72 protein-coding genes (1 of these 72 cut by a window edge) are annotated in these 80776 nt (G+C 63.5%); 38 read left to right on the plus strand and 34 right to left on the minus strand.

Translation table 11 applies throughout. The annotated features are described in order from the left end of the window. The 5 genes from HV681_RS20860 to HV681_RS20880 form a co-directional block, all read right to left on the minus strand. Positions 1-248, minus strand: partial view of a glutamine synthetase family protein gene (locus tag HV681_RS20860; protein ID WP_175124801.1) — the 5' portion only. Its footprint begins 1138 nt before the window's first position; the window shows 248 of its 1386 coding nt (coding positions 1-248); the start codon lies at positions 246-248; its stop codon lies off the left edge, out of view. A gap of 172 nt (positions 249-420) precedes the next feature. Beyond that, positions 421-1422, minus strand: a complete 1002-nt coding sequence (locus HV681_RS20865) for a Bug family tripartite tricarboxylate transporter substrate binding protein (RefSeq protein WP_175124802.1) — start codon at positions 1420-1422, stop codon at positions 421-423. 155 nt (positions 1423-1577) lie between these two features. Continuing rightward, positions 1578-3182 (minus strand): rhodanese-like domain-containing protein, encoded by a 1605-nt coding sequence (locus tag HV681_RS20870; RefSeq protein ID WP_175124863.1) that lies wholly within the window; start codon positions 3180-3182, stop codon positions 1578-1580. Next, positions 3182-4375 carry a cystathionine beta-lyase gene (gene metC / locus HV681_RS20875; protein ID WP_175124803.1) on the minus strand — a complete coding sequence of 398 codons (1194 nt, stop codon included), beginning with the start codon at positions 4373-4375 and terminating at the stop codon, positions 3182-3184. The genes HV681_RS20870 and metC overlap by 1 nt, the downstream gene beginning before the upstream one ends. A 2-nt stretch (positions 4376-4377) precedes the next feature. Beyond that, the gene (locus HV681_RS20880) at positions 4378-4965 is read right to left on the minus strand and encodes a cysteine dioxygenase family protein (RefSeq protein ID WP_175124804.1); all 588 of its coding nucleotides are present in this window, start codon (positions 4963-4965) and stop codon (positions 4378-4380) included. A 139-nt stretch (positions 4966-5104) separates the two neighbouring features. On the opposite strand from HV681_RS20880, the gene HV681_RS20885 reads away from it, so the two are divergent. Next, complete coding sequence (locus HV681_RS20885; RefSeq protein ID WP_175124805.1) at positions 5105-5980, plus strand: LysR substrate-binding domain-containing protein; 876 nt, start codon at positions 5105-5107, stop codon at positions 5978-5980. Between the two features lie 17 nt (positions 5981-5997). Here HV681_RS20885 and HV681_RS20890 read toward each other — a convergent pair whose 3' ends face one another. From HV681_RS20890 to HV681_RS20925, 8 genes are all read right to left on the minus strand, one after another. Further along, the gene (locus HV681_RS20890) at positions 5998-7002 is read right to left on the minus strand and encodes an asparaginase (protein ID WP_175124806.1); all 1005 of its coding nucleotides are present in this window, start codon (positions 7000-7002) and stop codon (positions 5998-6000) included. After that, the gene (locus HV681_RS20895; RefSeq protein ID WP_062839279.1) at positions 6995-7912 is read right to left on the minus strand and encodes a ParB/RepB/Spo0J family partition protein; all 918 of its coding nucleotides are present in this window, start codon (positions 7910-7912) and stop codon (positions 6995-6997) included. The genes HV681_RS20890 and HV681_RS20895 overlap by 8 nt, the downstream gene beginning before the upstream one ends. 45 nt (positions 7913-7957) lie before the next feature. Then, positions 7958-8779, minus strand: coding sequence for a GNAT family N-acetyltransferase (locus tag HV681_RS20900; protein ID WP_175124807.1), 822 nt, complete (start codon positions 8777-8779; stop codon positions 7958-7960). Between the two features lie 9 nt (positions 8780-8788). Beyond that, positions 8789-9589: a ParA family protein gene (locus HV681_RS20905; protein WP_105241282.1), complete on the minus strand. Its 801-nt coding sequence runs from the start codon at positions 9587-9589 to the stop codon at positions 8789-8791. Continuing rightward, positions 9586-10275, minus strand: coding sequence for a 16S rRNA (guanine(527)-N(7))-methyltransferase RsmG (gene rsmG, locus HV681_RS20910; RefSeq protein ID WP_175124808.1), 690 nt, complete (start codon positions 10273-10275; stop codon positions 9586-9588). Before rsmG ends, HV681_RS20905 begins: the two co-directional genes overlap by 4 nt. Next, positions 10272-12191: a tRNA uridine-5-carboxymethylaminomethyl(34) synthesis enzyme MnmG gene (gene mnmG / locus HV681_RS20915; RefSeq protein WP_175124864.1), complete on the minus strand. Its 1920-nt coding sequence runs from the start codon at positions 12189-12191 to the stop codon at positions 10272-10274. The genes rsmG and mnmG overlap by 4 nt, the downstream gene beginning before the upstream one ends. 3361 nt (positions 12192-15552) lie before the next feature. Continuing rightward, on the minus strand, positions 15553-15759 hold the full coding sequence (locus tag HV681_RS20920) for a cold-shock protein (RefSeq protein WP_056566091.1): 207 nt from the start codon (positions 15757-15759) through the stop codon (positions 15553-15555). A 233-nt stretch (positions 15760-15992) separates the two neighbouring features. Continuing rightward, complete coding sequence (locus HV681_RS20925) at positions 15993-17018, minus strand: AbrB family transcriptional regulator (RefSeq protein ID WP_175124865.1); 1026 nt, start codon at positions 17016-17018, stop codon at positions 15993-15995. A 111-nt stretch (positions 17019-17129) separates the two neighbouring features. Between HV681_RS20925 and HV681_RS20930 the strand changes: the two genes are divergently transcribed. Continuing rightward, a complete protein-coding gene (locus tag HV681_RS20930) occupies positions 17130-18296 on the plus strand; it encodes a pyridoxal phosphate-dependent aminotransferase (RefSeq protein ID WP_175124809.1) in 1167 nt (388 codons plus the stop codon). Between the two features lie 154 nt (positions 18297-18450). Here HV681_RS20930 and HV681_RS20935 read toward each other — a convergent pair whose 3' ends face one another. The 5 genes from HV681_RS20935 to HV681_RS20955 all read right to left on the minus strand — a co-directional run bounded on the left by HV681_RS20935 (position 18451) and on the right by HV681_RS20955 (position 23794). Next, complete coding sequence (locus tag HV681_RS20935) at positions 18451-19977, minus strand: tripartite tricarboxylate transporter permease (protein WP_175124810.1); 1527 nt, start codon at positions 19975-19977, stop codon at positions 18451-18453. Continuing rightward, positions 19974-20411 (minus strand): tripartite tricarboxylate transporter TctB family protein, encoded by a 438-nt coding sequence (locus tag HV681_RS20940; protein WP_175124811.1) that lies wholly within the window; start codon positions 20409-20411, stop codon positions 19974-19976. Before HV681_RS20940 ends, HV681_RS20935 begins: the two co-directional genes overlap by 4 nt. Before the next feature lie 114 nt (positions 20412-20525). Continuing rightward, positions 20526-21491 carry a Bug family tripartite tricarboxylate transporter substrate binding protein gene (locus tag HV681_RS20945; protein ID WP_239215877.1) on the minus strand — a complete coding sequence of 322 codons (966 nt, stop codon included), beginning with the start codon at positions 21489-21491 and terminating at the stop codon, positions 20526-20528. A gap of 151 nt (positions 21492-21642) precedes the next feature. After that, positions 21643-23127: a sensor histidine kinase gene (locus tag HV681_RS20950; RefSeq protein WP_414631277.1), complete on the minus strand. Its 1485-nt coding sequence runs from the start codon at positions 23125-23127 to the stop codon at positions 21643-21645. Beyond that, positions 23117-23794 (minus strand): response regulator, encoded by a 678-nt coding sequence (locus tag HV681_RS20955; protein WP_175124813.1) that lies wholly within the window; start codon positions 23792-23794, stop codon positions 23117-23119. Before HV681_RS20955 ends, HV681_RS20950 begins: the two co-directional genes overlap by 11 nt. 489 nt (positions 23795-24283) lie before the next feature. Here HV681_RS20955 and HV681_RS20960 point away from each other — a divergent pair, with 489 nt between their 5' ends. Then, the gene (locus tag HV681_RS20960) at positions 24284-25663 is read left to right on the plus strand and encodes a ClcB-like voltage-gated chloride channel protein (RefSeq protein ID WP_175124814.1); all 1380 of its coding nucleotides are present in this window, start codon (positions 24284-24286) and stop codon (positions 25661-25663) included. Between the two features lie 55 nt (positions 25664-25718). Here the strand turns inward: HV681_RS20960 and HV681_RS20965 are convergent, their stop codons facing one another. The 8 genes from HV681_RS20965 to mnmE form a co-directional block, all read right to left on the minus strand. Beyond that, positions 25719-26192: a GNAT family N-acetyltransferase gene (locus tag HV681_RS20965; protein WP_175124815.1), complete on the minus strand. Its 474-nt coding sequence runs from the start codon at positions 26190-26192 to the stop codon at positions 25719-25721. 16 nt (positions 26193-26208) lie between these two features. Further along, complete coding sequence (locus HV681_RS20970) at positions 26209-26988, minus strand: DUF6708 domain-containing protein (RefSeq protein WP_175124816.1); 780 nt, start codon at positions 26986-26988, stop codon at positions 26209-26211. A 221-nt stretch (positions 26989-27209) separates the two neighbouring features. Continuing rightward, positions 27210-27905, minus strand: a complete 696-nt coding sequence (locus HV681_RS20975) for a DUF6708 domain-containing protein (protein ID WP_254594320.1) — start codon at positions 27903-27905, stop codon at positions 27210-27212. Between the two features lie 110 nt (positions 27906-28015). Beyond that, entirely contained in the window at positions 28016-28366 is a 351-nt protein-coding gene (locus tag HV681_RS20980) for a hypothetical protein (protein ID WP_175124817.1), read from the minus strand. Next, a complete protein-coding gene (locus HV681_RS20985; protein ID WP_175124818.1) occupies positions 28363-31287 on the minus strand; it encodes a T6SS effector BTH_I2691 family protein in 2925 nt (974 codons plus the stop codon). The genes HV681_RS20980 and HV681_RS20985 overlap by 4 nt, the downstream gene beginning before the upstream one ends. Then, positions 31284-32231, minus strand: coding sequence for a hypothetical protein (locus HV681_RS20990; RefSeq protein WP_175124819.1), 948 nt, complete (start codon positions 32229-32231; stop codon positions 31284-31286). Before HV681_RS20990 ends, HV681_RS20985 begins: the two co-directional genes overlap by 4 nt. Then, on the minus strand, positions 32228-34300 hold the full coding sequence (locus HV681_RS20995) for a type VI secretion system Vgr family protein (RefSeq protein WP_175124820.1): 2073 nt from the start codon (positions 34298-34300) through the stop codon (positions 32228-32230). Before HV681_RS20995 ends, HV681_RS20990 begins: the two co-directional genes overlap by 4 nt. Before the next feature lie 179 nt (positions 34301-34479). Then, positions 34480-35832, minus strand: a complete 1353-nt coding sequence (gene mnmE / locus HV681_RS21000; protein WP_175124821.1) for a tRNA uridine-5-carboxymethylaminomethyl(34) synthesis GTPase MnmE — start codon at positions 35830-35832, stop codon at positions 34480-34482. A 115-nt stretch (positions 35833-35947) separates the two neighbouring features. Here mnmE and HV681_RS21005 point away from each other — a divergent pair, with 115 nt between their 5' ends. The 10 genes from HV681_RS21005 to HV681_RS21050 all read left to right on the plus strand — a co-directional run bounded on the left by HV681_RS21005 (position 35948) and on the right by HV681_RS21050 (position 46678). After that, positions 35948-37534, plus strand: coding sequence for an ABC transporter substrate-binding protein (locus HV681_RS21005; protein WP_175124822.1), 1587 nt, complete (start codon positions 35948-35950; stop codon positions 37532-37534). A 19-nt stretch (positions 37535-37553) separates the two neighbouring features. Next, positions 37554-38528: an ABC transporter permease gene (locus tag HV681_RS21010; RefSeq protein ID WP_076518271.1), complete on the plus strand. Its 975-nt coding sequence runs from the start codon at positions 37554-37556 to the stop codon at positions 38526-38528. Continuing rightward, positions 38525-39445: an ABC transporter permease gene (locus HV681_RS21015; RefSeq protein WP_175124823.1), complete on the plus strand. Its 921-nt coding sequence runs from the start codon at positions 38525-38527 to the stop codon at positions 39443-39445. The genes HV681_RS21010 and HV681_RS21015 overlap by 4 nt, the downstream gene beginning before the upstream one ends. An 11-nt stretch (positions 39446-39456) precedes the next feature. Further along, positions 39457-40467 carry an ABC transporter ATP-binding protein gene (locus tag HV681_RS21020; protein ID WP_175124824.1) on the plus strand — a complete coding sequence of 337 codons (1011 nt, stop codon included), beginning with the start codon at positions 39457-39459 and terminating at the stop codon, positions 40465-40467. Next, positions 40464-41480, plus strand: coding sequence for an ABC transporter ATP-binding protein (locus HV681_RS21025; protein WP_175124825.1), 1017 nt, complete (start codon positions 40464-40466; stop codon positions 41478-41480). The genes HV681_RS21020 and HV681_RS21025 overlap by 4 nt, the downstream gene beginning before the upstream one ends. Positions 41481-41591: 111 nt before the next feature. After that, positions 41592-42791 (plus strand): M20 aminoacylase family protein, encoded by a 1200-nt coding sequence (locus HV681_RS21030; RefSeq protein WP_175124826.1) that lies wholly within the window; start codon positions 41592-41594, stop codon positions 42789-42791. Between the two features lie 178 nt (positions 42792-42969). Then, on the plus strand, positions 42970-43872 hold the full coding sequence (locus tag HV681_RS21035; protein ID WP_175124827.1) for a TauD/TfdA dioxygenase family protein: 903 nt from the start codon (positions 42970-42972) through the stop codon (positions 43870-43872). A 43-nt stretch (positions 43873-43915) separates the two neighbouring features. Further along, entirely contained in the window at positions 43916-44959 is a 1044-nt protein-coding gene (locus HV681_RS21040) for an ABC transporter substrate-binding protein (protein WP_056566039.1), read from the plus strand. 1 nt (position 44960) lies between these two features. Continuing rightward, on the plus strand, positions 44961-45791 hold the full coding sequence (locus tag HV681_RS21045) for an ABC transporter ATP-binding protein (RefSeq protein ID WP_175124828.1): 831 nt from the start codon (positions 44961-44963) through the stop codon (positions 45789-45791). An 8-nt stretch (positions 45792-45799) separates the two neighbouring features. After that, complete coding sequence (locus HV681_RS21050; protein ID WP_175124829.1) at positions 45800-46678, plus strand: ABC transporter permease; 879 nt, start codon at positions 45800-45802, stop codon at positions 46676-46678. A 157-nt stretch (positions 46679-46835) separates the two neighbouring features. Here the strand turns inward: HV681_RS21050 and HV681_RS21055 are convergent, their stop codons facing one another. The 5 genes from HV681_RS21055 to rpmH all read right to left on the minus strand — a co-directional run bounded on the left by HV681_RS21055 (position 46836) and on the right by rpmH (position 51172). Next, positions 46836-48281, minus strand: a complete 1446-nt coding sequence (locus tag HV681_RS21055) for a catalase (RefSeq protein WP_175124830.1) — start codon at positions 48279-48281, stop codon at positions 46836-46838. Positions 48282-48564: 283 nt separating this feature from the next. Next, positions 48565-50241 (minus strand): membrane protein insertase YidC, encoded by a 1677-nt coding sequence (gene yidC, locus HV681_RS21060; protein ID WP_175124831.1) that lies wholly within the window; start codon positions 50239-50241, stop codon positions 48565-48567. A 48-nt stretch (positions 50242-50289) separates the two neighbouring features. Further along, positions 50290-50562, minus strand: a complete 273-nt coding sequence (gene yidD, locus HV681_RS21065) for a membrane protein insertion efficiency factor YidD (protein ID WP_175124832.1) — start codon at positions 50560-50562, stop codon at positions 50290-50292. Next, positions 50559-50930 (minus strand): ribonuclease P protein component, encoded by a 372-nt coding sequence (locus HV681_RS21070; protein WP_175124833.1) that lies wholly within the window; start codon positions 50928-50930, stop codon positions 50559-50561. Before HV681_RS21070 ends, yidD begins: the two co-directional genes overlap by 4 nt. A gap of 107 nt (positions 50931-51037) precedes the next feature. After that, positions 51038-51172, minus strand: a complete 135-nt coding sequence (gene rpmH / locus HV681_RS21075; RefSeq protein WP_006228069.1) for a 50S ribosomal protein L34 — start codon at positions 51170-51172, stop codon at positions 51038-51040. 437 nt (positions 51173-51609) lie between these two features. Here rpmH and dnaA point away from each other — a divergent pair, with 437 nt between their 5' ends. From dnaA to HV681_RS21120, 9 genes are all read left to right on the plus strand, one after another. Continuing rightward, positions 51610-53070, plus strand: coding sequence for a chromosomal replication initiator protein DnaA (gene dnaA, locus HV681_RS21080; protein WP_175124834.1), 1461 nt, complete (start codon positions 51610-51612; stop codon positions 53068-53070). Between the two features lie 2 nt (positions 53071-53072). Then, a complete protein-coding gene (gene dnaN / locus HV681_RS21085) occupies positions 53073-54182 on the plus strand; it encodes a DNA polymerase III subunit beta (protein WP_175124835.1) in 1110 nt (369 codons plus the stop codon). 96 nt (positions 54183-54278) lie between these two features. Next, positions 54279-56726 (plus strand): DNA topoisomerase (ATP-hydrolyzing) subunit B, encoded by a 2448-nt coding sequence (gene gyrB, locus HV681_RS21090; protein ID WP_175124836.1) that lies wholly within the window; start codon positions 54279-54281, stop codon positions 56724-56726. A 396-nt stretch (positions 56727-57122) separates the two neighbouring features. Continuing rightward, entirely contained in the window at positions 57123-57872 is a 750-nt protein-coding gene (locus tag HV681_RS21095; protein ID WP_175124837.1) for an SDR family NAD(P)-dependent oxidoreductase, read from the plus strand. Between the two features lie 113 nt (positions 57873-57985). Continuing rightward, positions 57986-58360: a nuclear transport factor 2-like protein gene (locus tag HV681_RS21100; protein ID WP_175124838.1), complete on the plus strand. Its 375-nt coding sequence runs from the start codon at positions 57986-57988 to the stop codon at positions 58358-58360. A gap of 14 nt (positions 58361-58374) precedes the next feature. After that, positions 58375-58962: a VOC family protein gene (locus tag HV681_RS21105; RefSeq protein WP_175124839.1), complete on the plus strand. Its 588-nt coding sequence runs from the start codon at positions 58375-58377 to the stop codon at positions 58960-58962. Between the two features lie 30 nt (positions 58963-58992). Then, positions 58993-59412, plus strand: coding sequence for a putative quinol monooxygenase (locus tag HV681_RS21110; RefSeq protein WP_175124840.1), 420 nt, complete (start codon positions 58993-58995; stop codon positions 59410-59412). A 205-nt stretch (positions 59413-59617) separates the two neighbouring features. Further along, on the plus strand, positions 59618-60007 hold the full coding sequence (locus HV681_RS21115; protein WP_175124841.1) for a hypothetical protein: 390 nt from the start codon (positions 59618-59620) through the stop codon (positions 60005-60007). A 199-nt stretch (positions 60008-60206) separates the two neighbouring features. Continuing rightward, positions 60207-62159, plus strand: coding sequence for a WG repeat-containing protein (locus tag HV681_RS21120; RefSeq protein ID WP_175124842.1), 1953 nt, complete (start codon positions 60207-60209; stop codon positions 62157-62159). Positions 62160-62267: 108 nt separating this feature from the next. Here HV681_RS21120 and HV681_RS21125 read toward each other — a convergent pair whose 3' ends face one another. After that, positions 62268-63200 (minus strand): LysR substrate-binding domain-containing protein, encoded by a 933-nt coding sequence (locus tag HV681_RS21125; RefSeq protein ID WP_175124843.1) that lies wholly within the window; start codon positions 63198-63200, stop codon positions 62268-62270. 171 nt (positions 63201-63371) lie between these two features. Between HV681_RS21125 and HV681_RS21130 the strand changes: the two genes are divergently transcribed. The 6 genes from HV681_RS21130 (at position 63372) to HV681_RS21155 (ending at position 68638) form a co-directional block, all read left to right on the plus strand. Then, complete coding sequence (locus tag HV681_RS21130) at positions 63372-64283, plus strand: amino acid ABC transporter substrate-binding protein (protein WP_175124844.1); 912 nt, start codon at positions 63372-63374, stop codon at positions 64281-64283. Positions 64284-64370: 87 nt separating this feature from the next. Beyond that, positions 64371-65135: an amino acid ABC transporter permease gene (locus HV681_RS21135; protein ID WP_175124845.1), complete on the plus strand. Its 765-nt coding sequence runs from the start codon at positions 64371-64373 to the stop codon at positions 65133-65135. A gap of 1 nt (position 65136) precedes the next feature. Next, positions 65137-65826: an amino acid ABC transporter permease gene (locus HV681_RS21140; protein ID WP_056565990.1), complete on the plus strand. Its 690-nt coding sequence runs from the start codon at positions 65137-65139 to the stop codon at positions 65824-65826. 64 nt (positions 65827-65890) lie between these two features. Next, on the plus strand, positions 65891-66625 hold the full coding sequence (locus HV681_RS21145; RefSeq protein WP_056565987.1) for an amino acid ABC transporter ATP-binding protein: 735 nt from the start codon (positions 65891-65893) through the stop codon (positions 66623-66625). A gap of 5 nt (positions 66626-66630) precedes the next feature. Further along, complete coding sequence (locus tag HV681_RS21150) at positions 66631-67689, plus strand: threonine aldolase family protein (protein WP_175124846.1); 1059 nt, start codon at positions 66631-66633, stop codon at positions 67687-67689. Between the two features lie 40 nt (positions 67690-67729). Beyond that, positions 67730-68638: an EamA family transporter gene (locus HV681_RS21155; protein ID WP_175124847.1), complete on the plus strand. Its 909-nt coding sequence runs from the start codon at positions 67730-67732 to the stop codon at positions 68636-68638. A 72-nt stretch (positions 68639-68710) separates the two neighbouring features. Here HV681_RS21155 and HV681_RS21160 read toward each other — a convergent pair whose 3' ends face one another. After that, positions 68711-69007, minus strand: a complete 297-nt coding sequence (locus tag HV681_RS21160) for an acylphosphatase (RefSeq protein WP_056565981.1) — start codon at positions 69005-69007, stop codon at positions 68711-68713. A gap of 164 nt (positions 69008-69171) precedes the next feature. Here HV681_RS21160 and HV681_RS21165 point away from each other — a divergent pair, with 164 nt between their 5' ends. Both HV681_RS21165 and HV681_RS21170 read left to right on the plus strand, forming a co-directional pair. After that, a complete protein-coding gene (locus HV681_RS21165; RefSeq protein WP_175124848.1) occupies positions 69172-70068 on the plus strand; it encodes a phytanoyl-CoA dioxygenase family protein in 897 nt (298 codons plus the stop codon). 208 nt (positions 70069-70276) lie between these two features. Then, complete coding sequence (locus HV681_RS21170; RefSeq protein ID WP_105236807.1) at positions 70277-71440, plus strand: alpha-hydroxy acid oxidase; 1164 nt, start codon at positions 70277-70279, stop codon at positions 71438-71440. A gap of 80 nt (positions 71441-71520) precedes the next feature. Here the strand turns inward: HV681_RS21170 and HV681_RS21175 are convergent, their stop codons facing one another. Then, positions 71521-72363 (minus strand): IclR family transcriptional regulator, encoded by an 843-nt coding sequence (locus HV681_RS21175; RefSeq protein ID WP_175124849.1) that lies wholly within the window; start codon positions 72361-72363, stop codon positions 71521-71523. A 210-nt stretch (positions 72364-72573) separates the two neighbouring features. On the opposite strand from HV681_RS21175, the gene HV681_RS21180 reads away from it, so the two are divergent. The 8 genes from HV681_RS21180 (at position 72574) to HV681_RS21215 (ending at position 80431) form a co-directional block, all read left to right on the plus strand. Further along, the gene (locus HV681_RS21180) at positions 72574-73644 is read left to right on the plus strand and encodes an ABC transporter ATP-binding protein (RefSeq protein WP_175124850.1); all 1071 of its coding nucleotides are present in this window, start codon (positions 72574-72576) and stop codon (positions 73642-73644) included. Position 73645: 1 nt separating this feature from the next. Continuing rightward, positions 73646-74536, plus strand: coding sequence for an ABC transporter permease (locus HV681_RS21185; protein ID WP_175124851.1), 891 nt, complete (start codon positions 73646-73648; stop codon positions 74534-74536). Between the two features lie 19 nt (positions 74537-74555). Continuing rightward, positions 74556-75350 carry an ABC transporter permease gene (locus HV681_RS21190; RefSeq protein WP_062839314.1) on the plus strand — a complete coding sequence of 265 codons (795 nt, stop codon included), beginning with the start codon at positions 74556-74558 and terminating at the stop codon, positions 75348-75350. A gap of 37 nt (positions 75351-75387) precedes the next feature. Further along, positions 75388-75756 carry a (2Fe-2S)-binding protein gene (locus HV681_RS21195; RefSeq protein ID WP_175124852.1) on the plus strand — a complete coding sequence of 123 codons (369 nt, stop codon included), beginning with the start codon at positions 75388-75390 and terminating at the stop codon, positions 75754-75756. Beyond that, positions 75753-77138: an FAD/NAD(P)-dependent oxidoreductase gene (locus tag HV681_RS21200; protein ID WP_175124853.1), complete on the plus strand. Its 1386-nt coding sequence runs from the start codon at positions 75753-75755 to the stop codon at positions 77136-77138. Before HV681_RS21195 ends, HV681_RS21200 begins: the two co-directional genes overlap by 4 nt. Further along, positions 77135-78307 (plus strand): NAD(P)/FAD-dependent oxidoreductase, encoded by a 1173-nt coding sequence (locus HV681_RS21205; protein ID WP_175124868.1) that lies wholly within the window; start codon positions 77135-77137, stop codon positions 78305-78307. The genes HV681_RS21200 and HV681_RS21205 overlap by 4 nt, the downstream gene beginning before the upstream one ends. Further along, positions 78304-79374: an ABC transporter substrate-binding protein gene (locus tag HV681_RS21210; protein ID WP_175124854.1), complete on the plus strand. Its 1071-nt coding sequence runs from the start codon at positions 78304-78306 to the stop codon at positions 79372-79374. Before HV681_RS21205 ends, HV681_RS21210 begins: the two co-directional genes overlap by 4 nt. Before the next feature lie 121 nt (positions 79375-79495). Then, positions 79496-80431 carry a 2-hydroxyacid dehydrogenase gene (locus HV681_RS21215; protein ID WP_175124855.1) on the plus strand — a complete coding sequence of 312 codons (936 nt, stop codon included), beginning with the start codon at positions 79496-79498 and terminating at the stop codon, positions 80429-80431. Positions 80432-80776: the final 345 nt, after the last annotated feature.

Below are 80776 nucleotides of genomic sequence, written 5' to 3' on the forward strand. Positions count from 1 at the left end.
TCCGGGTATGCCGTGTGCCAGCCGGTGTAGCGGGTGTTGTCGTAGAGCTGGTCGTCGAGGTCCCATCCAAGGACCACGTCGCAAAACGCGAGGCCGGATCGCAATGCGCCCAGAAACTTGTCGCGCCGCAGGTACTTGCCCAGCATGACGCCGTCGACGTCGGACAGGCCCACCTTGATATGCGAGAGCGGGCTGGATTGGACCAGCCGCTCTGCGTCTTCCAGCGTTGCTACCCCTAGTGCGTGCATGCTTGTTCACCTTGTGGCTGAAGCGTTGCGCGGGACTGCACGTTTTTCCAGTCTAGTCACGATGCCACATGTTGGCAAACGTGCCCTGCCCTGTAATTGAACGGCATCCCCGCCGGCTCGCCCTGCACACACACGCCGCTCCCCGTGGTTTCCCTAGGGTGCGCAAACGCGTTCAGTCCAGCGACACGCCCGCCGTCTTCACCATTTCGGCCCAGTACGCGGTGTCCTGCTGCAGCCGGCTCTTGAAGGCGTCCGGCGCGCTGCCGACGGGTTGGCTTCCGCCGCTGTTGATCTTGGCAATCACGGCGGGCGACTTCATGGCGCGGTCCACGGCCTGCGCCAGGTACGCAACGCGCTCGGGTGGCGTGCCGGCGGGTGCGAAGAGGCCGTACCAGTCGTCGGCGGTGATGCCTTCAAGTCCGGCCTGCTTCAGCGTGGGTGCGCGCTTGAACACGCCGACGCCGTCGCCATGGCTCATGGCGAGGATCTGCAGTTTTCCGGCGGCCACCATAGGCTCGGCCGATGCAGGTGACGTGATCAGCATGTCGACAGTGCCGCCCAGCAGATCCGTCACGGCGGGCGCGGCGCCGCGGTACGGCACGTGCACCAGCTTGACGTCGGCCTTCTTGGACACCAGCGCCCCCATCAGGTGGCTCATCGTGCCGTTGCCGGGCGTGGCATACGTAATGACACCCGGCTGCTTGCGTGCCGCTGCCAGATAGGCGTCCAGCGTCTTGTACGGCCCGTCAGCACGCGACACGAGCACGAGCGGCGCCGAGGTGATCTGCGAGATCGGCACGAAGTCCTTGAGCGGATCGAAGCCCACATTCTTGTACAAGCGCGGATTGACGGCCATGACGCTGGTCTGCGACATCACGAGGGTGTAGCCGTCGGGCTTGGCGCGCGAGACCTGCGCGGTGCCGACGTTGCCGCCCGCCCCCGAACGGTTCTCGACCACCACGCTCTGGCCCGTGATGGCGCCCAGTTCCTGCGCGATCAGACGCGCGACGCCGTCGTTGCCGCCGCCGGGAGGAAACGGCGAGACCACGGTGATGGCCTGCTTCGGATAGTCCGCCAACGGCGCTGGCGCCTGCGCGTGCGCCGTGACGCCCCACAACAGGCCGGCCATCGCGGCGGCGGCGGTCTTGCAAGCGTGCAATGCGTGTTGCTTCATCTGGATTTCCCCTTGAGTTGGCGGCCGGATACTCGGCCGTCCTTTGCATTCCGGTTCGCCATGAACCGTCCGCACCCCGCCGGCAAAGGCCGCCGGGGCGTACTGATCAGGTTGAAGCGTGGGTATCGCCGCGCGTGTCGGCGCGGCGGCGGGCGTCAGCCGGCCGGAGCCCCGGGGAACCGGTAGGTGGCACGTTCCCGCTCGTCGATCTGCTTGACGAGGTTGGTTTCCCAGGCCAGGTACTGGCGCGCCGCCGCTTTGTTGCCGTCGTGGCGGTCATGCACGAAAAAGAGGTAGTCGATGCAGTCGCTGTCGGGTGGGTCGGCGGGCGTGGATTCCAGCGCAATCCCTTGCGCGGTCCAGCTTTCGGGCGTGCCCGTGTTCGCCTTGACGTCTGAAACGCCCAATGCGCGAACATCGTTCGCCGCCCAGGCCGCCAGTGCGGCGTCCTCGGCCAGCAGGATGACGGGACGTGCGGGATCCAGGGTCAGCCGTTCCAGACGCGGCCGGATTGACCAGCGCGCGCCGGCGACGTGGCGCGCCCGATACCGCATGCTGGGGCGGATATCGATCGCTTGCGCGCCGAGCGACAGCGCGTCCGCAAGCTGCGTATCGGACAACACGGTGATCGGCGGCATCAGCGCCGCGGCCACGTCGTTCCGCAGCGACGCGTCGCTTCCTTCTTCAAGTGTGCAAGCGTCCCAGCCCATCTGCCGCAACCAGCTCGCGACGACAGGGGCGCGCACGCCTTCCGCATCGAACACGACGATGCGTGCGCCGCGCACGGCGATGTACTGGTCCGTCGCCTGGATAAGCTGGCCGCCCGGTGCGTGCTGCGCGCCCGGCAGCGAGCCTTGCGCGAATTCCTCGGCGCTGCGCACATCGCACAGGAACGTCGTACGCGCGGAATCGCCTAGCCAGGCCTGTACCTGCGCCGCGTTTGCCGACGGCACGCCATGGCGCCGGGCGAGCTGCGCGGAGCGCTGCGCCAGCGCCGGAACGTCGTCCTGCGGAACGTCGTCGGCATAGCGGCGGCGCGCGCCGTGTTCGAGCTGCAGATCTTCGAGGTACCAGCCTTGCGTGCCGTTTTCGAGCGCGTAGACGGGATTGGGAACGCCAAGATTGATCAGCGTCTGCGCGCCGATAATGCTGCGGGTGCGGCCGGCGCAGTTGATCACGATGGTGGTGTCCGGCCGCGTCGCGAGCGTATGAGCGCGCAGCGCCAGTTCGCCGTTGGGGCAGCAGATGCCGCCCGGGATGCTCATCTTCTGGTATTCCGCAAACGGACGGCCGTCCAGCACGATCAGGTCGTCGCCGCGGCGTTGACGCTCGGCCAGTTCGCGGGCGCCGATGCGGGGGGTGTGGAAAACCTCTTCGGCCAGTTCGCCGAAGGTCTTGCTGGGCACGTTGACGCCCGCGAATGCCGCGTAACCATCACGCTGCCACTGCGCCAGCCCGCCCGCCAATCGGTGCACGTTGGTGTAGCCCAACGCGGCCAGTGCGCGCGCAGCACGCGCCGCAGTGTCGTCATCGCCGCCGTTGTCGTAGACGACAACGCGCGCGCCAAGGCGCGGCGCAAGACGCACGATGTCGATTTCGAGCCTGCTGTACGGCACCGGCGCGGCGTAGAAGAGATGGGACTCGCCATACTGGCCATGTTCGCGCACGTCCAGCAGCGCGATCTCGCCGCCATCGTGCAGCCACTGCTTGAGCGTATGCGAATCGACGCTGGCGGATTGTTGGTCGTGAGAGGACTGCATCATGAGATTCGGAGGGAGCGAAGGGGTTGGGTCAGCGCGGCAAGACCGCGTTCCAGGTCGGCGATGAGGTCGTCAGGATCTTCCAGGCCGATATGCAGGCGCAGCATGGGACCGCTGGCCTGATAGCCGGGAAGCGATCGCGAGTTCTGCAGAAAGACCGGAATCACCAGGCTTTCGAAGCCGCCCCACGATGCGCCGATGCCAAAGAGCTGAAGGCTGTCGATAAGCCTTTCGGCATCCGCCTCGGTGTAGGCGTCCGACAGTTCGATCGTCAGGAGGCCATTGGCGCCATTGCAATCGCGCCGCCAGATGGCGTGGGAGGGATCGCCCGGCAAGGCGGGATTCAAGACGCGCGAGACTTCGGGCCGCGCCTGCAGCCACTGCGAGATCTGCAGCGCGCTGCGGGCGTGCTGCGCCATGCGCAACGGCAGCGTGCGCATGCCGCGCAGCACCAGGTAAGCGTCGTCGGCGCCAACCGTCTGGCCAAAGTCGATCGTTGCGCGTTCCAGTGCACGCCAGGCACGATCGTTGGTGACGACCGCGCCCATCATCACGTCGGCGTGGCCGCCGAGGTATTTGGTGGCGGCCAGGATGGAAATGTCGGCGCCCAATGCGAGCGGCTTTTGCAGCAAACCGGACGCCCACGTGTTATCCACAGCCAGCCAGCAGCCGTGTTTTTTTGCAGTTGTGGATAACTCGGTGAGGTCCGGCATCTCGTACGTCAGGGACCCGGGCGACTCGGCGTAGATCATGCGGGTATTGGGCCGGATCAGCGGCTCGATGCCCTGGCCATCGGGGCGGTAGTACGTGAATTCGATCCCCAGGCGCGTCAGGTGTTCGGCGCAGAACCGCCGCACCGGCTCGTACACGGCATCGGTCAGCAGCACGTGGTCGCCCGCGCGAAGATAGGCGAGCAGCACAGTGGCGATCGCGGCCTGCCCCGTGGGGTACAGCTTGGCGCGATAGCCCTCTTCCAGTTCGATCAGCGCATCTTCCAATGCGTGCGTGCTGTCGGTGCCGCGCGCGCCGTAGGATGGCAGGCGCTCCTGTTCGCGGCGCGCCCGCGTATCGCGCCACGCCTGCACACTGTCAAAGACATATGTGCTGGCGCGCGTGACCGGGGTATTGACCCAGCCTTGATGAGGACGTCCCGCGCGCAGCAGGCGCGTCGCGGACCGGAAGGGTTTGCTCATGATCAGCGCCGCGTCTGCACGCCGATGGGCATGATCTTGCAGGTGCCGGTCTCCAGGTCGAAGCCCAGGCGTTGGTCCAAAGTTTCCAGCGCGCGCCCGTACATGTGCAGGTGGCGGATGACGCTGTCGCCCTGGATCTCCACGGCGTGGATGTCGTCGGGCATCAGGGCGATGCCGCTGCCGGGACCGACGACGACGGTGTCGACCTTTTCCAGCTTGCCGACGCCGGGTTGCGAGCCGTCGTCGATGCGGTCGTACACGTAGTTGTATTCCACGCCCTCGACCGCGGCGATACACGCCCAGGTGGTGTGGTTGTGCGGCACGATCTTCTTGCCCGGGCGCATCACGTTCAGATAGAGCGCGTAGCTCTTGTCGGCGTCCTCGGCGATGAGGTAACGGGCCTGGCGTTCTTCGCCTTCAGGCGGCGGATAGCGGTCGGCGCCCCACCACGCGGTGTTGCCGGCCAGGGCAACCAGCTCGTCCAGGACAGATTGCAGGCTGTCGCGGTTCAGGCCCTTATTTCCTACAGTTTTTTTAATATTTTCGACCGCGCTATCGATGCCGGCCTGTTGAGGATGTGCAGTGCTCACGTCGACGTTCCCTCTTGTTTCATGAGTTATTGCACTCACTGTATCGCCGGGTTTACGGGCCAACAATTTAAATTGCTTGAACATTCCATTAGGGCTGCTAATGTGTCGGGTTATCCCTGAACCCGTTTCCAACGCCCTGATGCGGAACCTTGACCTTGACCTGCTGCGCACGCTGACGGCAATCGCCCAGCATGAAACATTCTCGGAAGCCGCCAACCGGCTGCACAAGACGCAGTCGGCCATCACGCAGCAGATGCAGCGGCTCGAGTCCATGATCGGCCTGCCCCTCTTTGAAAAGCAGGGCCGCAACAAGGTGCTGTCTTCCCACGGCCGGCGGCTGGTCGAATACGCGCGGCACATGCTGGCCATCAATGACGAAGCGTTGCGGGCGCTGCAGGCCGGGCCGTTGGAAGGCGATCTGCGATTGGGTGCACCGCTGGACGTGGCGGACACGATCCTGCCGACGCTGCTGACGCACATCGCGCGTGTCGCGCCTCGCGTGAAACTGGAGATCCGGGTGGATCGCAGTCCTTTCCTGATGGACGCGCTGCGCGCCGGTGAAATCGATCTGACTATTTCGACGCGCTTTGACCAGGACTTCGAGGGCGTGGCGTTGCGCACGTCGCCGACGGTATGGTTGGCGTCCGCAGATTACGTGCACGATGCCCACTCGCCCGTACCCCTGGTGCTGGCGGACGAGCCCAGCATCTTCCGCCGGCTGGCGCTCAATGCACTGGAGCAGGCGCAGGTGCGCTGGCACACGAACTACGTGGCGCCGAATCTGGTGGGGATCAAGGCGGCGCTACGCGCGGGCCTGGGGGTGACGGCGCGCAGCGTGGAACTGCTGGGGCCGGAGATGCGGGTGCTGGGAGAAAAGGAAGGACTGCCACCGCTGCCGGATGTGACGTACTTCCTGTGGATAAGGCGTGATCTCATCAATCCGCTGACGCGGCAGGTGTACGACATGCTGCGGACCAACCTGGGGCTTGCGCAGCAAGGCGCCGCGACGGCCTAGCCGCCGCGGTCCATGGTTCAGTAACGGTCAAAGATCTGCTGCAGGGCAGCCGGATCCCGCGTGACCGTCAGGGCGAGCATCAGCAGGATGCGCGCCTTCTGGGGGTTCAGGTCGCGCGCCGCGACAAAACCCAAGGCGGCGTCGTCGACTTCGACATCGCGCGCCACGAACCCGCTGCCGGTGCGGCTGGACCGCACGACCGCCACGCCATCGTCCGCCGCGCGGCGCAGGCCTTCGATGGCCAGGTCGGTGGCGTTGCCATCGCCCACGCCCGCCAGCACGATGCCGTCAGCCGCGCTGGCCAGAAAATCGATCAGATCGGCCTGCAGGTTGGCGTACGCGTAGACGATGTCGACACGCGGCCAGCCGGTCTTTTCCAGCAATGCGAGTGAAAACTCGCTTTGCTCGCCGAACGTGGTGGCGTTGCGCGAATAGAAGTTGGGCACGCCGCCGTGCATGACGCCGGCGCGGCCACGATTGGGCGACGAGAAGGCGCACAGACCCGCGCTGGCGATCTTCTGGATTTCGCGGGCGTAGTGGATGTCTTCGTTCATGACGACGAGCGGCCCGCGGCCGCGCGCGTCGGGGTGACGCGCCAGCGCCACCGCGTTGTACAGGTTGGCCGGGCCTTCGGCGCCAAGCGCCGTGGCCGGACGCATCGCGCCGACCAGCACGACAGTCTTGTCATGGCGGTTGACCAGGCTGAGGAAATACGCGGTTTCCTCGAGCGTGTCCGTGCCGTGGGTGATGACGATGCCTGCCACCGAGGGGTCCTGGCAAAGCGTGTCCACGCGCTGCGCCAGTGTGCGCCAGACGTCGTGCGTCATGTTCTGGCTGCCGACGTTGGCCACTTGTTCGGCGCGGATTTCGGCGATGCCGGCAAGCTGCGGCACCGCACCAAGCAGATCGTTCACGGAAAACGTGCCGGCCTTGTAGCCCGCGGACGTGGCGTCGGCCTGGGCCCCTGCGATCGTGCCGCCCGTTGCGAGCACCGCAATGACGGGCAATGCGCGTTCAGGCATCCACGGCTCCGGAAAGGCCTTGGCGTTCGAGGAGCGAGTTCAAGTGCTCCCAGCCGTGGAAATCGATGACGATCTGCCCCTTTTCCTTGGCGCCCACTTTCAGCGCGACGCGCGTGCCCAGGTGGTCGGACAGTGCTTCTTCGAGACGCGTCAGGTCGCGCGACACGCCGTTGGTTTTCTTCTTGGGCGAGGCCGACGCTTCGGCCTCCTTGGCGGTCTTGGCGACGAGCTTTTCAGCTTCGCGCACCGACAGGCGGCGCGCGATGATGAGGTTGGCAAGCTGGATCTGCGTGGCCGCGTCAACGGCAAGCAGCGCGCGGGCATGGCCCATGTCGACGTCACCGGCCAGCAGCATGGTCTGCACGGGCGCGGCCAGGTTCAATAGACGCAGCAGATTGCTGGTGGCGGAGCGCGAGCGGCCGATGGCCTGCGCGGCCTGTTCGTGCGTCAGGCCGAACTCATCGAGCAGACGGCGCACGCCGTGCGCTTCTTCCAGCGGATTCAGGTCTTCGCGCTGGATGTTTTCGATCAGCGCCATGACGGCCGCGTTTTCGTCGGCGACCTCGCGCACCAGCACCGGCACTTCCTTCAGGCCGGCAAGCTGCGCCGCGCGAAAGCGCCGTTCACCCGCGATGATCTCGTAATGCCCGGGCGCGTCGCCCAGCGCACGCACGAGAATCGGCTGCATGATGCCTTGCGTGCGAATCGATTCGGCCAGCTCGCCCAGGGCCCCCTCGTCCATGCGCGTGCGCGGCTGATACTTGCCGGCGCGCATCTTCGAGATGGGCAGGGTGGACGGCGGACCCTCGGGCTTGGCGACAGCCTTGCCGATGTTGTCGATGGCGGGCGCATCGGCGCCCAGCAAGGCGTCCAGTCCGCGACCCAATCCCTTGGGTTTCTTGGTGGCCATAATTAAATCCTCTTTCCTTCTGTCTTTGTATCCTGAGCGCCAGGCTCAGGTGTCCGCCTGCTCGGCGGGCAGGCGGTACCAATACGCGTAACAGTCTTTGAATCCGTAGCGGGCGTACAGCGTCCGCGCCGCGATGTTTTCCGGCTCGACCTGCAGGTAGGCCGTCCTGGCGCCGCCGGCGGCCCCTTCGGCCAGCAAATGCTCCATCAGGACGGCGGCGTAGCCTTTGCGCCGATGTCTTGGATGGGTAACGATGTCGAACAGGCCGAGCAAGTCACCTTCGCGCACGGCCATGCCCGCGACAACCACCTGCCCTGCCGCGTCGGTGGCAAGCACCGGCTGCTTATCCACAGCCAGGCCTTGCAGGCGGGTCTGATGTTCTTCGATGTGCGCGGCTGACGAGCCGCGCAGCGCCCCGACCGCCGCTGCGAAGCGCTCGGCATCGACCATGCTGAAATGCAGATCGCTCCTGACGCTTGCGCGCGGAGCGAGCGGCGTGCTCATGACGCGAGTCTCACCGGTGTAGATATAGCCGCGGGCCTCCAGGTCGGCGTCGAGCGAAAAATCGGGGCCGATGGAGGTGATGCGCAGCACCATGGGCAAACCCTGGCGCGCATACAACGATGAACAATACGCCAGCCGCTCATCCAAAGGACGTGTGGATAACCCCAGCACATTGACGCTGCGTACCCGCTTGGCCGGCGATTGGGCGAAACGCACCAGCCAGCCATCATAGATCACCTGCGCGCCGACGGCGGTGGCATTGAGCGCCGCGTCTTCCAGCCGCACGCGCAGCGCATCGCGCACGTCGGCGGGCGGCGTGCAGAGGGCTGTCTGGGGCGGAAAAAAGAGCGCGGCGTCGGACATGGGGGACGGCTAGTTCAGGTCCTTCCTGACGCGCTCTATCATTTCGGCGCCGAATGAAATGTAGGCCTGCGCGCCGCGTGACGCACGGTCATACACGACGCCCGGCATCCCGTAACTGGGTGCTTCGGCCAGGCGCACGTTGCGCGGCACTACGGTCTTGAAAACCTTGTCGCCGAAGTGCGATTCGAGTTGCGCGGACACCTGCTGTTGCAGCGTCATGCGCGGGTCGAACATCACACGCAGCAAGCCGATGACGCGCAGGTCGTCGTTGATGTTTCGATGCACGCGCTTGATGGTGTTGACGAGGTCGGACAAGCCTTCGAGCGCGAAGTATTCGCACTGCATCGGAATGATGACGCCGTGCGCGGCAGCCAGGCCGTTGAGGGTAAGCAGGGACAACGTGGGCGGGCAGTCGATGAGCACGAAGTCGTACTGGGTCGCGACGGTGTCGATGGCGGCCTTCAGTTGGCGCTCGCGCTGTTCCATCTGCACCAGATCGATCTCGGCGCCGGACAGTTCACGGTTGGCGGGCAGCACGTCGTAACCGCCGGATTCCGACTTCACGCGTGACTGTTCAATGGAGGATTCGCCGATCAACACCTGGTACAGGTTGGATTCCAGCGAATTCTTGTCGATGCCGCTACCCATCGTGGCATTGCCCTGCGGGTCCAGGTCCACCAGCAGCACGCGCTGATTGTGCGTGGCAAGGCCCGCCGCCAGATTGATGGCGGTCGTCGTCTTGCCCACCCCGCCCTTTTGATTGGCAATGCAGAAGACGCGGGCGGATGTGCTGGGGGGTATGTTCTTCATAGGGTTCCTTGACTGCGGCGCATCCAGATCAGGCAGCGTTCTGCTTGCAGCTCCGGGACCTGGAGCGGCTGAATATGGTCGACTTGCCATTCCCCGCGCGCGTGCAGCGCCTGGATTTCTTCTTCGGGGAGCTTGCCCTTCATGGCGACGAGGGTACCATTCTTGGCTACGTGGCGACCCGCGAGTTGCGCAAAATCATCCAATGATGCAAACGCTCGCGACGTCACGATGTTGCACCCGGCAGGATCGATCGTTTCTATGCGCGCATGCTGCGATTGCAGGTTGGGCAGACCTAACGCGCCGCTCATCTGACGCACGAACGCGGTCTTCTTTTCAACGGCGTCAACGCAGGTCACGGACCACTGGGGCCGCATGATGGCCAGAACGACGCCAGGCAGCCCGCCGCCCGAGCCGACGTCGTAGACCTTGGCCGGCGCATCGGGCGCAGCCAGCGCCTCGCTAAAGGGCTTTACGGCCGCAAGACTATCGAACAGATGCTGCACAAGCATCTGCTGCGGATCGCGGATGGCGGTCAGGTTGTACGTGCGATTCCAGCGCTGCATCTGCGCCAGGTAATTGAGCAGTTTGGCGATGGCGCCGTCATCGGCGGTCACGCCCAGCTGCTCGCATGCGCGAGTGAGTCGGCCGGCCATGTCGATGCCGGCCTGATTGGCGGGCGCGCTCATGCCGCTTGCTTGCGCGAGCCGTAATGCAGGCGCTTCAGGTGAATGAGCAGGAGCGAAATGGCAGCCGGCGTGACGCCGGAAATGCGCGCGGCCTGGCCGATCGTTTCCGGACGATGCGTCTTGAGTTTCTGGCGCACTTCGAAGGACAGGCTGGTCACGGCGTCGTAGTCGACGTCCGCCGGGATCGGCTGCTGTTCATGGGCGATGTGCTTTTGCACTTCATCCTGCTGGCGCGCGATATAGCCGGCGTACTTGACCTGGATCTCGACCTGCTCCGAGAGCACGTCGTCGTCGACAACGCCCGGGCCGGCCAGCAACGTGCCGTCCGCGTTCTGGGCGGCCATCAAGGCTTCGTACGTAACGTTCGGCCGTTTCAACAGATCTGCTAGTGAGTACTCACGTTCAATCGCCTTGCCGAGCAGCGGTTCAGCCACCTCGGCCGGCAGCAGACGCGGATTGACCCACGAAGACTTCAGGCGTTCGACTTCGGCAGCGACTGCGTCGCGCTTACGGTTGAACGCATCCCACCGCGCATTGTCGACAATACCGAGCTGGCGGCCGATTTCGGTCAGGCGCAGATCGGCATTATCTTCGCGCAGGCTGAGGCGGTATTCGGCGCGAGACGTGAACATGCGGTACGGCTCGGTCACGCCGCGCGTGACCAGATCATCGACGAGCACACCAAGGTACGCTTCGTCGCGGCGCGGCGTCCACTGCTCGCGGTCCTGAGACTTCAGTGCGGCATTGACGCCAGCCAGCAGCCCCTGGGCCGCGGCTTCTTCGTAGCCGGTGGTGCCGTTGATCTGTCCCGCGAAGTAAAGCCCTTCAATTGCCTTGGTTTCCAGTGTGCTCTTGAGTCCACGTGGATCAAAGTAGTCGTATTCGATGGCGTAGCCGGGTCGCATGATGTGGGCATTCTCAAGACCGGGCAGCGAATGGATCAGATCCAGCTGCACATCGAACGGCAGGCTGGTCGACACGCCGTTGGGATAGACCTCGTGCGTGTCCAGCCCTTCCGGCTCCAGGAAGACCTGATGCGACTGCTTGTCGGCAAACCGATGGATCTTGTCTTCGATGGACGGGCAATAGCGAGGACCCACGCCCTCGATGACGCCGCTATACATCGGCGAGCGATCGAGGCCGCCACGGATGATGTCGTGGGTGCGCGCGTTCGTATGGGTGATCCAGCACGGCAGCTGGCGCGGGTGCATGGCCACGTTGCCCATGTACGAGAACACGGGGACCGGGTCCAAGTCGCCGGGCTGTTCTTCCAGGATGGCGTAATTGATCGTGCGTCCATCGATGCGCGGCGGCGTGCCGGTTTTGAGGCGGCCTTGGGGAAGCTGCAGTTCCTTCAAGCGCTGGCCCAACGAAATCGCGGGCGGATCACCAGCGCGACCGCCCGAGTAGTTCTGCAGGCCCACGTGGATCAGACCATTCAAAAACGTGCCGGCGGTCAGTACTACCGTCTTGGCTCGGAACTTCAGCCCAACTTGCGTGACGGCGCCGACGACACGGTCACCCTCCACCATCAGGTCTTCGACAGCCTGCTGGAACAACCAGAGGTTCGGTTGATTCTCGAGGCGTCCCCGGATGGCTTTGCGGTACAGGACACGATCAGCCTGCGCCCGCGTTGCGCGAACGGCCGGACCTTTCGATCCGTTCAAGATGCGGAACTGGATGCCGGCCTCGTCGGTTGCCAGAGCCATGGCCCCGCCCAGCGCGTCCACCTCTTTGACGAGGTGACCCTTGCCGATTCCGCCGATGGACGGATTGCAAGACATTTGGCCAAGGGTCTCGATGTTGTGCGTGAGCAGCAGCGTCTGCGCACCGGTACGGGCAGCAGCCAGTGCCGCCTCGGTGCCGGCGTGGCCGCCACCGACGACGATGACATCGAATTCGCGGGGATAGTCCATGATGGGGGGGAGGTAAAGAAGAGAGCGATCGGCGCTCATTATAGAGGCAGGGGTTGCATGTTTCACGTGAAACATGCGGGCTGGTTGTTTTATGTGATGTGGCGCGTGGTGGCTCGGGGTAGCTGTGGTCCGTAGCGCTGGGTAGCGCAGGATATCGGCACCTGCCGGTGATTATCGGAGTGTTCGACGTGAAACACCTGGGTCGTTTGTCGACTGAGTACGAGGTTCCAGTCGGTAACACGTTTCACGTGGAACAGGGATGGCTATCGAGAGTAGCTGGACTGAGGCGCTCTGAATTGGGAGCGAGTCGAGTGTGGTCTCTCTTATGATGTCGGCGGCGTGGGGAGTAGCCTCAGCAAGCTGGGCTGCCGTAGTGTCGCCCAAGCGCGAGCTTCGAAGGCCAATGAGGACGACCTAGCCGATGTTTCACGTGAAACATCGCGAGGCACCAAAGGAATGACTCGGCCCGCCCTTCCCTGCGGCAACTGACCTGAATGATCGATGACAATTGAACATTCAACAGTCGGCGGCCCGATACACCCCGGTCCAAGCAACCCCGCAAGTCCACCGCACGGCCTGTCTGGCAAACGCACTCGACCACACGTCGCAAGTTTTGCAACTATCCAAGCTCTGATCGCTGCGAAGTTTCACGTGGAACATCGCACACCCAGTTAGACCCAGCTACACGCCGCCGTCCCACACTGCGGATAACAGCGATCGCTGACGCGCGAGTATCGGTCAGAGGCCTTTTCCAAGTGCGTCCGGCTCTTGGCGGAACACTCACATCACTCCCCTAGTCCCGCGAGTAAGTTCTGTTCGGGGCATCCCAAGTCCATTTGGCTGCCCTATTCCGTATCCTGCTAAGCCGAGCGCAAGAGGTCCGTTTATGCACAGAACCCCGGGCAACAACACTCCACTTGGCTAAACTGAGGAGAACGTCTCAGCGCGCGCGGAGAAATGCTGTTAGCCGCCCTGCCTTCATTCATCGGCTGTGGTTCCCAGCTCCCGCGGCCGACGGCCGCTCGATGTTTCACGTGAAACATCGACCTAGGTCGACTGCTACGTCGTTCAACAGTTCACCGGATCGTCAAATGCGCCATTCTCTCTGCAGTCGGCCGTCTGCAGAGAGCTGAAGACAGCGTTTCGCGACGGGATGTACGCTGCATAAACTCGCTAAATCGTGCGAACGCGCTGGGCATGCGTGCGATAACTCGTGGCAAAGTCAGGGGGAGAAAGGCTGTTTCACGTGGAACACTGCCCGGCCTGCAACATTGAAGGCATACCACTACCCGGATTCGTCGCGTCTGGAGGCACGCCAGGCAAGCCGTTGCAGCTTCATTGGAGACACGGCCGTATCAGAGCTTCTGGCCTTTCCAGAAATGAACGCCGATATTGAGAGCCACGAAGGCCGCGCTGCGCTCCAACAAAAAAACCCAAAAAGCCGATTCCCTTACGCATCCTCGCATCGTAGAGGATGTTCCACGTGAAACACATTGACGGGCATGAGGAAAAGTAGCGTCGGTGTTTCACGTGAAACACCCCTCAGAGCGTTCCGGGCTTTAAACGCCTGGGTCGGGATCTCAGTTGCCGCAGGTGCTACCCCGCATGAGGATCGCTGCCATCACGGTCCCCAACCTGAGTCGCGACTGATCTTCGATACCTGACGTCACCGGGGTGAAAAGGTAAGAAAGATGAAAAATATCGATTTATTCCCCCCTTACCTACCCCTACCCGAAAATTCATATTTTTTAAGTTCATGGCTCGCTGCACCGTGAGCGATAGCCCCAAAAAACCACCGGCGGTAGGTCGCTTCTGAATTCACATGTCGGCGCGTGCTTCGACGAAGTGTTAACCACAGCGTTGTCCACAAACCAGATCAAGCCGCCAACAGTCCTTCGTCCATCGAGTGCGGGGACGCGAGCAAATTCGGGATGTCGCCCCGCTCGAGCTGTGATGCACCAATCAGACATTTGGTTTATCCACAGACGCCTATCAACGACGAGACACTATGAAAAGAATCGGATGGCGAAGCGCGAAGCCAGGGTTACGCACATTCTTATCAACAGGCAAGCCCGCGAAACGACCAGGACGCAGCCACGAAGCAGCACAGGAGTACACAGGCGGGGACAGTCAGCCCCGAGAATCCGGCCGCCCAAGTATCTTCCCTGACTCGCCCATTACTCTATTCAGCGAGAGATGTCTTATCCACAGCGTCGAAGGCAACGAGTTCAAGACGGCAAAGCGGTGCACATCGATGCACGACAGCAACTCGTTGCCGGCGGACCCAAAATCACGAAAGCAATTCCGCGTTAGAAATCAAAGGCAAAGCCGACAACTGAAACCTGAGGCCACTGCGGAAGCGAAGTTCAATAACCTGCTGAACTCTTCCAACAGTGCACGGTCAAATCGCGCGGCCTGAACATCGGGGCGACTTATTCACAAAATTATCCCCACCCCAATATTGAATGATCGGTTCGCGGCCATCGGGCATGGTCACTGACCCGAAGCTAATCTTGCTCGCACTCCCGCTGCGCCGCCATCATCCATATGGGCGAGGCGCCTATGGCTTCATGTGAAACCTGTGGACAGGTCGCAAGGAGAAATCCGCCGCGAAAATTAGACTGCCCACCGCAGCGCCCAACCCGCCCAACCGAGTCAACCCGAGCCGCCGAATCATCCGCAATTCCTGTTCCCGCGACCTCACCCTTTAGGCGATATCCCCATTTCTATCCACAGGCGCAGGCCGTCAATTTGGATAGTGAGTGGCGTAATTCTGTGCATAACCGGCATGGGGATATCTTTGTGAACAACAAGCGCCAAATCACGAATTTACGCGCGATGACCGACGCTAAACTCGCATGTCAGACGCTGAGATTCGGGTAAACAAACCTCGCGAACACCCGGACAAAAGGCGAGTTTCCCTATGAAAACGTTGATTAAACGCCTTCTAAGCACGCCTGACGCAAGCAGGGAATCTATTCACGGGGAGCAAAAAGACATCGCCTGCATTGATGCAGAAATCTGTGCAAAACCCGGTTCACTGAAGCGCGATTGCTTCATAACTGATCACTCGCGAGCTCATGTCCGGAAATAATTATCCACAGAGTTATCCAGTGCTCGAGGATATGTTAGTGAACACTAACAGTGTGAAGATACACGCCAGGGTTGAGGGCTGCAGCGCACGTCGCGACGCGAGCGGTTCAGCGTTACTGAGCAGATAGAAACGAGCGCTGCAGAGCCGCAGCAAAATCACTTCACGAACCGAATTGGCTGCCCAAATGAAACAACGCCCCAGACCGTGAGGTCTTGGGGCGTTGTAGCCAGGCCTAGCCTGGCTGACGGGAAATTGGGATTTCCCGATTTAGAGCGGGCGAATTTCGGCCGCTTGAGGTCCTTTCGGACCATCTTTAACTTCGTATTCGACTTCCTGGCCTTCGTTCAGGCTGCGATAGCCGCGACCCTGGATGGCGGAAAAGTGTGCGAACACATCGGTGCCGCCCACGTCCGGCGTGATGAAACCGAAACCCTTGTCAGCGTTGAACCACTTGACTTTGCCCTTCTGAGCCATTTTCTCTAGCGTCCTGTAATTAAATCGAAATGCAATGAATCAAGGACGCCGTGCGAACTGAACGATCGGTGCAAAACCAGTGTTCCCGCTTGTCGCCAGAGCGGCAGAAACGAGTCTGCTCGCGCTTGAATCAACTGCGGAATCAGCATACTCATCCGGCATTACCGAGTCATATAGTTGTTTACCCCAATGTCGCTTTTTTTTCACTGGAACGGCAGTACCGCCAGGCGGAATTAGCCATGCCGACGCGCCAAAACCGTATAAATGGGACCCGTCACGATCACCACAAAAACCATGCGCGTGACGTGAAATGCCGTCACCACCGGAACGCCCAGCTGCAGCACCTTGGCGGTGATCGCCATCTCGGCAATACCGCCCGGCGTCGTGCCCAGAATCAAGGTGGGAATGGGCGCAGCAGACCACAAGGACAGCAAGGCGCCCACGCCGAAGGCCAGCGCCAATGCCAGCACCGTAAAGCCCGCCACTGCCGCCATGAAACGCGGCGCTGCGCGGAAAAAGTCTGGCCGGTACCGATCGCCAAGTGACCAGCCGATAAGCAGTTGCCCTGCTTTCGGCACATAGTCCGGCAATGCGGAAAGCTCGATGCTGGACGCAGTCAGCACCATTGCGACAAGCATGGGCCCAAGCACCCAGGGATTGGGCAACCGCAGCTTCGTAAACATGGCGCCGCCCACAATGGTCAGGGCCACCAACGCGGCCAGGCCAAGCGCGTGCACGTCGCGCGGTCCCGGCACGGTGGGATCCAGGCCAGCCACGCCCCACCACTGGAATATGAAGGGCACCGTCACAACCACCAGCAGTACGCGCACGCTGTGCGCGGTCGCAACGCGATCGATCCGCGCGCCATGGCGTTCGGCCAGATTGGCCATTTCACTTGCGCCGCCGATGGCCGATGAGAACCACGCCGTCTTGAAGTCCACATCCGTGAAACGCCGCAGAATGGCGGTGCCCAGAAATGCGAGCGCCAGCGCGAACAGCATCCCCACGACAATAGGGCCAGCGTTGCTGCCAATGTGTCCGATGACCTGTGGGGTGAAATACAGCCCCAGCGATGCGCCGATGACCCATTGGCCCGCATTGCGCGCCGGCCGCGGACACGCAGTGCGCACGCCGGCAATCCGCGTGGCCGCAGTCAACAGCAGCGCGCCCAACATCCACGGCAGCGGCAGGTGGGCCCACACCGCAAGCAACGCGCCGGCCAGCGCAATACCAAACCCGCCCAGCACTCGCACCCGCATGTTCTGAACCACAATCCGATCCGCGTTAGAAGCTCATGAAAAATGAATTATGAGTTAGTGGGATACTTACGAAAACTTTCCTCGGCTACCCGTGTTCACTTCGCGTCCAACATGATCCGCTCCAAACTCCCCGACGTCGGCACCACCATATTCACCGTGATGAGCCGCCTGGCCATCGAGCACAAGGCCATCAACCTGGGCCAGGGCTTTCCTGACTTCGATCCGGACCCCGCGCTGTGTGCGCTGGTCACCAAGGCGATGGCCGACGGCCACAACCAATATCCGTACATGCCGGGCGTCGCGCCGCTACGCGAAGCCATCGCGGCCAAGACGCGCGAACTCTACGGCCATGCCTACGATCCCGAAACCGAAATCACGGTGACCAGTGGCGCCACTGAGGCGTTGATGGCCACGGTATTGGCGGCGGTGGGCAGCGGCGACGAAGTGGTGGTGATCGAGCCCTGCTATGACTCGTACCTGCCGGCGATTCGCCTGGCCGGCGGCACCGCAGTCCCCGTGCCGCTGCGCGCGCCCACCGAAGCCGATCCGTACTACCGCATCGACTGGCAACGTGTGCGCGACGCCATCACGTCCAAGACCCGTCTGTTGATGCTGAACTTTCCGCACAACCCCACCGGCGCGGTGCTTGACGAGAGCGACCTGGACGCGCTTGAAGCGATCGTCCGCGACACGGGCGTGCTGCTGGTGTCGGACGAGGTCTACGAACACATCGTGTTCGACGGCAAACCGCATGCCAGCGTGGCGCGCCGCCCGCTGCTTGCCGAACATGCGTTTGTGATCTCGTCGTTTGGCAAGACCTATCACACCACCGGATGGAAGATCGGCTATTGCTGCGCACCGCGCCAACTGAGCGCCGAGCTGCGCAAGGTGCATCAGTTCATGGTGTTCACGGTGCCGTCGCCGATGCAGTTTGCGCTGGCGGAATTCATGCGTGATCCCAAGCCTTACCTGGATCTGCCGGCGTTCTATCAGGCCAAGCGGGACCGCTTGTCGCAAGGGCTGGCGCAGACGCGATTCCGGCCGCTGCCCAGTCCCGGCACGTTCTTCCTGCTGGCTGACTACAGCCAGATCTCCAAACAGAACGAAGCCGACTTCGCGCGCGACCTGACCGTCAACCATGGCGTGACCGTGATTCCGGTGTCCGCGTTCTATCGCCAGCCCGACGCGCCCGAATCGAATCATCGGATCGTGCGCTTCTGCTTTGCCAAGAAGGACGCAACGCTGGACGCGGCGCTGGAGCGTCTGAAGCAGGTCTGACGGCTCAATATCTGAGTAAAAGCTCATATATGAAAATGCGGTCGAATTAACCTCAACATGCTTAAAAAAAAGGGGCGCCAAAAGGCGCCCCTAAGCATTTGCCGGTCTCGCATTACGTCAGCCCGCGCACCGGCCGGTGCGCGGACCCGCTTCATCAGACCGGCCCAGCGGCAACCTTTCTTGCGGCGCGCACACGGCGCAGGATCTGCGGCACGATCACCACTGCCGCCGCGCCCACCCACAGGGCGATCGACACGGGGCTTGCGAACAGCACGCCCACGTCGCCATCCGTCATCGACAGCGCACGGCGGAGGTTCTGTTCCATCATGTTGCCCAGGACGACGCCAAGTACCAGCGGCGCCATCGGCACACCGAACTTGCGCAGGAAGTAGCCCAGCGTTCCGATAGCCGCAACCAGCAGCAGATCAAAGGTGCCCGCGTTGATTGCATAGACGCCGATGTAGCTGATGCACAGGATGCCCGGCACCATCAGCCAGCCCGGCACGGACAGCACTTTGGAAAAGAACCGCACCAGCGGCACGTTCATCACGAAGAGCAGCACGTTTGCGACGAACAACGATGCGATCAGGCCCCACACCAGCTCCGGCTTGGTATCGAACAGGACCGGTCCCGGCGTGATGTTGTAGAGCGTCAGCGCACCCATCATCACCGCGGTGGTGCCGGAACCGGGCACGCCCAGCGTCAGCATCGGAACGAACGAGCCGATCGCCGACGCGGTGGCGGCGGCTTCCGGCGCGACGAGTCCACGCATGTCGCCCTTGCCGAACTTGGCCTCGGGATCCTTGGCTTCGATGATGCGCTTTTCCTGCGAGTACGCGACCGCCGCAGCCACACTGGCACCTGCGCCGGGCAGCACCCCCACGCCGAAGCCTACGAACGCACTGCGCACCACGCTCCACCACGTATAAGCCATCTCCTTCAGGTTGAAGAGCTTGCGGCCGCTGGGCTTGACCTCGACGCTGTGGCCGGCCATCACCTTCTCAAGCATCTCCAGCATCTCGCTGACGGCGAACAGGGCGATGACGACCACGACGAAATCGATGCCGTCGGCCAGATGCACGGACTCGAAGGTATAGCGGTAAACGCCCGAGTTCGCATCCACGCCCACCACCGAAATGGACAGGCCGATCATCGCCGCCAACACGCCCTTGACCGGCTGCTTGCCGAGCAGGCTGGTCAGGCAGCAGAACGCAAAGATCATGAGCACGAAGTATTCGGCGGGGCCAAATGCGAGCGCCCATTTCGCCAGCAGCGGCGCGAGCAGGATGATGCCCACCACCGACACGATGGCGCCAAAGAATGCCGACCATGCAGACAAGGACAACGCCACGTTGGCCAGGCCCTGCCGCGCCAGCGGATAGCCGTCCAGCGTCGTCATGATGGCACTCGCTTCGCCCGGCACGTTCAGCAGGATCGCGGTGATGCGGCCGCCGTACTCCGCGCCCACATATACCGCGGCCAGCAGGATCAGCGCCGTTTCGGGCGGAAGATTCATGGCGAAGGCGATGGGGATCAACATCGCCACGCCATTGACGGGCCCCAGCCCCGGCAACACGCCCACCATGGTTCCGATGAAGGAGCCGATGGCAGCCACCAGCAGGTTCGTCAGCGAAAACGCGACGCCAAAGCCTATCGACAGATGATCGAGAATGCCGCTCATATCAGGTTCTCCAACAGTCCGCCGGGCAGGACGACGTCCAGCACCTTGTCGAACAGCACGAAAAAGAAAATGCTCATGACGACGCCGCCGATCGCGCACTTGAGCCAACTGCCGCCGAACAGGCGGCCCACGAAGATCGTCATGAGCGACGTGGCGACAATGAAGCCCAGCCACTGGAAGAGAAACGCATAGGCGGTCACGAACACCACCATCAGCGCGATGCGCCCGTTGGCGCCGGCAGGGTTGCGCTCGACAGCGTGGCCGCCTTTGTAGACGAGCCACAGCCCGCACAGGCCGATGATCAGCGCCAGCAGCAGCGGGAAGGCGCGTGGCCCGACGGGTTCGTAGGCGAAAGGCGCCTCGATGCTCCAGCCGGCGGCCGTCATGAAGACGGCCAGCGCCAGGGCGGCAATGCCCAGAATTCGATCGTTCATGGTCCAGGTTCCGTTCAAATCCGATCGCGCGGCGCAGCGGGACCTGCCGCCGGCCTGAAATGGCGGCAGGTGTGCCCTGGCGGGCGCGTTCGGGGGTCGGGCCTTGCGGCCGGCTTACTTTTTGATCAGGCCGAAGGTGTCGGCCAGTTCGCCGTACTGCTTGACCTGGTTTTTGACGTAGGCGTCCAGTTCGGGGCCGGTCTTGTTGAAGGGGAACAGGCCCTGCTGCTGGCGCAGCTTCTCGAACTCGGGTGCGGCCGTCGTCTTGTTGAACGCGTCCACCCAGAACTGGTAGTCGGCGTCAGACACCTTGGGACCCACGTAGAAGCCACGGATGATCGGCCAGACGATGTCGTAGCCCTGTTCCTTGGCAGTGGGCACGGAACCCAGCTTGCCCGGCAGGCGCTGGTCGTTGAAGACCGCCAGCACGCGAATCGGGGCGCCGCCTTCCAGCATCGTGAATGCTTCGGCCGCATCGCCCATGTAGGCCTGGATATGGCCACCGCGCAGCGCCGTCACGGCCTCACCGCCGCCTTCGAAGGCGACGAAGCGCATCTTCTTGAAGTCCACGCCCGCCGCCTTGGCTGTCAGCGCCGCCTTCATCCAGTCCTGGCTGCCCACGGTGCCACCCGCGCCCAGCACGATCTTGGTCGGATCCTGCTTGAAGGCGTCCATCAGGCTCTTCAGGTCGGTGTACGGCGAGTCGTTGCGCACCACGGCCACGCCGTAATCGGTGCCGATCGCGGCCAGCCAGCGCACGTCGTTGACGTTGTACTTGCCGAACTTGCCCTGCGCCAGGTTGAGCAGCGAGCCGCCGGAGAACGCAACGATGGTGCCCGGCTCATTCGGATGCTGGGCCACGATGTTGTTGTATGCCACCGCGCCAATGCCGCCCGGCATGTAGACGATGCGCATGGCGCTCTTGAGCGCCCCACTCTGCTTCAGGCCTTCGGTGGCCAGGCGGCACGTCAGGTCGAATCCGCCACCAGGCTGCGCCGGCGCAATGCACTCCGGGCGGCGGGGTTCATCGGCCGCATGGGCCGCGCCGAGGGACAGGGTGATGGCGCCAAGCGCCGCCATGGCTGCGATGCGCAGCTTCAGGGTCGTCTGCATTCTTGCGTCTCCAGGATTTATAGGTCTAGGTATCGCTGGCAGCGGCGCTACGGCGATCGATCGCGTCCAGCGGCTCCAGTGGACGCAACCGTACAAAACCGAAGCTTTCCATAAGCTTTCAATTTCGGCCGATTTCGTGACGCGGCGCAGCATCCGGTCCCGTTTGCAGGGTAAACACCAACGCCGCGCGCAGGCCCGGCTGCCCCACCCGGTTCTCGAGCACGAGCCGGGCGCCCAGGATTTCGGCGATGGTGCCCACGATCGCCAGGCCCAGGCCGGCCCCGGTGGTGTTCTTGCCTGCCGCGCCTCGCCGGAAGCGGACGCACGCCCGGGCAATGTCCTCGTCCGACATGCCCGGTCCGTCGTCTTCCACCAGTAGCCGGGCCTGGTCTGTGTCGGTCTCGATCCGGACGGTGACCACACCACCGGCGGACGCGTAGCGGATGGCGTTGTCGACCAGGTTACTGACCGCTTCCCGCAACAGCCACTCCGCCCCGCCGACGACAACCGGCCTGCAGTCCGCCTCCAGGCCGATGTCCAACTGCCGGCCTCGGGCATTGGGTAATTGGGTACGGATCACCCCGTCCGCGAGGTCCACCAGGTCCACCGATTCAGGCGCCAAACCACCTTCGGCCAGCGAAGCGTCTTTAGCGCGCGCCAGCGCGAGCATCTGGTTGGTGGTGCGTACGGCCCTGTCCAACCCCTCTTGCATCGCCAGAAGGGCTGTACGGACCTCCTGGGGGTCTGTTTCGCGCAGGGCATAGGCGGTCTGGGTCCGCAAAACGGACAAGGGCGTGCGCAATTGGTGCGACGCGTCGTCCAGGAACTGCGCCTGCACCCTCCCCAAGGCCGCAAATCGGGCCATGTGGAGGTTTACGGCCGCCACCAGGGGTAGGACCTCCCCCGGCATGTCGGACGCGCTGACGGGGCTTAAATCGTCCGCAGATCGGCCTTTGACTTCCTGACGCAGCCGCTCCAGGGGGCGAAGGGCCATGAAAACGCCCAGGATGATCACCAGGACGCTGATGAGGATCACGGCAAGGTCCCGCTCCACCGACCGCACCAAAACCTTGTGGAGGAACGCCTGACGGCTTTCCAGGCCCTCCGCGACCTGCACGATCACCCGGCCGCCCTGGTTCGCATACAGCGGCGGATCCATGGGCCGGGCCAATGCCGCCACCCGGACGGGCTGGCCCTGGTAGGTCGCGTAGAAAAACCGCGGCTCGCCCGACACGAGGGGCTGCTCCGGCAGAGGCAGCCCGGGATGGCCGATCTCGGCCAGCCCGTCTTCGGTTGCCACCCGGTAGAACACGCTGCCATTGGCCGTCAGCTCGAAAAACTCAAGCATCAGGTAGGGCTGCTCCATGGCTAATCCACCGCTGGCTGTGGATATGTTGTGGTCGATCGCGCGAAGCGCGCCGGCGAGAGACCGGTCGTAGGCATTGTCGACCTGGTTGCGCAGCTGGTGGTTGGACAGCCAGAGCGCACCCATCATCACGAAGACGAGAGTCGGAATCAGCCACCAGAGCAACTGCGTTTTCAGCGTTCGGGCGCGTTTTTTCGCCGAAAAATCAACGCTGTTTTGCGGACTTCTAGTTGTCAACAAGGTTCTCCAGGCAGTAGCCCATACCGCGCATGGTCACGATCTGCACACCGGTTTCCGCCAATTTTTTGCGCAATCGGTGAACCAGGACCTCGATGGCTTCCAGGTTGATGTCGGCATCGTCCGTGAGGATGCGGTCCAGGATCTGCTGCTTGTTGATGGGTTCGCCGCTTTTCTGGATCAGCACCCGAAGGACCGCATGTTCACGTGGGGATAACTGCAAAGGCTGTCCATTGACCGTGAATTTCTGCGCGGAAGTTTCAAAAACCAGGTTTCCCAGCGATAGGCGCGGATGTTCGCGCCCGCGGCTGCGGCGAATCAGCGCAATCAATCGCGCTTCCAACTCTTCCACAACAAAGGGTTTCGGCAGGAAATCGTCCGCTCCCTCGTGAAGTGTTCCGATTCTCTCGGCCAGTGAATCGCGCGCGGTCAAGACCAGCACCGGCGTACGGTCGTCCCGCGCGCGAATCTTCGCCAGCAAAGTATGGCCATCCATGCCGGGAAGTCCGAGATCCAGGATGACCGCATCGAAATCTTCGACGGCCAGCCTTCTTTCGGCGACAAGTCCGTCATCAGCCCATTCCACGACAAAGCCGGCATGTCTGGCCAGGCTTCTGGACAGCCAGCGGGCAAGTTCAGCTTCATCTTCGATCAGGAGGATACGCATGGACGCAGTCCGGGGGGCGGTGGATGGGCGAAATGGGAAAGCATGTTTGGCTTTTCCTTTTTTTTTCTTTATATAAAGACTAATGATTAATAAGGGCTGTGGATAACTACCTTAACCTTGAAAACCTCTTTCTTTTCATTGCCTTGCGTCCGTTTTTGCTTGTGCAAGAACTCTGTGTGGGAAAAAAGCTGAAGTTGGACAAGATTTTGGACCGCGTCCGAAACCCCTGCTTGTTCAACTTGCCTCCACAACATGTGCACAAGCGCGCTACTTAGGAGTTATCCACAGGGCGTTTCTGGCAACTGGGTCCCGAGAAGCGCCCTTTTACCTCGGAAAACCGCCCTACGCCTACCCGGATTTTTGCCCTTGCAGCGCCCCAAAACGGGCCGCTACGCGGTGATCGGAATCGGGTATTCGAGGGGTGACCTGGGCGGTTTGTTGACGGTGCGCTGAACAAAAAGTGAGCAGGATCCGCCGTAGAATCCGGCCATGGATAGCGACTTGAAACTGCGCCGACCGGCCTGGGCCAGGCGGTTGAAACGCGGACTTTTGGCGGAAAATTTAGCCTTGACGTTGTGTGCGGCCGCGTTGATTGGCGCCCTGGGTGCGCTGGCAACGATGGTGTTTCGCGAACTGCTTGGCTGGATGCAATTGTTGGTAGGGGGCGGCGAGGTTCCCCACGGCATGGTGTCGCTCGCGCGTGGGCTGGACCCCTGGCAGCGGTTTCTGATGCCGGCGGCCGGGGGCGCGATCGCCGGCCTGATCCTGCAGGCTGCCACCCGATGGCTGCCCCGGCGGGGGGCAGCCGACTATATGGAAGCCATCTCGATCGGCCGTGGCGTCATCGGCTTTCGCCAGACGGTCGCGCGCAGCCTGTCCTCGATTTTTTCGATCGGATCCGGCGCATCGATCGGCCGCGAGGGACCGATGGTGCAACTGGCGGCAATGTGTGCATCATTGACGGGCCGCTATCTGGTCTTGCCGCCTCGCCATCTCCGGCTGCTGGTGGCCTGCGGCGCGACGGCGGGCATCACCGCCGCATACAACGCGCCGATTGCCGGCGCGGTGTTCATTTCAGAGATTGTGTACGGCGTGATTTCAACCGCGACGCTGGTGCCCCTGGCCGTCGCGTCCGTGGTCGCCAACATCGTGACGCGGCAGGTGCTGCACTACGACGCGGTCTTCCAGATGCCGCATTTCGAGTTCGTGTCGGGGTGGGAAGTGATCAACTACCTGGGACTTGGCCTGATTGCAGGTCTGGCCGCGCCCCAATTCCTGCGATTCCTGGACTTGTCTCGCGCGGCATTTCGCCGGTTGCCGTTTCCAATCTGGGCCAGGATGGCGGCAGGCGGACTGGTAGTCGGCGCGCTGTCTGTGATCGATCCCGCGGTGTGGGGCAACGGCTACAGCGTGGTGAACAGCATGCTGCATACGGATTGGGCGTGGCAGGCGGTAGCCGCACTGCTGTTGCTCAAGACATTGGCTACGGCGGCCAGTGTCGGGTCCGGCGCTCTAGGCGGAGTATTCACGCCGACCTTGTTCGTGGGGGCGGCGCTGGGCGCCTTGTACGGGACTGCGCTGCAGGGCCTGTTTCCGACCGGCAGTTTGTCGGCGGTGTCCAGTTATGCCGTCGTGGGAATGGGCGCGCTGCTGGCGGCCACCACGCATGCGCCGCTGATGTCGATCTTGATGATCTTCGAGATGACGTTGAGCTATGAAGTCATGTTGCCGTTGATGCTGGCGTGCATGACGGGGTACGTCATTGCGCAGCGCATCCGGCCGGAGTCCGTCTATGCGAAATCGCTGGCGAAAAACAGGATCGCCGCGCATTTGATGGCCAGAAAAGGCAGGCCGATAAATTATGAGTAAAAGCTCATATTTTCGAATCGGCTCTTTGGATATTTGAGAGTTTTGCAAGAGCCCATTAATCAAGGGTCTTTTGCATGAAGACGCGCTTCAGTCCAATCTCCGTGGCGCGATGCGTTTCCACATAGCCGCGCCGCGTGTAGATGGCGATGTTCTCGGTCATCACTTCCTGGGTGTAAAGCCGAATGCGTGAAAATCCGGCGCGGCGCGCGGTGTCTTCGGCCCACTGCAGCAGCGTCCGGCCGTGGCCCTTGCCTTGCGCGGTTGGCGATACGGCGATGTTGTCCAGCAACATGCAGCTGTCGTCGGGTTCTGGAATCAGCACGATGAGGCCTTCGATGCCGTCTTCCGATTCCAGGACGTGAACCACGCCTTGCGCGACGCGCGCCGGATAGTCGTCCAGCATGGGACCGGGCGTTGCGCCGTTGCGTCCGATGTAGGGGGTGTAAGCCTCGTGGACGATGTGCTCGATGCGGGCGACATCAGCAGGCTTTGCGACGCGGATATGAAAAGGGGTGGCATTCGTATTCATGACGACGCGCCTCTGGTTATCTTCCCGACGCAAAAGCGGTAGATGCAATCTGACCGGTCGAATCTAGCACGGAGTCCATGTCCGGCGCCGTACGAGATTCAAGATCCATCTCCGCGGGCCATTGGACTCTGGGAGCCAGGCGCAAAGCGATGTTGTAGGGAGCGACGTCATTGGCATCACGAGGTTCGACACGATCTGGGTCGAGGCCATTAATGCCGTTTTGCATGTAGGCACACACGTATGCCCAGAGATTGGAGGTGTTCGCAGCGTCGGTGTTCAATTGGAAGCGTGCCACGACGTTGCTCGTGCCCGGGTCCACCACCGCGATGGAGACGCCTTCTTTGATGATGAGCCCGCCGCCAGGCGTCGCGCCACGGACTTTCCATTTCTCCGCGCGCAGATTTTCCCAGTCATAGCTGGCGGTGGTCACGTATGCGCGCTCGAAGGGATTCCACCATACAGAATGGAAGTCATAGATGTATACCTTGCGGCGTAGTCGATTGAATCGAAGCGGAAGACCGCGGGGCGGGGAAACTTCGGCCCGATAGATAACCCATACTGCCCAGACACAGATGGCAATTGACATCGCAAAAAGCAGAAGAATGCCGACTTCAAGCACGCCCACTCCCGCCGATGTCAGCGCGTGGATAGTATTTGCGACCAGGCCTGAATGCTCGAGGAAGGACCAAGGGATAAGCAGTGAAAGAACGAAGGGAACACCGCGAATACTCGACGTATTCCGAGCAAATTCAACATACGTCTCATCCATATGAGCCGGCGCCTGCCAGAGCAGCATGGGAGCCTCATCTGGAGGATCATTGGGGCCTGGCAGATCGCGTTGCCAGCCGCCGCAGGGCGGGCTCAGTTGAGGTCTTGCCATCAGAGTTCCTTTGTGATTTCGATGGCGGAGAAGCTTGAGTTCACCAACGATTGCATCGGGGCTGTGGAGCCGCAGTAGGCCGGCTGGCGATCGGTCCCTTCTAGGAAGCAAATCCAGTCTTTGGGCCTCGACTGCGTTTATGGCGCCGTTCTTGATTCAAGGTCCATATCCGCGGGCCACTCGACTCTAGGGGCCAAGCGCAAGGCGATGTTGTACGGAGCGATGTCGTTGGCGTCACGCGGTTCGGCACGATCGGGGTCGAGGCCTTCGATGCCGTTCTGCATGTAGGCGCACACGTAGGCCCAAAAATTGGAGGTGTTCGCGGCGTCAGTATTCAAGTGGAAGCGTGTCACGACTGTGTTGGTACCCGGTTCCACCACCGCGATGGAGACGCCTTCCTTGATGATGAGTCCTCCGCCCGGAATCGCGCCGCGAACTTTCCACTTTTCCGCGCGCAGATCGTCCCAGTCATAACTTGCCTTGGTTACGTGCCCGCGATCGAATGGATTCCACCAGACTGAATGGAAGTCATAGACGTAAACCTTGCGGCGTAGACGATTGAAACGAAGCGGGAGATCCCGGGGCGGGGACACCTCGGAACGGTAGATAACATGAGCAGCCCAAGCGTTCAGGGAGAGTGTGCTCACGTGCAGTAGGAAAATGCTTGCAACTTCAAGCGTGACATCCTCAGACGCCGCGCTTATCGCATAAATATCCCATCCAGCGAATACCAAGAGCAGGAGGAACATCAATCCGAGCAGCAGTGAAAGGAAAAAGCAAACACCGCGCAAACTCGACGTGTTCCGAGCGAACTCGACATACGTTTCATCCATGTGCGTTGGCGCCTGCCAGAGCAGCACGGGGGGCTCAATGAGTGGGTCATTGGGGCCGGGCAGATCACATTGCCATCCGGCGCAGGGGGGAGTTAGCTGTGGTCTCGCCATCAAAGTTTCTCCGTGATCTCGATGGCGACGAAGCCGGTGTCGTCGTTTTTATCCGGCCAGAATGCGACGGCAAATGTTGCCGATTTGATCTTGTTGATGGGATCAAACCAGTATCGGCCGCTAAGAATTGGCCGGCCGGATGTTGGTTTCGTCTCGCTGACCAGCGTGTAATCCGGATGGTTCAGGGCAGAAGTTTGCATGGCATGGGCGGTATCGTTGACTTGCCCACATGCCATGACGTGAGAAGACAGAGTAGGCTTACGTATGCCGTCGTGTGCGAGGCCAAAGCGCTCGGTGGTGAGGGTGAAGCGGTAGCGGGATCGTTCGGCATCGAAACCAGGTAATGTCACGCTGTAACCAAGCGCTCTGTCGTCACGACTGCGCCGCGGTTCTTGAGTACTTCGATGTCTTCGGTGTAGAGCTCATCTATCGAGCTCGCTCGATCTTCATTGTAGAAGCGGAGGTCGACCTCCATGCCGAGCACTGCGGCGTTAAGCGCAGCAATGGCGACGTCCATATCGTCCGGATTGCGCCAGCGCTCATTCGCTTCTGTTCGGCCGAAGTAGCAACGCCGAGCCCACTTTTCCATCGCGTCCGATTCGAGGTTTTTCGCAATTTTCGTCACTACGAAGGCAATGAGTACGATAGCAATGCCGGCACCCAATCCCCCGAATAACGAGAGTGATCGCACTGCTCCCCAAAACACCACAAATCCTCCAGTAATTGATAACCCACCGGCAAATATGTGGTAACGGCGGGCATCTACATCTCCAGCCTTCGATAGGCGTATGGCCGCATTGAAACTCGCACCGGCATCCGCAATCCCCGCCAAAGCTGATATCGCTCCACCAACCATCACCATCCTCGAACCCAGCCCCACGACGCGAGTGAGCACAGGAGTTTTCTCCGCGCCCCAACGCAGCACGAAATCCTTGGCAGCGTCCGCCGGTATCTTGATCGCCAAGCCCGCCGCCTCAACACTCGCTCCTAGGAAGCCGAGCGAAACGCTGTAAAACGCCGCGACGGCCTCGGGATGCTGTGCTCCCACCTTCGCATCCAGGTCGGCAATCGCGCTTTTCAAACTGTCCCGTAGAAAGTACAGGCCGATAAAAGACAAGCCCCCATCCACGCTACCGACGGCCAGGCTCTTCAAGCTTGCAAAGGTGCTGCGGGCGACACGACGAGCTCCCGCTGCGCCCACCTTCATTTCATTTAGCACCGCGGCGGCGGCGGGTTCCAGATTCTTCAGGCCGGCGTTGACTTGCCGTAAGGCATGTTGGGCTTCCCTTTTGACCTCCTGTCCAAGTGCGCCGGCCGCCTGCTTGATGTCCTGCGCGCCCTCCTTGGCTTCTTGACTGAAATCCACGATGCGCTTCTTGACTTCTTCGGCAGTTCCATGCGCCCATAGCGTGACGTTGATGAGCACATTGCGGACGTTGGCATTGGGGATGGTGATCAAACTACCCAGCAGCATGGCGCGTGCGCGCTTTCCGGCCGCCTTTTGGGCCGAGTTGGCATGCTCGCGGATCTCGCTCGACAGCAGCTCGAAGCACTCCCCCACCGTGAGCTGGATGGTGATCTGGGTGAACTTGGCTTTACCGTATAGCCAGGCGGCACCGGACTGGAGGTTGTCCAACGCCGCCTTGGCGCCGGCGCTCAGGGTACTTTCTAGGCGGTTGCTCGCATCGTGGATGGCCGCCAACAGCTGGTCTGCAGCTTCAACAACAAGCGCGCTGCGCCATTCGCTACCCTCTTTGCTGGTGGCGACCATTTTTATCGCGTCAAAGTACTTTTTGCCTGCGTCGGAGGGCATTGCGTCCGTGAACTGCGGTTCGAACGCTTGCTGCAAGTCAGTGTGCTGGCCATTGAGTGCGGTGTAGGCCGGGCTACCACCGTCGGACAGAAGGTCTTGCCAAGCCTGACTGCTGGGGCCCAACACTTCCGGAGTGGGCTTCTCGCCAGCTTCTCTCTCGTCCGCCGCTGTGGTTTGCTGTGGCGGGGCATCCGTGATGCCGCCCGCGAGACAAGCCGCGGTGGTGCTCAGGCGGCATTGCTGCGAACGCGCGTCGGCGTCCGCATAGTCCAGGGCCATGATCCGGCGCCAGCTAGCGCCCGTCACCAGGTCGGCCCAGTCGGACGCATATGCGTCGATCTGCTTCTGAAAATTCTCGTCTTCCTTGTCGTACGCATCCTGAAAGGTTTTCCGTCCCGCTGGGCCGGTTTCCCAGTAACGCTCTTCCAGCCGGGCCATGCGACGCTTGGTCTTGCGATCGACCATACCTGCATGTTGCTGCGCGGGGTCATGGAATACGGGCGGGACGCCGGATTCGCTGGACGTCCAGTAATCGCTGGCTGGCGGCGTCGGCGGGTGTGCAGCCTCGACCTGCTGGGCGATGTAAGCTTTGATGCCGAGCAGGCACTGAGAGGTCAGGTAGGCATACCGCCTTGTGGGTTCTTCACGCCATCGCTGACGCATCGTGTTGACGGAGAGCCGCAGGCTGTTGAGTTCTGCCGCCATGCCCACCGGGTCGGGCAGGACGAGGCCGGCTACTCCTTTTGGAAGCCCATGCTGCTTTTCGAGCATGCGCAGTTGCGCCTGCATGGCTTCCAAGCGCGCATGACGGGGATGCCAATCATGGACGCTGCCGAAATCGCGGGTGCCGATCGCGTACTCGGCGACATGCTGGTGGAGATCATCGCCGTTCTCAAGGGCAAGCGCCTGGTTGCCACCTGTCGGATCTTGCTTGAGCGTCAAGAGATTGACCACTCTGAACCGTTCACGATAATCAGCCGGCAGTGCTTTTCCATCAGCGTATTTGCCGGTGCGATAAGCATCGAGTGTCGCCTTCGGCCAAGGATCCTGTGAAAACGCGATCCAGGCCTGCTTATGCGTTGCGGTGTCGACGTTGATGAATGCCGCGCGCAGATCATGTCCCGCCTCCACGCATAAGGTGGCTAGCGGCTCGGGCTTCGCTCGCGGCATGGAGAACGGATTGAACTGGCGCAGGTAGCCTTCCGGTGTGACCTGATAGGCGTGCCAGATTTCTTTGTCCAGCAGAACGTAGACATAACCGTGCCGCAGTATGCGCAACGCAGTCTGGATTGACCCGTGGTGCAGTTCGCCATGCTGCTTGAGCCCGTCGGTAAGAGGCATGACTGCAAGCCGAAGCGGCAGGATCGGTATGCCCTTTCGTTCACAGGCGCTGCAATTGCCGGTGGGATTGGGCGCCGCCTGGCGGCCCGCCTGAGTCAGAGTCTTGCTGGTGCTCATGAATAGTTCGACGCTGGAGATAACGATGCAACGATGCGCTGCCACGCAACGTCATCGTAGGTTTCAAAACGCGCTTGCAATGTGGACTGGCCTATGGCTGCGATCGCGATATCGGCTTGAACTTTTGGATGCTGTGGAAGACCGGGATGAATGAACACGCGATGTGTGCACAGGTCGATGATGTCTGCGCTCAGGCGCAATCCAAGGTGATGGGCGTCGCGGATCATCCGGAATGCATGCACGGCGGCTTGCGGCGGCAGAATCGTGACGCCACGCCAGCGCATGGGGGCATACGTCATCGGAAGCGTTAACGCCAGGCGCCACACATCCAGGAAGTCGCCGACGAGCGGGGCTAGTTGTTGAGCCTGTCGAGCTAGCACGAGTTCTTCCGTGCCGGCCCCGGTTGGAGCACCCCGAAGCAAGGTGTAGGTGCCCCAACTTGTCGGGCAGAGCCAACGCTTTATTGGCCAGACGAGCCCGGAAATGTCACGCCCGATTGATGCCGCCAGCAGTTCGAGCCGCAGTGGTTCGAACCAGGGTATCGTGCGCATCCCGGCTACCGGCGCGGTGATATCCAGGCAGCGCGCCGCGATGTGATCGGCGAGCGCAGCAAGGGGTTGATCACTGGTCAACCATCCGCAGACATAGCGCTTTTTGTGACTGGCGTCCTCACGCGCGGCATGTTCAGCGGCTGCGAGCATAGAAGTGTTCGCGATGTCGCCTGGCGCAGCCAGCTGTACAAGCGCCGGACATGCGTCAGGCGTATGCGCCAGGTCTGGCCGCATTACGGGCGCGATCGACTGAGCGCCCAACGCTTGGGTCAGCGATTTGATACTCAGGGAATCTGTTGGTGCGCACGGCGCTAGCAGGTCCAGCAAGAGGTAAAGATGGTCGTTGGATGCGCGCTCTGTTCGGGCGAATTCTTGTACGGCGCTCCGCTTCATCTGGCACGCTCCAGACAATCAGATAGTGCACCTTCTAGCACCGCGCTATCCAATGCAAGCTTGTTGCCGCCGCCGCCACCTTGCTTCTGGAGGGGGCCTTTGACCTGGATGGAGATAGCGTCAAGGGTTATGCCGGCGCCATCTATTCGAATGGTTCCACCAGGCCCTTTTATGACCAGCTCATCTCCGGCATGCAGGGCATATTCCTTAGTCCGATGACGGATGCCCTGGCCGGCCTGCAGCTCGGCGTGGCCCTCGACGGTGTGTTCCTGATGCCCGCCAATACTCACCCAATGGTTCGCCGCGGTCTTGTCGCGGCGGTTATTGCCCACTTCCTCGGTACGGTCCTTGGTGGTGTAGATCGTGTGATTGCGCCCCACGGTCAAAAAGTCGTCCCGCCCGATGTCGTGCCGCCGGTCCTGGCCGATGTTGACCTGTTCGTCGTTGCCCACGGTCTCCTTGCGGTCGTGGCCGATCGTGATGGTCTCGTCGTTCTCGACCTGTTCGCTGCGGTCATGGCCCACAAACGTGGTTTCGTCGTTGTTGACGTGGATGTTCTGGTCCTTCTGCGCATGGACGTAGATCTCTTCCTGGTCCTTCTCGTCCTCAAAGCGCAGTTCGTTGTACCCCTCGCCCTTGTGCGTTTTGCTCTTGATCGTCATTCGCGTCTTGTGGCGCGGCAGTTCGTAGGGCGGCAATTGCAGGCGGTTGTAGACGCGGCCGGTGATCACGGGCTGATCGGGGTCGCCGTCGAAGTAAGAGACGATGACTTCCTGACCGATGCGCGGGATGGCCATGTGGCCCCAGGTGGCGCCGGCGATGTTCTGCGAGACGCGAATCCAGCAGGAGCTGTACTCGTCCTCCTTACCGAGCCGGTCCCAGGGGAACTGGACCTTCACCCGGCCGTATTCGTCGGTATAGATCTCTTCATTGGGCGGGCCGACCACCACAGCGTTCTGCGGACCGTCGATGCGCGGCCGGGGTAGCGGTTCCGCGCGCCATTCGGCATCGTCAGGAACCAGCTCCGCCTCGTAGCTGTAGTGCGTTCCCAGCTGGGCTTGTGCACTTTCCTCGGCCTGACTCGTGTGTTGGATGCCACGGTGGACGATGCGCACCGGGCGCCAGCCGCGGTTCAGGTCTTCGCGAGGATGACCGGCGAGGGTGAATGAAATGCCCAGCTGGAGCCGCGGGTCATCGCCTTCAACAAAAGCGACGCGCGAATCGCGGCGATGGCCCCGCAGGCGGTTCTCGGCGAAAGGTCTGCCGGCTTCGTCGAATTTTGCGCGGGCCGGGTAGTCATAGCGTTCGTAGCGGCGGCCTTGACGGTCCAGATCCCGTCCGTCGCGGCTGTGCTGGTGGGTGTATCGCGGATGGTGAAAGGTGTAGTCGCGCTGGGTCTGGCGCGCGGTGCGAACGTTCTCCGTGTAGGAGAATTGCCGCAGCGCTGGCTGCGGCTGGTCACCGCCGGGTGTGGGGTTGTACTGCACCGGCTCGTCGCCGACGCGGCCGTGTATGAAAAGCCGGTCGCTGTGGATAAGTTGATGGCCTTCGGCACTATGTCGGAAAGAATAGAAGAAGCCTTCCTCGCGCATGATGCGTTCGACAAAGTCGTAGTCAGTGTCGCCCGCTTGCACGCAGTATTCGCGCGTCTGGTGTTCGGTGGTGCTGCGCTGCTCGTAATCCAGGTTAAGGCCATGCGCCTTGAGCACCGCCTCAGCGATCTGCGGGACGCTTTGCGACTGGAAGATGCGCCAGTCGGAACTTAGCTTCAGACGCGCGAGGCGCGGCTCGACGATGGCGGAATAGCGCGTGCGCCGAAAGCCCGTGTCGCCCTGAACGAACGACGAGACTGCGCCGTGCACGTAGCGCACGGGCGTGACGCCGTGCCAGATCGTAAGCAACGCGGCGCGGTCCAGGACTACACCGAAATCGATGGCGGGGTTGCCGCTGGTTAGGTCCACCTCCAGCAGAAAGGTCTCGGACAACCCTTCTTGCAGCGTAAATTTGATGACCTCAAACGATTCGTCGCCGACAGCGAACGTGAAACGCAGATCGGATTGGGTGGGCATGGCGAGCTTCCGGTTGCGACAGACCGCACGGGTCGTCCTTGGTGCCAAAGGGCACCACCGGTTTTAAAAGCCGCCGATATTTCGTGTAAATCAGAGGAGTCTTATTAATAAAGAAAACTGATCTGTTCACGCATGTTGAAGCAGTTCCGCAATGCCGGACTGCGGGCTGAAATGCCCCCTCACTTCCCGATGCAGAAACTCGAAAAAATCTCCCCCAGCAGATCATCGCTGGTGAACTTGCCGGTGATGCTCGATAAGCTGTCATGCGCCAACCGCAGTTCCTCGGCAAACAAGTCCAACACCCGGTCATCCTGGCTGGCATGCGCGGCAGCCAGTTCCAGATGCTCCGCCGCCTCCTGCAACGCATGCAAATGACGTTCGCGCGCCAACCAAGGCGATTCCGCACCCGGATTCCAGCCCGCAATGTGCAGCAGCTCCGCGCGAAGCGCATCCAGGCCGGCGCCGCGTTTGGCCGAGATGCCCAGTTCGCCGGGGCCGGCGACGAAAGGCTCGGGCAACAGATCCACCTTGTTGAACACCTTCAGCACCGGCGTGCGCGGCGGCAGCCGCGCGGTGATCTGCGCGTCCAGCTCGTCGCCTGGCTGGGTGGCATCCTGCAAATGGAGGATGACGTCGGCGCGCTCGATCTCTTGCCAGGTGCGAGCAATGCCGATGCTTTCCACCGTGTCTTCGGTTTCCCGCAGGCCGGCCGTGTCGACAATGTGCAGCGGCACGCCATCAATATGGATTTCCTGCACCACTTTGTCGCGCGTGGTGCCGGCGATGGGCGTGACGATGGCGATGTCGTCGCCGGCCAGCGCGTTGAGCAGGCTCGACTTGCCTACGTTGGGCTGGCCGGCCAACACTACATGCAGGCCTTCGCGCAGGATGACGCCCTGCCGCGCCTGGGCAATCAATGCGGAAAGATCGCCCGCCAGCGCGTCCAACGTCGGACGGGCTTGATACTTTTCCAGGAAGTCGATTTCTTCTTCGGGGAAATCCAGGGTCGCCTCGACGAGCATGCGCAGATGAATGATGCGATCGGACAGGTCGTTCACACGCGCCGAGAATTCGCCTGACAGCGACGCCATGGCGCCGCGCGCGGCCGCCACGGACGAGGCTTCGATCAGGTCGGCAACCGCCTCGGCCTGCGCCAGATCCATGCGGTCGTTCAGAAACGCGCGGCGCGTGAATTCGCCGGGTTCGGCCAATCGCACGCCCAGATCTCGGCCGGCGACCAGACAGCTATCCAGCACACGTCGCAGCACGGCCGGGCCGCCGTGGCCCTGCAGTTCCAGCACGTCTTCGCCGGTGTAGGAATGCGGCCCACGAAAGTAGATGGCAATGCCCTCGTCCAGCAGTTCGCCGTCTACCGTTTTGAAGGGAAGATAGTGCGCATGGCGCGGTGTGAGATCGCGCTGGAACAGGCGCCGCACCAATCCGGACAGGTCCGCACCAGAAATGCGCACGACGCCGATGCCGCCTCTTCCGGGGGCGGTGGCGATGGCGGCGATGGGGGCGTAGGCGGACATATCAGGGTAGAAGGCAGGGCTAAACAATAGGGGAATATAACTGTTGCGCGGCGCGTTGTTTGCTGGTTACTGTGGCCCCGAGGTTCAAAACCCGAAACAACTCTGGGAGATCACGATGGCATCTCGGTTTTCGCGTGTCTTGGCCTGCGGCGCTGCCGCGGTGGTGATGGCCTGTGGCACATACAGTTCGGCCATGGCTCGCGACCTGGTGATCGGGTTGAAGACCGAGCCCTCGTCGATGGACCCGCAATACCACGCGTTGACCCCGAACACGCAGATCTCCCAGACCATCTTCGATACGCTCGTTGCCACAGACGCGCAACTCAAGCCGCAACCTTCGCTGGCGGAATCGTGGACCGTGGATGGCAAGGTCTGGACGTTCAAACTGCGGCCGAACGTGAAATTCTCGGATGGCACGCCGTTCACCGCCGAGGATGTCGTGTTCACGTATGACCGCGTCCCGAAGGTGCCGAACAGCCCGTCGCCGTTCACGCTGTATCTGGGGTCCGTCGCCAAGACCGAAGCGGTGGATCCGATGACGATCCGCATCACCACCAAGGAAGTCGCGCCTAACCTGCTGGTCAATCTGGCGCAGTTGCCGATCATGTCGAAGAAGGCCGCATCAGGGCCGGCTGCGGAAGGCAAGACGACAACCGAACTGAATAGCGGCGATGGCCTGATCGGCACCGGTCCCTACAAGTTCGTGTCCTGGAAGCGCGGCGCTGAATTCGTGCTGGCGCGCAACGACAACTACTGGGGCAAGAAACCCGAGTGGGATCGCGTGGTCTACCGCCCCATCAGCAACGCGGCAGCGCGCGTGGCCGCATTGCTGGCCGGCGACGTGGACATGATTGAAGATCCCCCCACTGACGACCTGCCGAAGCTGAAATCCGACAAGAAGCTCTTTGTCGAGGAAACGCCGTCGGTGCGCGTGGTGTACGTGGCGCTGGACCAGTATGCGGAGCCGTCGCCCGGCGTGCAGGGCACCGACAAGAATCCGATGAAGGACAAGCGCGTGCGCGAGGCCTTGTCGCTGGCGATCAACCGCGATGCGCTGGTCGAACGCGTGATGGGCGGCGTCGCCCTGCCCGCGGGCAACCTGCTGCCGTATCCGATGTTTGGCGCCAGCAAGGAACACTCGAAGGCGCCCAAGGCCGATGTGGAAAAGGCCAAGGCGCTACTCAAGGAAGCGGGCTATCCGAACGGGTTTTCGATCACGCTGGGCTCGCCGTCCGGCCGGTATGTCAACGATTCGAAGGTGGCGCAGGCCATTGCATCGATGTGGACGCGCATCGGCGTGAAGACCAGCGTGGACGCGATGGCGCCCCCGGTGTTCTTCAAGAACCGCGACAGCTATTCGTTCTCGGCGTACCTCGCGGGATGGTCGGTGACGAGCGGTGAAATGTCCAACGCGCTGACGTCGCTGCTGATGACGCGCAATCCGGAAGCCGGCCAGGGCACGACGAACCGCAGCCGCTATTCCAATCCCAAGATGGACGAGCTGGTGAAGCAGGCCTCGTCCACGATGGACGACGCCAAGCGGGCGGAACTGCTGTCGACGGCCAGCAATATCGCGATGGATGACTTCGCCATGCTGCCCGTGCATTTCGAACTGTCGGTCTGGGCCATGAAGAACGACATCCGCTACCAGGGCCGTCCGGACCAGGTCACGCTGGCGCAGAACGCAACGCTGAAGAAGTAAGCGCGCCGGGCGATCTCTCGTGCTTGCAACCATTGTCAGAAGGCTGCTGCAGACCATCGTCGTCATGCTCGTCATGTCGGCGTTGGTCTTTGCCGGCATTTACATGGTCGGGGATCCCGTCTCGATGCTGGCCAGTCCCGAAGCGACCGAGGCGCAACGCGCCGCGATCAGCGCGTCGCTGGGACTGGACCAGCCGTTGTGGCGGCAGTACCTGATCTTCATGAGCCAGGCCGTGCGCGGCGATTTCGGGAACAGTTTCCTGACCGGCGAGCCGGCCATGCACCTGATCCTGGAACGCATGCCCGCAACGGTGGAGCTGGCCTGTGTGGCGATGCTGCTGTCGGTGCTGATCGGCGTGCCGCTCGGCATTCTGGCCGGTCTGAAACCTGCAGCAGTGGGTTCGCGAGCGATCATGACGGGCTCGGTGCTGGGATTTTCGCTGCCGAATTTCTGGGTGGGCCTGATGCTCATCATGGTGTTCGCGGTGATGCTGGGCTGGGTGCCGGCCGGCGGCCGTGGCGACACGGTCAGCATCGGCTCACTGCAGTTGAGCGTGCTGACGTTCGATGGCTGGCTTAGCTTGGCGTTGCCTGCAGCGACCATTGCCTTCGCCAAGTGCGCGATGATCATTCGCGTGACGCGGGCCGCCACACGCGAAGCGCTGCCCATGGATTACATCAAGTTCGCGCGCGCCAAGGGCCTGTCCGAAAAGCGCGTGCTGGGCGTGCATCTGCTCAAGAACATCCTGATTCCGGTGGTGACGGTGGCGGGTTTGGAGTTCGGCCAGGTGATGGCGTTTGCCGTCGTGACCGAGACCGTGTTTTCGTGGCCGGGCATGGGAAAGCTGCTGATCGATTCCATCATCAACCTGGATCGTCCGGTGGTGGTGGCGTATCTGCTGCTGATCGTGTTCTTCCTGGTCATGTTGAATCTGGTGGTGGACATCATCTACACGGTGCTGGACCCCCGCGTACGTTTGGATAGCCGTCGATGAACTCGCCCGCCACCGTCGCCTCGCCCCCGGCCCCGACGAAAGAGCAGACGCCCTGGCGCCGCTTCGTGTCGGATTTCTTCGCCAGCAAGCTCGCCACGCTGGGGCTGGTGATGTTGATCGTGATCGTGGGGGCGGCGTTGCTGGCGCCCTGGATCGCGCCGCAGAATCCGTACGATCTGGCCAGCCTGGACATCATGGATTCAAAGCTCAAGCCTGGCAGCGAAAGCGGGGATGGTTCGATGCGCTACCTGCTGGGCACCGACGGCCAGGCGCGCGATCTACTTTCCGCCATTCTGTATGGCATGCGCACCAGTCTGATGGTGGCCACGGTGTCGGTGCTGGCCGCCTTCGGCATTGGCGCGACGGTCGGGCTGATTGCCGCCTATTTCGGCGGACGCATCGATGCCCTGCTGATGCGGGTTGTGGATATCCAGTTGTCGTTCCCGGCGATCCTGGTGGCGCTGATGTTGCTGGCGATTCTGGGCAAGGGTGTGGATAAGGTGATCATCGCGCTCATCGTCGTGCAGTGGGCGTATTTTGCGCGGGCGGCGCGCGGCGCGGCGCTGGTCGAGCGCGGCAAGGAATATGTGGAGGCGGCGCGCTGCATGTCGCTGTCGTGGTCGCGCGTGCTGTTCCGGCACGTGCTGCCGAACTGCATGCCGCCGCTCATCGTGATCGCCACAATCGACTTGGCGCACGCGATCGCGCTGGAAGCCACGCTGTCGTTTCTGGGTGTCGGCGTGCCGGTGACGGAACCGTCGCTGGGCATGCTGATCTACAACGGCTTTGAATACCTGCTGTCGGGCCAGTATTGGATTTCGTTCTTTCCGGGCATTGCGCTGGCGCTCGCCATCATCGCGATCAATCTGGTGGGCGACCACCTGCGCGATGTGCTCAACCCGCGGCATGCGAATTGAGGACAGGAGCGATGCAGACACTTGCGGCGCAACGCCCCCTGCCTGACCGTTCCCCGGTGCTTGATGTGCATGGGCTGAAGACGCATTTCTTCACGCGCAACGGCGTGGTCAAGGCCGTGGACGGCGTGGACCTGACGCTGGCCGAGGGCGAAATCCTGGGCCTCGTCGGCGAGTCCGGATCGGGCAAGAGCATCACGGGTTTTTCCTTGATGGGCCTGTTGGATGAACCCGGCCGCATCGTCGAAGGCGAGGTGCTGCTCAACGGTGAAGACCTGCGCGCGGCCACGCCCGCGCGGTGGCGGCAGTTGCGGGGACAGGAGATCGCGATGATCTTCCAGGACCCGATGATGACGCTTAACCCGGTGCTGCGCGTAGATACGCAGATGATCGAAGCGGTGCAAGCGCACGCCAAAGTGTCTCGCGAGGCGGCGCGCCAGCGCGCGCTGCAGACGCTTGCCATGGTGGGCATTCCGTCGCCGGAAGAGCGCCTTCGAACCTATCCGCATCAGTTGTCGGGCGGCATGCGCCAACGCGTGGCCATCGCCATTGCGCTGTTGAATTCTCCGCGCCTCATCATTGCGGACGAGCCCACGACGGCGCTGGATGTCACGATTCAAGGCCAGATCCTGTTCGAGGTGCAGAAACTCTGCCGCGAAACGGGGACCGGTCTCATCTGGATCACGCATGACCTGGCCGTGGTGGCGGGTCTGGCCGATCGCGTGTCGGTGATGTATGCGGGGCGCGTCGTGGAAACCGGCAGCACCGAGGCGGTCATCCGCCACCCGATGCATCCCTACACGCACGGGTTGATCGCGTCCATTCCGACGCCGCAGTCGCGTGGCAAGCCACTGGTGCCGATTCCCGGGATGACGCCGTCGCTGCTCAACCTGCCGCAGGGCTGTGCATTCCGAGGGCGGTGTCCGCGCGCGACGGACGCCTGTCTGGTCGAACCGCCGCCTGTCGAAGTCCGCCCGGCGCAATGGGTGCGCTGCTGGCATGCTGGAGCGCCGGACGCGATATGAACGACGCCCTGAACAATCCCACGCCGATCCTCGCCCTGCGCGACGTCGAACTACGCTTCGTGCAGCCGGTGGATCTGGCCGGCCGCATCGCCAACCTGCTGGGCGCGGGACTGAAGACGCAGGTGGTGCATGCCGTGGCCGGCGTGGACTTGGCGGTCAGACCGGGCGAAGTGATTGGCATCGTCGGTGAATCAGGCTGTGGAAAATCCACGCTGGGCCGCATCGTGTCGGGCATCCTGCCGCCGTCCGCCGGGCAGGTGGACTATCAGGGCAAGCCCGTGCAGGCCATGAAGGGCCCGGAGCGGCGCGCGTACGAGCTGGGCGTGCAGATGATCTTCCAGGATCCGTACGCGTCCCTGAATCCGCGCATGCGCGTGCGCGAGATCATCGGCGAGGCGCCCGCGGCGCATGGCCTGATCCGGTCGCGGGACAAGCAGGAGTACGTGGCCGGTTTGATGCGCCAGGTGGGGCTTGATCCGAGCTTTGCACAGCGTTATCCCCATCAGTTTTCGGGCGGCCAGCGCCAGCGCATCGGCATTGCGCGGGCATTGGCGCTGAAACCATCGGTCATCGTCTGCGACGAGGCCGTGGCCGCGCTGGACGTGTCGATCCAGGCGCAGGTGCTGAATCTGTTCGAACGGCTGCGCGATGAGCTGGACCTGACGTATCTGTTCATCAGCCATAACCTCAGCGTGGTCAGCCATATCTCGGACCGCGTGGCGATCATGTATCTGGGACGCATCGTCGAGCTGGCCGATACCGATACGGTGTTCGCGCGCGCCAATCATCCGTACACGCAGGCGCTGCTCAAGGAGCTGCCGACGCTGGTGCCCGGGCGGCGTGCGTATCAGCCCATCCGGGGCGAGCTGCCCTCGCCCCTGGATCCGCCCACAGGGTGCGCGTTTCACCCGCGGTGTCCCCACGCGATGCCGCGCTGCAAGGCCGAGCGCCCGCTCCTGCGCGAAATTGCGCCAGGCCAGTTCAGCGCCTGCCATTTGAACGATGCCGCCTGACCTGCGCCGAAAAAGGGCTGGACGCGGCACGCGGGGCGGCGCGAGAATTCCCCGACCAGCAGGCCTTTTGCGCGTGCGCCCTCCTTCAATCCAGACAGCTTATCCACAGCCATGAAAACCATTGCCGAAATCGAACGCGTACACGGGGATCTGACGGCCCTGCGACGCGACATCCATGCGCATCCGGAACTGGCGTTCCAGGAAACGCGCACATCCAACCTGGTGGCCGAACGCCTGCGCGGCTGGGGACTCGAAGTTCACACGGGGCTGGGGAAAACCGGTGTGGTGGGCATTTTGCGCGCCGGCAGCGGCGGCAAGACCATCGGCCTGCGCGCCGATATGGATGCTTTGCCGATGCCGGAACACAACCGGTTTTCCCACAAGTCCACGATCAGCGGGCGCATGCACGGCTGCGGCCATGACGGGCACACGACGATGCTGCTGGGCGCCGCGCAGTATCTGTCCACGCATCGCAATTTCGACGGCACAGTCGTGTTCATCTTCCAGCCGGCCGAGGAAGGCGGCAATGCCGGCGCGCGCGCCATGATGCAGGACGGGCTGTTCGACAAGTTTCCCTGCGATGCGGTGTTCGGCATCCACAACATGCCGGGCATGCCGGTCAATCAGTTCGGCTTCCGGTCGGGGCCGACGATGGCGTCAAGTAATCGCTGGGACATCGTGATCAAGGGTGTCGGCGGGCATGCGGCGCAGCCGCATTCGTCTGTTGACCCCATCATCGTGGCCGCCGACATGGTGCACGCGCTGCAGACGGTCATCTCGCGAAGCAAGAATCCGCTGGATCAGGCGGTGCTGTCGATCACGCAGATTCACGCGGGCGATGCCTACAACGTGATTCCCGGCGAGGCCGTGCTGCGCGGCACGGTGCGCACGTATTCCGTGGAGACGCTGGACAAGATCGAAGCCGACATGCGCCGCATCGCCACCACCCTGCCGCAGGTCTATGGCGGCACGGGCGAGCTGGATTTTGTGCGCGCGTATCCGCCGCTGGTGAACTGGGAAAACGAAACCGCGTTTGCGGCCAAGGTTGCCGAAGACACCTTTGGCGCGGAAAACGTGCTGCGCGACATGCCGCCCTTCATGGGCGCGGAGGATTTTTCGTTCTTCCTGGAATCCGTGCCGGGCTCGTATCTGTTCCTGGGCAACGGCGACGGCGATCACCGCATGGAGTCGTATCACGGCATGGGTCCGTGCCAGCTGCACAACCCCAACTACGACTTCAATGACGCGCTGCTGCCGGTGGGCGCGACGTACTGGGTGAAGCTGGTCGAGGCCTTCATGCCGGCCAGGTAAGGACCAATACGCTATTTGCTTATATGCGGATGGCCATGAAGCCGCGGGGGCGCCCCGCGGCTTTTTGCTATATGACGTAAAGCTTTGATCAAACGCCGATATCTTCGTTTGAGATACATGGCGCGGTTTCCATAATCGGTCGTTCCAGCCATGCCGCAAGGCGAATACGGAGCGATCGATGTCCCAGAGCAATGCCTTGCGGCGCGAAGCGCACGCCGCCCCCCAGCCGCAGTCCTTTGACGTGCGCCCCCTGCCCGGTCCCCTGGGCGCGGAAATCATCGGCCTGGACCTGTCGCAGGAACTGGCGACCGCCGATTTTGCGCGCGTGCACAAGGCGCATCTGGACCACCACCTGCTCGTGTTCCGCGACCAGCGCATCACGCCCCAGCAGCACATCGATTTCAGCCGCCGCTTCGGCCGCCTGATGATCCACGTGCTGCACCAATTCCACCTGCCGGGCCATCCCGAGATTCTGACCGTCTCGAACATTCTGGAAGACGGCAAGCCTATCGGGCTGGGCGACGCGGGCAAGTACTGGCACTCGGACATCTCGTACAAGGAACTGCCCAGCCTGGGGTCGCTGCTGCATGCGCAGGAATTGCCTGCCGAAGGCGGCGACACCCTGTTCGCGAACATGCACCTGGCCTACGACACCTTGCCGCAGGCACTGAAGGACGCGATCGACGGCAAGCGCGGCGTGCATTCCTACCTGGCCCAATACGGGCAACTGCAGAAGGAAGGCAACTGGCGCCCGAATCTGAGCGCGCAACAGATTGCGCAGGTGCAGGAGGTGGTGCATCCGGTGGTGCGCACGCATCCGGAGAACGGCCGCCGCGCGCTGTTCGTGAGCGAAGGCTTCACGACTCGCATCGAAGGATTGCCCGAAGACGAGAGCCGCGCGCTCCTCGCCGAGCTGTTCGCCCACAGCGTGCGGCCGGAACACATCTACCGTCACAAATGGCAGCCGCATGACCTGGTGTTCTGGGACAACCGCTCGCTGATCCACCTGGCGGGCGGCACGCCGGATCACCTGCGCCGCAAGCTCTACCGCACCACGATCGAAGGCGATGTGCCGTTCTGACGCGCGCATGTCGGCCTTAAACCACTTATCCACAAGGAACGCCATGCGTTTGACCTCCACGCTACGGGATCGACTGGTCCAGACCGCCACGGGCGCGGGCCTCGCGCTGATACTTGCCGTGCTGGCGCTGGCTTCGCCGACGCCGGCCATGGCCGAAGGGCGCATCCGCATTGCCGAACAGTACGGCATCGTCTATCTGCTGCTGAACGTGGCGCGAGACCAGCAGCTCATCGAAAAGCACGGCAAGGCCGAAGGTGTGGATATCTCGGTCGAGTGGGCCAAGCTGTCCGGGGGCTCGGCGGTGAATGACGCGCTGCTGTCGGGGGCTGTGGACATCGCGGGGGCGGGCGTGGGACCGCTCTTGACGATCTGGGATCGCACGCACGGCAAGCAGAACGTGAAGGGCGTGGCGTCGCTGGGCAACTTTCCGTACTACCTGGTCACCAACAACCCGAACGTGAAGACGATCGCCGACTTTACGGACAAGGACCGCATCGCCGTGCCCGCCGTGGGCGTGTCTGTGCAATCGCGCGTGCTGCAACTGGCGTCGGCCAAGCTGTGGGGCGACGCGCAGTACAACAAGCTGGACAAGATCTCGGTGGCGCTGCCGCACCCGGACGCCGCGGCGGCCATCATTGCCGGCGGCACGGAAATCACCGGCCACTTCGGCAACCCGCCTTTCCAGGAGCAGGAGCTGGCCGAGAACCCCAAGGCGCGCATCGTGCTCAATTCGTATGACGTGCTGGGCGGCCCCAGTTCGTCGACGGTGCTGTTCGCTACCGAGAAATTCCGCCGCGACAATCCCAAGACCTACAAGGCCTTCCAGGAAGCGTTGAAGGAAGCCGCGAGTTTTGCCGCCGCCAATCCGGAGAAGGCCGCGGACATCTATCTGCGCGTCACCGGCGCCAAGCAGGATCGCGACTTCCTCATCAAGGTCATCAAGAATCCCGACGTGCAGTTCAAACTGCAGCCGCAAAACACGTTCGCGCTGGCGCAGTTCATGCACAAGGTCGGCGCGATCAAGAACGCACCGGCAAGCTGGCGCGACTATTTCTTCGACGATCCCGTCACGGCGCAGGGCAGCTGACATGGCTGTGAGCCCCGCCGCCCCTGTGGATAACGTTCAACGGCCCACGCCTTTGCTGGCTGTGGATAAGGTGTCGATCGAATATAAGACGCGCGAACGGCGTGTGCGCGCGACGCATCAGGTCAGTTTTGACGTGCACGGCGCCGAGCGTTTCATTCTGCTCGGGCCGTCCGGGTGCGGGAAATCGACGCTGCTCAAGGCGGTTGCGGGCTTCATCGAACCCACTGAGGGACGGATCGCGATCGACGGCAAGACCGTGCAAGGGCCTGGCCCGGACCGCATCGTGGTGTTCCAGGAATTCGACCAGTTGCCGCCCTGGAAGACGCTGCGCCAGAACGTGGCGTTTCCGCTGCTGGCCTCGCGCAAGCTCAACCGGCGCGAGGCCGATGAACGGGCGATGCATTACTTGGACAAGGTGGGGCTGGCGGCCTTTGCCGATGCCTATCCGCATACGCTGTCGGGCGGCATGAAGCAGCGCGTGGCCATTGCGCGCGCGTTGGCCATGCAGCCGCGCGTGTTGCTGATGGACGAGCCGTTCGCGGCGCTGGATGCGCTGACGCGCCGTCGCATGCAGGAAGAGCTGATGGCGCTGTGGGACGACGTGCGGTTTACGCTGCTGTTCGTCACACACTCGATCGAAGAGGCGCTGGTGCTGGGCAGCCGCATTCTGTTGCTGTCCCCGCATCCGGGCCGCGTGCGCGCCGAACTGAATGCGCACGGCTTTGACCTGCACAGCCAGGGATCAGCGGCGTTTCAGGCGGCGTCGCGCCGCATTCACGACCTGTTGTTCGAAACCGCCCCGCTGGCTCAGGCCGAGCGCGCGGCGGCCTGAGAGCGCGCATGAGCATCAGCCATGCCGGATCGGCGTTCATTCGCCCCGAGGTGGAATACGACCTGCCGCCCCTGCCCCCGCAGGCCGCCGAAGCGCCGCTGCCGTGGCACGAGCGGCTGTGGCAGCACGCCGCCCTGCGCAAGGGCGTGATCCTTGTCCTGCTGGCGGCGGTGTGGGAGCTGGCGGCGCGTTATACCGACAATGATCTGCTGTTGCCTGGCGCGTGGCAGACCGCCCAGGCCTTTGTCGATGGCGTGACCAGCGGCGAGCTGCTGGCGCGCGCCGGACAGTCGATGCGCGTGCTGGTGCAGGGCTATCTGGCGGGTGTCGTGCTTGCCTTTGTGCTGACGACGCTGGCGGTGTCCACGCGGTTCGGCCGTGATCTGCTGTCCACCCTGACGGCGATGTTCAACCCGCTGCCGGCGATTGCCCTGCTGCCGCTGGCGCTGCTGTGGTTCGGGCTGGGCGAAGGCAGTCTGGTGTTCGTGCTGATCCACTCGGTACTGTGGGCGCTGGCGCTGAACATGTATGCGGGCTTTCTGGGGGTGTCTGACACCCTGCGGATGGCGGGGCGCAATTACGGGCTGACCGGGTTGCGCTACGTCCTGCAGATTCTGGTGCCGGCCGCGCTGCCCGCCATTCTGGCCGGCTTGAAGATCGGCTGGGCGTTTGCCTGGCGCACGCTGATTGCTGCTGAACTGGTGTTTGGCGCGTCCAGCGGCAAGGGCGGGCTGGGCTGGTACATCTTTCAGAACCGCAACGAGTTATACACAGACCGGGTGTTCGCGGGCCTGGCCGCGGTGGTCATCATTGGTCTGCTTGTGGAAAACCTGGCGTTCGATACGCTGGAGCGGCTGACGGTGCGGCGTTGGGGAATGCAGCGGTGATTGGTGTGCGGTTTGCGGCGGATGCCGCGGGATGATTCCGGCAGTGCGGCGAATGTTGCGGTGATCATTGCCGTGATTGTTGCAGCGATCTTGCGATCAGAATGAAAAAGGGGGCGGCCATGATGCCGCCCCCCTTCTCATGGATGGTGCGTAGCGTTTACAGCTTCAGCCCCAACGCCTTGGCGACGCCTTCGGCATAGGCCGGATCGGCCTTCCGGAAGTGATCCAGCTGGCGGCGCTGGATGACTTCCGGCACGCTGGCCATGTGGCGGCCGATGTTGCCGAACAGCAATTCCTGCTGGGCCGGCGTCATCAGGCGGAACAAGGCGCCCGGCTGCGAGTAATAGTCGTCGTCGACGCGATGGTTCCAGCGGGCCGCGGCCTGGCCGTCCAGCGCCAGCGGCGGTTCGGCCGCCGAGGGCGTTTCCTTCCACTCGCCCGCGCTGTTGGGCTCGTAGTTGATCGTGGCGCCGGCATTGCCGTCCACCCGGCCAGCCCCGTCGCGATGGAAGCTGTGGAACGGGCACTTGGGCGCATTCACCGGGATCTGGTGATGGTTGATGCCCAGGCGATAGCGGTGCGTGTCGCCATACGAGAACAGGCGGCCCTGCAGCATCTTGTCCGGCGAGAAGCCGATGCCCGGGACCACGTTTGCCGGCGTGAAGGCGGCCTGCTCGACCTCGGCGAAGTAGTTTTCGGGGTTGCGGTTCAGCTCCAGCACGCCGACCTCGATCAGCGGGTAGTCGCCATGCGGCCAGACCTTGGTCAGGTCGAACGGGTTGATGTGATACGTCGCCGCTTCGGCCTCGGGCATGATCTGCACCTTCAACGTCCACTTCGGGAAGTTGCCCTCCTCGATGTTCTGGAACAGGTCGCGCTGCGAGCTTTCGCGGTCGTGGGCGACGACCTGCGCGGCCTCTTCATCGGTCAGACAGGCGATGCCCTGCTGCGACTTGAAGTGGAACTTCACATAGAAGCGTTCGTTGTTGGCGTTGATGAAGCTGAACGTGTGCGAGCCAAAGCCGTGCTGCTGGCGCAGGTTGGCGGGGATGCCGCGATCGCTCATCAGCGTGGTGACCTGGTGCAGCGATTCGGGGTTGAGCGACCAGAAATCCCACGCCGCGGTGGCGTTGCGCAGGTTGGTCTTGGGATCGCGCTTCTGGGTGTGGATAAAGTCGGGGAACTTCAGCGGGTCGCGGATGAAGAAGACGGGCGTGTTGTTGCCGACCAGATCCCAGTTGCCTTCGTCGGTGTAGAACTTGATGGCAAAGCCGCGCACGTCGCGCTCGGCATCGGCGGCGCCGCGTTCGCCGGCGACGGTCGAAAAGCGCAGGAAGAGTGGCGTCTCTTTGCCGACTTTGGAAAAGATGTTGGCGCGGGTGTAGCGGGTGATGTCGTGGGTGACGGTGAACTTGCCGTAGGCGCCGGAGCCCTTGGCGTGGACGACGCGCTCGGGGATGCGTTCGCGGTCGAAGTGGGCAAGTTTTTCAATCAGCCAGAAATCTTCCAGCAGGGCCGGGCCGCGGGGGCCGGCGGTCAGGGTGTTGTTGTTGTCCGGTACTGGGGCGCCCGAGGCGGTAGTCAGAGGCTTCTTGTCGGTCATGGCACACTCCCTAGATCATTTCTGGATGACGCGGATCCGCTTGGCGGGCCGCGCGCGTTGCAGCAAAAACTCCGGCGGGCGGGACGCCGGAGGGCAAATTCAGAGCCATCATAGGTGTCATGGTTGACGGTGTGAAGTTGATTGATCCTGCTTTGTCGATAAGTAATACCTATGTATATGCCTCATGGGCATAGAAAATGCTGAGTGTGCCTTCCGCGTTTCATCGGCAACGGGCGTAAAAAAACCGGCCTCGAAAGGCCGGTTTCTTGTGTCGGGAGGGCGATCAGCGATTGGCTGCCGCTTCCGACTTTTTCTGGATGGCGCGGGTAATGGACCACTGCTGCGCGATCGACAGGATGTTGTTGACGCACCAGTACAGCACCAGGCCGGCCGGGAAGAAGAACATCATCCCGCCGAACACCAGCGGCATGATCATCATGACCTTGGCCTGGATGGGGTCCGGGGGCGTCGGGTTCAGTTTGATCTGCAGGAACATGGTGGCCATCATGATGGCGGGCAGAATGAAGAACGGATCGCGGACCGACAGGTCGTGCACCCACAGGATCCACGGCGCGCCGCGCATTTCCACGCTGGCCAGCAGCACCCAGTACAGCGAGATGAACACCGGAATCTGAACCAGCATCGGCAGGCAGCCGCCCAGCGGGTTGATCTTCTCGGTGCGGTACATCTCCATCATGGCCGCATTGAGCTTCTGCTTGTCGTCGCCGTACTTTTCCTTCAGGGCCTGCAGGCGGGGAGCCACCTGCTTCATGCGGGCCATCGAGCGGTAGCTGGCGGCGGCCAGGGGATAGAACACGGCCTTGATCAGCACGGTCAGCGCAACGATCGTCCAGCCCCAGTTGCCCAGGATGGAATGCAGCCAGGTCATCAGGGTGAACAGCGGCTTGGCGATGATGGTCAGCCAGCCGTAGTCGACCACCAGTTCCAGGCCCGGCGCCAGCGCGGCCATGGCCTTCTGGTCTTGCGGACCGACCCACAGGTGCGAATCGACGCGGGCGGCGGCGCCGGGGGCGATGTCGCCAACGGCTTCGATGCTGCGGCCGGCGTACAGGTTCGGCTGGACTTCAAGCAGTTCGTTGGTGCGCGGCTTGCCTTGCGGGGGCACCCAGGCCGTGGCGAAGTAGTGCTGGACGACGGCGATCCAGCCGTTGTCCGCCTGCTTGATGTAGCTGGCCTTCTTCTTCTGGATGTCGCTGAACGTGCTCTTCTGGAACTTGTCCTGGTCCGAGTAGACGGCAAAGCCCGTGAACGTGTGATAGAAGCTGGACGTGTCGGCCGGGTCGTTGCCGTCGCGCTCGATCTGCAGGTACAGCGAGGGCGTGACGGGGGCGGTGCCGACGTTGGCCAGGTCATGGCGCACGTCGATGTCGTAGCGGCCACGGTGCAGGGTGAACGTCTTGGTGACCTTCACGCCGCCGGATTCGCCTTCGAACGTGACGACCAGGTTGTCGCCGGTCAGTTCGCGTTCTTGCGAGACCAGGCGGAAAGGCGTCTGGTGCGTCGGGAAGCTTTGGCCGCTGGGGGCGCCGACCACACCGGTCTGCACCACGTAGTTCAGGCCCGCCGAGCGGTCCAGCAGAACCGTGGGCTTGTCGGCCTGGCCGGTGGCCGGGTACTTCAGCAGTTCGGCGCGCACCAGCTGGGCGCCCATCGTGTCGAAGGTCAGGCGCAGCACGTCGGTGGTGATGACGACTTCTTCGGAGCGCGTGGGAACGGGCGTGGCGGCGCCAGGCACCGTGGAGGCCGGGGCCGCGGTGGCAGCCGGGGCGCTGGGCACGGACGGCGTCGCGTTGTTGGCCGCAGCCGGCGCTTCGCTCGTGCTGGCCGCGGGCGGGGCCCCGAACAGCGACGGCTTGCCGTTATGGATTTGCCAGTTGTTCCAAAGGAGCAACAGCGAAAAGGAAAAAATCATCCAGAGGACGGTTCGTCGGATATCCATGGTGCCTACTGAAGTGAATACGGGCCAGCAAAGCCCGCCAGTTTAGCGTCAATCGTGCTCGATGCGGTGGCTGTGGGAGCAGCAACGGGCGTCGTTGGTTCCCTTGGCCGGCGGAACCGGATCCAGGCCCCCGGGCGACCAGGGATGGCACCGGCCGATGCGCCGGACGCCCAGCCAGAATCCGCGCCATGCACCGTGGCGCTCGATCGCTTCGATCGCGTACGCCGAGCAGGTCGGAGTAAAACGGCACTGCCGTCCAATCCAGGGACTCAGGAAGAACCTGTAGAACCGGATCGGGGCAATGAGTAGTGCCTTGATCATCGTGCGATCCGCTCAAAGTGAGCGTCCACTTCGGCTCGGGCGGCGCGTTTCAGCGCAGTGAGCGTGGCGGGCGCGACCTTGCTATGCAGGCGCACGACGTAATCTTTTGCCGGCAGCGCCAGGCGCCGGTGGCGGAACGCTTCGCGGATGACCCGCTTCAAGGCGTTGCGCGTGGAGGCGTGGGCGGCAAACCGCTTGGCGATGATGAGCCCCAAACGAGCACAGGCGTCCTGGCCGGGAGGCAGATCATTGGGAGCGGCGCTCACAATGAAGAATGCCCCTCGGGCAAGACGCCGGCCTTTAAGGGCGGCGGCAAACTCGGAGGGGCGATGCAGCCGCGCCTCCGGGGGAAGCGTGGAGCGCGGCATGGACTGCGGATCAGGCGGTTGCGCGGAACCGGAACAGGATTGCGAGAGATCTTGCAATATGGTCGGTCCGTGCAAAAGTCAGTTTCCGGAAAACCGGAAAACTGGACTTAGACGGCCAGACGCTTGCGGCCCTTGGCGCGGCGGGCGCTCAGGATGGCGCGGCCAGCGCGGGTTTTCATGCGCACGCGAAAGCCATGGGTGCGCTTGCGACGGGTAACGGAAGGTTGGTAGGTGCGTTTCATGGACGATCCACAAAAAGAACAAAGTCAGAAGGGACCTGCCCGGAGGGTTCCACGTCGCGCTAAGCAGAAGCGGGTATCCAGAGAGCGTTTTTGCAACGGGTTTTGCATGGGTTTTGCATCCAATGCAAAAAACAACTCTTAGACGGGGCTCTGTACCGAGAATTTCATCTCGGGCGACCTATTCAGCAAAGCTAAAAACCGGACAAATTGCTCTTGTAGGGGCAATTGCGCTTTTGGCAATTTGCCCTTGCGGGAGCGTGTCCGGCCAAGCTTTCTGCGAAACCTTCTGACAGACAGAATTCGGAAAAGCCCACCATTTCAGCAAGTTTTCCCTGTCTTGTCAAACAGTTAAGGGGTGATCATATAGACACTCATGCCCTTCCCTGTGGATAACCCCCGCCCGGGCAAGGTAGAATCGAGGTTTGAATAAGAGCGACATGAAAGAATTCTGGCAGACCTGCGTCAGTCGTCTTGAGCAGGAACTCCCCCCCCAACAAATCAGCGCGTGGATACGACCGCTGGTCCCGCTTGCGTACGACGAAACGCAGGCGGTGCTGCGCGTTGCCGCGCCCAACCGCTTCAAGCTGGATTGGGTGCGCAAAAACTTTTCCCACCAGATCGAAGCGTTGGCCGCGGAGTGGTTCAAGCGTCCGGTGCAGGTGCTGTTCGAGCTGCCTTCGCAAGGGACCGCGCCGCGTATGCCGGTCGCGCCCGTGCGTGCGCAGCAGCCAGCCCAGCAACCGCACCCGTCCGCTGCGCCCCCTTCCGGCGCCGCGCCACCCGTGACGGTCACCGTGACGACCGCCCCGCCCCCGCCCGCCACGACCGCCGCTGCGCAGGCCGTGAACGCGGACGCCGCCAACATCGTGTACGAGCGATCGCGCCTGAACACCGACCTCACGTTCGAGAACTTCGTGACCGGTAAGGCCAACCAGCTCGCGCGCGCTGCGGCGCTGCAGGTCGCGGAAAATCCCGGCACCTCGTACAACCCGTTGTTCCTGTATGGCGGCGTCGGCCTGGGCAAGACCCACCTGATCCACGCCATCGGCAACGCCATGGTGGCGGCGGGCACCGGGGTGCGCGTGCGCTACGTGCATGCCGACCAGTACGTGTCCGACGTGGTCAAGGCGTACCAGCGTAAGGCGTTCGACGATTTCAAGCGTTACTACCATTCGCTCGATCTTCTGCTGATCGACGACATCCAGTTCTTCTCAGGCAAGAACCGCACGCAGGAAGAATTCTTCTATGCGTTCGAGGCGATGGTCGCGCAGCGCAAGCAGATCATCATCACCAGCGATACGTACCCCAAGGAACTGTCGGGCATCGACAGCCGACTGATCTCGCGCTTTGATTCGGGCCTCACGGTCGCCATCGAGCCGCCTGAGCTGGAGATGCGCGTGGCAATTCTGCTGCGCAAGGCCGAGTCCGAAGGCGTGCCCATGCCCGAGGAAGTGGCGTTCTTCATCGCCAAGCACCTGCGCAGCAACGTGCGCGAACTGGAAGGCGCGCTGCGCAAGGTCCTGGCCTACGCGCGCTTCCACGGCCGCGACGTGCTGACGGTGGATGTCTGCAAGGAAGCGCTGAAGGACCTCCTGTCGGTGTCCAACGGCCAGATCACCGTGGAAAACATCCAGAAGACGGTGGCGGACTTCTACAAGATCAAGGTCGCCGACATGTACTCGAAACGCCGGCCGGCCAATATCGCGTTGCCGCGCCAGGTTGCGATGTACCTGGCCAAGGAGCTGACCCAGAAAAGCCTGCCGGAAATCGGCGATTTATTCGGCGGCCGTGATCACACCACGGTGCTGCACGCCGTTCGCAAGATTTCCGATGCCCGCGCCAAGCAAGCGGAGCTCAACCATACCCTGCACGTGTTGGAACAAACTCTAAAAGGATGAACATGCAACTCGTACAAACCACACGCGATGCATTGCTGAAACCGCTGTCGACTGTGGCGGGCATCGTCGAAAGACGCCATACCCTGCCCATTCTTGCGAACATCCTGATGCGCAAGGAAGGCAACAAGGTTGCCTTCATTGCGACCGACCTGGAAGTGCAGATCACCACGCACGCCGACTTTGGTGTCGGCCAGGACAACGAGTCCACCACGGTGGCCGCGCGCAAGCTGCTGGACATCCTGAAAGCCCTACCCGATACGGGCGACGTGCGCCTGGCCCTGGCCAGCAACAAGCTGTCGGTGCAATCCGCCAAGAGCCGCTTTGCGCTGCAGACGCTGGCCGCCAGCGAGTTCCCCACCGTGGCCCAGCCCGAGCAGTGGGACGTGTCGCTGACCATGCCGCAGCGCACCCTGCGCCACCTGTTCAACATGGTGCATTTCGCCATGGCCCAGCAGGACATCCGCTACTACCTGAACGGCATGCTGCTGGTGTTTGAACCGGGCCGTGTTCGCGCGGTTGCCACCGACGGCCACCGCCTGGCGCACTGCTCGACCGAAGCCGACGGCATCGCCGAGCGCCACGAAGTCATCGTGCCGCGCAAGACCGTGCTGGAAATGCAGCGCCTGCTGGAAGACTCCGACGAGACCGTCTCCATCGACGTGGCGCCGGGCCAGATCCGTTTCCGCTTTGGCGACGTCGAGCTGGTCTCCAAGCTGGTCGAAGGCAAGTTCCCCGATTTCACGCGCGTGATTCCCACGAACTACTCGCGCCACTTCCTGGTCGGCCGCGAAGCGCTCCAGGGCAGCCTGCAGCGCGCCGCCATCCTGACCACGGACAAGTTCAAGGGCGTGCGCCTGCAACTGGCGCAGAACCAGATGAAGATCTCGTCCTCGAATGCCGAGCAGGAAGAGGCCCAGGAAGAAATCGACATCGACTACAGCCATGAAGCGCTGGACGTGGGCTTTAACGTGGGCTATCTGCTCGACGTGCTGTCCAACGTGAAGGTCGACAACATCCAGTGGTCGGTCATGCCCGATGCCAATGCGTCGGCGCTCATCACCCTGCCCGAAGACGACCAGTTCAAGTACGTCGTCATGCCCATGCGGATCTGATCCGCATTCCCCCCGTGGGTTTGTGCCGCTTGCGGACCGATGGTCCGCGGGCGGTCCGGCCGCCAGGCCGTTCTTTAAAGCGTTATCGATACAGACATGTCAGATCAGCAGAACACCACTCCCGAGACCAGCGGCTACGGCGCTGACTCGATCAAGATGCTCAAGGGGCTGGAGGCCGTGCGCAAGCGCCCCGGCATGTACATCGGCGACACGTCCGACGGCACCGGCCTGCACCACATGGTGTTTGAGGTCGTCGATAACGCCATCGACGAAGCCCTGGCCGGCTATTGCGACGACATCGTCGTCACGATCCACACCGACAACTCCATCTCCGTCACGGATAACGGCCGCGGCATCCCGACCGACATCCACAAGGACGACGAATTCCACCGCAGCGCGGCGGAAATCGTCATGACCGAACTGCACGCGGGCGGCAAGTTCGACCAGAACTCGTACAAGGTGTCCGGCGGCCTGCACGGCGTGGGCGTGTCTTGCGTGAACGCGCTGTCCGAATGGCTGCGTCTCACCATCCGCCGCAACGGCCAGGTGCACCAGATGGAATTCCGCCAGGGCGAGCGCGTTGCGCCCCTGGCCGTGACCGGCACGACCGACAAGCGCGGCACCGAAGTGCGCTTCCTGGCCGATCCGATCATCTTCAACAACATCGAATACCACTACGAGATCCTCTCCAAGCGCCTGCGCGAGCTCTCGTTCCTGAACAACGGCGTCAAGATCCGCCTGATCGACCAGCGCCAGGGCAAGGAAGAGAACTTCGCGTTCTCGGGCGGCGTGAAGGGCTTTGTTGAATACATCAACCGCGCCAAGACCGTGCTGCATCCGAACGTGTTTTCGGTCAGCACCGAATCCTCCGCCGGCGGCGTGTCCGTGGGCGTCGAAGTGGCCATGCAGTGGAACGACAGCTACAGCGAAAGCGTGCTGTGCTTCACCAACAACATCCCGCAGCGCGACGGCGGTTCGCACCTGACCGGCCTGCGCGCCGCGATGACGCGCATCATCAACAAGTACATCACCGACAACGAACTGGCCAAGAAGGCCAAGGTCGAGACGTCCGGCGACGACATGCGCGAAGGCCTGGCCTGCGTGCTGTCGGTGAAGGTGCCCGAGCCCAAGTTCAGCAGCCAGACCAAGGACAAGCTGGTGTCCAGCGAAGTGCGTCCGGCCGTTGAAGAAGCCGTGGCCCGCACGCTGGAAACCTGGCTGCTCGAACACCCGAACGACGCCAAGGCCCTGTGCAACAAGATCGTCGAAGCCGCCCGTGCACGCGAAGCCGCGCGCAAGGCGCGCGAGATGACGCGCCGCAAGAGCGTGCTGGAAGGCGCCGGCCTGCCCGGCAAGCTGGCTGACTGCCAGGAAAAGGATCCCGCGCTGTGCGAGCTGTACATCGTCGAGGGTGACTCCGCAGGCGGCTCGGCCAAACAGGGCCGCGACCGCAAGTTCCAGGCCATCCTGCCGCTGCGCGGCAAGGTGCTGAACGTCGAGAAGGCGCGCTTTGACCGCCTGATCGCCAGCGAGCAGATCGCCACGCTGATCACGGCGCTGGGCACCAGCATCGGTCCCGATTTCAACGTGGACAAGCTGCGCTACCACCGCCTCATCATCATGACTGACGCGGACGTCGACGGCGCACACATCCGCACCCTGCTGCTGACGCTGCTGTACCGTCAGATGCCCGAGCTGGTGCAGCGCGGCTACGTGTACATCGCGCAGCCGCCGCTCTACAAGGTCAAGGTTGGCCGCGAAGAGCGCTATCTGAAGGATGACCAGGAAGAAGCGCAGTTCATGCTGACGCTCGCCCTGAAGGACGCCGAGATCATCTCGGGCGGCAACATCATCCGCGGCGAAGAACTGAACGACCTGGCCCGCCAATACGTGGCAGCCGACGGCGTCATCGCCCGCCTGTCGCGCGTGTTCGACGTGGGCGCGCTGTCGGCCATGGCCGAAGGCGTGGAAATCAACCTGGACACGGCCGAGTCCACCGCGGACTCCGCCAAGCGGCTGGCCGATGCCATGCGCGATCCCATCAACGGCAATGGCGTTGAGGTCGTTCCGCAATTCGACGAAGCCACCGAACGCCATCGCCTGTCCGTGCAGCGCATGCACCACGGCAACGTGCGCGTCAGCATCATCGACGCCGACTTCATCAATGGCTCGGATTACGCCATTCTGTCCAAGGCCGCCAAGAGCTTCCTGGGCAAGGTCGGCGCGCGTTCGATGGCCGCCCGCGGCGAAGGCGACAAGCGCAAGGAGCAGCCCGTGTCCGACTTCCGCGAAGCCATGCAATGGCTGCGCAGCGAAGCCGACCGCAGCATCTCCAAGCAGCGCTACAAGGGTCTGGGTGAAATGAACCCCGAGCAACTGTGGGAAACCACGATGGACCCGAAGGTGCGCCGTTTGCTGCGCGTGCAGATCGAGGACGCTATCGCGGCGGACGAGGTCTTCACCACGCTGATGGGCGACGACGTCGAACCGCGCCGCAACTTCATCGAAACGCACGCGCTGTCGGCGGGCAACATCGACGCTTGATCGTATTGGATCCCGCGATTACCTAGATTTTTCCCGGGATATCCGGCGTTCGTACAAGGGGCTGCTTATGCAGCCCCTTTTTCTTTGGTTCTCGGCAGTTCAAGCCGAAATTCTCTTCCTGCCGGGCGGTTCCAGTTTTCCCCATCGACCAGGTGAAAAACCGCTCTGCCCTCAACCCCGCGGGCATCGCTGGAATCCCCATCGACGAGTTCATGCATGACAACCGCTGGCGTGCTGATTATCCATAAATATGGATAATCATTTCAATCTTGCAGGGTTTATCCATTATCCCTGCGCGCCTACAGTACCTCCATGCCCAGTCAACACGGCGTTTCAGGAGACTTCCTCCCCAGCCCGCTGACTGACAACTTCCTCATCGAATACATGGAGCTCATCATGAATCAGCAACTCAACGGCAAGATCGCACTCGTCACCGGCGGCACCACGGGTATCGGCCTGGCGACCGCCCAGGAACTGGCCGCGCAGGGTGCGCGCGTCTTCATCACCGGCCGCCGCCAGGCCGAACTGGACGCCGCCGTGGCCAGCATCGGCGTCGCGGCAACCGGCATCCGTGCCGACGCGTCGGTGCTGAGCGACCTGGACAACGTCTACGCCCAGATCGCCAAGAGCGCCGGCAAGCTCGACATCCTGTTCGCCAACGCGGGCGGCGGCGACATGATGCCGCTGGGCGCGATCACGGAAGAGCACTTCGATCGCATCTTCGGCACCAACGTGCGCGGCACCCTGTTCACCGTGCAAAAGGCCTTGCCATTGCTGGTCGATGGCGCCTCGGTGATCCTGACGGCGTCGACCGTATCGATCCAGGGCACGGAAAATTTCAGCGTGTATAGCGCCAGCAAGGCGGCGGTGCGCAACTTTGCGCGCTCGTGGGCGCTGGATCTGAAGCCGCGCGGCATCCGCGTGAACGTCGTGAGCCCCGGCCCGATCCGCACGCCGGGACTGGGCGGTCTGGTCCCCGACGAAGCGCGCCAGGGGTTGTTCGATCATCTGGCCGCGCAGGTGCCGCTGGGCCGTCTGGGCGAGCCGCAAGAGATCGGCAAGGCCGTGGCGTTTCTGGCTTCCGACGCGGCGAGCTTCGTCAATGGCATCGAGCTGTTTGTCGACGGCGGGATGGCGCAGGTCTGAGCGCATCGCGCTTCTGATCGCGACTTCTCAACATGAAATTCTTGACTCATTGCGTACTGGCGCTGGCTGCGATGTGCAGCGCGCCTTATGCGCACGCACAGGAAACATCACAAATGAAACCCGCCACGCAAGACCCTGCCGATTTGGCGCAACGCCTGATCGACATCCATTTTTCGATTTGGAACGACGCCAACGCCCAATCCCGCGAGTCGAAGTTTGACCAGGTGTACACGCAAGATTTCTTCGTGGCCGATCAAAGCGGCGTCGCTACCGGATACGCGCAGGTAAACCGCCTGATCGAGCAGTTGCAAGGCACCCATGCGGGATTCCGTTTCACGCCAGCGCCAATCACCTGGAATCATGGTCTCGGCCGCGTGGTCTGGAGCTATGGTCCCCGCGGCAATCCAGATCAGGTGCACGGCGAAGATATCTTCACCATCAAAGACGGCAAGCTTGCGAGCGCCCACGTCTTTCTCGATCGTCAGTAATGGGGATGCGCATCATGAAACGACTGGCTTCTTGCTTCATGGCGATTGGCGTTCTGGCAGGTGCTGCAGCGCAGGCGGCTGGCATCCACGTCGCGGGTGTGGATCACGTGGGTGTCAACGTGCCCGATCTGAAGCAGGCGGAGGCATTCTTCAAGAGTGCTTTCGGATGCGAACCCGTGACACGAATCGGACCATTTCAGCTGGACCCAACCACGTCGCCCGATGCTGCGGGTTTCGCGCCCCGCGCCGATAGCGTCACGATTGCCATGCTGCGTTGCGGAGAGGGCTCGAACATCGAGTTGTTCGAGTATGTGAATTCGCGTGGCAGCAAGGTCATGCCTCGCGCCGAGGATATCGGCGCCTCGCATATCGCGTTCTACACCGACGATATCGAGGGCGCGGTGTCTTATCTGAAGGCCCAGGGCATCACCGTGCTGGGAAAACCCGTGACGATGACATCGGGCGATACCGAAGGCGAGACATGGGTGCACTTTCGCTCGCCTTGGGGTTCGGACATGGAACTCGTCAGCTACCCGAATGGCAAGGGATATGAACACCGCAGCAGCCTCAGGCTGTGGAATCCCAAGCACCCCGGTCAGTGAACCGTCAAACGAACCATCGACAGGATTGATATGAACCTTCCCCATCAACCCGGCGCGTACGGCGCCCAATTCCCCGACCACGGCCGGTCTGCCGCCGACCATGACAAAGACCTGCCGACAGCGGTTGTGGTTGCGGCCTATTACCGCGTGCACCCTGAAGACCGGCAGTCATTTGTAGATGCCGTCATCCCCGACGTGCTGGCCGCCAGAAAGATGCCCGGCTGCATCTACTACGCCTTTGCCGCGGATCTGACAGACGCCAATCTGTTTCATCTGGTGGAGGGCTGGGCAGATGAGGCGGCTTACGAGCGTCACGAACAAGCGCCTTCGTTTCTCGCGGCGCTGGCGCATGTCGTCAAGCACGTTCGGATTCTGGATCGGCAGGGGATCCGATATGAAGTCGCGCGGCAGATCATTGATGACCCCAGGAGCAAAGTGGCGCCGGCTTAAGGCGCCCAGCGGGCACGCGATGCGCGGGATCGCCCGTGCGATTTGCGTGCCGATGTTTGCAGGACGGCATTCGCGCGCGTTCGGCCCAACCGCTTTCCGAGCCGCCTTTTCAGAGAAACCAAAAATGATAGTAGAGATCGGCAGTGCCAGTTCGACGCCAGTCGCTTCGCGGTACGAACCACCGTCCCCCCCTCCCGCTTCTCAAGTGAATGAAGTCAGCGCCACGGAGCCGGAGTCGCAGACAAATGCTGACGCGTCTTCGGCCGACACGTCGGCGGCGCAGCAGAGCAAGGAGTCGGATCCCGCCAAGAATGGGGGCGAATCGCTAGAGTCGCTCAGGGAGCAGATCGCGCAATTGGAAAAGCAGCTTGCGCAAGCGCTGGAGGAGTTGCGCGATGTTCAGTCAGCCACCATGGATGAAAAGCAGAAGGCTGCGTTGACGGCCGCCCTGCAGGTGAAAGTGGCGGTGTTGAATTCGTCTTTGATGTCCATGATGATGAAGCTGGCAGAGGCCATTGCCAATGAGAACGGCAAGAATTTTGAGAGTGCGGTTGCGCTGGCGGCGTCTCAAGGGGGTGGCGGCAGCGCGGGTTGAATGGATGCCAGCGGATCCGCCCGCGGGGGATTCGCGAATACACTTCGGTCAGGAAGACCTGACGAAAGGCCGTGCGGATTGAAGGTGATTGCACATCGAAGGCCAGCCCGATCCGGGCTGGCCTTCGGCTTTTCCGGATCCGGGTATCGGGTGTCACCAATCAAGCGCCCCGGGCGCCTCTGCAATAAAGGAAGTGAAGATGGGAAATCGGGCCTGGCTGTATCTGTGCTCGGACGAGGATGAAGGCGCGCCGCCCGCGGAGATCGCCAGCGCGAACGGCAACCTGCCGACGTTGTGGCAGGTGCTGCTGGCGGAGGGCGAGTCCCGTGCGGCGCCCGCTGACCAGGACCTCCTTGGCGATGGCAATGGTGCGGGCATGGCCGCCGATGCGCGCGTTGCCCATCAGCGGCTGGGCGAACTGGCGGCATTCATGGGGGCGCACTCGGATCGCGAATATGCGCTGCCCGTGCTGCAGTTCGATGCCGCCGTGCAGTATCTGGGCGAGCTGATCGATGAACACGACGACGACGGCGACTTGTGGATAAGCGCAAATCTCAATGAGTTGTCGTGGGTGCACGCGGACGGCGCGGCGGCTTATGTTCACCAGACGCGCACCCTGTGCGAAGAACGCTGGCTAGCCGTGCGGCAAGGCATGCAGGCCGGTGACCTGGCCGCTGTGTGCCGATTGCTGGACGTGCAAGATGCCGGTGACGCCTCCGGCTGGGCGTGGCGCTTTGGTTTTGGCGGGCTGTCGCATTCCTATTTCCACGAACAGGATCCGGCCCGCACGGTCAGCTTCGAAGACTACGTTGCCGAGGGGGGCGACGATGAAGACGCATGGCTTGGCAGCGCGCTGTACCGCTACCGTGTGGACAAGTTGTGGGGGCTGCGGGCGGTCGATCCGGAGGCCGAGTCCGACGACGACAACGACGGCGACAACGACGGCGATTGCTGGCTGCCCGTGATGGCGCCGCAGTGGGATGCGATCTGGCGCAGCGGCGCGTCCGATGAGGGCGTGCTGTGGATAAGCAGCGAAGGACGCACCGGGCTGCTGCGCGTGACGGAGAACGTTGCTAGCGTGCTGGTGGCGCCGCGCTTTGACGCGGTGTGGGATTTTGAAGAAGACGTTGCAAGCGTCCAGATTGGCGACAAGGTGGGGCTGATCGCCGCGGATGGCAGTGAAATCCTGCAGCCGTCGCTGGACGAGGCCTGGAACTGCGCGCAAGGCCTGGTGGTGGCGCGCGTCGGGGATCAGTTGGGCTTTGTGGACAAGTCGGGTGGCTGGGCGATCACGCCGCGCTTCGAGGACGCGGGGTCGTTCTGCCCTGGAGGCTTGGCGCCCGCGTTCGAGGCGCAGGCGTGGGGTCTGGTCGACCGGCGTGGCGATTGGGTAGCGGCGCCCGAGTGGGACGACGTTTATTGGGACGAGGACCTTCACGCGTTCATCACCGAGCGCGATGGGATGCAGGGGCTGATCGACGCGTCGGGGCGGCCGGTGCTGGATGCGAGCTTTGCCGCGCTGGCGCCGCTGGATACGGCGGCGGATGCCGCCGAGCTGTGGACAAGCGGCTTGATGCGGATCAGCGTGCTGACGCAAGATGCGCGGCGCGGTGTGGTGGATGGCCAAGGCGCCGTGCGGGTGCCCATCGTTTACAGCGATGTCGGTGAGGTGAGCTGGCTGCCGTCGGAACGGCCAGGCATCCCGGAGCCCGCGCCTGATGGCCAGGCGGGGCGGTATGCGCGGATCCTGGCGAACGTGGGGCGGGATGACGATGGCGACGAGGCGTGGGCCGAAGGCGTCTACGACATGGCCGAGGGCCGTGAAGTGCTTGCTTGCCAGCATGTGCTGACGTTCGGGTTGGCGTGGAACGGCGCGTATGGCTGGCTGGTGATGCAAGCGGGCCAGGCGCTCTGCCCTCACAACGTGGACGGGCTTTACGTGGGCGTGGCGCGCGCTGGTGGCGACTGGCTGCATGAACCTGTGTACGCCTGGATCGGTTCGCCGGAATCCTTGCAGACTGCGGCGGGCGTTTACAACGGCCCGCCGGCGATTGTCTCGCAGTGGAACGAGGGCGAGCCGGTGCGGGCCATGCGGGGCGATACGGGTGTGCTGGTGATGCTGCACCGTGACGGGCGGGAGACGCCGGCCTAGGCAATTGCGGCAACGGTGTCTGACACCCTGGGGAAATGGTCGCCAGTTTGAGGCGGTGTCTCACAGGGTGTCAGACACCGTCTCCACACACATCGCCGCAGCGATCGGCTACCGCGGCGGCCGCGCTTTCAGATCCCCCATCTCTTCCTGCATCAGCTGATGCGCATAGCGCGAGAACACCGTGACCAGGCGCGTGCGCGTGTGATACGGCGGGTACAGCAGCGCGACGGTGACCGGCACCGCCGGGCTGAACGGCCGGACTTCCACGCCGTTCGCTTCGTACTCCTCGCGCGCGGCCAACGGGTTGATTAGCGCCACGCCCAGCCCCGCGCCCACCAGCGCGCACACCGACGACCCCAATCCCGCTTCGGCCACCGTATGACGCTCGACCTTGGCGGTCTTGAACACGGCGTCGATCTTCTCGCGCAGCGGAGTGCCGCTGGGAAATGCGATGAAGGGCTCGCCCGCAAAATCGGCGGGCTTGAGCTTCTTCAGTTTGGTCAGGCGGTGTCCGCGCGGCAGCACCGCCACGCAGCTCATCGTAAGCACCGGTTCGACCTGGATGCCGGGCGCTTCGCCGGACAGCATCGCCAGCCCGGTGTCGCAGAACCCCGAACTGATCCAGTTGTGGACCGCGCTGGCGTTGCCCGAGTGGATGGACACCATGACGTCCGGGTACTCGGTCTTGAAGGCCGCGACGATGCGCGCCAGGAGCCCGCCCGCCAGGCGTGGCATGGCCGCCACACTCAGTCGGCTGGCGCTGAACGAGCGGATGCTGGCCGCCGCCGACTCCAGGCCGGCGAGGCCGATGAAGGTCTTTTCGACCTCCTGAAAAAAGCGCGACCCGTCCTGGGTCGGGCTCAGCCGGCTGCCATTGCGGTCGAACAATGGAAACTGGGTGATGGCTTCCAATTGCGCAATTAAGCGGCTAACGTGCGGCTGCGAGGTATGCACGCGGCGCGCCGCAGCGGTCATGGATCCGGTCATCATGACGGCGCGGAACGCCTCAATGTGCCGCAAGCCCATGCGAGTAATGGCCATGTCAAATCCGTATAGAGGAATACCTGATTGGAACTGGATAAAACCATACTGCTAGTTGATACTTTTTGCCAGCCGCGGGGCTCATCGCGGGACGCGGCGGTCGCCAGCCAGACTGGAACTGCCGAACGTGAACATAAACACGCGCCGCACGTACGGCGCCAAGGGAATCAGATGAAAGCACTTGCCGCGATCTCCGTCGCCGCCGCCCTGCTGGGCACCACCGCGACGGCTCATGCCGAAGGTCCCAGCCGCCTGGACAAGATCCGGGAAACCGGCGTCATCACGATCGGCCACCCCGAGACCTCGGTGCCGTTTGCGTATCTGGACGGCAATCAGAAGCCGATCGGCTACACGGTCGAGATCTGCCAGGAAGTCGCCAAGTACGTGCAGGAAGCGCTGAAGCTGCCCAAGCTGGAAGTCCGCTACAACCCGACGACGTCGGCCACGCGCATTCCGCTGCTGGCCAACGGCACGATCGACCTGGAGTGCGGCAACACCACCAATAACGAGGCCCGCCACAAGCTGGTGTCCTTCGCGCCCACGACCTTCGTGGCGCAGGTGGTGCTGGTGGCGCGCAAGGACGGCGGCGTGGACCCCAATGACCTGTCCTCGTTCCGCGGCAAGACCATCGCGGCGCAGGCCGGCGGCCAGACGTTCAAGCTGATCTCGCAACTGAATGCGCAGGGCAACCTGGGCATCTCGATGGCGCCCACCAAGGACACCGCCGAGACCATCCTGATGGTGGAATCGGGCCGCGCCGCGGGTTCGGCTAACGACGACGGCATCGCCTACGGCGCCGTGGCCTCGTCCAAGAACCCGGACGCCTTCGTGATCGGCAAGAAGGGCCTGGAAATGGCGCCCTACGGCATCATGCAGCCCAAGGACGATCCCAAGTTCAAGAAGGTGGTTGATGACGCGGTGCTGGATCTGATGAAGACCGGCAAGGTTGCGGCGCTGTACGACAAGTATTTCAACTCGCCGATTCCGCCCAAGCAGATCAACCTGAAGTACCCCATGAGCGACGCCCTGAAGCGCGCCCTGGCCAACCCCACCGACTCGGGCGATCCCAAGGCCTACGAGTAAGCCGCATGCCGCGGGGCGCAACGCGTCCCCGCGGCGCATGAAGCAAGGACGCCGGCCGGGGCCGGCGTTGCAATCAAGGGCGAGGGCATGAATTACAACTGGAGTTGGAGCGTCTTCCTGGAGATGTCGCCGGACGGCGTGCACACCTTCCTGGAAACGATCCTGATCGGTGTGGGCTGGACGCTCGCGCTGGCATTGACGGCCTGGGTTTTCTCGTTGCTGCTGGGATCCTGGCTGGGCGTGATGCGCACGGTGCAGTCGCGCCTGATGAACGCCATCGGCGCGACCTATGTAGAGCTGTTCCGCAACATCCCGCTGCTGGTGCAGATGTTCCTGTGGTATTTCGTGCTGCCCGAATTGCTGCCGCATGCCTGGGGCCTGGCGATGAAGCAGATGCCGCAGCCGTGGGGGCAGTTCGTGCCCGCGGTGCTGTGCCTGGGCTTTTACGGATCGGCGCGTGTGGCCGAGCAATTGCGCGCGGGCATCCAGTCGCTGCCGCGCGGGCAGTTTCAGGCGGGGACCGCGCTGGGACTGACCGAGGGGCAGGTCTACCGCTACATCATCCTGCCCGAGGCCTATCGCATCGTGCTGCCGCCGCTGACCTCGGAGTTCATGGGCACGATCAAGTATTCGTCGGTGGCGCTGACCATTGGCCTGTTGGAATTGACGGGCCAGGCGCGATCCATGGCGGAGTTCAGCTTTCACATCTTCGAGGCGTTTTCGGCCGCGACGGTGATCTACCTGATTCTGAACGGCATCGTCGTGCTGGGGATGCGCACACTTGAGCGCCGAGTCGCGGTGCCCGGCCTGATCGGCACGGCCGCGAAGTCGCCTGCGGGATTGGGGCGCTGACATGGGCAAATTCGATTTCGATGTGATCTGGGGCTCTCTGCCGTACCTGTTCCAGACCGGCATGACCTTCACGCTGACGCTGACGGTGCTGGCGGCGGTGATGGGCCTGGCGTTGGGCACGATCCTGGCGATGATGCGGTTGTCGCGCTACAAGATCCTGTCGGTGCCGGCGGGCATCTACGTGAACGTCATGCGTTCGATCCCGCTGCTGCTGGTGATCTTCTGGTTCTACTTTCTGATGCCGTACATCGCCGCGTGGGTGGTGGGATCGCCCACGCCGCTGCGCGTGGGGGCGTTCAACTCGGCGGTGATCACGTTTACGCTGTTCGAGGCCGCGTACTTCTGCGAAATCATGCGTGCCGGCATCCAGTCCATCGCGCGCGGCCAGGTATCGGCCAGCATGGCGCTGGGCCTGAATCACTGGCAAGGCATGCGGTACGTCGTGCTGCCGCAGGCGCTGCGCAACATGGTGCCGGCGCTGCTGACGCGCGTCATCATCCTGTTCCAGGACACGTCGCTGGTGTACGTGCTGTCGCTCACCGACTTCCTGGGCGCCGCGTCCAAGATCGGCCAGCGCGACGGCCGGCTGGTCGAACTCTATCTCTTCGTGGCGGTGGTGTATTTCGTGATTTGCTTCACGGCATCGCGTCTGGTCAAGCAGCTTGAAAAGCGTACGCGGGTGCTGCGCTGAGCCGCTTGCCGCAGCAATCACGTTATCCACAGGTTCAACGATGCAATCCTCTTCCAATCCCCCGATGATCGAGATCCGGCAGGTCAGCAAATGGTACGGCGACTTCCAGGTGCTGGACGACTGCTCCACCACCGTGCGCCGCGGTGAAGTCGTGGTGGTGTGCGGCCCGTCCGGGTCGGGCAAGTCCACGCTGATCAAGACCGTCAATGCGCTCGAGCCCTTTCAAAAAGGCGAGATCGTGGTCAACGGCGTGTCCGTGGGCGATCCGCGCACCAACCTGCCCAAGCTGCGCGCGGTGGCCGGCATGGTGTTCCAGCACTTCGAGCTGTTCCCGCACCTGTCCGTGACCGAGAACCTGTGCCTGGGGCAGATCAAGGTGCTCAAGCGCGGCAAGGACGAAGCGCGGCAGCGCGCGCTTGCGCTGCTTGAGCGCGTGGGTCTGTCGGCGCACAAGGACAAGCATCCCGGCGAACTGTCGGGCGGCCAGCAGCAGCGCGTGGCGATCGCCCGGGCGCTGTCGATGGACCCGGTCGTGATGCTGTTCGATGAGCCCACGTCGGCGCTGGACCCCGAGATGGTCAACGAGGTGCTGGACGTGATGACCGACCTGGCGGGCGAAGGCATGACCATGATGGTGGTGACCCACGAGATGGGATTCGCGCGCCGCGTCGCCGACCGTGTGATCTTCATGGACGGCGGCAAGATTGTCGAGGACTGCCAGAAGGAGCAGTTCTTCGGCAATGTCGAGGAGCGTGCCCCGCGCACGCGCCAGTTTCTTTCCAAAATTTTGCAGCACTGAAAGCCATGACCCAGCGGACCCCCGCCGAACCTCCCCCACTCCGCGTCGACCTGCGCAGCGATACGGTCACGCACCCGACCGCGGCCATGTACGAGCGCATGCGCACCGCGCCGATCGGCGATGACGGCCTGGACGGCGATCCCACCGTGCGTGAGCTGGAAGCGACTGTCGCGGCCAGCCTGGGCAAGGAGGCGGGCCTCTTCGTGCCGAGCTGCACGATGGCCAACTTGCTGGCCGTGCTGGCGCAAACGCAGCGCAGCGAACAGGTGGCGCTGGAAGCGACTGCCCACATGTACACGTCGGAACGCGGCGCGGCCACGTTCACGGGTTTGTTCTACCAAGGCCTGCCCGGCGCCGAAGGCGCGATGGACCTGAACCGGCTCGAAGACGCGCTGATGGCAGGCGGACACCGCCTCAAGACCGCGCTGGTGGCGATGGAGACGTCGCACAACAACGCGGGCGGCGCAGTGCTGCCGCTGGACCATATGCAGGCCGTGCACGGCATGGCGCGCGCCGCCGGCGTGCCGGTGCACCTGGATGGTGCGCGGCTGTTCAACGCGGCGGTGGCGCTGGGCGTGCCGGCCATGGACATCACGCAATACACGGATACGGTGTCGCTGTGCCTGTCCAAGGGCTTGAGCGCGCCGGTGGGCGCGGTGCTGGCGGGCAGCCAGGCCGTGATCGCCAAGTCGCGCACGCTGCGCCGCATGCTGGGCGGCACGCAGCGCCAATCCGGCATCATGGCCGCCGCGGGCCTGGAAGGCGTGCAGCACATGAGCGCGCGGCTGGGCGAGGACCACGTGCGGGCGCGCCGGTTGAGCGACGGCATCAACACGCTGGCGCCCACGCTGACCGCGACCGTGCCGCAAACCAACATCGTGCAGGTTGAGACCGCCGACACCGGCATGACCAATGCAGAGTGGGTCGCGGCCTTGCAGGCGCAAGGCGTGCTGACGCGTCCGTGGGGCCGTACGCGGCTGCGCTGCGTCACGCATCGGCACATCAGCGACGACGATATCGACATGGCCGTCAAGGCGTTTTCCGCAGTGCTGAGCGCGCGCTGATTCAGCCGATTTTGGGGTGGGCGATGCGATAATGCCCGCCATGTCCACCCCCACTCATCTTTCCCGGAAAGACTATTTCTGCGCCCTCGCGGTGGTGGTCATCTGGGGCCTGAATTTTGTCGTCATGAAGGTCGGCATGCGGGGCTTGTCTCCGATGATGCTCGGCGCGTTGCGATTCGCGCTGGCCGCCTTCCCGCTCATTCTCTTTGTGCGCATGCCGCGGCTGCCGTGGCACTGGGTCGCGGCCTACGGGCTGGTCCAGGGGCTGGGCCAGTTCGGCCTGCTGTTCACGGCGCTCAAGTTCGGCATGCCGGCCGGCATGGCCTCGCTTGTCATCCAGACCCAGGCCTTCTTTACGCTGCTGCTCGCCGCGCCGGTGCTGCATGAGCGTGCGCGGCGGCATCACTGGATCGGACTGGGCGTCGCCGCGATGGGCCTTGCGGTCATCGCGGGGGCGCGTGGCGACGGGCCGGGGCAGATGACGATGCTGGGCTTTGTCCTGACGCTGGGGGCGGCATTCATGTGGGCGGTGTCCAACATGATCGTGCGGCTGGCCAGCCGCAAGGCGCCCGGCTACGACCCTTTCGCGTTCATTGCCTGGAGCAGCGCCGCCCCGGTGCTGCCCTTCCTGGCGCTGGCCGTGTTGATCGACGGTTGGGAACCGGTCGTGGGCATGATCACCGGCATGGGCTGGGGCGAGGCATTGTCGGTGCTGTATCTGGCAGTGCTGGCGACCCTGGTTGCCTACACGCTCTGGACGCAGTTGCTGTCGCGCCATCCCGCGGCCAAGGTCGCGCCGTTCTCGCTGCTGGTGCCGGTGGTGGGGCTGTGGGCGGCGTCGATGGCGTTCGGCGAGCGGCTGCAGCCGCTGCAATGGGTGGGCGCCGGGTGCGTGCTGGCCGGGCTGGTCATCAACCAGGTCGGCGCGCGCTGGTTGCGCACGCGCTGACGCCAGTCAGCCTTTACGCTACCGGGCCCTCATCCGCCCGGCCTACCGCGTGCCGGCGAGGGCCCACTGCCCTCAAAGTTGCTCGAAGCGGATGTAACGCTTATCGGTGTACTCCCGGCGCGTGATGATTTCCTGCACCGACGCGCCCGGCGGTCCGCGGCGCAGCCATTCCAGCATGTGATCGACCTGGTCGGGCGTGCCCTGCACCAGCGCTTCGACCGTGCCGTCCAGCATGTTCTGCACCCAGCCCTTCGCGCCAAGCATGTGCGCGCGCCGCACCGTGGCGTGCCGGTAGCCCACGCCTTGCACCGTGCCGCTGACGGTGACGTGGACGGTTTCGATCTGGGTATCGGCCTTAGGGTCTTGCATGGGTTTTTCCTTCGGATGATGCGCCGCCACGCGCGACTGGCGTAGGCGGAACCGGCTACAGCGGATGGTCTATAGGCCCGGCAGGCTTCGAAGCGATACGTTAGAGCCCATGTCAAAACGTGCCAGCTTAGAAATACCCATTACCAGAGCTTGGAGAAGCCATTATGGAAGAGACCAGTTTGTTGTCGGAAGCCGAGACAGCGCGCTACAGGGATCAGGGTTACCTGGCCTTGAAGGACATGTGCCCTCAGGACGAGGTCGGCTACATCCGCAGGACGCTGCTGGACTTGTTCTCGAATAAGACGGGTTACAACGAGGGCGCGCAATATGACTTTGTCAGCCGCGACGACCCGAGCAAGCCCGCGAAGTTTCCGAGTCTGCACGATCCGCGACATTATGCCCCGGGCCTGCTGAAGACGGTGTACCACGAACGCACGCTGGAACTGGCGCGGCAGCTGCTGGGCCCGCAGGCCGCGCTGTATGGCGAGCACGCGTTGCTCAAGCCCGGCCCGCACGGTCCGGAAACGCCGTGGCACCAGGACGAAGCTTTCCGGTCGCCGGACTTTGTCTACAACGAACTGAGCATCTGGCTGGCGCTGCAGCCGGCCACCGTCGAGAACGGCTGCATGCAGTTCCTGCCGGGGTCGAACAAGTGGGACGTGCTGGAGCACCGTTCCCCGGGCGGCGACAAGACGCTGCATCCGCTGGAATGCTGCGGCGATTTCCCGCGCGAACAGGCGGTGGCCGAACCCCTTGATCCGGGCGGCATCACTGTCCACGATGCGCGCACGCTGCACTTCACGGGACCGAACACGTCGCAGACGCCGCGGCTGGCGTACATCCTGATCTACAACACGCCGCCGGTGTACAAGCCGGGCCGCCGGGAATTCCCGTGGCTGGAAGGCCGCTGGACCGACAGCCAGACCCGCAAGAAGCAATGGCACAAGCGCGGCGGGCTGGCGGTGGACGTGATGCGCCGGCTGCCGGGCGCGCGGCTGACCAGCCCGCGCTGGGTGGCGTGGGCAACGATACGCGCGGTCAGCAAGGTGTGGCCGCGCTAGGGCTGGGCGTGCAGGGGCCATAGAGCCTTTGCGCAGGGGGGCGAACGGGGCCGGCAAGCGACGCTTGCCGGCCTCGGCGCGTATACTGGGCGGCGCCGCGCGGGTCATCAAGCCTGGCGCGGCGGCAAGGCTGCCCCACGGCTGGCGGCCCGAAAGCACAAGAAAATGAGTCGCAGCTGGCGCACCCCTATCACTCCACAGACACTCCATGACCGCTAACCTTTCTACGATCACCTGCATCGAAGATTTGCGCGTTGTCGCGCAGAAGCGCGTGCCGCGCATGTTCTACGACTACGCCGATTCCGGCGCCTGGACCGAAGGCACCTATCGCGCGAATGAAAGCGACTTTCATCGGATCAAGCTGCGCCAGCGCGTGGCGGTCAACATGGAAGGCCGGTCGCTGCGCACCACCATGGTGGGCCAGGACGTGGTCATGCCGCTGGCGATTTCGCCCACGGGCCTGACCGGCATGCAGCATGCCGACGGCGAGATCCTGGCCGCCAAGGCCGCCGCCGATTTCGGCGTGCCGTTCACGCTGTCCACGATGAGCATCTGCTCGCTGGAAGACGTGGCGCAGGCCACCGGCAAGCCCTTCTGGTTCCAGCTCTACGTCATGCGCGACCGCGAGTTCGTGGGCAACCTGATCGACCGCGCCAAGGCCGCCGGCTGCTCGGCGCTGGTGCTGACGCTGGACCTGCAGATCCTGGGCCAGCGCCACAAGGACATCAAGAACGGCCTGTCGACGCCGCCCAAGCCCACGCTGCGCAACCTCATCAACCTGGCGACCAAGCCCCGCTGGTGCATGGGCATGCTGGGCACCAAGCGCCGCACTTTCGGCAACATCGTCGGGCACGCCAAGGGCGTGAGCGACCTGTCGTCGCTGTCGTCGTGGACGGCCGAGCAGTTCGATCCCCGCCTGAGCTGGGACGACGTGGAATGGATCAAGCAGCGCTGGGGCGGCAAGCTCATCATCAAGGGCATTCTGGATGTCGAAGACGCGCAGCTCGCCGCCAACAGCGGCGCCGACGCGCTCATCGTCAGCAACCACGGCGGCCGCCAGCTTGACGGCGCCATGTCGTCCATCGCGGCCCTGCCGGGAATTGCCGATGCCGTGGGTTCGAAGATCGAGGTGTGGATGGACGGCGGCATCCGCTCCGGCCAGGACATCCTGAAGGCCGTGGCGCTGGGCGCGCGCGGCACGATGATCGGCCGCGCCTTCCTGTACGGGCTGGGCGCGTATGGCCAGGCCGGCGTCACCCGCACGCTGGAGATCCTGTACAAGGAAATGGACACGACGATGGCGCTGTGCGGCCGCCGCACGATCGAGCCGGGCGACCGCAGCATCCTGCTGCCGGGCACGTATCCGACCTGATCGCTGATGCTTGTTGAAAAAGCCCGGACCCATACGTGTCCGGGTTTTTTTATGCGCCGACGCCGGGCACCGTGCGTCGGCTATGCGCCGTTGCCCGTGCCCAAAAACTGGCTGGGCCTGCGCAGCGCGGGGTCGAAAGGATTGATCTGCCCGCCCACCGCGTCAGCCTCGCGGCGCAGCATTTCCACGATCAGCGGCAGGCGCTCATCGCTGATGCGTTCGATGGGCGCCGCCACGCTCAGCGCCGCGACCGTGACGCCGTTGGGATCATAGACCGGCACCGCCAGCCCCGCGATGTTGGGGAACACGCCCTGCCCCTGGCTGCGCGCGTAGCGCAGTTCCAGGCATTCCTTGATGCGCACGCGCATCGAGATCTCGTCCACGAAGCCCAGGTGATGCAGGCGCGGAATGTTGAAGCGCATGACCTCTTCGCGCTCGGCTTCCGGCAGGCTGGCCAGCAGCACCAGGCCACCTTGTCCCATGCCCAGCGGCACGCGGCCGCCGATGTCGCCGGTGTGCGAGCGCACCGGAAAGGCGCCGTCCACGCGGTCGACGCAGACCGCGTCAAACCCGCTGCGCACCAGCAGGAAAATGGTGTCGTTGAGCATGCCGGACAGGCGCAGCATCGCGGGCCGGTAGAGGGTGCGCAGGCTGGATTGATGGTTGCCCGCCGCGGCCGCCAGCGAAAAGAAGGCAACGCTGAGCTGATACCCCTTGCTTTGAGCCGGCTGCTCCACCACCCCTTCCTGCATCAAGCCTTGCAGCACCCGGTGCACCGTGGCCTGCGCCTGGCCCGTGCGGGCGGCGATATCGGTCAGGCGCAGCTTGTCTCCCTTGGCATCGGCCAGCACGCGCAGCACGGCAAAGGCCCGCTGCAATACGCCCTGGCCAGCGGAATCCTCCGGCGTTTCTGATTTCTTCATTCTCGGGTTCCGATAATCAAAATAGTCTGACGTGTTTTTATCAAGAAATTCAGTCTAACGGAAATAACGAATAAAAAATTCGATTCTTCGGAAAACCCTAATTGACCCTCTGTTTTGGCGGCTCCTAGACTGCGCCATCACTTAGGCAGCCTGGGCGGCACTTTTTCCACCCGGCGGCGCAGGGCCCGGACGGGCCACGGGGTTTGGAACATGGCATTTCTGCGGCTGGACAACGTCTCCAAGAACTACGGCGATCTGCGTGTCGTCTCGGACTTCTGCCTGTCGGTCGATAAGGGCGAGTTCGTCTCGCTGCTGGGCCCCTCCGGCTGCGGCAAGACCACCACGCTGCAGATGATTGCCGGCTTTGCCGATGTGACCTGCGGCACCATCACGCTGGACGGCCGCGACATCACGCACGCCAAGCCCAACACGCGCGGTCTGGGCATCGTATTCCAGAGCTATGCGCTGTTCCCGCACCTGACCGTGGCCGACAACGTCGCGTTCGGCCTGAAGATGCGCAAGGTGGAACGCGCCGAACGGCAGGAGCGTGTGCGCGAGGCGTTGGCCCTGGTCAAGTTGGACAAGCATGCCGACCGCTTCCCGCGCGAACTGTCGGGCGGCCAGCGGCAACGCGTGGCGCTGGCCCGGGCGCTGGTGATCCGTCCGCCGGTGCTGCTGCTGGACGAACCCCTGTCCAACCTGGATGCCAAGCTGCGCGAGGACATGCAGTTCGAACTGCGCAGCATCCAGCGCAAGATCGGCACCACCACCGTCATGGTCACGCACGATCAGGCCGAAGCCCTGTCCATCAGCGATCGCGTCGTCGTCATGCAGGACGGCCGGGCCACGCAGGTGGACGCGCCCTACCGCATGTATGAACACCCGCAGACCGAGTTCATCTCGCGCTTTGTCGGCAAGACCAATCTGCTGCCCGGCCGCGTGACGCGCTGCGGCGCGCAGGCTGAAGTGCAGACCGGCGCGTTGAGCCTGGTCGTGGACGGCGAAGGCCTGCGCCACGGCGATAGCGTGCAGCTGTCGCTGCGCCCGGAAAAGCTGGTGCCCGTGCCGTCTGGCCAGGGCAAGCTCGCCTGTGTCGTGAACACGCGCTACTTCCTGGGCAGCCAGTGGATGTACGACCTGGATTCGCCGGTGGGGGCGCTGACCATCCTCACGCCCAACGACGGCCGCCGCCCGCATGACGACGGCGAACAGATCGGGCTGGACTGGGCGGACGGCGTGCTGCGCGTGTTGCGCGCACCGGCTGCCGCGGCGGCGGACTGACATGGCGACGCTGACGCAACGCGGCGACGCCGCCAACCCGCCCAAGCCGCGCAACGACGGGATGCTGGCCATCCTGGGATCGATTCCGCTGGCGCTCGTGTTTCTGACGCTGGTGCTCACGCCGCTGGCGCTGACCTTTGCCCTGTCGTTCCGGCCGTTCGACTACGCCACCGGCATCCAGCCCGGCCACACGTTCGAACACTATCTGGCCGTGGTGACAGACGGCTATTTCATCGAGATCTTCTGGCGCACCTTCTGGATCGCCGGCGTCACCACGCTGATCTGCGTGCTGATCGGCGCACCCGAGGCCTACATCCTGTCGCGCATGCGCAAGCCTTGGCGCTCGATCTTCCTGTTGGTGGTGCTGTCGCCGCTGCTGATCTCGCTGGTGGTGCGCGCGTTCGGCTGGAGCATGCTGCTGGGACCCGGCGGGCCGCTGGGCAAGGCGGCCGCCGCGCTTGGGCTGGGAACGCTGCTGTACACGCCCACCGCCGTCATCATCGGCCTCGTGCACGTCATGCTGCCCTTCATGGTGATTCCGGTCTGGACGTCGCTGCAGAAGCTGGACCCCACCGTCGAGCACGCCGCGCTGTCGCTGAACGCCTCGCGGTTTCAGACGCTCACGCGCATCGTGCTGCCGCAGGCCATGCCGGGCATCCTGTCCGGCAGCCTCATCGTGTTCGGCCTGTCGGCCAGCTCGTTTGCCATTCCCGCGCTGCTGGGCGGACGGCGGCTGAAGATGGTGGCCACTGTCGTGTACGACGAGTTCCTGACCGAGCTGAACTGGCCGCTGGGCGCGGCGATCGCCATCGTGCTGCTGATCGTGAACGTGATCGTCATGATGGCGTACAACCGCGTCGTCGAACGCTCTTACCGCCGCAGCCTGGGCTGACCCGCGCAAGGAATCGAACATGCAGAAGAACGGTCCTTTCGCGCTGGCGTTCAACTTTCTGGTGGTGGCGTTCGTGCTGGCGCCGCTGGTCATCGTGTGCCTGGTGGCGTTCACGCCCGATTCGACGCTGACGGTGCCGACGACCAGCTTCTCGCTGCGGTGGTTTTATGCGGTCTTCGACCATCCCAACTTCATGCAGGCGTTCAAGAACAGCCTGTGGTTGGCGTTCCTGTCGGCCAGCATCGCCGTGTGCCTGGCGGTGCCCGCCGCCATCGCCATCACGCGCTACCGCTTTCCGGGGCGCGACGTGCTCAACGGCCTGTTCCTGTCGCCGCTGATGATTCCCCATCTGGTGCTGGGCGTGGCGCTCTTGCGCTTCTTTGCGCTGATGGGCATGGCCGGCAGCTTTCCGTGGCTGGTGGCCAGCCACGTCGTCGTCATCACGCCGTACGTGATGCGCCTGGTGATCGGCGCGCTGGTGGGCTTTGACCGGTCCATCGAGCACGCCGCGCTGTCGCTGGGCGCCAGCCGCGCCACGGTGTTCTTTACGGTCACCTTGCCGCTCATCATTCCCGGCGTGTCCGGCGGCTGGCTGCTGGCGTTCATCAACAGCTTCGACGAACTGACGATGTCGGTGTTCATCACCGCGCCCTCGACCATCACGCTGCCGGTGCGCATGTACATGTACGCCACGGAATCCATCGACCCGATGATGGCCGCCGTGTCCGCGCTGGTGATCGCGCTGACCGCGGTGACGATGCTGCTGCTGGATCGCGTGTATGGCCTGGACCGCGTCCTGGTGGGCCAGAAATGAACTCGCTGCCGACAGCCGCAAAGGAGCCGCGCGCGCCATGGCAATCCTGAAACGCCTGGCCGAAACCGGCCGGCCCGCGTTGACCTTCACCTTCGACGGACAGACGTGCACGGCACTGGCCGGCGACACTGTCCTGACCGCCGTGCTGACGCAGGCCGAACGCCTGCGCACCTCGGAATTCGGCGGTGGTCCGCGCGCCGGCTTCTGCATGATGGGCGCGTGCCAGGACTGCTGGGTGCAGCTTGAAAACGGCGAGCGCGTGCGCGCCTGTTCAACGTACATCGAGCCCGGCATGCGGCTGCAGAGCGCCGCGCTGGCGCCCGCTGCCGCGCCCGGCACGCTGGCCGCCGCCTCTGCCCCAGGGACGCTGACGGCCGCTGCCTGGCCCGAGGATGACGCGTCATGAGCATCGTCATGCCCGTGATCGTGGGCGCCGGCCCCGCCGGTATCCGCGCGGCCCAGACGCTGGCCGCGCAAGGTCTGCGGCCCGTGATCCTGGACGAAGGGCTGCGCCCCGGCGGCCAGATCTACCGTCAGCCGCCGCCCGGCTTCTCGCGTCCCAAATCCGCGCTGTATGGTTTTGAACATCGCAAGGCTGACGCCGTACACCGCACCATGCAGGAATTGCAGGGCAACGTCGAATACCGCCCAGGGTGCCTGGTCTGGAACGCCGAGGGCAAGACGCTGGACGTGCTGCGCGACGGCGTCAGCACGGCGGTGCCCTACACGCATCTGATTCTTGCGACTGGGGCGACCGACCGCGTGCTGCCGTTTCCCGGCTGGCTGACGCCCGGTGTCTACACGCTGGGCGGATCGCAGGTCGCGTTGAAGCACCAGGGATGCGCCATCGGATCGCGCGTCGCATTTCTGGGCACCGGTCCCCTGCTTTATCTCGTGGCGTATCAATACGCGAAAGCAGGCGCACAGGTCGCCGCCGTGCTGGACACATCGCGATTTGCGGACCGCGTCGCCGCGCTACCCGGCATGTTGCGCGCCCCCGCGCTGCTGGCCAAAGGCCTCTATTACATGGCGTGGCTGCGCGCGCACGGCGTGCCGCTGCGCAGCGGCGTGCGCCCCGTCGCCGTGCAGGGCGGCGATCGCGTCACGGGCCTGTCGTACACCCAGAACGGGCAGACGCATGCACTGCACTGCGATGCCGTGGGCTTCGGCCTGTCGCTGCGCTCCGAAACCCAACTCGCCAGCCTGATCGGCTGCGACTTCGAATTCAACGAACGCGACCGCAACTGGATCCCGCGGCGCGACGCCGCTGGACGCAGTAGCGTGGCGGGTGTTTACGTTGCCGGCGACGGCGCAGGCATTGCCGGGGCCGATGCAGCGGAACTCGCGGGCGAACGCGCCGCGCTGGCGCTGCTTGAGGACACGGGACATCCGCACGACGCGCGCCGCGCGCGGATACTGGAATCGCAACTCGCGGCAAACAGCCGCGTGCGCGACGCGCTGGAACGCGCATTTCCGTTTCCCGAGGATTGGGCCGCCAGCATCGCCGACGACACTGTCGTCTGCCGTTGCGAGGAAGTCACCGCCGGCACCATCCGCCAGGCCGTGCGCGACAACGGCGTGCAAGAAATGAATCGCCTGAAGGCGCTGACCCGCGTCGGCATGGGACGCTGCCAGGGCCGCATGTGCGGCGTGGCCGGCGCCGAAGTCCTGGCCCATGCCGTCGGCTGCGCGCCGCAGGCGGTAGGACGGCTGCGCAACCAGCCGCCGGTCAAGCCTATTCCGGTCAGCGTCGTCTGCCTGGAACGGCCCGCGAAAAAGGCCGCCTGATGGAACGCATCGATACCGAAGTCGCGATCATCGGCGGTGGCATCGTCGGCGGCAGCGCCGCACTCTTCCTGCGCCGGCTAGGCGTGCCCGTCGTGCTGCTGGAAGCCGCGCTGTGCGGCGCCAAGGCCAGCGGCGTCAACTACGGCGGCGTGCGCCGGCAGGGACGCGGCATCGAACAACTGCCGCTCGCGCGGCGCGCGCACGAACTGTGGGGCCAATTGCCCGCGCTGATCGGCATCGACGGCGAATACGTGCGTTCCGGCCACCTCAAGCTGGCCACCTCCGACGCCGATCTGGCGCTGCTCGAAGCCTACCGCGACAACACGCGCGGCTTCGGCATGGACCTTGAAATCCTGGATCGCCGCGCGCTCGCCCAACGCTTCGGCTGGCTGGGCGAAAGCGTGGTCGGCGGCTCCTTTTGCCCGCAGGACGGCCACGCCAACCCTCGGCTCGTGTCCCCCGCCTTCGGACGTGCCGCCGCCGCGCTGGGCGCCGACGTGCGCGAAGGCGTGCGCGTCACCTCCGCCACGCACGACGGCACGCGCTTCATCGTGCGCGCCGGCGACACGCTTGAAGTGCGATCGCGCTACCTCTTGAACTGCGCCGGCGCCTGGGCCGGCCGCTTTGCCGAAGGCTTCGGCGAGCCGGTTCCCGAAACGTCCATCCACCCCTTGATGATGGTGACCGAGCCCCTGCCGCTGTTCATGAACGTCAGCCTCGGCATGCAGGGCGGCGGCATCTACGCACGGCAGGTCGCGCGCGGCAACTGCGTCATCGGCGGCGGACGCGGCGTTTCCGCCGACCCCGACTACGCACGCCCCGGCCGCGCCAACCTCGGCGCGCTCATGGCCAATGCCGTCAAGCTCCTGCCCGTGCTGCGCGGCGCCCAGGTCATCCGCTTCTGGACCGGCGTCGAAGGCAACATGCCCGACCACAATCCCGTGCTCAGCCCCAGCGCCACCATGCCCGGCCTTTTTCACGCCTTCGGCCTGTCCGGCGCGGGCTTTCAGATTGGCCCCGCCATCGGCGAAGTCCTGGCCGACCTGGTCGTGCACGGCCGATCTTCCATCCCTATCGATGCCTTCCGCATTGAACGGTACGCGCCCGCCGCTCACGGCGCCGCGGCCCGGCCTGATCGTCTTCGTGAGCAAACGCTGGAGTCACCATGATGCACAAGAAACAGGGCGCGCAGCGCCTGAGCAAGGGGAAACGACTGCTGGGCGCGGCGATGCTGGCATTGCTGTCCGCCGGCGCCATCGCGCAGCAGAAAACGTTGTACGTCGGCATGAACGGCGGCGACATGGAACGCGCCTTCACCCAGCACGTCTTCCCCGATTTTGAAAAGGCCAACAACGTCAAGATCGTCGTCGTGCCCGGCACCTCGACCGACGTCCTCGCCAAGGCCCAGGCCTACAAAGACAAGCCCCAGATGCACGTCATGTTCCTGGACGACGGCATCATGGCCCGCGCCATTTCCATGGGCCTGTGCGAACAGCTCAACGACGACCCCGTCCTCAAAGAGCTGTATCCCACCGCCCTGATGAAAGACCGCATGGCCGCCGGCATCGACATCGGCATGACCGGGCTCGGCTACAACACCCGCCTCTTCCAGAAAAACGGCTGGACCCCGCCCACCTCGTGGCTCGACCTGGCCGACCCCAAGTACAAAGGCAAGGTCGTCTTCCAGTCCGCCTCCGGCAGCACCTTCGGCCTGCACGGCTTCCTGATGTTCAATCGCATCGAAGGCGGCAACGACCAGAACTACGAGCCCGGCTTCAAGAAGTGGCCCTCCACCATCGGCCCCAACGTCCTCGAGTACATCCCCAACTCCGCCAAGCTCGCCGAGATGATCCAGTCCGACGAGGCCGCCATCTTCCCCCTCACCCCCACCGCCATCGCCCGCTTGAAGAAGCGCGACATCCCAGTGGAATACGCCCAGCCCAAGGAAGGCTCCGTCATCCTCATGGTCGGCGAATGCGTCATCGCCAAGAACAGCGAACCCGAACTCGCACAGAAGCTCGCGCTCTACCTCTTGTCCGCCAAGGCCCAGGCCAAGGCCCTGGAAATGGGCGGCCACTTCCCGTCCAACAAGAACGTCCAGGCCCCCGCCGACAACGCCGAGTCCCTCAAACGCTTCCAAGGCTACATGGCCAACGCTAAGATCCTGGACTGGGACCAGATCAACGCGGCCCGGCCCGCCTTCAACGCCCGCTGGAACCGCACGGTCGAACGTTGACGACACCGCGCGGCGCTCCTGTGGGCAACCCGCAGGCGCGCCGCGCCGGGCATTTGCCGCCGGACTATGCGCTTGAAACACGCGCCTGGCACACACGCCCGCAACACCAGCAAGGACACGCATGCGCCTCATCATCAACTCCGGCGGCCCTCAGGCGATCGACGCATGGCGCACGCAGTTCCGCACCTTCGCGCCGGACCTGGACGTCGTCGGCTGGCATGAAGACCCCGACCCTGCCACCATCGACTACGCCCTCGTCTGGGCCCCCGACGCCGGCCGCCTAGCCACCTTCCCCAACCTCAAACTCATCATCAGCGCCGGCGCCGGCGTCGACCACATCCTCGCCGACCCCGCCCTGCCGCGCCACCTGCCCATCGCCCGCATGGTCACCGCCCGCACGCAGACCGAGATGGCAGAATACGTGCTCACCAGCGCCCTGATGATCACGCGCAACGTCAAACGCATCACCGACAACCAGCCGCGGCGGCACTGGGAAATCTTTGACTCCTTACGGGTCGCCGCTGACGTACGCGTCGGCATCATGGGCCTGGGTCACCTCGGCGTCGCCGCCGCGCAACTCCTGTCCCGCGCGGGCTTCCCCGTCAGCGGCTGGTCCCGCGGCGCGACCACACTGCCCGGCCTGCCCTCCTACGCAGGGCAGGAACAGTTCACCCAATTCCTGGCAAACACCGACCTCCTGGTCTGCCTGCTTCCCGCAACCGACGCCACTCGCGGCATCCTCAACCGCGACACGCTGTCGCAACTACCCAAAGGCGCCAGCCTCATCAACGCGGGGCGCGGCACTCACATGGTCACGCAGGACATCCTGGATGCGTTGAACAGCGGCCATCTGGACCAGGCGATCCTTGACGTCTTCGAACAGGAACCCCTGCCAGAAGACTCGCCGCTGTGGACGCACCCAAGAATCACGATCACGCCCCACTGCGCAGCGATCCCCGACCGCAAGGAGCGGGCACGACACACCGCGCTGCTGATCGCCGCGAATGAACGCGGTGAAGCTCTGCCAAACATCTTCGATCCAAAGCGCGGCTATTGATAGCGGCAAATCACACAGCGAAGCGCGCAGCGCCAAACGCGCGCCTCAAGACACCGCGTAAGCTCCACCAGGCCGCCCGCGCGGCCGCCGTGGAGCGGGCTCCGCAAGTTCTTCCATCCCAAGCTCCGACCGAGCACAAAAACGCCAAGCACTCCGCCCGCCCGAGCGATGCAGATACCTGAACTAACGGAGCACGGTGCGGCGGCGGCCTTGGGGCGCGGGGCGTGTAGATGCGCCCGAGGGAATCTGAAGCTCAATAGTCGTCCTGCACGACACCCGTGACGAAGAAACTGTCTTCGTGGCCGCACTGTGGCAAGGTGGAATGCCGCTCAGGTAAAGACCGAC

Origin of the sequence: Achromobacter animicus (genome assembly GCF_902859585.1) — a bacterium.
Classification (GTDB): Bacteria; Pseudomonadota; Gammaproteobacteria; order Burkholderiales; family Burkholderiaceae_B; genus Achromobacter; species Achromobacter animicus.

Bases quoted from the DNA above. Each gene is read 5' to 3' on its own strand.
- HV681_RS21035 (WP_175124827.1), top strand. From the start codon at position 42,970: ATGTCCCAGAGCAATGCCTTGCGGCGCGAAGCGCACGCCGCCCCCCAG.
- rpmH (WP_006228069.1), bottom strand. From the start codon at position 51,172: ATGAAACGCACCTACCAACCTTCCGTTACCCGTCGCAAGCGCACCCAT.
- HV681_RS21170 (WP_105236807.1), top strand. From the start codon at position 70,277: ATGACCGCTAACCTTTCTACGATCACCTGCATCGAAGATTTGCGCGTT.
- HV681_RS21200 (WP_175124853.1), top strand. From the start codon at position 75,753: ATGAGCATCGTCATGCCCGTGATCGTGGGCGCCGGCCCCGCCGGTATC.
- mnmG (WP_175124864.1), bottom strand. From the start codon at position 12,191: ATGGACTATCCCCGCGAATTCGATGTCATCGTCGTCGGTGGCGGCCAC.
- HV681_RS20900 (WP_175124807.1), bottom strand. From the start codon at position 8,779: ATGTCCGACGCCGCGCTCTTTTTTCCGCCCCAGACAGCCCTCTGCACG.
- HV681_RS21135 (WP_175124845.1), top strand. From the start codon at position 64,371: ATGAATTACAACTGGAGTTGGAGCGTCTTCCTGGAGATGTCGCCGGAC.
- HV681_RS21125 (WP_175124843.1), bottom strand. From the start codon at position 63,200: ATGGCCATTACTCGCATGGGCTTGCGGCACATTGAGGCGTTCCGCGCC.
- HV681_RS21005 (WP_175124822.1), top strand. From the start codon at position 35,948: ATGGCATCTCGGTTTTCGCGTGTCTTGGCCTGCGGCGCTGCCGCGGTG.
- HV681_RS21100 (WP_175124838.1), top strand. From the start codon at position 57,986: ATGAAACCCGCCACGCAAGACCCTGCCGATTTGGCGCAACGCCTGATC.
- HV681_RS21110 (WP_175124840.1), top strand. From the start codon at position 58,993: ATGAACCTTCCCCATCAACCCGGCGCGTACGGCGCCCAATTCCCCGAC.
- HV681_RS20990 (WP_175124819.1), bottom strand. From the start codon at position 32,231: ATGAAGCGGAGCGCCGTACAAGAATTCGCCCGAACAGAGCGCGCATCC.
- HV681_RS20925 (WP_175124865.1), bottom strand. From the start codon at position 17,018: ATGCGGGTGCGAGTGCTGGGCGGGTTTGGTATTGCGCTGGCCGGCGCG.
- HV681_RS21020 (WP_175124824.1), top strand. From the start codon at position 39,457: ATGCAGACACTTGCGGCGCAACGCCCCCTGCCTGACCGTTCCCCGGTG.
- HV681_RS21150 (WP_175124846.1), top strand. From the start codon at position 66,631: ATGACCCAGCGGACCCCCGCCGAACCTCCCCCACTCCGCGTCGACCTG.
- HV681_RS20960 (WP_175124814.1), top strand. From the start codon at position 24,284: ATGGATAGCGACTTGAAACTGCGCCGACCGGCCTGGGCCAGGCGGTTG.
- HV681_RS21195 (WP_175124852.1), top strand. From the start codon at position 75,388: ATGGCAATCCTGAAACGCCTGGCCGAAACCGGCCGGCCCGCGTTGACC.
- HV681_RS20975 (WP_254594320.1), bottom strand. From the start codon at position 27,905: ATGGATGAAACGTATGTCGAGTTCGCTCGGAACACGTCGAGTTTGCGC.
- HV681_RS21025 (WP_175124825.1), top strand. From the start codon at position 40,464: ATGAACGACGCCCTGAACAATCCCACGCCGATCCTCGCCCTGCGCGAC.
- HV681_RS20940 (WP_175124811.1), bottom strand. From the start codon at position 20,411: ATGAACGATCGAATTCTGGGCATTGCCGCCCTGGCGCTGGCCGTCTTC.
- HV681_RS20885 (WP_175124805.1), top strand. From the start codon at position 5,105: ATGCGGAACCTTGACCTTGACCTGCTGCGCACGCTGACGGCAATCGCC.
- HV681_RS21070 (WP_175124833.1), bottom strand. From the start codon at position 50,930: ATGCCGCGCTCCACGCTTCCCCCGGAGGCGCGGCTGCATCGCCCCTCC.
- HV681_RS21185 (WP_175124851.1), top strand. From the start codon at position 73,646: ATGGCGACGCTGACGCAACGCGGCGACGCCGCCAACCCGCCCAAGCCG.
- dnaA (WP_175124834.1), top strand. From the start codon at position 51,610: ATGAAAGAATTCTGGCAGACCTGCGTCAGTCGTCTTGAGCAGGAACTC.
- HV681_RS21015 (WP_175124823.1), top strand. From the start codon at position 38,525: ATGAACTCGCCCGCCACCGTCGCCTCGCCCCCGGCCCCGACGAAAGAG.
- HV681_RS21210 (WP_175124854.1), top strand. From the start codon at position 78,304: ATGATGCACAAGAAACAGGGCGCGCAGCGCCTGAGCAAGGGGAAACGA.
- HV681_RS21160 (WP_056565981.1), bottom strand. From the start codon at position 69,007: ATGCAAGACCCTAAGGCCGATACCCAGATCGAAACCGTCCACGTCACC.
- HV681_RS21145 (WP_056565987.1), top strand. From the start codon at position 65,891: ATGATCGAGATCCGGCAGGTCAGCAAATGGTACGGCGACTTCCAGGTG.
- HV681_RS21055 (WP_175124830.1), bottom strand. From the start codon at position 48,281: ATGACCGACAAGAAGCCTCTGACTACCGCCTCGGGCGCCCCAGTACCG.
- HV681_RS20945 (WP_239215877.1), bottom strand. From the start codon at position 21,491: ATGGCGGCGCTTGGCGCCATCACCCTGTCCCTCGGCGCGGCCCATGCG.
- HV681_RS20930 (WP_175124809.1), top strand. From the start codon at position 17,130: ATGATCCGCTCCAAACTCCCCGACGTCGGCACCACCATATTCACCGTG.
- HV681_RS20955 (WP_175124813.1), bottom strand. From the start codon at position 23,794: ATGCGTATCCTCCTGATCGAAGATGAAGCTGAACTTGCCCGCTGGCTG.
- HV681_RS20890 (WP_175124806.1), bottom strand. From the start codon at position 7,002: ATGCCTGAACGCGCATTGCCCGTCATTGCGGTGCTCGCAACGGGCGGC.
- gyrB (WP_175124836.1), top strand. From the start codon at position 54,279: ATGTCAGATCAGCAGAACACCACTCCCGAGACCAGCGGCTACGGCGCT.
- HV681_RS21165 (WP_175124848.1), top strand. From the start codon at position 69,172: ATGGAAGAGACCAGTTTGTTGTCGGAAGCCGAGACAGCGCGCTACAGG.
- HV681_RS21030 (WP_175124826.1), top strand. From the start codon at position 41,592: ATGAAAACCATTGCCGAAATCGAACGCGTACACGGGGATCTGACGGCC.
- HV681_RS21175 (WP_175124849.1), bottom strand. From the start codon at position 72,363: ATGAAGAAATCAGAAACGCCGGAGGATTCCGCTGGCCAGGGCGTATTG.
- yidC (WP_175124831.1), bottom strand. From the start codon at position 50,241: ATGGATATCCGACGAACCGTCCTCTGGATGATTTTTTCCTTTTCGCTG.
- rsmG (WP_175124808.1), bottom strand. From the start codon at position 10,275: ATGAGCGCGCCCGCCAATCAGGCCGGCATCGACATGGCCGGCCGACTC.
- HV681_RS20965 (WP_175124815.1), bottom strand. From the start codon at position 26,192: ATGAATACGAATGCCACCCCTTTTCATATCCGCGTCGCAAAGCCTGCT.
- HV681_RS21040 (WP_056566039.1), top strand. From the start codon at position 43,916: ATGCGTTTGACCTCCACGCTACGGGATCGACTGGTCCAGACCGCCACG.
- HV681_RS20895 (WP_062839279.1), bottom strand. From the start codon at position 7,912: ATGGCCACCAAGAAACCCAAGGGATTGGGTCGCGGACTGGACGCCTTG.
- HV681_RS21180 (WP_175124850.1), top strand. From the start codon at position 72,574: ATGGCATTTCTGCGGCTGGACAACGTCTCCAAGAACTACGGCGATCTG.
- HV681_RS21215 (WP_175124855.1), top strand. From the start codon at position 79,496: ATGCGCCTCATCATCAACTCCGGCGGCCCTCAGGCGATCGACGCATGG.
- HV681_RS20865 (WP_175124802.1), bottom strand. From the start codon at position 1,422: ATGAAGCAACACGCATTGCACGCTTGCAAGACCGCCGCCGCCGCGATG.
- HV681_RS21190 (WP_062839314.1), top strand. From the start codon at position 74,556: ATGCAGAAGAACGGTCCTTTCGCGCTGGCGTTCAACTTTCTGGTGGTG.
- HV681_RS20985 (WP_175124818.1), bottom strand. From the start codon at position 31,287: ATGAGCACCAGCAAGACTCTGACTCAGGCGGGCCGCCAGGCGGCGCCC.
- yidD (WP_175124832.1), bottom strand. From the start codon at position 50,562: ATGATCAAGGCACTACTCATTGCCCCGATCCGGTTCTACAGGTTCTTC.
- HV681_RS20935 (WP_175124810.1), bottom strand. From the start codon at position 19,977: ATGAGCGGCATTCTCGATCATCTGTCGATAGGCTTTGGCGTCGCGTTT.
- HV681_RS20995 (WP_175124820.1), bottom strand. From the start codon at position 34,300: ATGCCCACCCAATCCGATCTGCGTTTCACGTTCGCTGTCGGCGACGAA.
- HV681_RS21095 (WP_175124837.1), top strand. From the start codon at position 57,123: ATGAATCAGCAACTCAACGGCAAGATCGCACTCGTCACCGGCGGCACC.
- HV681_RS20905 (WP_105241282.1), bottom strand. From the start codon at position 9,589: ATGAAGAACATACCCCCCAGCACATCCGCCCGCGTCTTCTGCATTGCC.
- HV681_RS21050 (WP_175124829.1), top strand. From the start codon at position 45,800: ATGAGCATCAGCCATGCCGGATCGGCGTTCATTCGCCCCGAGGTGGAA.
- HV681_RS20970 (WP_175124816.1), bottom strand. From the start codon at position 26,988: ATGCTGCTCTGGCAGGCGCCGGCTCATATGGATGAGACGTATGTTGAA.
- dnaN (WP_175124835.1), top strand. From the start codon at position 53,073: ATGCAACTCGTACAAACCACACGCGATGCATTGCTGAAACCGCTGTCG.
- HV681_RS21130 (WP_175124844.1), top strand. From the start codon at position 63,372: ATGAAAGCACTTGCCGCGATCTCCGTCGCCGCCGCCCTGCTGGGCACC.
- HV681_RS21140 (WP_056565990.1), top strand. From the start codon at position 65,137: ATGGGCAAATTCGATTTCGATGTGATCTGGGGCTCTCTGCCGTACCTG.
- HV681_RS20920 (WP_056566091.1), bottom strand. From the start codon at position 15,759: ATGGCTCAGAAGGGCAAAGTCAAGTGGTTCAACGCTGACAAGGGTTTC.
- mnmE (WP_175124821.1), bottom strand. From the start codon at position 35,832: ATGTCCGCCTACGCCCCCATCGCCGCCATCGCCACCGCCCCCGGAAGA.
- HV681_RS21155 (WP_175124847.1), top strand. From the start codon at position 67,730: ATGTCCACCCCCACTCATCTTTCCCGGAAAGACTATTTCTGCGCCCTC.
- metC (WP_175124803.1), bottom strand. From the start codon at position 4,375: ATGAGCAAACCCTTCCGGTCCGCGACGCGCCTGCTGCGCGCGGGACGT.
- HV681_RS21105 (WP_175124839.1), top strand. From the start codon at position 58,375: ATGAAACGACTGGCTTCTTGCTTCATGGCGATTGGCGTTCTGGCAGGT.
- HV681_RS20870 (WP_175124863.1), bottom strand. From the start codon at position 3,182: ATGCAGTCCTCTCACGACCAACAATCCGCCAGCGTCGATTCGCATACG.
- HV681_RS21120 (WP_175124842.1), top strand. From the start codon at position 60,207: ATGGGAAATCGGGCCTGGCTGTATCTGTGCTCGGACGAGGATGAAGGC.
- HV681_RS21045 (WP_175124828.1), top strand. From the start codon at position 44,961: ATGGCTGTGAGCCCCGCCGCCCCTGTGGATAACGTTCAACGGCCCACG.